Origin of the sequence: Nocardia terpenica (assembly GCF_013186535.1) — a bacterium.
GTDB classification, from domain to species: Bacteria; Actinomycetota; Actinomycetes; order Mycobacteriales; family Mycobacteriaceae; genus Nocardia; species Nocardia terpenica.
Window position 1 is genome coordinate 1,887,108 of the sequence record NZ_JABMCZ010000001.1, and the last position, 113,415, is coordinate 2,000,522.

General features: G+C 69.7%; 111 protein-coding genes, 1 tRNA gene, 1 pseudogene and 1 riboswitch (2 of these 114 running past the window's edge). Of the genes and pseudogenes, 73 read left to right on the forward strand and 40 right to left on the reverse strand.

Features of this window, described 5'->3' with window-relative positions; genetic code table 11:
* The 3 genes from treY to HPY32_RS08700 form a co-directional block, all read right to left on the reverse strand.
* Positions 1-1,147: the 5' portion of a malto-oligosyltrehalose synthase gene (treY, locus tag HPY32_RS08690; RefSeq protein ID WP_231951768.1), read on the reverse strand. Its footprint begins 1,283 nt before the window's first position; the window shows 1,147 of its 2,430 coding nt (coding positions 1-1,147); it begins with the start codon at positions 1,145-1,147; its stop codon lies off the left edge, out of view.
* An 11-nt stretch (positions 1,148-1,158) separates the two neighbouring features.
* Positions 1,159-3,276 (reverse strand): glycogen debranching protein GlgX, encoded by a 2,118-nt coding sequence (gene glgX / locus HPY32_RS08695; RefSeq protein WP_067591552.1) that lies wholly within the window; start codon positions 3,274-3,276, stop codon positions 1,159-1,161.
* Positions 3,277-3,480: 204 nt separating this feature from the next.
* Positions 3,481-4,413, reverse strand: coding sequence for a bifunctional helix-turn-helix transcriptional regulator/GNAT family N-acetyltransferase (locus tag HPY32_RS08700; RefSeq protein ID WP_067591549.1), 933 nt, complete (start codon positions 4,411-4,413; stop codon positions 3,481-3,483).
* Positions 4,414-4,572: 159 nt separating this feature from the next.
* On the opposite strand from HPY32_RS08700, the gene HPY32_RS08705 reads away from it, so the two are divergent.
* The gene (locus tag HPY32_RS08705) at positions 4,573-5,841 is read left to right on the forward strand and encodes an adenosylmethionine--8-amino-7-oxononanoate transaminase (RefSeq protein ID WP_082871599.1); all 1,269 of its coding nucleotides are present in this window, start codon (positions 4,573-4,575) and stop codon (positions 5,839-5,841) included.
* A 10-nt stretch (positions 5,842-5,851) separates the two neighbouring features.
* Here HPY32_RS08705 and HPY32_RS08710 read toward each other — a convergent pair whose 3' ends face one another.
* Positions 5,852-6,034 (reverse strand): hypothetical protein, encoded by a 183-nt coding sequence (locus HPY32_RS08710; protein WP_067591544.1) that lies wholly within the window; start codon positions 6,032-6,034, stop codon positions 5,852-5,854.
* A gap of 97 nt (positions 6,035-6,131) precedes the next feature.
* Here HPY32_RS08710 and HPY32_RS08715 point away from each other — a divergent pair, with 97 nt between their 5' ends.
* From HPY32_RS08715 to HPY32_RS08725, 3 genes are all read left to right on the forward strand, one after another.
* Positions 6,132-7,274, forward strand: coding sequence for an 8-amino-7-oxononanoate synthase (locus tag HPY32_RS08715; protein ID WP_067591541.1), 1,143 nt, complete (start codon positions 6,132-6,134; stop codon positions 7,272-7,274).
* Positions 7,271-7,954: a dethiobiotin synthase gene (bioD, locus tag HPY32_RS08720; protein WP_067591538.1), complete on the forward strand. Its 684-nt coding sequence runs from the start codon at positions 7,271-7,273 to the stop codon at positions 7,952-7,954. The genes HPY32_RS08715 and bioD overlap by 4 nt, the downstream gene beginning before the upstream one ends.
* A 152-nt stretch (positions 7,955-8,106) precedes the next feature.
* Entirely contained in the window at positions 8,107-9,288 is a 1,182-nt protein-coding gene (locus tag HPY32_RS08725; RefSeq protein ID WP_082871900.1) for an alpha/beta fold hydrolase, read from the forward strand.
* On the opposite strand, the gene HPY32_RS08730 is transcribed toward HPY32_RS08725, so the two are convergent.
* The 5 genes from HPY32_RS08730 to HPY32_RS08750 form a co-directional block, all read right to left on the reverse strand.
* Positions 9,279-10,814: a glycosyltransferase family 39 protein gene (locus HPY32_RS08730; protein WP_067591532.1), complete on the reverse strand. Its 1,536-nt coding sequence runs from the start codon at positions 10,812-10,814 to the stop codon at positions 9,279-9,281. The two genes, HPY32_RS08725 and HPY32_RS08730, sit on opposite strands and share 10 nt — an antisense overlap.
* Positions 10,815-10,986: 172 nt before the next feature.
* Positions 10,987-12,012 carry an ABC transporter substrate-binding protein gene (locus HPY32_RS08735; RefSeq protein WP_067591529.1) on the reverse strand — a complete coding sequence of 342 codons (1,026 nt, stop codon included), beginning with the start codon at positions 12,010-12,012 and terminating at the stop codon, positions 10,987-10,989.
* Between the two features lie 126 nt (positions 12,013-12,138).
* Positions 12,139-12,948, reverse strand: coding sequence for an ABC transporter ATP-binding protein (locus tag HPY32_RS08740; protein WP_231951766.1), 810 nt, complete (start codon positions 12,946-12,948; stop codon positions 12,139-12,141).
* Positions 12,945-13,976 (reverse strand): FecCD family ABC transporter permease, encoded by a 1,032-nt coding sequence (locus tag HPY32_RS08745; protein WP_067591525.1) that lies wholly within the window; start codon positions 13,974-13,976, stop codon positions 12,945-12,947. The genes HPY32_RS08740 and HPY32_RS08745 overlap by 4 nt, the downstream gene beginning before the upstream one ends.
* 32 nt (positions 13,977-14,008) lie before the next feature.
* Positions 14,009-14,125: riboswitch (cobalamin riboswitch) on the reverse strand.
* Positions 14,126-14,149: 24 nt separating this feature from the next.
* Complete coding sequence (locus tag HPY32_RS08750) at positions 14,150-14,734, reverse strand: TetR/AcrR family transcriptional regulator C-terminal domain-containing protein (RefSeq protein ID WP_067591522.1); 585 nt, start codon at positions 14,732-14,734, stop codon at positions 14,150-14,152.
* Between the two features lie 119 nt (positions 14,735-14,853).
* Here HPY32_RS08750 and bioB point away from each other — a divergent pair, with 119 nt between their 5' ends.
* From bioB to HPY32_RS08765, 3 genes are read left to right on the forward strand one after another with little or no spacing between them, the layout of a single operon-like run.
* Positions 14,854-15,879, forward strand: coding sequence for a biotin synthase BioB (gene bioB / locus HPY32_RS08755; protein WP_067591519.1), 1,026 nt, complete (start codon positions 14,854-14,856; stop codon positions 15,877-15,879).
* A gap of 37 nt (positions 15,880-15,916) precedes the next feature.
* Positions 15,917-16,126, forward strand: a complete 210-nt coding sequence (gene bsaP / locus HPY32_RS08760) for a biotin synthase auxiliary protein BsaP (RefSeq protein ID WP_067591516.1) — start codon at positions 15,917-15,919, stop codon at positions 16,124-16,126.
* Positions 16,126-16,800, forward strand: coding sequence for a DUF2567 domain-containing protein (locus HPY32_RS08765; protein WP_067591513.1), 675 nt, complete (start codon positions 16,126-16,128; stop codon positions 16,798-16,800). The genes bsaP and HPY32_RS08765 overlap by 1 nt, the downstream gene beginning before the upstream one ends.
* Positions 16,801-16,813: 13 nt before the next feature.
* On the opposite strand, the gene HPY32_RS08770 is transcribed toward HPY32_RS08765, so the two are convergent.
* Positions 16,814-17,020 (reverse strand): DUF5988 family protein, encoded by a 207-nt coding sequence (locus tag HPY32_RS08770; protein ID WP_067591510.1) that lies wholly within the window; start codon positions 17,018-17,020, stop codon positions 16,814-16,816.
* A gap of 114 nt (positions 17,021-17,134) precedes the next feature.
* Here HPY32_RS08770 and HPY32_RS08775 point away from each other — a divergent pair, with 114 nt between their 5' ends.
* On the forward strand, positions 17,135-18,331 hold the full coding sequence (locus tag HPY32_RS08775; RefSeq protein WP_067591507.1) for a dipeptidase: 1,197 nt from the start codon (positions 17,135-17,137) through the stop codon (positions 18,329-18,331).
* Positions 18,332-18,334: 3 nt separating this feature from the next.
* On the opposite strand, the gene HPY32_RS08780 is transcribed toward HPY32_RS08775, so the two are convergent.
* Positions 18,335-18,979, reverse strand: coding sequence for a DedA family protein (locus HPY32_RS08780; protein WP_067591503.1), 645 nt, complete (start codon positions 18,977-18,979; stop codon positions 18,335-18,337).
* Between the two features lie 392 nt (positions 18,980-19,371).
* Positions 19,372-20,130, reverse strand: coding sequence for an NUDIX hydrolase (locus tag HPY32_RS08785; protein ID WP_067591499.1), 759 nt, complete (start codon positions 20,128-20,130; stop codon positions 19,372-19,374).
* 77 nt (positions 20,131-20,207) lie between these two features.
* Between HPY32_RS08785 and nadA the strand changes: the two genes are divergently transcribed.
* Genes nadA through nadC form a run of 3 tightly spaced genes read left to right on the forward strand, consistent with a single transcriptional unit; the run spans position 20,208 to position 23,789 of the window.
* A complete protein-coding gene (gene nadA / locus HPY32_RS08790) occupies positions 20,208-21,233 on the forward strand; it encodes a quinolinate synthase NadA (protein WP_067591496.1) in 1,026 nt (341 codons plus the stop codon).
* A complete protein-coding gene (locus HPY32_RS08795; protein WP_067591493.1) occupies positions 21,230-22,885 on the forward strand; it encodes an L-aspartate oxidase in 1,656 nt (551 codons plus the stop codon). Before nadA ends, HPY32_RS08795 begins: the two co-directional genes overlap by 4 nt.
* A gap of 43 nt (positions 22,886-22,928) precedes the next feature.
* Positions 22,929-23,789 carry a carboxylating nicotinate-nucleotide diphosphorylase gene (gene nadC / locus HPY32_RS08800; protein WP_067591490.1) on the forward strand — a complete coding sequence of 287 codons (861 nt, stop codon included), beginning with the start codon at positions 22,929-22,931 and terminating at the stop codon, positions 23,787-23,789.
* Positions 23,790-23,799: 10 nt separating this feature from the next.
* Here the strand turns inward: nadC and HPY32_RS08805 are convergent, their stop codons facing one another.
* Positions 23,800-24,219, reverse strand: a complete 420-nt coding sequence (locus HPY32_RS08805) for a tellurite resistance TerB family protein (protein ID WP_067591487.1) — start codon at positions 24,217-24,219, stop codon at positions 23,800-23,802.
* Positions 24,220-24,310: 91 nt separating this feature from the next.
* Complete coding sequence (locus tag HPY32_RS46910; protein WP_507236490.1) at positions 24,311-25,468, reverse strand: winged helix DNA-binding domain-containing protein; 1,158 nt, start codon at positions 25,466-25,468, stop codon at positions 24,311-24,313.
* 90 nt (positions 25,469-25,558) lie between these two features.
* Between HPY32_RS46910 and HPY32_RS08815 the strand changes: the two genes are divergently transcribed.
* The 3 genes from HPY32_RS08815 (at position 25,559) to HPY32_RS08825 (ending at position 30,043) form a co-directional block, all read left to right on the forward strand.
* The gene (locus HPY32_RS08815; RefSeq protein WP_067591482.1) at positions 25,559-26,422 is read left to right on the forward strand and encodes an arylamine N-acetyltransferase family protein; all 864 of its coding nucleotides are present in this window, start codon (positions 25,559-25,561) and stop codon (positions 26,420-26,422) included.
* A gap of 56 nt (positions 26,423-26,478) precedes the next feature.
* Complete coding sequence (locus HPY32_RS08820) at positions 26,479-28,251, forward strand: penicillin-binding transpeptidase domain-containing protein (RefSeq protein WP_067591479.1); 1,773 nt, start codon at positions 26,479-26,481, stop codon at positions 28,249-28,251.
* A gap of 205 nt (positions 28,252-28,456) precedes the next feature.
* The gene (locus HPY32_RS08825) at positions 28,457-30,043 is read left to right on the forward strand and encodes a serine/threonine-protein kinase (protein WP_171982760.1); all 1,587 of its coding nucleotides are present in this window, start codon (positions 28,457-28,459) and stop codon (positions 30,041-30,043) included.
* An 18-nt stretch (positions 30,044-30,061) separates the two neighbouring features.
* On the opposite strand, the gene HPY32_RS08830 is transcribed toward HPY32_RS08825, so the two are convergent.
* Positions 30,062-30,907, reverse strand: a complete 846-nt coding sequence (locus HPY32_RS08830) for a helix-turn-helix transcriptional regulator (protein WP_067591474.1) — start codon at positions 30,905-30,907, stop codon at positions 30,062-30,064.
* A gap of 143 nt (positions 30,908-31,050) precedes the next feature.
* Here HPY32_RS08830 and HPY32_RS08835 point away from each other — a divergent pair, with 143 nt between their 5' ends.
* Complete coding sequence (locus tag HPY32_RS08835) at positions 31,051-31,338, forward strand: putative quinol monooxygenase (RefSeq protein ID WP_067591471.1); 288 nt, start codon at positions 31,051-31,053, stop codon at positions 31,336-31,338.
* A 58-nt stretch (positions 31,339-31,396) separates the two neighbouring features.
* Positions 31,397-32,002 (forward strand): maleylpyruvate isomerase family mycothiol-dependent enzyme, encoded by a 606-nt coding sequence (locus HPY32_RS08840; protein ID WP_067591468.1) that lies wholly within the window; start codon positions 31,397-31,399, stop codon positions 32,000-32,002.
* An 8-nt stretch (positions 32,003-32,010) separates the two neighbouring features.
* Here the strand turns inward: HPY32_RS08840 and HPY32_RS08845 are convergent, their stop codons facing one another.
* Together HPY32_RS08845 and HPY32_RS08850 are read right to left on the reverse strand one after the other, a co-directional pair.
* The gene (locus HPY32_RS08845) at positions 32,011-32,433 is read right to left on the reverse strand and encodes a YjdF family protein (protein ID WP_067596081.1); all 423 of its coding nucleotides are present in this window, start codon (positions 32,431-32,433) and stop codon (positions 32,011-32,013) included.
* 186 nt (positions 32,434-32,619) lie between these two features.
* Positions 32,620-33,021 (reverse strand): PPOX class F420-dependent oxidoreductase, encoded by a 402-nt coding sequence (locus HPY32_RS08850; RefSeq protein ID WP_067596080.1) that lies wholly within the window; start codon positions 33,019-33,021, stop codon positions 32,620-32,622.
* Positions 33,022-33,199: 178 nt separating this feature from the next.
* Here HPY32_RS08850 and hisD point away from each other — a divergent pair, with 178 nt between their 5' ends.
* From hisD to hisI, 8 genes are all read left to right on the forward strand, one after another.
* Entirely contained in the window at positions 33,200-34,537 is a 1,338-nt protein-coding gene (gene hisD, locus HPY32_RS08855) for a histidinol dehydrogenase (protein ID WP_067591465.1), read from the forward strand.
* The gene (locus HPY32_RS08860) at positions 34,534-35,661 is read left to right on the forward strand and encodes a histidinol-phosphate transaminase (protein ID WP_067591462.1); all 1,128 of its coding nucleotides are present in this window, start codon (positions 34,534-34,536) and stop codon (positions 35,659-35,661) included. The genes hisD and HPY32_RS08860 overlap by 4 nt, the downstream gene beginning before the upstream one ends.
* Positions 35,662-35,689: 28 nt before the next feature.
* Positions 35,690-36,334, forward strand: a complete 645-nt coding sequence (hisB, locus tag HPY32_RS08865) for an imidazoleglycerol-phosphate dehydratase HisB (protein ID WP_067591458.1) — start codon at positions 35,690-35,692, stop codon at positions 36,332-36,334.
* Complete coding sequence (hisH, locus tag HPY32_RS08870) at positions 36,331-36,969, forward strand: imidazole glycerol phosphate synthase subunit HisH (protein ID WP_067591454.1); 639 nt, start codon at positions 36,331-36,333, stop codon at positions 36,967-36,969. The genes hisB and hisH overlap by 4 nt, the downstream gene beginning before the upstream one ends.
* Positions 36,970-37,133: 164 nt before the next feature.
* Positions 37,134-37,865: a bifunctional 1-(5-phosphoribosyl)-5-((5-phosphoribosylamino)methylideneamino)imidazole-4-carboxamide isomerase/phosphoribosylanthranilate isomerase PriA gene (gene priA, locus HPY32_RS08875; RefSeq protein WP_067591450.1), complete on the forward strand. Its 732-nt coding sequence runs from the start codon at positions 37,134-37,136 to the stop codon at positions 37,863-37,865.
* A gap of 4 nt (positions 37,866-37,869) precedes the next feature.
* Positions 37,870-38,685 (forward strand): inositol monophosphatase family protein, encoded by an 816-nt coding sequence (locus HPY32_RS08880; RefSeq protein ID WP_067591447.1) that lies wholly within the window; start codon positions 37,870-37,872, stop codon positions 38,683-38,685.
* A gap of 14 nt (positions 38,686-38,699) precedes the next feature.
* On the forward strand, positions 38,700-39,473 hold the full coding sequence (gene hisF / locus HPY32_RS08885; RefSeq protein ID WP_067591444.1) for an imidazole glycerol phosphate synthase subunit HisF: 774 nt from the start codon (positions 38,700-38,702) through the stop codon (positions 39,471-39,473).
* Positions 39,470-39,817: a phosphoribosyl-AMP cyclohydrolase gene (hisI, locus tag HPY32_RS08890; RefSeq protein WP_067591442.1), complete on the forward strand. Its 348-nt coding sequence runs from the start codon at positions 39,470-39,472 to the stop codon at positions 39,815-39,817. Before hisF ends, hisI begins: the two co-directional genes overlap by 4 nt.
* Position 39,818: 1 nt before the next feature.
* Here the strand turns inward: hisI and HPY32_RS08895 are convergent, their stop codons facing one another.
* The 4 genes from HPY32_RS08895 to HPY32_RS08910 all read right to left on the reverse strand — a co-directional run bounded on the left by HPY32_RS08895 (position 39,819) and on the right by HPY32_RS08910 (position 41,979).
* Positions 39,819-40,274 (reverse strand): MarR family winged helix-turn-helix transcriptional regulator, encoded by a 456-nt coding sequence (locus HPY32_RS08895; RefSeq protein WP_231951946.1) that lies wholly within the window; start codon positions 40,272-40,274, stop codon positions 39,819-39,821.
* A 200-nt stretch (positions 40,275-40,474) separates the two neighbouring features.
* Positions 40,475-41,089, reverse strand: coding sequence for a permease (locus tag HPY32_RS08900; RefSeq protein WP_067591439.1), 615 nt, complete (start codon positions 41,087-41,089; stop codon positions 40,475-40,477).
* 59 nt (positions 41,090-41,148) lie between these two features.
* Positions 41,149-41,610, reverse strand: a complete 462-nt coding sequence (locus HPY32_RS08905) for a peroxiredoxin (RefSeq protein ID WP_067591436.1) — start codon at positions 41,608-41,610, stop codon at positions 41,149-41,151.
* A gap of 51 nt (positions 41,611-41,661) precedes the next feature.
* Complete coding sequence (locus tag HPY32_RS08910; RefSeq protein ID WP_067591433.1) at positions 41,662-41,979, reverse strand: hypothetical protein; 318 nt, start codon at positions 41,977-41,979, stop codon at positions 41,662-41,664.
* Between the two features lie 130 nt (positions 41,980-42,109).
* Between HPY32_RS08910 and HPY32_RS08915 the strand changes: the two genes are divergently transcribed.
* The 11 genes from HPY32_RS08915 to HPY32_RS08965 all read left to right on the forward strand — a co-directional run bounded on the left by HPY32_RS08915 (position 42,110) and on the right by HPY32_RS08965 (position 53,221).
* The gene (locus HPY32_RS08915) at positions 42,110-43,678 is read left to right on the forward strand and encodes an anthranilate synthase component I (protein ID WP_067591429.1); all 1,569 of its coding nucleotides are present in this window, start codon (positions 42,110-42,112) and stop codon (positions 43,676-43,678) included.
* On the forward strand, positions 43,675-44,412 hold the full coding sequence (locus tag HPY32_RS08920) for a TIGR02234 family membrane protein (protein WP_067591424.1): 738 nt from the start codon (positions 43,675-43,677) through the stop codon (positions 44,410-44,412). Before HPY32_RS08915 ends, HPY32_RS08920 begins: the two co-directional genes overlap by 4 nt.
* 145 nt (positions 44,413-44,557) lie before the next feature.
* Positions 44,558-45,382 carry an indole-3-glycerol phosphate synthase TrpC gene (gene trpC / locus HPY32_RS08925; RefSeq protein ID WP_067591420.1) on the forward strand — a complete coding sequence of 275 codons (825 nt, stop codon included), beginning with the start codon at positions 44,558-44,560 and terminating at the stop codon, positions 45,380-45,382.
* A complete protein-coding gene (gene trpB, locus HPY32_RS08930; RefSeq protein WP_067591416.1) occupies positions 45,379-46,644 on the forward strand; it encodes a tryptophan synthase subunit beta in 1,266 nt (421 codons plus the stop codon). Before trpC ends, trpB begins: the two co-directional genes overlap by 4 nt.
* Complete coding sequence (gene trpA, locus HPY32_RS08935; RefSeq protein WP_067591413.1) at positions 46,641-47,432, forward strand: tryptophan synthase subunit alpha; 792 nt, start codon at positions 46,641-46,643, stop codon at positions 47,430-47,432. The genes trpB and trpA overlap by 4 nt, the downstream gene beginning before the upstream one ends.
* A gap of 27 nt (positions 47,433-47,459) precedes the next feature.
* A complete protein-coding gene (gene lgt, locus HPY32_RS08940; protein WP_082871598.1) occupies positions 47,460-48,629 on the forward strand; it encodes a prolipoprotein diacylglyceryl transferase in 1,170 nt (389 codons plus the stop codon).
* An 83-nt stretch (positions 48,630-48,712) separates the two neighbouring features.
* Positions 48,713-49,159 carry a TM2 domain-containing protein gene (locus tag HPY32_RS08945; RefSeq protein WP_067591412.1) on the forward strand — a complete coding sequence of 149 codons (447 nt, stop codon included), beginning with the start codon at positions 48,713-48,715 and terminating at the stop codon, positions 49,157-49,159.
* Between the two features lie 189 nt (positions 49,160-49,348).
* Positions 49,349-50,104, forward strand: a complete 756-nt coding sequence (locus HPY32_RS08950) for a transporter substrate-binding domain-containing protein (protein WP_067591411.1) — start codon at positions 49,349-49,351, stop codon at positions 50,102-50,104.
* A gap of 18 nt (positions 50,105-50,122) precedes the next feature.
* Positions 50,123-50,791, forward strand: a complete 669-nt coding sequence (locus HPY32_RS08955) for an amino acid ABC transporter permease (RefSeq protein WP_067591410.1) — start codon at positions 50,123-50,125, stop codon at positions 50,789-50,791.
* 80 nt (positions 50,792-50,871) lie between these two features.
* A complete protein-coding gene (gene pyk, locus HPY32_RS08960) occupies positions 50,872-52,293 on the forward strand; it encodes a pyruvate kinase (protein WP_082871597.1) in 1,422 nt (473 codons plus the stop codon).
* A 13-nt stretch (positions 52,294-52,306) separates the two neighbouring features.
* Positions 52,307-53,221, forward strand: a complete 915-nt coding sequence (locus HPY32_RS08965; protein ID WP_067596077.1) for an acyl-CoA thioesterase — start codon at positions 52,307-52,309, stop codon at positions 53,219-53,221.
* A gap of 49 nt (positions 53,222-53,270) precedes the next feature.
* Here the strand turns inward: HPY32_RS08965 and HPY32_RS08970 are convergent, their stop codons facing one another.
* The 5 genes from HPY32_RS08970 to HPY32_RS08985 form a co-directional block, all read right to left on the reverse strand.
* A complete protein-coding gene (locus HPY32_RS08970) occupies positions 53,271-53,633 on the reverse strand; it encodes a hypothetical protein (protein ID WP_231951764.1) in 363 nt (120 codons plus the stop codon).
* Between the two features lie 154 nt (positions 53,634-53,787).
* A complete protein-coding gene (locus tag HPY32_RS08975) occupies positions 53,788-54,414 on the reverse strand; it encodes an arsenate reductase/protein-tyrosine-phosphatase family protein (RefSeq protein ID WP_067591406.1) in 627 nt (208 codons plus the stop codon).
* Between the two features lie 156 nt (positions 54,415-54,570).
* Complete coding sequence (locus tag HPY32_RS46100; protein ID WP_309247518.1) at positions 54,571-54,810, reverse strand: hypothetical protein; 240 nt, start codon at positions 54,808-54,810, stop codon at positions 54,571-54,573.
* Complete coding sequence (locus HPY32_RS46105) at positions 54,717-55,232, reverse strand: monooxygenase family protein (RefSeq protein ID WP_309247510.1); 516 nt, start codon at positions 55,230-55,232, stop codon at positions 54,717-54,719. Before HPY32_RS46105 ends, HPY32_RS46100 begins: the two co-directional genes overlap by 94 nt.
* A gap of 111 nt (positions 55,233-55,343) precedes the next feature.
* Positions 55,344-55,427: transfer RNA gene (locus HPY32_RS08985), tRNA-Leu, on the reverse strand.
* 201 nt (positions 55,428-55,628) lie between these two features.
* On the opposite strand from HPY32_RS08985, the gene HPY32_RS08990 reads away from it, so the two are divergent.
* From HPY32_RS08990 to HPY32_RS09025, 9 genes and pseudogenes are all read left to right on the forward strand, one after another.
* Positions 55,629-56,249: an ANTAR domain-containing response regulator gene (locus HPY32_RS08990; protein ID WP_067591402.1), complete on the forward strand. Its 621-nt coding sequence runs from the start codon at positions 55,629-55,631 to the stop codon at positions 56,247-56,249.
* Between the two features lie 255 nt (positions 56,250-56,504).
* Entirely contained in the window at positions 56,505-57,710 is a 1,206-nt protein-coding gene (locus HPY32_RS08995) for a branched-chain amino acid ABC transporter substrate-binding protein (RefSeq protein WP_171982763.1), read from the forward strand.
* A 76-nt stretch (positions 57,711-57,786) separates the two neighbouring features.
* On the forward strand, positions 57,787-58,821 hold the full coding sequence (locus HPY32_RS09000; RefSeq protein WP_067591396.1) for a branched-chain amino acid ABC transporter permease: 1,035 nt from the start codon (positions 57,787-57,789) through the stop codon (positions 58,819-58,821).
* Positions 58,818-60,044, forward strand: coding sequence for a branched-chain amino acid ABC transporter permease (locus HPY32_RS09005; RefSeq protein WP_067591393.1), 1,227 nt, complete (start codon positions 58,818-58,820; stop codon positions 60,042-60,044). Before HPY32_RS09000 ends, HPY32_RS09005 begins: the two co-directional genes overlap by 4 nt.
* Before the next feature lie 41 nt (positions 60,045-60,085).
* Positions 60,086-60,991 (forward strand): annotated as a pseudogene (locus tag HPY32_RS44485) (ABC transporter ATP-binding protein); the annotation flags it as partial.
* A 174-nt stretch (positions 60,992-61,165) separates the two neighbouring features.
* Positions 61,166-61,861 carry an ABC transporter ATP-binding protein gene (locus tag HPY32_RS44490; protein WP_228787948.1) on the forward strand — a complete coding sequence of 232 codons (696 nt, stop codon included), beginning with the start codon at positions 61,166-61,168 and terminating at the stop codon, positions 61,859-61,861.
* Positions 61,862-61,990: 129 nt separating this feature from the next.
* Positions 61,991-63,982: an ArnT family glycosyltransferase gene (locus tag HPY32_RS09015; protein ID WP_067591390.1), complete on the forward strand. Its 1,992-nt coding sequence runs from the start codon at positions 61,991-61,993 to the stop codon at positions 63,980-63,982.
* Between the two features lie 57 nt (positions 63,983-64,039).
* The gene (gene polA, locus HPY32_RS09020) at positions 64,040-66,784 is read left to right on the forward strand and encodes a DNA polymerase I (protein ID WP_067591387.1); all 2,745 of its coding nucleotides are present in this window, start codon (positions 64,040-64,042) and stop codon (positions 66,782-66,784) included.
* Positions 66,785-66,830: 46 nt separating this feature from the next.
* Entirely contained in the window at positions 66,831-67,463 is a 633-nt protein-coding gene (locus HPY32_RS09025; protein WP_067591384.1) for a class I SAM-dependent methyltransferase, read from the forward strand.
* On the opposite strand, the gene HPY32_RS09030 is transcribed toward HPY32_RS09025, so the two are convergent.
* Both HPY32_RS09030 and HPY32_RS09035 read right to left on the reverse strand, forming a co-directional pair.
* Positions 67,460-68,407 (reverse strand): COX15/CtaA family protein, encoded by a 948-nt coding sequence (locus HPY32_RS09030; RefSeq protein WP_197696568.1) that lies wholly within the window; start codon positions 68,405-68,407, stop codon positions 67,460-67,462. The two genes, HPY32_RS09025 and HPY32_RS09030, sit on opposite strands and share 4 nt — an antisense overlap.
* Before the next feature lie 56 nt (positions 68,408-68,463).
* Positions 68,464-68,796 carry a four-helix bundle copper-binding protein gene (locus HPY32_RS09035; RefSeq protein WP_067591381.1) on the reverse strand — a complete coding sequence of 111 codons (333 nt, stop codon included), beginning with the start codon at positions 68,794-68,796 and terminating at the stop codon, positions 68,464-68,466.
* A gap of 448 nt (positions 68,797-69,244) precedes the next feature.
* Here HPY32_RS09035 and HPY32_RS09040 point away from each other — a divergent pair, with 448 nt between their 5' ends.
* Positions 69,245-69,679 (forward strand): alpha-isopropylmalate synthase regulatory domain-containing protein, encoded by a 435-nt coding sequence (locus HPY32_RS09040; protein ID WP_067591379.1) that lies wholly within the window; start codon positions 69,245-69,247, stop codon positions 69,677-69,679.
* A gap of 55 nt (positions 69,680-69,734) precedes the next feature.
* Here the strand turns inward: HPY32_RS09040 and trxA are convergent, their stop codons facing one another.
* Entirely contained in the window at positions 69,735-70,100 is a 366-nt protein-coding gene (gene trxA, locus HPY32_RS09045; protein WP_067591376.1) for a thioredoxin, read from the reverse strand.
* A 47-nt stretch (positions 70,101-70,147) separates the two neighbouring features.
* Positions 70,148-70,663, reverse strand: a complete 516-nt coding sequence (locus HPY32_RS09050; protein ID WP_067596075.1) for a 2'-5' RNA ligase family protein — start codon at positions 70,661-70,663, stop codon at positions 70,148-70,150.
* 91 nt (positions 70,664-70,754) lie between these two features.
* On the opposite strand from HPY32_RS09050, the gene HPY32_RS09055 reads away from it, so the two are divergent.
* From HPY32_RS09055 to HPY32_RS09070, 4 genes are all read left to right on the forward strand, one after another.
* On the forward strand, positions 70,755-71,819 hold the full coding sequence (locus tag HPY32_RS09055; protein ID WP_067596074.1) for an isocitrate/isopropylmalate dehydrogenase family protein: 1,065 nt from the start codon (positions 70,755-70,757) through the stop codon (positions 71,817-71,819).
* Positions 71,820-71,968: 149 nt separating this feature from the next.
* Complete coding sequence (locus HPY32_RS09060; RefSeq protein WP_067591373.1) at positions 71,969-72,877, forward strand: ABC transporter substrate-binding protein; 909 nt, start codon at positions 71,969-71,971, stop codon at positions 72,875-72,877.
* 6 nt (positions 72,878-72,883) lie between these two features.
* Positions 72,884-73,810, forward strand: a complete 927-nt coding sequence (locus HPY32_RS09065; protein ID WP_067591370.1) for an amino acid ABC transporter permease — start codon at positions 72,884-72,886, stop codon at positions 73,808-73,810.
* An 8-nt stretch (positions 73,811-73,818) separates the two neighbouring features.
* Positions 73,819-74,571 carry an amino acid ABC transporter ATP-binding protein gene (locus tag HPY32_RS09070; protein ID WP_067596073.1) on the forward strand — a complete coding sequence of 251 codons (753 nt, stop codon included), beginning with the start codon at positions 73,819-73,821 and terminating at the stop codon, positions 74,569-74,571.
* A gap of 73 nt (positions 74,572-74,644) precedes the next feature.
* Here HPY32_RS09070 and HPY32_RS09075 read toward each other — a convergent pair whose 3' ends face one another.
* Positions 74,645-75,556: a LysR family transcriptional regulator gene (locus HPY32_RS09075; protein WP_067591367.1), complete on the reverse strand. Its 912-nt coding sequence runs from the start codon at positions 75,554-75,556 to the stop codon at positions 74,645-74,647.
* A gap of 71 nt (positions 75,557-75,627) precedes the next feature.
* Between HPY32_RS09075 and HPY32_RS09080 the strand changes: the two genes are divergently transcribed.
* The 4 genes from HPY32_RS09080 (at position 75,628) to HPY32_RS09095 (ending at position 78,977) form a co-directional block, all read left to right on the forward strand.
* Positions 75,628-76,983: an FAD-binding oxidoreductase gene (locus HPY32_RS09080; RefSeq protein ID WP_067591364.1), complete on the forward strand. Its 1,356-nt coding sequence runs from the start codon at positions 75,628-75,630 to the stop codon at positions 76,981-76,983.
* Positions 76,984-77,150: 167 nt separating this feature from the next.
* Complete coding sequence (locus HPY32_RS09085) at positions 77,151-78,011, forward strand: SPFH domain-containing protein (protein WP_067591361.1); 861 nt, start codon at positions 77,151-77,153, stop codon at positions 78,009-78,011.
* Complete coding sequence (locus HPY32_RS09090; RefSeq protein ID WP_167486528.1) at positions 78,011-78,178, forward strand: type II toxin-antitoxin system antitoxin; 168 nt, start codon at positions 78,011-78,013, stop codon at positions 78,176-78,178. The genes HPY32_RS09085 and HPY32_RS09090 overlap by 1 nt, the downstream gene beginning before the upstream one ends.
* A 109-nt stretch (positions 78,179-78,287) precedes the next feature.
* Positions 78,288-78,977: a hypothetical protein gene (locus tag HPY32_RS09095; RefSeq protein WP_067591358.1), complete on the forward strand. Its 690-nt coding sequence runs from the start codon at positions 78,288-78,290 to the stop codon at positions 78,975-78,977.
* 9 nt (positions 78,978-78,986) lie between these two features.
* On the opposite strand, the gene HPY32_RS09100 is transcribed toward HPY32_RS09095, so the two are convergent.
* The gene (locus tag HPY32_RS09100; protein ID WP_067591355.1) at positions 78,987-79,862 is read right to left on the reverse strand and encodes a class I SAM-dependent methyltransferase; all 876 of its coding nucleotides are present in this window, start codon (positions 79,860-79,862) and stop codon (positions 78,987-78,989) included.
* Between the two features lie 251 nt (positions 79,863-80,113).
* Here HPY32_RS09100 and rpsA point away from each other — a divergent pair, with 251 nt between their 5' ends.
* The 3 genes from rpsA to coaE all read left to right on the forward strand — a co-directional run bounded on the left by rpsA (position 80,114) and on the right by coaE (position 85,744).
* Positions 80,114-81,577, forward strand: coding sequence for a 30S ribosomal protein S1 (gene rpsA, locus HPY32_RS09105; protein WP_067591352.1), 1,464 nt, complete (start codon positions 80,114-80,116; stop codon positions 81,575-81,577).
* Positions 81,578-81,944: 367 nt separating this feature from the next.
* Positions 81,945-83,474 carry an alkaline phosphatase family protein gene (locus HPY32_RS09110; RefSeq protein ID WP_067591349.1) on the forward strand — a complete coding sequence of 510 codons (1,530 nt, stop codon included), beginning with the start codon at positions 81,945-81,947 and terminating at the stop codon, positions 83,472-83,474.
* A 1,091-nt stretch (positions 83,475-84,565) separates the two neighbouring features.
* Entirely contained in the window at positions 84,566-85,744 is a 1,179-nt protein-coding gene (gene coaE, locus HPY32_RS09115) for a dephospho-CoA kinase (RefSeq protein ID WP_067591346.1), read from the forward strand.
* A 3-nt stretch (positions 85,745-85,747) separates the two neighbouring features.
* On the opposite strand, the gene HPY32_RS09120 is transcribed toward coaE, so the two are convergent.
* Together HPY32_RS09120 and HPY32_RS09125 are read right to left on the reverse strand one after the other, a co-directional pair.
* The gene (locus HPY32_RS09120; protein WP_067591343.1) at positions 85,748-86,272 is read right to left on the reverse strand and encodes a ribonuclease FAU-1 family protein; all 525 of its coding nucleotides are present in this window, start codon (positions 86,270-86,272) and stop codon (positions 85,748-85,750) included.
* An 86-nt stretch (positions 86,273-86,358) separates the two neighbouring features.
* Entirely contained in the window at positions 86,359-86,928 is a 570-nt protein-coding gene (locus tag HPY32_RS09125; protein ID WP_231951761.1) for a DUF402 domain-containing protein, read from the reverse strand.
* Positions 86,929-87,872: 944 nt separating this feature from the next.
* On the opposite strand from HPY32_RS09125, the gene uvrB reads away from it, so the two are divergent.
* The gene (gene uvrB / locus HPY32_RS09130; RefSeq protein WP_067591340.1) at positions 87,873-90,044 is read left to right on the forward strand and encodes an excinuclease ABC subunit UvrB; all 2,172 of its coding nucleotides are present in this window, start codon (positions 87,873-87,875) and stop codon (positions 90,042-90,044) included.
* 47 nt (positions 90,045-90,091) lie between these two features.
* On the opposite strand, the gene HPY32_RS09135 is transcribed toward uvrB, so the two are convergent.
* Entirely contained in the window at positions 90,092-90,562 is a 471-nt protein-coding gene (locus HPY32_RS09135) for a VOC family protein (protein ID WP_067591337.1), read from the reverse strand.
* A gap of 151 nt (positions 90,563-90,713) precedes the next feature.
* On the opposite strand from HPY32_RS09135, the gene HPY32_RS09140 reads away from it, so the two are divergent.
* The 3 genes from HPY32_RS09140 to HPY32_RS09150 all read left to right on the forward strand — a co-directional run bounded on the left by HPY32_RS09140 (position 90,714) and on the right by HPY32_RS09150 (position 92,871).
* On the forward strand, positions 90,714-91,568 hold the full coding sequence (locus tag HPY32_RS09140; protein ID WP_067591334.1) for a helix-turn-helix domain-containing protein: 855 nt from the start codon (positions 90,714-90,716) through the stop codon (positions 91,566-91,568).
* Positions 91,569-91,626: 58 nt separating this feature from the next.
* Positions 91,627-92,043 (forward strand): DoxX family membrane protein, encoded by a 417-nt coding sequence (locus HPY32_RS09145; protein WP_067591331.1) that lies wholly within the window; start codon positions 91,627-91,629, stop codon positions 92,041-92,043.
* A 372-nt stretch (positions 92,044-92,415) separates the two neighbouring features.
* Entirely contained in the window at positions 92,416-92,871 is a 456-nt protein-coding gene (locus HPY32_RS09150; RefSeq protein ID WP_067591326.1) for a universal stress protein, read from the forward strand.
* A gap of 103 nt (positions 92,872-92,974) precedes the next feature.
* Here the strand turns inward: HPY32_RS09150 and HPY32_RS09155 are convergent, their stop codons facing one another.
* Together HPY32_RS09155 and HPY32_RS09160 are read right to left on the reverse strand one after the other, a co-directional pair.
* Positions 92,975-95,284, reverse strand: a complete 2,310-nt coding sequence (locus tag HPY32_RS09155; RefSeq protein WP_067591323.1) for a HelD family protein — start codon at positions 95,282-95,284, stop codon at positions 92,975-92,977.
* Between the two features lie 146 nt (positions 95,285-95,430).
* Positions 95,431-96,816, reverse strand: a complete 1,386-nt coding sequence (locus tag HPY32_RS09160) for a diguanylate cyclase domain-containing protein (protein ID WP_309247511.1) — start codon at positions 96,814-96,816, stop codon at positions 95,431-95,433.
* Between the two features lie 343 nt (positions 96,817-97,159).
* Between HPY32_RS09160 and uvrA the strand changes: the two genes are divergently transcribed.
* On the forward strand, positions 97,160-100,081 hold the full coding sequence (gene uvrA / locus HPY32_RS09165; protein WP_067591319.1) for an excinuclease ABC subunit UvrA: 2,922 nt from the start codon (positions 97,160-97,162) through the stop codon (positions 100,079-100,081).
* 24 nt (positions 100,082-100,105) lie between these two features.
* Here uvrA and HPY32_RS09170 read toward each other — a convergent pair whose 3' ends face one another.
* Positions 100,106-100,750 (reverse strand): LysE family translocator, encoded by a 645-nt coding sequence (locus HPY32_RS09170; protein WP_156674594.1) that lies wholly within the window; start codon positions 100,748-100,750, stop codon positions 100,106-100,108.
* A 356-nt stretch (positions 100,751-101,106) separates the two neighbouring features.
* Positions 101,107-101,811: an alpha/beta hydrolase gene (locus HPY32_RS09175; RefSeq protein ID WP_067591313.1), complete on the reverse strand. Its 705-nt coding sequence runs from the start codon at positions 101,809-101,811 to the stop codon at positions 101,107-101,109.
* A gap of 66 nt (positions 101,812-101,877) precedes the next feature.
* Between HPY32_RS09175 and HPY32_RS09180 the strand changes: the two genes are divergently transcribed.
* The 3 genes from HPY32_RS09180 to HPY32_RS09190 all read left to right on the forward strand — a co-directional run bounded on the left by HPY32_RS09180 (position 101,878) and on the right by HPY32_RS09190 (position 104,426).
* A complete protein-coding gene (locus tag HPY32_RS09180; RefSeq protein ID WP_067591310.1) occupies positions 101,878-102,825 on the forward strand; it encodes a TIGR03564 family F420-dependent LLM class oxidoreductase in 948 nt (315 codons plus the stop codon).
* 87 nt (positions 102,826-102,912) lie between these two features.
* The gene (locus HPY32_RS09185) at positions 102,913-103,743 is read left to right on the forward strand and encodes a class I SAM-dependent methyltransferase (protein WP_067591307.1); all 831 of its coding nucleotides are present in this window, start codon (positions 102,913-102,915) and stop codon (positions 103,741-103,743) included.
* Between the two features lie 62 nt (positions 103,744-103,805).
* On the forward strand, positions 103,806-104,426 hold the full coding sequence (locus HPY32_RS09190; RefSeq protein ID WP_082871594.1) for a TetR/AcrR family transcriptional regulator: 621 nt from the start codon (positions 103,806-103,808) through the stop codon (positions 104,424-104,426).
* A 201-nt stretch (positions 104,427-104,627) separates the two neighbouring features.
* Here the strand turns inward: HPY32_RS09190 and HPY32_RS09195 are convergent, their stop codons facing one another.
* Positions 104,628-104,978 (reverse strand): DUF1844 domain-containing protein, encoded by a 351-nt coding sequence (locus HPY32_RS09195; protein WP_067591301.1) that lies wholly within the window; start codon positions 104,976-104,978, stop codon positions 104,628-104,630.
* Between the two features lie 335 nt (positions 104,979-105,313).
* On the opposite strand from HPY32_RS09195, the gene infC reads away from it, so the two are divergent.
* From infC to HPY32_RS09240, 9 genes are all read left to right on the forward strand, one after another.
* A complete protein-coding gene (infC, locus tag HPY32_RS09200; protein ID WP_082871593.1) occupies positions 105,314-105,973 on the forward strand; it encodes a translation initiation factor IF-3 in 660 nt (219 codons plus the stop codon).
* Between the two features lie 61 nt (positions 105,974-106,034).
* Positions 106,035-106,229, forward strand: a complete 195-nt coding sequence (rpmI, locus tag HPY32_RS09205) for a 50S ribosomal protein L35 (RefSeq protein WP_067591295.1) — start codon at positions 106,035-106,037, stop codon at positions 106,227-106,229.
* Between the two features lie 89 nt (positions 106,230-106,318).
* Positions 106,319-106,699 (forward strand): 50S ribosomal protein L20, encoded by a 381-nt coding sequence (rplT, locus tag HPY32_RS09210; RefSeq protein WP_067591293.1) that lies wholly within the window; start codon positions 106,319-106,321, stop codon positions 106,697-106,699.
* Positions 106,700-106,738: 39 nt separating this feature from the next.
* A complete protein-coding gene (locus tag HPY32_RS09215) occupies positions 106,739-107,542 on the forward strand; it encodes a TrmH family RNA methyltransferase (protein ID WP_067591290.1) in 804 nt (267 codons plus the stop codon).
* Positions 107,543-107,638: 96 nt separating this feature from the next.
* Positions 107,639-108,703 carry a phenylalanine--tRNA ligase subunit alpha gene (pheS, locus tag HPY32_RS09220; RefSeq protein WP_067591287.1) on the forward strand — a complete coding sequence of 355 codons (1,065 nt, stop codon included), beginning with the start codon at positions 107,639-107,641 and terminating at the stop codon, positions 108,701-108,703.
* 39 nt (positions 108,704-108,742) lie between these two features.
* The gene (gene pheT, locus HPY32_RS09225) at positions 108,743-111,271 is read left to right on the forward strand and encodes a phenylalanine--tRNA ligase subunit beta (protein WP_067591284.1); all 2,529 of its coding nucleotides are present in this window, start codon (positions 108,743-108,745) and stop codon (positions 111,269-111,271) included.
* 154 nt (positions 111,272-111,425) lie between these two features.
* Positions 111,426-111,989 (forward strand): phospholipase D-like domain-containing protein, encoded by a 564-nt coding sequence (locus tag HPY32_RS09230; RefSeq protein ID WP_067591281.1) that lies wholly within the window; start codon positions 111,426-111,428, stop codon positions 111,987-111,989.
* Between the two features lie 185 nt (positions 111,990-112,174).
* Entirely contained in the window at positions 112,175-112,954 is a 780-nt protein-coding gene (locus tag HPY32_RS09235; RefSeq protein ID WP_067591278.1) for an SMI1/KNR4 family protein, read from the forward strand.
* 29 nt (positions 112,955-112,983) lie between these two features.
* Positions 112,984-113,415: the 5' portion of an alpha/beta hydrolase gene (locus tag HPY32_RS09240; protein WP_067591275.1), read on the forward strand. 351 nt of this gene lie beyond the right edge of the window; the window shows 432 of its 783 coding nt (coding positions 1-432); it begins with the start codon at positions 112,984-112,986; the stop codon falls past the right edge of the window.

Below are 113,415 nucleotides of genomic sequence, written 5' to 3' on the forward strand. Positions count from 1 at the left end.
GCGCGGCGTCGAATCCGTCGATTCCTGCGTCGCGCTTGATCGCCGCCACCAGCCGCCGCACCTCGGGCACCAGCAGCTTCTCCGCCACCGCGCGCTTGATGCGGTGCTCGGTGTCGCACACCCACGCGCGGTCGCTGCCGTGGCCGAGGACGCGCCGCGACAGCTCGGTGAGCGCCGATTCGCCCGCGGGATCGATGAAGACGCCGCCGAAGTCGGCGAGCGCGTCGTAGCCGGTGGTGCCGTCGACCGGCAGGGTGGCGTCCAGCGGTTCGCGGTTGGACAGGATCTTCTCCACCAGCAGCAGCCGATTCGGGCCGAGGATGCGGCGCAGCCGCGCCAGATACTCGGCGGGCCGGGCCAATCCGTCGGGGTGGTCGACCCGCACGCCGTCGATGAGGTCGTGTTCGCACCAGGCGGCGAGCTCGCGGTGGGTGAGCTCGAACACCGCCGGATCCTCCTGCCGGATGGCCGCCAGGCTCGACACCGCGAAGAACCGCCGGTAGGTGCACACCCCGGCCTTCCAGCCGACCAGCCGGTAGTGCTGCTTGTCGTGGATGCGCAGCGCGTTCTCGCCGTCGTCGGTGCCCGGCGCGATCGGGAAGCGCAGATCGTGCAGGGCCAGCATGGGTTCCGGGCCGCCGCGGTCCACCGTGAGGGCCGCCGGATCGTTGACGTTCTGCAGCACCGGCAGCGCCAGCCGCCCGCCCGCGCCGTTGTTGGGGCTCCAGTCGATGTCGAAGAAGTGCGCGAACTGCGACTGCTTGCCGTTGCGCAGCACATCCCACCACCACGGATTGTGGCGCGGGTCGGCCACGCCCACGTGATTGGGCACCAGGTCCACGATCAGGCCCATGCCGCGGCCGCGCACCTCGTCCGACAGCGCCTTGAGCCCGGCCGGGCCGCCCAGCGCCGCGGACACCGTGGTCGGGTCGGTGACGTCGTAGCCGTGCGTGGAGCCGGGCATGGCGGTCATGATCGGCGACAGGTACAGGTGCGAGATGCCCAGCTGCTGCAGGTATTCCGCGATCGCCCGCGCGTCGGCGAAGGTCAGCGCGTCCGGGCGCAGCTGCAACCGGTAGGTGCTGCGGACCGCGATGCGGCGGGCGATCGGGCCGGTGTGGGTGTCGGGCGCGGAGGTCTCTGTCATCTCGGTTTCGATCATGTGGTTCGTCGGAGCACGAGCAGGCAGCGAGCGGGGACACCGACGGTGGCGGTGGCCGGGTACCGGGCGTCGGCCGCACCGGTCGGGGTCGAGCAGTCCAGGACCACCGACCAGGCCACGGCGAAATCGGAGCCGGGGAGGGTGAAGTCGATCGGGGCGTCGTGGGCATTGAAGCACAGCAGGAACGAGTCGTCGGTGACGCGTTCCCCGCGCGGGCCCGGCTCGGCGATGGCGTCGCCGTTGAGGAACACCGCCAGGGAGCGGCCGAAGCCGGAGTCCCAGTCCGCGGCCGTCATCTCCTCGCCGGCCGGGGTGAGCCAGGCGATGTCGCCGGGGCGGTCGTGGTCGGGGGTGGGGCGGCCGTCGAAGAAGCGGCGGCGGCGGAACACCGGATGCGCGGCGCGCAGCGCGAACGCGGCGCGGGTGAACTCCACCAGATCCGAATTCTTCTGCGACAGCGACCAATCCATCCACGACAGCGGCGAGTCCTGGCAGTAGGCGTTGTTGTTGCCCCGCTGGCTGCGACCCATCTCGTCGCCGTGCAGCAGCATCGGGGTGCCCTGCGACAGCGCCAGGGTGGCGATCATGTTGCGGCTCTGCCGTTCTCGCAGCGCCACGACCGCCGGATCGTCGGTGGGGCCCTCCACGCCGCAGTTCCACGATCGGTTGTAGTTCTCCCCGTCGCGGTTGTCCTCGCCGTTGTCCTCGTTGTGTTTGTCGTTGTAGGACACCAGGTCCCGCAGCGTGAAGCCGTCGTGGGCGGTGACGAAGTTGATGCTCGCGCTGGGGCGGCGGCCGGTGGCCTCGTACAGGTCCGAGGAGCCGGTGAGCCGGGAGGCGAACTCGCCCAGCGTGGCCGGTTCGCCGCGCCAGTAGTCGCGCACCGTGTCGCGGTACTTGCCGTTCCACTCGGTCCACAGGCCGGGGAAGTTGCCGACCTGATAGCCGCCCTCGCCGACGTCCCACGGCTCGGCGATCAGCTTCACCTGGCTCACCACCGGGTCCTGCTGCACCAGGTCGAAGAAGGTGGAAAGCCGGTCCACGTCGTGCAATTCGCGGGCCAGGGTGGCGGCCAGGTCGAATCGGAACCCGTCGACGTGCATGTCCACGATCCAGTACCGCAGCGAGTCCATGATCAGCTGCAACGTGTGCGGGTGGCGCACGTTGAGGCTGTTGCCGGTGCCGGTGTAGTCCATGTAGTGCGACGGATCGTCTTCCACCAGGCGGTAGTACGCCGCGTTGTCGATGCCGCGGAAGGCGACGGTGGGGCCGAGGTGGTTGCCCTCGCCGGTGTGGTTGTAGACCACGTCGAGGATTACCTCGATGCCCTCGGCGTGCAGGGCGCGCACCATCGCCTTGAACTCGGTCACCGCCGCGCCGTCGCGGGTGTCGGCGGCGTAGTCCTGGTGCGGGGCCAGGTAGCCGAAGCTGTTGTAGCCCCAGTAGTTTCGCAGCCCGCGCGCGAGCAGCAGGTTGTCGTGCAGGAACTGGTGCACCGGCATCAGCTCGATCGCGGTGACGCCCAGCGACTTCAGGTGGTCGACGATGGCGGGGTGCGCGATGCCCGCGTAGGTGCCGCGCAGCTCCCGCGGCACCAGCGGGTGGGTCATGGTCATGCCCTTGACATGTGCCTCGTAGATGACCGTCTCGTGGTAGGGGCGCTTGGGCGCGCGGTCGTCGGCCCAGTCGAAGAACGGGTTGATCACCACGCCGGTCATGGTGTGGCCCAGCGAATCCCGGCCGTAGGTGTACAGCGACGGATCGTCGTCGAAGCGGCCCGCGAACGCCTTGCCGTACGGATCCAGCAGCAGTTTGCCGGGGTCGCAACGCAATCCGCGGTCGGGGTCGTACGGGCCGTGCACCCGGAAGCCGTAGCGCTGGCCGGGGGCGATCGTCGGGACGTAGGCGTGCCAGACGTAGCCGTCGACCTCCTCCAGCGGAACCCGGGTCTCGGCGCCCGTGCGGCCGATCAGACAGACCTCCACCCGCTCGGCAACCTCCGAGAAGACCGAGAAGTTGGTGCCCGCCCCGTCGTACGTGGCGCCCAGCGGATACGCGGTGCCGGGCCACACGCCGAGCGGCGTCACGTCACCGTGTTCGTTGGGCAGAACCATGCCACCGACACTAACCGCTGCCCGGTCGGGACCGGTGCGGGTGGTGCTCGAGTGCCGGTCGGACGCGCATCCGCGACGACATCGGTGCGGCGGCGCGACGCGGGGGCGGTCCGGTCACGCGGCGGCGACCGGATCGTTGTTCCCGGTGTGGCCGCCGGTGATCGATCAGCAACCTGGGGCGGAAAGGCGTTGGGCCGCCGGGGTTCAGGTCAGCGGTTTGCGCCAGGTCTGCCCCACCAGGTCGGCCCCGAAGCTGTGGTGCGGGGTCGATTCCACGAGCTCGAAACCGGCCCGTTCGTAGATGCGGCGGGCGGCGCCGAGGATGTCGTTGGTCCACAGCACCATCTCGGTGTATCCGGCCGCGGCGGCGAACCGCAGGCATTGGTCCACCAGCGCGGAGCCGACGCCCAGGCCGCGGGCGGCGGGCTCGACCAGCAGCAGGCGCAGGCGGGCGGTGGTGTCGTCGTCGGCCACGCAGTAGATGCTGCCCACCGGTTCGCCGTCGAATTCGGCGATCCAGGCGCGCTCGCGGGTCTCGTCGTGGGACTTCAGGAAGTCGTGCACGATCTCGACGATCAGCGTCTCGTAGCTTGCGTCCCAACCGTATTCGGTGCCGTAGAGCTCGGCGTGGCGCTGGATCACCCAGCCGTGGTCGCCGGGGCGGGGCGCGCGCAGCACGACCTCGGCGGCCGGGCGGTCGAGGATGTGGCCGATGGTGCGCATCGCGCCGATGAGGCGGTGCCGGGTGGCGGGGGAGTGACCGTCCAGCAGCGCGCCGACCTCGCGGTCGGACTCCGCGTCGTGCGCGGCGAAGACCGTCTCGCCGTGCTCGGTGAGCCGCACCTCCTGGCGGCGGCCGTCGGTGGCGGAACGCTGCCGCGACACCAGGCCGTCGCGCTCGAATCGGGACAGGATGCGGCTCAGGTAGCCCGCGTCCAGGTCCAGCGCCCGGCGCAGCGAGGCCACCTCGGTGGGGCCGCACCGGTTGAGCTCGAACAGGATTCGGACCTCGGTGAGCGAATACTGCGAATCGTGCAGGCCCTCGCCCAGCACCCCGATGAGCCGGGTGTAGCGGCGATTGAAATCGCGCACGGCGGCGATGTGGTCGTGGTCCACGGAAATGGTCGGTGCACTCATCCGGTCTCCAATCTTTGACTCGGTCAACGTTGACCGAGTCAAAGATTACGGCACGCGATCCTCGGCGTCACGCGAAATCCGCGCCGTGTCCCGTGCTAACTTGAACGGCGTTCAAGCTGTCTCCGATGTGCGGCATCGCCGCTCCCGCGAAGGATTTCCGTGGCCCTGACACCCAGTGAGATCGCCGCCGTCGACGTCGAACACGTCTGGCATCCCTACGGTGGCTTCCCGGCGACCACCGAGCCGCTCGTGGTCGCGTCCGCGGCCGGTACCCGGCTGACCCTGGCCGACGGCCGGGAACTGATCGACGGCATGAGCTCGTGGTGGGCGGCGATCCACGGCTACCGGCATCCGGCGCTCGACGCCGCGCTGGTGGCGCAGTCGCGGCGGATGAGTCACGTCATGTTCGGCGGGCTCACCCACGAACCGGCCGCCCGGCTGGCCCAACTGCTGGTGCAGGTGTCGCCGCCCGGGCTGGACAAGGTCTTCCTCTGCGACTCCGGCTCGGTGTCGGTGGAGGTGGCGGCCAAGATGTGCCTGCAGTACTGGCGTGCGCTCGGGCGGCCGGGGAAGCGGCGGCTGCTCACCTGGCGCGGCGGCTATCACGGCGACACCTTCACCCCGATGAGCGTGTGCGATCCGGTGGGCGGCATGCATGCGCTGTGGACCGACGTGCTCGCCGAGCAGATCTTCGCGCCGATGCCGCCGAAAGAGTATGAGCCCGGCTATGTTCGCGACCTCGAGCGGATCGTCGCCGAACACGCGCACGAGACGGCGGCGGTGATCGTGGAGCCGATCGTGCAGGGCGCGGGCGGCATGCGGTTTCACCATCCGGCCTATCTCGCGGAGCTGCGGCGGCTGTGCGACGAGCACGGGGTGCTGCTGGTGTTCGACGAGATCGCCACCGGATTCGGCCGCAGCGGAACGTTCTTCGCCGCCGACCGGGCCGGGGTGAGCCCCGACGTGATGTGCGTGGGCAAGGCGCTCACCGGCGGCTACCTGACCCTGGCGGCGGCGCTGTGCACCACCGCGATCGCCGAAACCCTCAGTGCCGCACACGGCGGGCTCATGCACGGGCCCACCTTCATGGGCAACCCGCTGGCGTGTGCGGTCGCCGTCGCCTCCATCGAACTGCTGCGCGCGCGGGACTGGCGCGCCGAGGTGGCCGGAATCGAGGCGGGGCTGACCGCGGGACTGGCCGCGGCCCAGGACATTCCGGGCGTGGCGGAGGTGCGCGTGCTCGGCGCGATCGGTGTGGTCGAGCTCGACGGCCCGGTCGACATGCGCAAGGCGACCCACGCCGCCGTCGAATCCGGCGTCTGGCTGCGGCCGTTCCGCAATCTGATCTACACCATGCCCCCGTTCATCAGCACCGCCGACGACGTGGCCCGCATCGCCGCGGCCGTGACCGCCGCGGCCCGCGCCTGACCCGCCGGTCTCAGCGCCGCCCCACGGACCTGCCGATCGCGTACCCGACGAACAGTCCGATGAACAGGCCGATCAGGAAGACCACGAGCAGGAAGATCAGCACCGCGTCGCGGATCTTCTTCAGGATGCCTGCCGCCTCGTAATGCTGTGCGGCATCGACGGTCTGGGCGAGCAGGGCATGGGTGACACTCATGCCCGGGATGCTGCCAGACCGGCGGCGGTTCGTCGACGCGAGTGCCCGCGGAGCCCGGGGCTTGCTCCTGAACGGTGTTCAAGTATCCTCGTGAGCTGTGAGTGCCGATCCGTTGAGTTGGTTGGATACCCGGGCCGCGGACCGGGTGCGGGCCGGGTTGCGGCGGGAGCTGCGGGCGCGCGGGCCGGAGACGGGCCTGATCGATCTGGCGTCCAACGACTATCTGGGGCTGTCCCGGCATCCCGAGGTGCGCGCGGGCGCGATCGAGGCGGTGCACAAGTGGGGCACCGGGTCGACCGGGTCCCGGCTGGTGACCGGGACGACCATCGAGCATGAGGAATTCGAGGCCGAGCTCGCCGAGTTCGTGGGCGCGGAGTCCGGGCTGGTGTTCGCCTCCGGGTATGCCGCGAATCTCGGTGCGGTGACGGCATTGTCGGGCCGCGGCTGCCTGGTGGTGTCCGATGCGGGCAGCCACGCCTCGCTCGTCGACGCGTGCCGGTTGTCGCGGGCCCGGGTGGAGATCGCGCCGCACCGCGATGTGGCGGCGGTGGACCGGCTGCTGGCCGACCGCACCGAGGAACGGGCGCTGGTCCTCACCGATTCGGTGTTCAGCGCCGACGGTGATCTCGCCCCGCTGACCGAGTTGCACCGGGTGGTGCGCGCCCACGGCGCGGTGCTGATCGTCGACGAGGCGCACGGGCTCGGCGTGCGCGGTGACGGCGGGCGCGGGCTGGTGCACGAGCTGGGCCTGGCCGGGGAGCCGGATCTGGTGGTCACCGCGACGCTGTCGAAATCCCTTGCGGCGCAGGGCGGTGCGGTGCTGGCCAGCGCGCGGGTGCGGGCGCATCTGATCGACTCCGCGCGCACGTTCATCTTCGACACCGGGCTCGCCCCGGCCGCGGTGGGCGCGGCCCGGGCGGCGCTGCGGCTGCTGCGGCGCGATCCGGGCATGGCCGGGCGGGTGCTGACCCGCGCCGCCGAGATCGCGCGCATCGCCGGTGTGCCGCAACCGGATTCGGCGGTGGTGTCGGTGGTGCTGGGGTCCGCGCGGGTCGCCTACGAGGCCGCCGCGGCGTGCCGCTCGCGCGGGCTGAGCGTCGGCTGCTTCCGGCCGCCGTCGGTGCCCGAGGGCACCTCCCGGCTGCGGCTGACCGCCCGCGCCGATCTGACCGACGCCGAGATCGCCACCATCGCAACCGTTCTCGCCGATGTGCTCGCCGACCGCAAGGAGCCGTCATGAGCAGTGTTCTGATCGTCACCGGGACCTCGACCGAGGTCGGCAAGACCATCGTCACCGCCGCCGTCGCCGCGACCGCCCTCGCCGCCGGGCGCTCGGTGGCGGTGTGCAAACCGGCGCAGACCGGCATGGCCCCCGGCGAACCGGGTGACCTGGCCGAGGTGACCCGCCTGACCGGCGTGACCCGCACCCTGGAGGTGGCCCGCTACCCCGAGCCGCTGGCCCCCGACACCGCCGCGCGCCGCAGCGGCCTGCCGCCGCTCACCCTCGCCGACACCGCCGCGGCCGTCGACTCCCTCGCCGACGCCGACCTCACCCTCGTCGAGGGCGCGGGCGGCCTGCTGGTCCGCCTGGGCGATTTCACCCTGCTCGACCTCGCCCAGAAGCTCGGCGCCCCGGTCCTGGTGGTCACCGCCGCGGGCCTGGGCACCCTCAACCACAGCGAGCTCACCACCCGCGCCCTGGTCACCGCGGGCGTCCCGTGCGCCGGCCTGGTAATCGGATCCTGGCCCATAGCCACCGATCTCGCCTCCGAATGCAACCGCATCGACCTCCCCGCGGTAACCGGCGTCGATCTGGTCGGCGCCATCCCCGAGGGCGCAGGCCGCTGGGCCCCACCCCGCTTCACCGCCACCGCCCCCACCTGGTTCCACCAGACCTGGACCGCCCGCTACCTCACCTGACCCCGGCCAAAAGCACGCCGGGGCAACGAGAGGGCATGCCCGGGTCACGGGAAGGCATGCCGGGGTCACGGGAAGGCATGCCGGGGTGACGGGAGGGCATGCCGGGGTGACGGCGGGTGCCCTACGGCGAGGGGCACCTACAGTGGATGGGGATGCTGTGTGGGGAGTGGCACCCGTCCACCGTCGCCGATTATGACGATGCGCGACGGAAGGCGCGGCTGGCTGAGACCGGGGTGGGGTATGGGTGGGGGGCCTGGCGGCGGACTCGGTTGGTGTTGTTGCGGCTGGCGTTGATTCCGGCGGTGGTGCTGGGGGTTTTCGCGCAGTACTGGGCGATCGATGTGGCGCCGGAGCGGGCTCGGCTGGCTCGTACCGAACCGGCGGTGATGCCGATCGCGGGGCCCGCGGATCCGCAGGGGCGCAATACCGCGGTGTTCGATCTGGTGGGCCTCGGCGCGCTGGATGCCACCGATACCGCGCGGGCGCTGCCGTCGCTGGCGCGGCTGGGGTCGGTGTGGGCGGTGCGGTACGACAACACCGGTATCGACACCAAGGTGATCAGCGACCTCATCGTCAAGGTGACCGATGCCGCCCGGGTCGACAACATCGTGCTGGTCGGGCACAGCATGGGCGGGGTGATCGCGCTGGAGATCGCGAAGCATCTCTACACCGGCAGCGGCAAGAAGCTCGGGGCGGTGATGCTGGACTGCACCCCGGTGAACCTGAACGCGGTCCGCCCCGAGAGCCGGGACCAGGGCGAGGAACTGCTGCGCTGGACCGGCTGGCTGCCCGGCTCCCGGGAGAGTCGCACGCTGCGGCTGATCGCCGAAACCTTCGCCCGCCGAGACCATTTCGTGGACTACGGCAGCGTGCCGCCGGGAATCCGGGTCGCGCGGCTGCGCGAATCGGTGGCAGAGGTGTTGCGGCAGAAGATCTTCAACACCGACGCCGCCAGCAACGGGCTGATCGAGGCGCAGTTCAAGGCGATCGTGGCCAGCGGCGCCGTGGACGACCTGCGCGCGCTGGCCAAACCGGCCGCCGACAAGCCGCGCCCGGCGATCGTGTTCATCCGCCCGCACGACGCCGACCGGGATCCGATCGTGGACGACGAGTACACCCATCGGGTCCTCATCGACCGCGTCGGCGGCGTGAACGGCACGCTGCTGGTGGTGCTCACCCGCGGCACCGGTCACGCGAATCCGATGCAGCAGCCCGGCGAATACAACAAGGTCATCGAGCAGCAGGTGGTGCCGTTCGTGCGGCTGGTCCGGCGGGAGGAACTGGCGGCGATGCAGCAGCCCGTGGCGGGGCCGCGGGCGCCGGGTCAGAGGTAGTGCTGTTCCAGGCTCATCATCCCCGGCCAGGCGGCGGACCAGGGGTGCACGGGGCCGTCGCACCGCCAGATCGTGATTCCCTTGGTGATGCCGGGGAATCCGAGCCGCTCGTCGAGGTCCAGCAGCGGGCGCACCTCGGCGAACTCGGAGCGCAGCACCGCCGGGTCGCCGCCGACGTAGACCACGGTGGTCGCGGAGTCGGGCGGCGCGCCGAAATAACCGAAGCCGCGGTTCGGGCTGTAGACCGCGGGCAGCCCGAAGCTGTTCCGGTAGTGGTCGAGTGCGCTTGCCTGCCAATAGCTTTCGGTGACCACGACGGCCGTGGACCGCTCCGGCGGCGGCAGGTCGCGGTAGGCGTCGGCGGTGGCGAGCGCGAGTTCGTCCCAGCCGCTCTGGCCGTAGAGGAAGCCGCGCTGCAGCACCTGACCGGTGGTGACGGTCGGATCGTGCAGGCGCGACTGCGGCAGCGGCAGCACGCTGAGCGGGATCACGACCAGCGCCGCGCTCGCTGCGATCACCACGGCCCCAACGGGTTTCATCCACCGCCGGACGCCGCCCTCGCAGATCCGGACCGCTCCGGCGGCGAGGAAGGCCGGAAGGATCGCCGCGCCGTAGTAGGCGCGGGCGCCCGTCGCGAGCAGGACGACGGTCAGTAGGACGGCCGCCACCAGCAGAAAGCGATACGGGCGCAGGTCGGCCGCGCGGAGCAGATGCCAGAGGCCGCACGGCAGCAGGATCGCGCCGAGTAGTCCGGCGTAGGCGACCACCAGCGGCACATCCAGCAGCGGCCCCTGGGTGAAGGTGTCGTTCTCCGCCGCGATCGCGTGCGCCATCTTCAGTTGCGGCCAGCCGTGGTTCGCCTGCCACACCAGCGCCGGCGCCCAGGCGGCGGCGAAGATCGCCGACCCGACCCACAGGGCGGGCCGCCGCAGCATCTCGCGCGGCCCGGCGATCAGGACCGCCGCCCCCAGGCAGGCCCAGTGGATGGGCACCAGCCACTTCACCTGCACCGCCAGGGCGGCCGCCACGCCCGCGAGCACGAGCAGGCCGTCGCGGCGGACCCGGACCCAGCGGATCAGCAGCCAGAACACCGCCGCCGTGAGCGGAAGATCGAACGCCTGCGTGCACAGCGGCTTGGAGAACACCACGAACAGCGAGGTCGCGTAGGTGGTGGCGGCGAGCACCTGCGCGCCGCGCCCGCCGCCGAACTCGCGGGCGATCAGGGCGGGCAGCGCCACGGTGGCGATGCTCGCCAGCGTCGCCGGAAGGCGCAGCGCCAGTGGCGAATCCGGGGCCACGTTATCCATCAGCCACGCGATCGCGGGTATCAGTGGACCCTGATCGGCGTAGCTGATCGAGGGCCGGTGTCCGGCGGCGACGAAATACAGTTCGTCGCCCCAGAATCCGGGCCGCCCGAGCGCCCAGACATAGGCCACCGCGAGTATCAGCGCGACCGCCACCACCCCGGATGTCGCGAACGGCGGCACCGCCCGGGACGTGGTTGGTCGAATGTCGAGTGTGAGCATTCCGCCCGAGCCTCCTCGCGATGACGATCACGAACTCGACCGAATCCGGCGCGAGGGTCGGAGAACGGTTCCAAGCAGAAATAACTCTAAGCGAATCGTTACGATTTTGTGCTGTGACCGCCACCATAGGAAAAATTCGGCGGTGAATAACCGGTAACCGAAGGATCGATGATCAATGAACGGAGTCGTCGAATCGGGGGTGGATATCCGAGGGCGGCGCCATGTTCCAGCGCTCCAATTGGGCGCGGATCTGTTCGGCGGCGTCGATGTTCAGCGGGCCGCTGGTCCACATGGCGTAGGGAAGATTGAGGAAGCGCTGCTCGGTGACCGCGCGCAGGCGGTTGATGCCGGGCTTGGCGCGCAGCATCTCGACCTTCCGGTCGAAGGACTGCTTCGGGTAGTCGACGAAGACGATGGCGTCCGGATCGGCCGCGGCCAGCCGCTCCCAGGACACCGCGGTCCAGGTGTCGCGCACGTCGTCGAGGACGTTGCGGGCACCCGCCGCCTCCGCGATCGCCTGCGGGGCGCCGAAGCTGCCGCTGGAGAACACGGTCTCGCTGGCGCTGTCGAAGACGAACACGGCCGGGGTGCGGTCGGCCCGCGGCGCGGCGCGCAGCGCCCGCAGGCGTTTGTCCAGATCGGCGGTGACCGTGGCGGCCTGCTCGGTGCGGCCGGTGATGGCGCCGATGTTCTTCAGGTCGGTGTGCAGCGCGGTCCACGGATCGACGATGCCGCGCTGCTTGTCGCCGCCGTGCTGGCGGCAACTCTCGGTGAGCACGTAGGGCGCGATCCCGGCCTTGCGCAACGAGTCCGGGGTGAGATCGGAGGATTCGGAATATCCGTAACTCCACCCCGCCACCATCACATCGGGATGCTGCGCGATCACGGTCTCCTTCGACGGATACTCCGGCGCCACCTGTTTCAGCCGATCGACCGCGTCCCCGTAATGGCGGCGCATCGTGTCGGCATCCCGCTGCAGGCTCGACACCGCCGCCACCGAATCCTGCGCCCCCAGCGCCAGCGCCATCGAAATCATATTGCCGTCGTTGACGAACAGGCGATGCGCGGGCGACGGGAAGCGGACGTCCTGACCGCAATTGTGCACGGTGAGATTTCCGGCGGTGGTCGGCGCGGAACCACATGCGGTCGCGGCGAAAACCGTTGCCAGTGTGGTGAGTACGAGGGCGGTGCGTTGCATGATGGCCTTTTCTTCTTATGATCCCGGCGTGTTCTTCTTATGATCCCGGCGTGCTTTTGGCCGGGATCTCACCGAGAGATTCCGGCCAAAAGCACGCCGGAATCAGGGATGGCACTATGGCATTGGTCATTGTGAGGCGAGCAACAGATGCCCCTCCCCGGTCTCCGGATGTCGCACGCGCACCGCCCGCACCCCGAACACGGCCCCCAGAACCTCCGGCCGCAAAGCGATTTCGGGTGGCTGGAGCGGATCAGCCCCGCCGTCGTGGACCACCAGCACGCGGTCGCAGTAGCGGTCGGCGAGGGCCAGGTCGTGCAGCGCGAGGACGACCGTGCGGTCGAGGGTGCGGGCCAGCGCGAGCAGGGACAGGCGGTGGGTGATGTCGAGATGGTTGGTGGGCTCGTCGAGCAGCAGCAGGGGAGTGGCCTGGGCCAGCGCGCGGGCCAGCAGGACGCGCTGGCGCTCGCCGCCGGACATGCGCTGCACGGGGCGATCGGCGAACCCGTCCAGATCGACCGCGTGCAGGGCATTTTCGACCGCCTGCCGCTCGGCCGGGCCGCCCGGACCCCACGGCGGCAGGTACGGGGTGCGGCCCAGCGCCACCACCTCACCCGCCCGCAGATCCTCCGGCGGCTGCTCGCCCTGCGCGACCAGCGCCACCGACCGCGCCCGCCGCCGCGCCGAAAGCCGGTGCAGCTCCTGCCCGTTCACCAGCACCCGCCCCGCCCGCGGCGCGGCCAGACCGGCCAGGGTCCGCAGCAGCGTGGTCTTCCCGCTGCCGTTCGGCCCGACGATGCCGACGGTCTCCCCGGCCGCGACGGTGAAGTTCACCCCGGCGAGCACCGTGCGACGCCCACGCCCACAGGACAATTCGCGCACGTCCAGCGCCACGCCGCCGCCGTGCGCAGCCATCGTGTCGCCGCCGCGCTCGCTCATGCCGCCCCGAAGCGGTAGCGGCGGCGGCCCATCAGGAGCAGGAAGACCGGGGCACCGATCAGGCCGGTCAGCACGCCCACCGGAATCTCCGTGGGGCGCACCAGGACTCGGGCGGCGGCGTCGGCCACCACCAGGAACAGCGCGCCGCACAGGGCGCAGACCGGCAGCAGCGATCGATGGGGCGAGCCCACCAGCAGCCGGGCGGCGTGCGGCACCACCAGGCCCACGAAACCGATACCGCCCGAGACCGCCACCAGCACCCCGACCAGCACCGCGAGCCCGGCGAACAGCGCGATCCGCAACGCCCGCACCGGAACTCCCACCGAGGCCGCGGTGTCGGCGCCCAGGTTCAGCGCGTCCAGCCAGCCGCTGGCCGCCCACAGCGCCAGCACGGCGACGGCAACGACACCGGCGGGCACCGCGATTCGCGTCCAGTCCGCCCCCGCCAGGCTGCCGAGCAACCAGAACAGCACCGACTGCGCCGCCGCCGGATCGGAACTGCGGAAGATCAGATAGCTGCTCGACGCGGCGAACGCGGACCCGAGCACGGTGCCGGTGAGCACCAGCCGCAGCGGCGTGAGCCCGCCCTGCGCCACCGCGATCGCGAAAACCAGTGCCGCCGCGGCGAAGGCGCCGACCAGCGCACCGCCCGACAGCGCCCACACGCCTGCACCGGCCAGGAACCCGGAGGTGATCACCGCCGCCGCCCCGACCCCCGCGCCGGAGGACACCCCGAGCAGATACGGATCGGCGAGCGGATTGCGCACCAGCGTCTGCATCGCCGCACCCGCCACCGCCAGCCCGGCGCCGACCACCGCGGCCAGCACCGTGCGCGGCACCCGCAGCTGCCAGACGATGGTGTCCACACCGGGCAGCTCCGCTCCCGTGCCGGTGAACCGGTGTCGTAGCACGTCGAAGACCGTTGCCGGGGCCAGGGTTTCGGCGCCGAAGCCGGTCGCCACCACCATGGCGAGCACCAGCAGGCCCCCGACGACGGCGACGGCGACCGATGTCCGGATACGGCTCATCGGCGACACTCCATGGGCATTCGCGACCTCTTCAGAGTTCCGCACGGCGAGCGGGGGTCTGACTTCCTCGACACGAATGCCGAGGTCACAGTGGCGCGACCGCTCCGGATTCGCACCGGAATTCCCGCACCCGCCGAGATGACGCGCCGAACTCTACCGTCCGGTTTGTCCCGTCAGCGCACCCGGCTCCCCAGCAGATGCCGCACGCCGCCCAGGAACAGTTGCAGGCCGAAGTCGAAACGCTCGGTGGCGGAGGTGTTCTCGTACAGCGGCGAGGACTCCTCCGGCAGCGCGCCCGCGGAATCCATCTGCATGCGCGACTGCTCGTCGACCGTCTCGCCGAGCACGTAGTACAGCAGCGTGTAGGCGGCCAGGTCGGCCTCCTCGCGGGTCATGCCGCCGCGAATCAGCGCCCCGGCCAGCCGCTCCCGCGCCTTGCTCGTGGTGAGCCGGGAGGCGTAGGTGGACGACACCAGCTCCGCGCCGTCGCGATAGGCGAGCAGGCACGAGCGCAGCCGATGCGCCAATTCGTCCAGCTGCGGGGACCATTCGGCGGCCACCACCGGCTCGTCCATCGGCGCGAGAATCCGGTCGGCCACCGCGCCCAGCAGCGCCTGCTTGTTCGGGAAATGCCAATACAGCGCGCCCGGTTGCACATTCAGCGAGGTCGCCAGCCGCCGCATGGTCAGATCGGCGAGCCCGTACTGATCGAGAATGGCGACGGCACCGTCGATCACATCCGTGCGATGCAACTGCACTGTGGTGCCCTCCTGTTGTTTGCGTACCTCACCGTCTACGCTACCCTAGCCTGAACACCGTTCAAGAACACTGTTCAAGTTGCGCGGCCCATGCGGCCGGACGAAGGGATTTCGTGGCGATGACCCAGGCACCCGTGCGGACCGAGGTCGACAACGACATTCTGGCGATCGCCCGCGAGCAGGTGCTCGAGCGCGGCGTCGGGCTCGACCGGCAGCAGACCCTCGCGGTGCTGCGCCTCGGCGACGACCGGCTCGAGGAGCTGCTCGCGCTCGCCCACGACGTGCGGATGCGGTGGTGCGGTCCCGAGGTCGAGGTCGAGGGCATCATCTCGCTCAAGACCGGCGGCTGCCCGGAGGACTGCCACTTCTGTTCGCAGTCGGGCCTGTTCCAGTCCCCGGTGCGGGCGGCGTGGCTGGATATTCCGAGCCTGGTGGAGGCGGCCAAGCAGACCGCCAAGACCGGCGCCACCGAGTTCTGCATCGTGGCCGCCGTGCGCGGTCCCGACCAGCGGCTGCTGGCCCAGGTCGCCGCGGGCGTGGAGGCCATCCGCAACGAGGTCGACATTCAGATCGCCTGCTCGCTGGGCATGCTCACCCAGGATCAGGTCGACCAGCTGGCCGCCATGGGCGTGCACCGCTACAACCACAATCTCGAGACCGCCAAATCGCATTTCCCGAACGTGGTCACCACGCACACCTGGGAGGAGCGCTGGGACACCCTGCGTATGGTGCGCGAGGCGGGCATGGAGGTGTGCTGCGGCGGCATCCTCGGCATGGGGGAGAGCCTGGAGCAGCGCGCCGAATTCGCCTCGCAGCTGGCCGAACTGGAGCCCGACGAGGTGCCGCTGAACTTCCTCAACCCGCGCCCGGGCACCCCGTTCGGCGACCTCGAGGTGCTGCCCGCGTCCGAGGCGCTGAAGGCGGTGGCGGCGTTCCGGCTGGCGCTGCCGCGGACCATGCTGCGGTTCGCGGGCGGCCGCGAGATCACCCTCGGCGATCTGGGCGCGAAGAAGGGCATTCTCGGTGGCGTCAACGCCGTCATCGTCGGCAACTACCTCACCACGCTGGGCCGTCCCGCCGAGCAGGACCTGGATCTGCTGGCCGATCTGAAGATGCCCATCAAGGCGCTCAACGAGACCCTCTGACGGCGTCGCGCCGCCGGAAATCGGTACGGTACAAACCATGGAAGAGCGCTACAACCCGTTCACGGGTCAGCGGGTAGTGACGGGCCTGGCCGATCCGGTGCCCGCGGCCGCCGCCCTGGGCCTGGAACCGCCGCGCTTCTGTGAGCAGTGCGGGCGCCGCATGATCGTGCAGGTGAGCCCGGACGGCTGGTGGGCCAGGTGCTCTCGGCACGGTGTCATCGACTCCACGAGCCTGGAACATCGCTGATGGCCCATCAGCACATCGTCGAACGGGTCGTCGCCGGTCGCCGCGAACTGCGCGCGGTGCTGGCGGTGACCGCCGCCGTGCTGCTGGTCAGCATGCTCGCGGGCGGGGCGTGGGCGTTGCTCGCGCCGACCGAGAAGGTGCTGGTGGTCCGGCCGGGCTACGGCGCGCCGCTGATCGGCGAGAGCGCGCACCAGTTCGACGCGGTGGCGATCTTCGTCGGCATCGGCGCGGTCACCGGTGTGCTGAGCGCCGCCGCGGCGTGGCGGCTGCGCCGGGCGCGCGGCCCGATGCTGCAGGGCGGCCTGCTGATCGGCTCGCTGGCCGGGGCGTGGCTGATGGCCCGCGCGGGCGAGCGGATGGCCGCCTGGATGCACCCGCCGACGCCGCACGCGCCGCTGCGGTCGGTCGTCGAGCTGGCGCCGAGCGTGGCGGGTTGGCCCGCGCTGCTGGTGCAGCCGCTACTGGCCGGGCTGGTGGTGCTGGTGCTGGCCGCGGTGAGCCCGTCGGACGATCTCGGCACGGGTCTCGGTGCGCCACCGCCGGATTCGGCCGACGGCGCGCGCCCGTACTCGTCGGATGTGACCTACGGGCCGTACGGGTCCTCGGTCTCCGGCGGCGCCGGAATGGGCCGGGTCGGACCGCTCGAGGGCGCGGAATCCGGTCCGGGACACTGATATTCGACGGCCGCTATTCGGCGACCCTGGTCCGGTAGGACCATTCGAAGACCGGGCACCGGCCCTGATCGGTCTCCTGAAACCGCTCGGTGGGGGTGAAGTGCTCGTATCCGCCGCGGCGCGACACCTTGACCTCGGCGCCCGGCGCGGTGAGCGGAACGATGCGATCGGGCAGGTCCGCGGGGCCGCCCTCCAGATAAGCGTGTACTGCTGTGCTCATGCCCCGAGTATCTCGGCCTGTGGCGGACGCCACACCGGAATCGGCGCGACACTAGTGCATTCCCGGTGTGGCGAAGACGGCGTCCCGGGTGTGCGCAGGGTATAGAACGGACTCGTGACCCCCGACTATCTCGATCGCGCCCGCGCCCTGCTCCGCGCCATCCCCGTGGTGGACGGCCACAACGATCTGCCCTGGGCCATGCGCCGCCTGGCCGCCTACGACCTCGACGCCATTGATCTGGCCGCCGACCAGAGCGCCCGGCTGCACACCGATCTCGACCGGCTGCGCGTGGGCGGCGTCGGCGCGCAGTTCTGGTCGGTGTACGTGCGCAGCGACTTCGCCGGCGACCGGGCGGTCAGCGCCACCCTGGAGCAGATCGATTTCGTGCGCGCCCTCGTCGACCGGTTCCCGGACCGGCTGCGGCTGGCGACCACCGCCGACGAGATCGAGGCCGCCCGCGCCGAGGGCCGGATCGCCTCGCTGATGGGCGCGGAGGGCGGGCACAGCATCAACTGCTCGCTGGCCACCCTGCGCGCGCTCTACGACCTGGGCGTGCGGTACATGACGCTCACCCACAACGACAATGTGCCGTGGGCGGATTCGGCCACCGACCGACCGAAGGCCGGTGGGCTCACCGCCTTCGGGCGCGAGGTGGTGCGCGAGATGAACCGGCTCGGCATGCTGGTCGACCTGTCGCACGTCGCGCCCGACACCATGCGCGCCGCGCTCGCGGTTTCGCAAGCGCCCGTGATGTTCTCGCACTCCTCGGCGCGCGCGGTGTGCGATCACCCGCGCGACATCCCCGACGATGTGCTGGCGCAGCTGCCCGCCAACGGCGGGATCGCCATGGCGACATTCGTGCCGCAGTTCGTGCTGCCGGAAGCCATGGAATGGATGCAGGGCCTCGACGATCACCTGGAGGCCAACGGAATTCACCGGCTGGAGCGGTCGCCGGAGGCCCAGCGGCTGACCCGGGAATACGAGGCCGCCCATCCCCGCCCGCACGCCACCGTGGCCACCGTCGCCGACCATCTCGACCACATGCGCGAGGTGGCGGGCGTCGACCACATCGGGCTCGGCGGCGATTTCGACGGCATCTCGGTCGTCACCGACGGCCTCGAGGACGTGTCGAGCTATCCGAACCTGGTCGCGGAACTGCTGCGGCGCGGCTGGTCCGATGCCGATCTCGGAAAACTGACCTGGCACAACGCCGTTCGCGTCCTGCGCGACGCCGAGGCCGTCGCCCGCGACCTGCGGCGCACCCGCAAGCCGTCGATCGCGACGATCGAGCAGCTCGACGGCGTGCGCTGACCCTCAGTCGGCGTCGGCGGCGGCCTCGTACTCCGCCTCGACGGCCTTGTCGCGCCGCCGTTCCCGCAGCCGCCACACGATCAGCGCCACCACGACGATGACCGCCACCGCGATCGCCATGGACCGGCCCACGGTCTTGGCGACCGCCTCGTAGGACTGCCCGGCGACGAACCCGAGCACTACGAACGTGATGCCCCACACCACGCCGCCGACCGCGTTGAAGGTCAGGAACCGGCGGTAGGGCATCTTCGAGGTGCCCGCCAGCGCGGGCATCACGGCCCGGAAGAACGCGGTGAACCGGCCGAGGAACACCGCCCAGCCGCCGCGCCGGGCCAGGAAGTCCTGCGCCCGCTCGAGCCGCCCGCGATGGGAGTCCAGCACCGACGCCCGCAACAACCGGGTCCCGAAATGCTTGCCGACCTCGAACCCCACGCTGTCGCCCACGATCGCCGCGGCCACCACCAGCACGATCATCGCCCACAGCTGCACATGCCCCTGACTGGCCGCCACCCCACCGATCACCGCCGCCGTCTCACCCGGAATCACGAAGCCGATGAAGATGGCATCCTCGGCGAACACCAACAGCGTGACCACCAGATATACCCACACCGGGGCAATACCGAGAATCCGGTGCAACAGCGAGTCCATGACCGCCACGGTACCGACTTCGCACCGGCAGGCGCGTGACCGTCCCGGTGTCGACCGTCCCACCATCCGCCGTGCGTCGTCCCGCCTTCCGGCGTCGTCGTTCATGTCATCCCGGCACGTCATCCCGGCACGCTTTTGGCCGGGATCCCAGGAGATTCCGGCCAAAAGCATGCCGGAATGACGGGGGCGGAGCATGCCGGGATGACGGGGGCGGAGCATGCCGGGATGACGGGGGCGGAGCATGCCGGGATGACGGGGGCGGAGCATGCCGGGATGACGGGGGCGGAGCATGCCGGGATGACGGGGACGGAGCATGCCGGAATGACGGGGGCGGAGCATGCCGGAATGACGGGGACGAAGCATGCCGGAATGGCGGGGAACGAACGCCGGACTCAGGTCGGGGGGCGGAGGGCGGCGAACTCGTCGGTGACGCGGATGGTGTTGTCGCTGAAGCGGTAGACGGCGGCGGGGCGGCCGCCGGCGCGGCCGGGGGCGGCGGTGGCGCCGGTCGGGGTGATCACCTTGCGGCGGCTCAGGACTCGTTGCAGGTTGGTGGTGTCCACGTCGTAACCGAGTGCGGCGCAGTAGATGTCGCGCAGGGTCGACATGGTGAAGCGGGCCGGGGCCAGGGCGAAGGCGATATTGGTGTAGGACAGCTTGGCGGCCAGGCGGGTTCGCGCGTGGTGCACGACGGTGCCGTGGTCGAAGGACATGTTCGGCAGCGCCGACACCGGATGCCAGCGGGTGTCGGCGGGCAGCTGCGGGTCGGCGGTCATCGGCACCAGGCCGAGGTAGGCCGAGGCGATCCGGCGCGGGCCGGGCACCCGGTGCGGGTCGCTGAACACCGACAGCTGCTCCAGATGCCACAGCTCGCGCACGTCCACCTTCTCCGCGAGCTGGCGGCGCGCCGACACGTCGAGATCCTCGTCGTCGCGCAGCCGCCCCCCGGGCAGCGACCAGGTCCCGGTCTGCGGGTCCATCGCCCGCTGCCACAGCAGCACCGCCAGCTCCGTGTGCCGCCCGGCCGATCGCGGGGACGAGTTCGGATCGACCGGTTGGCTTGGGCTGTGACCTGCGGTGATGGCGTCCGGGAAGCGGCGAACCTGGAACACCGCGGTGAGCGATTCGTGAATGGTGCTACTATGGGCCACGTTTTCGATTATAAGTCGAAAACCGTGGTGTATGCGAATCGGTGCGATTGCCGAGCGCATGAGGAAGGAGCCATCCCATGGCGACTGTGACGTTTGCGGGGCGTGTCGTGGACGGGCCGACGGGGTTCACGGGGGTCGAGGCCACCCCGGACTGGGCGCGAGAGATCAAGCGGCTGGCGCGCGAGCGCAACGCCACCATCCTGGCGCACAACTATCAGCTGCCCGAGATCCAGGACGTCGCCGACCATGTGGGCGATTCGCTGGCGCTGTCGCGGATCGCGGCCGAGGCCCCCGAGGACACCATCGTGTTCTGCGGCGTGCACTTCATGGCCGAGACGGCGAAGATCCTCAGCCCGGACAAGACCGTCCTGATTCCCGACCAGCGCGCCGGATGCTCGTTGGCCGACTCCATCTCCGCCGAGGACCTGCGGGCATGGAAGGCCGAGCACCCCGGCGCCGTCGTGGTGTCGTACGTGAACACCACCGCCGCGGTGAAGGCGCTCACCGACATCTGCTGCACCTCGTCGAACGCCGTGGACGTGGTCGCCTCCATCGACCCGGAGCGCGAGGTGCTGTTCCTGCCCGACCAGTTCCTGGGCGCGCACGTCAAGCGGGTGACCGGCCGGGAGAACATGCACATCTGGGCGGGCGAGTGCCACGTGCACGCGGGCATCAACGGCGCCGAGCTGACCGAGCAGGCCCGCACCCACCCCGACGCCGAACTGTTCGTGCACCCCGAATGCGGTTGCGCCACTTCGGCGTTGTACCTGGCGGGGGAGGGCGCGTTCCCGGCCGACCGGGTGCACATCCTGTCTACCGGCGGCATGATCGACGCCGCGCGCGCCGCGACATCGAACCAGGTGCTGGTGGCCACCGAGATCGGCATGCTGCACCAGCTGCGGAAAGCCGCGCCGGACATCGACTTTCAGGCCGTCAACGACCGCGCCTCCTGCCGATACATGAAGATGATCACCCCCGCGGCCCTGCTGCGCTGCCTGGTGGAGGGCCGCGACGAGGTGCACGTGGACCCGGAAACCGCTGCCGCGGGCCGGGATTCGGTGCGGCGCATGATCGCGATCGGCAACCCCGGCGGCGGGGAATGACCCCGGTCGTCGCGTGGGAGGCCGAGGCGGACCTGGTGGTGATCGGCGGCGGCGTCGCCGGTCTCACCGCGGCCCGCTCCGCCTCGCTGCGCGGGTCGCGGGTGCTGACCCTCAGCAAGGGCGGCCCGACGGACACCGCCACGCAGTACGCGCAGGGTGGGATCGCCGTCGTTGCGCCGCAGGGTGATTCGGTCGACTCCCATGGGCACGACACCGTCGTGGCCGGGGCCGGGCTGTGCGATCCGGAGGCGGTGCGGTCGATCGTCGAGGGCGGGCAGCGGGCGGTTTCCGCGCTCACCGACCTCGGCGCGGTGTTCGATCTCGGCCGCGACGGCCAGGTGTCGCGCACCCGCGAGGGCGGGCACAGCACCCGGCGCATCATCCACGCGGGCGGGGACGCCACGGGCGCGGAGGTGCAGCGGGCACTGAACGCGGCCGGGCTGCCGGTGCTGTTCGGCGCCGCCGCGGTGCAGATCGTGACCGGCCCGGCCGGTGTGCAGGGCGTGCTCGCGGTGTCGGAGCGCGGGTTCGGCCTCGTGCACGCGCCCGCGGTGCTGCTGGCGACGGGCGGATCGGGGCAGCTCTACGCGTGCAGCACCAACCCGTCGGGCGCGACGGCCGACGGCATCGCGCTGGCGCTGCGCGCGGGTGCGGCGGTCGCGGATCTGGAGTTCGTGCAGTTCCATCCGACCGTGCTGTTCACCCCCGGCGGGCTGGGCCGCCGACCGCTGATCAGCGAGGCCGTGCGCGGCGAGGGCGCGATTCTGCTGGATTCCCGGGGCGATTCGGTGACCGCGGGCGTGCATCCGCGCGGTGATCTGGCGCCGCGGGACGTGGTGTCGCGGGCCATCGCCGCCCGCATGCAGGAACTCGGCGGCGACCACGTGTATCTGGACGCTCGCGCGATCGACGGTTTCGCGCAACGGTTTCCGACGATCACCGCCTCGTGCCTGGCAATGGGGGTCGATCCGCGGACCGATCTGATTCCGGTCGCCCCGGCCGCGCACTACCAGTGCGGCGGCGTGGTCACCGACGCCTACGGCCGCACCACGGTGCCCGGCCTGTATGCCGCCGGTGAGGTGGCCCGCACCGGCCTGCACGGCGCGAATCGCCTGGCCTCCAACAGCTTGCTGGAGGGACTGGTGGTGGGCGAGCGCGCCGGTGTCGCCGCGGCCGAACGGCTCGGCGCGGCCGCGCGCATCACCGAGATCGGCGCGGTGACCTTCCCGAGCGCCGATCGGACCGCCCTGCAACAGCTGATGACCGACCACGTCTCGGTGGTGCGCGACCGCGACGGCCTGCGCGCCGCCGTGCTGCGACTGCTGCGACTGCTGGCCGACGATTCCCGTGCGGCCCAGGCGGAATCGGCGGCCTGCGAGGTGGACGAACGGGTCGCCGTGGCCGCCGACCGCGAGATCGCCCGGCTCGAGGATGCCGCGCTGACGCTGACGGCCCGCGCCCTGCTGGTCGCCGCCACCGCGCGCACCGAAAGCCGGGGCTGCCACACCCGATCCGACTATCCGCAATCCCGCGAGGAGCTGCGCCGCAGCCTCCCGGTGCGACTGGGCGCCGACGGCCGCCCGCAATTGGCGACCGGCGAACCGGTGACGCCCGGCGCGTGGGCCGCGCTGGCGGTGTCGAGGGCGTCGTGACATGCCTTCGCCCCGAACACATTCACGAACGAGGAGTACTCCGATGAGCCTGGACTCCGGCCTGGACCACGACGCGGTGCGGGCCCTGATCCGCACCGCCCTCGACGAGGATCTGCGGTACGGCCCCGATATCACCACGGCCGCAACGGTTTCCGCGACGGCGACGGCGAAGGCGACGATGGCGGCCCGGCAGCCCGGCACCGTCGCCGGGATCGATGTCGGGCTGCTGGTGCTCGACGAGGTCATCGGCGCGGGTGCGTACGAGGTGACCGACCGGGTGGCCGACGGCACCCGGGTGCGGGCCGGGGACGCGGTGCTGAGCCTGGTCGCCCCGACCCGCGGCCTGCTCACCGCCGAGCGGACCATGCTGAATCTGGTGACCCACCTGTCCGGCATCGCCACCGCGACCGCGGCGTGGGTGGACGCCGTGTCCGGCACCGGCTGCCGGATCCGCGACAGCCGCAAGACGCTGCCCGGCCTGCGGGCGCTGCAGAAGTACGCGGTGCGCGTCGGCGGCGGCGTCAACCACCGGATGGGCCTCGGCGACGCCGCGCTGATCAAGGACAACCACGTGGTGGCCGCCGGGTCGGTGGTGGCCGCGCTGCGCGCGGTGCGCGACCTGGACCCCGATATCGCGTGCGAGGTCGAGGTGGACAGCCTCGACCAGCTCGACGCGATCCTCGCCGAGAACGTGGAACTGGTGCTGCTGGACAACTTCCCGCTGTGGGCCACCCAGGCCGCGGTGCAGCGCCGCGACACCCGCGCCCCGCGCACGAAACTCGAGTCCTCCGGCGGCCTGTCCCTCGACGCGGCCGCCGACTACGCCCGCACCGGCGTGGACTACCTGGCCGTCGGCGCCCTCACCCACTCCGTCCGCGTACTGGACCTCGGCCTGGACATGTAGGCAGGCCCCGTCAGAGCCCGAATTCCGCGGGCGCCAGGTGCAGGACGCGGCAGCACTCGCGCAGCACGTCGGCCCCCTGCGGGCCGAAAGGCCGGTCCGCGCCGGTGATCTCGATGCCGGTGCGGACGGCCGCGCGCGCCTGGGCGGGGCGGTCGGTGGCCCTGGCGACCTGTTGCAGCACGTAGGCACGGCCGAAGGCCGGGTCGAGGGCGAGGCGATGCCAGTTGTCCTCGAACAGGTTTCGTAGCTCGTACGGTGGAAAGTGGTGCAGCACCGGCATATCCTCGATGCGGTCGGCCACCCGCACGCGTTCGGCCGGGTCGGCCGCGCCGATCGCGCTGACCAGTGCGCAGATGCCCACGGCGGCATCGCGGAACGAACTGTCCCGCAACGTATCCGGCACGGACTCGAACTCGTGCTGAAACGACATGGCACCACCCCTGCTTCGACGGCCCGACGCTAACAGAACCCGAGCCGCCCGGACCGCCCGTCTCGCGCCGAAGGGGCCGACGTGTCGAACATCACACGGACAGTTCGCGTTCCAGCGGGGTCCGGAAGCGCGGTATCGCGCGCACCTCGCCGAACCAGGCGGCCGTGCGCTCGGCCTCGGCGGTGATCGCCGCCCGCGCGTCCGCGCCGACATCCTCCAGCAGCCGCCAGGCGATCTCGCCGTCCCTGCGCTGCGCCCAGCCACCCACGATGCGCCCGTCCCACCACACCGTCGGCCCTACATTGCCATTGCGGTCGAACAGGTCCGGCGCGTGCGGGCCCAGGAACCAGTCGCGGCGCTGCCAGCCCATCGGCGTGGCGTCCAACGCGGGCAGCAGCGCGGCCCAGGGCTCGGGCGCGGGCACCGGATCCAGATCGTCGGCGAGCAGTACACCGGAACCGCCGTCGAGGCCGACCTCGGCGATCGGCAACTGCGCCAGGGTTTTTCGCACCTCGGTCATGGTCCATCCGGTCCACCACCTGATGTCCTCGACCGGCGCGGGTCCGAAGGCGTACAGCCAGCGGCGCACGAGTTCGGCGCGCGCCGCCTCGACCGGTAGCGCGGGAACGCCTGCGGGCAGCCACGATTCGACGGGCACCCAGGTGTACTGGCTGCTGGTCCAGCCGCCGTTCGGCCGCCCGCGCACGATGCGGCCCTCGCAGCCCAGCGTGATCAGCACCCAAGTGGTGATGTTGGTGGGTTTGGAATACGACTTGCCGGGCGCCGTGTCGACCCGGGTGCGCAGCCGCGGCACCGCCGCGCCGAGCTGCGCCCCGGTCGCGCTGCCGCGCGCCAGCAACTCTCGATGGGTCTCGTCCTCCACCTCCGCCAGCCACGCCCCGATATCGCCGTCGACGACCTCGGTCAGGTAGCGGCCGTAGGCGGCGCTGCTTGTCCGCCAGCGCGTCGGCGACGCCCGCCTGCAACGCGGGCAGCAGCCCGACCGGGGCCACGAACATGGTCCGGCGCATGGCCAGCAGGCGCACCAGCGTGCGGTCGTCGTAGAGCGCCCGCTCCACGTGCGCCGGTTCCAGCCCGCGGGTGCGGGCCGCCACCGACAGATACACCGTCGCGGGATCGGTGGCGTGCAGCGCCACCATCGCGTCGGCGACCGCCGCGACATCCGCGCCGCGCGCCGCGGCGGCGAGCCGGTGTCGCACCGCCAGCCGGGCGCGCCGTTGCGAGGCATCGATCGAACGCACGGTCGAATCCTAGCGGCCGGAACAGATCACCGACGCCCGCGGTTGATCATGGCGCCGCAATTCGATGTGGAGGTGCGATGACCAAGCCCGCGGACCCCGCGTACCACTGGGACGGCGACGCCCTGGACCTGGACGCCTACCTGGCCCGCCTCGGATTCACCGGCGAGCGCACCCCCACCGTGGCGACACTGCACGCCCTGCAGTACGCCCACACCACCACCATCCCGTTCGAGAATCTCGAGCCGCTGTTCGGCCGCCCGGTCCCGCTGGACGTGGAGTCGTTGCAGCACAAGTTGGTCCGCTCGCGGCGCGGCGGTTACTGCTACGAGCACGTCGGCCTGTTCGCGGCCGCGCTGGAGCGCCTCGGCTTCGGCCTCACCGGCCTGCAGGGCCGGGTGGTCATGGGCGCGAACGCCTTACGGCCCCCCACGCACGCGCTGCTGCGCGTCACCACCGCCGACGACCCGCGAGTGTGGCTGTGCGACGTCGGTTTCGGCTCCGGGCCGCTGGCGCCGCTGGAGCTGCGCGCCGACGCGGGCGAGGTGCGGGCCGGTGACTGGCGCTTCCGCCTGGAGCGCACCCGCGGCGAACTCGACACCGACCTGTGGGTGCTGCACCATTTCGCCCGCGACGGCTGGATCGACCGGCACACCTTCACCCTCGACCCGAAGTACCGCATCGATTACGCGGTGGGCAACCACTACGTCGCCACCGCGCCACGATCCCCGTTCACCGCCCGCCCCTATATACAGCGCATGCTCCCCGACGCGCACCACGTCCTGGACGGAACCACCTGGGTCACCGAGCATCCCGACGGCTCGGCGCGGACCCGGGAGCTGCCACCGGGCGAGCTGCCCGCCACGATCACCGAGGTATTCGGCATCGAGCTGACCGACGCCGACGCCGCCCGGCTGGCCGCCGCGGCGTGGCTCGAGCGCTGAGACCCGGCGCCGTTCGCTCCCGCGGCGGCGGGCGATCAGCCGGTAGGGTCGGTCGGGTGCGTACCGGAACGAAACTGTTCGCCCTGTTCGCCACGCCCGCGCTGGCGTTGGCCGCCTGCTCCGGCGACAAGGCGGCCGACCGATTGAACGGCACCGTGCACAGCTTCGCCGATGCCCTCAATCGCGACGACCCCACCGCGGCGGCCGCGGTCACCAGCGATCCGGCGCAGGCCGCGGACACCCTCGGCAAGCTGTACGACAGCCTCGGCAAGAACGTGCACTTCGAGGTCGGCAAGATCGACAAGTCCGACAGCGGAGCGACTTTCGCGCTCGCCGCCACCTGGAAGTTCGGCCAGGACGGCAAGAACCAGTGGACCTACACCACCACCGGCGCGGCCGCGCAGTCCGGCGACAAGTGGAAGATCCGCTGGAATCCGGCGACCGTCGCGCCCGGTCTCGACGTCGGGCCGCTGAGCTACGGCACCGCGTCGCCGACCCCGCCCGCGCGGGTGCTCGACCGCACCGGCGCGGAACTGCTGACCCAGCAGGTGGTGACCCTGGTCCAGGTGGCGCCCGGCGCCGATCTGGGAGCCGTTGCGGCCCTGCTGAATCCGATCGACCCCGGCATCACGGCCGCGTCGCTGGAGTCGGAACTGGCCGGGGCGCAGGGCAAACCGATCACCGCGATCCGGCTGCGCCAGGCCGACCTCGACCCGATCCAGGGCGCGCTGGCGGCGCTGCCGAATGTCACGCTGGCCCCGCAGACCGAGCTGCTGACCACCGACAAGGCGCTCACCTCGCCGACCCTGGCCGGGTTGTCGGACCTGTGGCAGCACAACGCCGACGCCGCCGCGGGCTGGGCGGTGCGCGCCCGGACCGCCGACGGCACCCAGCGGGTCGGCGGGCAGGACGCCGAGCCGGTCGCCGACATCGCCACCACGCTCGATATCGGCATGCTGCGCGACGCGAAGGCCGCGCTGGCCCCGATCCCCACGCCCGCGGCGATGGTGGTGCTGCAACCGTCCACCGGCAATGTGCTGGCCGTCGCCCAGAACGCGCCCGCCGACGCCCAGGGTCCGATCGCGCTCACCGGCCTCTACCCGCCGGGTTCCACCTTCAAGACCGTCACCGTGTCCGCGGCCCTGCAGGCCGGTCAGGTGACCCCGGATACCGTGGTCGGCTGCCCCGGCACCGAGAACATCGAGGGACGACAGATCCCCAACGACAACAACTTCGATCTCGGTCGGGTGCCGCTGCACACCGCGTTCGCCAAGTCCTGCAATACGACGATGGGACGGCTCGCGGTGAACCTGCCGCCTGACGGCCTCACCAAGGCGGCGTCGCAGCTGGGCCTCGGCGTCGACTACACCGCGCCCGGCATGACGACGGTGACCGGCAAGGTGCCCGTCGCCGACACCCCGGCGCTGCGCGTGGAGGAGGGCATCGGCCAGGGCACGGTGACCGCCTCGCCGTTCGGGATGGCGCTGGCGGCCGCGGCGCTCGCGCGCGGCTCGGTGCCCGCGCCCACCATCGTCGCCGGGAAACCCGGTGTGGCCGACCATAATCCGGACCCGCTGCCGCCCGCCGTCGCCGATCAGGTGAAAACCATGATGCGCGAGACGATTACGAACGGCACCGCCACGCAGCTGCGCGACATCCCGGACATGCTGGGCAAGACCGGCACCGCCGAGTACATCGACGACAAGCACGCGCACGGCTGGTTCGTGGGCATCGATGGCGATCTGGCGCTGGCGGTATTCATCAGCGACGCCGGGAGCTCCACCCCGGCGGTGGAGGCCGCGGGCCGCTTCCTCCGGGCCTCGAAGTGATCTCTGTCACCGAAAGTCTCGGGGCGGTCACACAGTGATCTCGCCCGCAGCCCCGCGATCGCGCACATATTTCGCCCAGATCTCGCTCCGGCGTCGGGTCCGCCCGTGCGGCCCGCTACACTCGTGCGAGGAACGCGCGGGCGACCGCGCACGGTAAGTCACGGATCGCGGAGAAACTCGGAGTAGTGCCATCGAAACCGGCCAAGTGATCGCAGGGCATTACCGCCTGGTCGAGCGGATTGGTAGCGGCGGCACAGGCGTCGTCTGGCGTGCCGTCGACGAGCGTCTCGAACGATCGGTGGCGATCAAGCAGATCCTCACTCAGCCCAGCCTGCCCGCGGGCGAGAAGGAGATCGTGCGGCAGCGGGCGTCGCGGGAGGCCCGCAACGCGGCGCGCTTCCAGCATCCCAATGCCATCGTGGTCTTCGATATCACCGACCACGAGGGCGATCCGTGCCTGGTCATGGAGTACCTGCCGTCCAAGAGCCTGGCGGTGGTGCTGTCCTCGCAGGGCACGCTGCCGCTGCCGCAGGTCGCGCGCATCGGTGAGCAGGTGGCCTCGGCGCTGGTGGCCGCGCATCGGGCCGGGATCGTGCACCGCGACGTGAAGCCGGGCAATGTGCTGCTGGGCGACAACGGCACGGTGAAGATCACCGACTTCGGCATCTCCAAGGCCAAGGGCGATGTCACCCTGACCGCGACCGGCCTGATCTCCGGCACCGCGGCGTATCTCGCGCCGGAGGTGGCGCGCGGCGCCGACCCGACCCCGGCCGCCGACGTCTTCGCCCTGGGCGCAACGCTTTTCCACGCGCTGGAGGGCGAGCCGCCCTACGGCACCAACCCGAACCCGCTGGCGCTGCTGTACGCCGCGGCCAACGGGCAGCTCAGCCAGCCGCGCAACGCGGGCCCGCTGACCGACCTGCTGCTGGATCTGCTCAGCTTCGAGCCGGAGGACCGGCCCAGCATGATCGAGATCCGCGACCACCTCGCCGATTTCGCCGACTACGGCGCGGACTCCGAGCCCACCCACATGCTGGCCACCCACCGCTCGGCCGCCCCGCGCTCGGCCCCCCGCCGCCAGCAAGCGGTCCGCACCCTCGACCGCCGCGCCGCCCAGGCCGACATCTCCACCGCGGAGATGATGGCCACGGCCGCACCGCTTTCCGAGCCGGACCTGCCCCCGGTCCGCCCCGCACCCCCGGCCTCCCACCCGACCCGCTCGCACCCGGTGCAGGCGCCGGAGTACGCGCCGGAGCCCGAGGGCCGCAACCGCAAGTCGCTGCTGTTCGCGATCGGGTTCGCGGTGGGGCTGGTGATCGTGGCCGGGGTGCTGTACGCGATGTTCAGTAGCTCGGGGTCGAATGCGCCTGCCTCGCAAGGAGGTTCGGCGTCGACGAGCGCACCGGCGAGCGGTGGCACCACGACGCCGCCGACCTCGGCGCTGGGGCAGACGAAGAGCGCCGGTAAGGCCGACCTGAACGAGGCCCTGAAATTCGTGAAGGTCTTCTACGACCACCTCACGTACCAGGACGATTTCACCGCCGCATGGAACAGCCTGACCCCGGCTGCCCAGCAGGTCTACGGGTCGCAGCAGGCTTTCCAATCGTATTGGAAGCAGCACCCGGTGCAGAACTATCGGACCATCGACGGGTCGAACAATTCCGATGGCTCGCTCGACATGAACGTTGCCAGCGTGGACTACCAGGACGGGCAGTCCAAGTCGGCCAGCATGCGGGTGGTCATGGCCACCCCCAAGGGCCCGCTGCTGATCGACAGCGACATTCGGGAATAGCGGCCGCGGGACCGCCCGTCAGCGGCGGGCGGGCTCGCTCAGCGAGGCCAACAGCCGCAGCGCCGTCTCGGAGGGCGAGCCCGGTTCCACCGTGTGCGCGATCAGCGCCTGGTCGGGATCGTCCGGCAGACGCAGGGTTTCGTAGCTCAGCTCCAACCGGCCCACCTCGGGGTGGATGTAGACATAGCGTCCGTGGGTCTTGTCCTTGAGCTCGTGCCGGGACCAGTGCTCGCGGAATTCGGGACTGGCCCCGGACAATTCATCGATCAGGGCCGACACCACGGGGCAGCCGGGATTGCGGGACAGGTCCAGGCGCAGGTAGGCGACCACATCGGCGGCCTTGGCGTCCCAGTCCTCGTACAGCTCGCGCATGCCCTCGTCCAGGAAGACCAGGCGCGCCAGGTTGCGGTCCAGCGGGTCCAGGGCGGCGAAATCGGTGACCAGGGCGGCGGCCAGGCGGTTCCAGGCCAGGACGCGGGTGCCGCGGCCCACGATGTAGGCGGGGACGTCGCCGGTGGAGTCCAGCAGGCGGCGCAGCCCGGGGCGGACCTGCTGGTCGGCGGGGGCCTCCTCGCCGGACCAGGGGCGGGCCAGGCGGTAGAAGTGTTCGCGCTCAACGGGATTCAGGCGCAGGGCGCGGGCGACGGCATCCAGGACCGATTCCGAGAACTGCAGGGTGCGGCCCTGCTCCAGCCGCACATAGTGGTCGACGCTGACCCCGGCCAGCAGGGCCAGTTCCTCGCGGCGCAGGCCGGGCACCCGGCGGCGGGTGCCGTGATCGATCAGGCCGACCTCCTCCGGGCGCAACCGGGCGCGGCGGGAACGCAGGAATTCGCCGAGTTCGGCGCGTCGATCGACGGTCATAGGGTCAGTATGCCGGGCCCGCGCGGGGCGAACCTGGTCGCCCGGTGCCCAGGCTGGCCGGGCACTGGCCACGGCAGACTGGAGCGACGAAAGTGGTTGCCGTCGCCGGAGACTCCGGCGCCCGTCACGAAGGAGCCAATCGCATGAGCCTGCACGTCGTCGCCGAACTGCGCGCCGCGTCCGGTCAGGAGGACCGGCTGCGCACCACGCTGGAGGCGCTGATCGAACCGTCGCTGGCGGAGGAAGGCGCCATCTCCTACCAGCCGTTCGTGGACCCCAACGATCCGAGGCACTGGGTGATGGTCGAGGAGTGGACCGACAACGACGCGCTCGAGGCGCACTTCCGGACCCCGCACTTCCAGCACGCCGCGAAGGTGCTGGAGGACGTCCTCGCCGAACCGCTGGTGGTGCGCCGCCTGACCCCGGCCTGATTGTTTCGCATCGTTCGGGGGCTATCCGGACAACCGTTGCGGTGGTTAATCTTTCGCGGTGAATACACGGCAGTTGTTGCGTGCCGAACGGGCAGAGCTGATCGCGCTGTTGCGCACCCTCACCGAGGACGAATGGATGACACCCTCGCTGTGCGCGGGCTGGCGGGTGCGCGACGTGGTGGGGCACCTGCTCTACGACACGATTCCCGCACCCACCTACGCGGCGATCCTGTTGCGCAACGGCCTGTCGGCCGATCGGGTCAACGACCTGCTCGCCGACAAGTCCAAATCGCTGTCCACCGCGCAGCTGCTGGAGCGGCTGAACGCACCCGGCGAGCACATCTCCCGGCTGCTGCCCCGAGTCGCGCTGTCCGACATGGTCGTTCACCACCAGGACATCCGGCGACCGCTCGGCCGCGATCGCAAGATCGCGCCCGAGCGGCTGCGCGCCGTCCTCGACCACCCCGACCCCTTCGCCAGACCCGGCCGATACATCGGTGGCCTGCGCCTGAGGGCCACCGACCTGAACTGGTCCCGCGGCACCGGCCCCGAGGTCCACGGCCCCGGCGAGGCCCTCATCCTCGCCATGGTCGGCCGCCCCGCCGCCCTCGCCGAACTCGACGGCCCGGGCGTGTCGATCCTGCGGGACCGCTGCGCCCGCTGATCGGCGCGTCAATGGCCGCGCCGCTTGGCCTTTCGCTTGCGGTCGGCCTGCTCCCGGCGCTGCTCGGCGTCGGCGAGGCGGCGGCGCTTGGCGGCCGCGCGGTTCTCGTGCCCGGCCTGCTCGTGGGCCAGCCGCAGCGCATCCTGCGCGGCGGAGGTCACCGGCCGCGCCGCCTGCTCGCGGGCCGCCAAGCGCGCCAATCGTTTCGGATTGACGCGGGCGGTCGGGCGGGACGCGGCGGGCACCGGCGGCGCGGCGAGCGCCCGATCCAGCAGCCCGCCGTACTCGCGCCGCGCGAACTCCTCGAGCTCGGCATTGCTCGGCTCCCCGCCGAAGACATGGCGTGCCGCGCGCACGCCGGAATCGTCGGTGATCTCCAGGACCCCGACCCAGAATTGGCCGTCGTAGTACACGCTGAACGTGCTCGGCATCGTGTCCTCCCATGGTTGTGGCCGCGGCATTGCGCCGCATCGAGAGGACGGGCCGGACACCCTGGGAGGGAGGTTACTGACTCGCCGCAGCGAGCGCCCGGACTACCGACCGGGACCGTGTTTTCGCTCGTCCGGCGGCGAGTTTACCGGTGCCCGCCGCCGCGGGCACCGGCTTTTCCGCGCGACTCAGTCGCGGACCGTCGCATTGCCGTACGCGCCGGTCGGCCGGACGGCGATCGCCACCCGGTCCTTCGCGTCCGGTGGCACGATCTCGCCGAGGCCGTACCGCTGCGACAGGCGGGTGTAGAGCGCACCCTCCGGGTCGGCGTCGATGTGGTCGACCACGCCGCGAACCTCCAGGTAGCGGTACGGGTTGTCCGGGTCGAAGATCGAGATCGACACCCGCGGCTCGTTCGCGATGTTCTTGAACTTCTGCCGGAAGTTGGTGTGGGTGAACCAGATCAGCTCGCCGTCCCACACGAACCACATCGGGTTCACCTGCGGCGCGCCGTCCGGGCGGGTGGTGCCCAGGCTGGCGTAGACCGGCCGCTCCAGCAGGTCGCGGGCCTTCTCGGGAATCTCGGTCATTCGTGCTCCATCGGTCGTCCGTGTCTTGTGACCCATATCGAACAACACACCGCCCGGAATCTTTCCCGGCGGGTCATGGGGTCGATAACCGTTGGCGGCGACCCACTAGTCTGGTAACTGGCCCGAAGCCGCCGAGCTTCGGTGTGATGACCAGCACAGACAAGGATTACGCAGCGCTATGACATCCCGCATCGAGCTCGCCCGCGTCGATCTGCGCGGTCGCACTCCCACCGCCGCCGAGTTGCGTGCCGCGCTGCCGCGCGGGGGAGTCGACGTCGACTCGGTGCTGCATCAGGTGCGGCCGGTGGTGGAGGCGATCCGCGACCGCGGGGTGGGGGCCGCACTGGAATTCAGCGAGAAGTTCGACGGCGTCGCGCCCGCCGCGGTCCGGGTTCCGGCCGCCGCGCTGGAGCGCGCGCTGACCGAACTGGATCCGGCCGTGCGCACCGCGCTGGAGGTCGCCATCGACCGCACCCGCCGGGTGCACGCCGACCAGCGCCGCACCGACACCACCACCGAGGTGGTCGCGGGCGGCACCGTCACCGAGCGCTGGGTCCCGGTCGAACGGGTCGGTCTGTATGTGCCGGGCGGCAATGCCGTCTATCCGTCCAGCGTCGTGATGAACGTGGTGCCCGCGCAGGCCGCCGGGGTGCAGTCGCTGGTGGTGGCCTCGCCGCCGCAGGCGCAGTTCGGCGGGCTGCCGCACCCGACCATCCTGGCCGCCGCGCGGCTGCTCGGCGTCACCGAGGTGTGGGCCGTCGGCGGCGCGCAGGCGGTCGCCCTGCTGTCCTACGGCGGCATCGACACCGACGGCACGCAGCTGGAACCGGTCGACCTGATCACCGGGCCGGGCAATATCTACGTCACCGCCGCCAAGCGGCTGTGCCGGGGCTTGGTCGGCATCGACGCCGAGGCCGGTCCCACCGAGATCGCCATCCTCGCCGACGCCACCGCCGACCCGGTGCACGTGGCCGCCGACCTGATCAGCCAGGCCGAGCACGATGTGCTGGCCGCCAGCGTGCTGGTCACCGACAGCGCCGCGCTGGCCGACGCCGTCGAGGCCGCCGTCGTCGCGCAGCTGGCGGTGGTCAAGCACCACCATCGGGTGGCGGAGGCGTTGTCGGGCAAGCAGTCCGGCATCGTGCTCGTCGACGACATCGACCAGGGCCTGCGCGTGGTGAACGCCTACGCCGCCGAGCACCTGGAGATCCAGACCGCCGACGCGTCCGCGGTCGCGGCCCGGGTGCGCAGCGCCGGAGCGGTTTTCGTGGGCGCCTGGTCCCCGGTCAGCCTCGGCGACTACTGCGCGGGCTCCAACCATGTGCTGCCGACCGCGGGCTGCGCGCGGCACTCCTCGGGGCTGAGCGTGCAGACCTTCCTGCGCGGCATCCACGTCGTCGAATACAGCGAGTCGGCACTGAAAGACGTTGTGGGACATGTGGTCGCGTTGGCGAACGCGGAGGATCTGCCCGCGCACGGCCAGGCCGTGCAGGCCCGATTCGAGGCCCTGCGATGACCGCGTCGACCATCCCCGGATCCGGTGTGTCGCTGGACGATCTGCCGCTGCGCGACAACCTGCGCGGCAAGAAGCCCTACGGCGCACCGCAATTGACGGTGCCGGTGCAGCTCAACACCAATGAGAACCCGCACCCGCCCAGCCGCGCGCTGATCGACGATGTGGCCGAGTCCATCCGGGCCGCCGCCGCCGACCTGCACCGCTACCCGGACCGGGACGCGGTCGCGCTGCGCACCGACCTCGCGGCGTATCTGTCCCGGCAGACCGGTGTCGTGCTCGACGCCGCCAATGTGTGGGCGGCCAACGGCTCCAACGAGATTCTGCAGCAGCTGCTGCAGGCGTTCGGCGGACCGGGCCGCAGCGCCCTGGGTTTCGTACCGTCGTACTCGATGCACCCGATCATCTCCGAGGGCATCGACACCGAATGGGTGCAGGCCGAGCGCAGCGCCGACTTCTCCCTCGACATCGACTACGCGGTGGCCTGCATCGGCGAGCGCCACCCCGATGTGGTGTTCGTGACCAGCCCGAACAATCCGACCGGGCACAGCGTCGCGCTGCCCGAGCTGGCCCGGATCCTCGACGCGGCACCGGGTCTGGTGATCGTCGACGAGGCGTACGGCGAATTCTCCAGCGCCCCCAGCGCGATCGAGCTGATCGACCGGTACCCGGCGAAACTCGTTGTCACCCGGACCATGTCGAAGGCGTTCGCGTTCGCGGGCGGTCGCCTCGGCTACCTGGCCGCCGCCCCGGCGGTGATCGACGCCGTGCTGCTGGTGCGGCTGCCGTATCACCTGTCGGTGGTGACCCAGGCGGCCGCGCGGGCGGCGCTGCGGCACGCCGAGGAAACCCTGGGCAGCGTGGCCGCACTGGCGGCGCAGCGCGATCGGGTATCGGCGGCGCTGCGCGAGCTGGGTTTCCAGGTATTCCCCAGCGACGCCAACTTCCTGCTGTTCGGCCGGTTCGCCGACGCCCCGGCCGCCTGGCAGCGCTACCTGGACCGGGGCGTGCTGATCCGCGACGTCGGCATCCCCGGCTATCTGCGCGCCACCATCGGGCTGGCCGCGGAGAACGACGAATTCCTGCGCGTCAGCGCGCTGTTGGCCCCCACGGAGCTGGCCCGATGACCGCTCCGGAGCTCGAACGAAAGCGACCATGAACCGAACCGCGCGGGTGGAACGCACCACCAAGGAATCCAGCATCGTCGTCGAGCTGAACCTCGACGGCACCGGACGGACCGACATCTCCACCGGGGTGCCGTTCTACGACCACATGCTGACCGCGCTGGGCGCGCACGCCAGCTTCGACCTGGCCGTGCACGCGGAGGGCGATATCGAGATCGAGGCCCACCACACCGTGGAGGACACCGCGATCGTGTTCGGCCAGGCGCTGGGGCAGGCGCTCGGCGACAAGCAGGGCATCCGCCGCTTCGGCGACGCCTACATCCCCATGGACGAGACGTTGGCCCACGCCGTCGTCGACGTGTCCGGGCGGCCCTACTGCGTGCACACCGGCGAGCCGGATCACCTGCTGCACGCGGTGATTCCGGGTTCCCCGGTACCGGCCTCGGCGACCTCTCCGCTGCGGCCCGGCGCGCCCTACTCGACGGTGCTCAATCGCCACGTGTTCGAGTCGATCGCGCTCAACGCCCGCATCGCGCTGCATGTGCGGGTGCTGTACGGCCGCGACCAGCACCACGTCACCGAGGCCGAGTTCAAGGCCGTGGCCCGCGCGCTGCGCGCCGCCGTGGAATTTGACCCGCGGGTGACCGGCGTGCCGTCGACGAAGGGGACGCTGTGACCCGCACACCGACCGTCGCGCTGCTGGACTACGGCTCCGGCAATCTGCACTCCGCGCACCGCGCCCTGATCCGGTCCGGGGCCGAGGTCACCGTCACCGCCGATGCCGAGATCGCCACCGGCGCAGACGGTTTGGTGGTGCCCGGCGTCGGCGCGTACGCCGCCTGCATGGCCGGGTTGCGCGCGGTCCGCGGCGACCGCATCATCGGCAGGCGGCTCGCGGGCGGCCGCCCGGTGCTGGGCATCTGCGTCGGCATGCAGATCCTGTTCGAGCGCGGCGTGGAGTTCGGCGTCGAGACCGAGGGCTGCGCCGAATGGCCCGGCACCGTGGAACGCCTTGCCGCCCCGGTCCTTCCGCACATGGGCTGGAACACCGTGCGGCCCCCCGCCGACAGCGTCCTGTTCGCGGGCATGCCCCCCGACACCCGCTTCTACTTCGTGCACTCCTACGCCGCCCAGAAGTGGAGCTGGACCGACGACGGCCCACTCCCTCCCGCCAAACTCACCTGGTCCGAACACGGCGCCCCCTTCCTCGCCGCCGTCGAGAACGGCCCCCTCTCCGCCACCCAATTCCACCCCGAGAAGTCCGGCGACGCAGGCGCGCAACTATTGCGCAATTGGATCGCTTCGCTGTGACGGTCGTCCCCTCGTTCCGGCGTGCGTGTCATCCCTCGTCATTCCGGCATGCTTTTCGCCGGAATCTGTGGTCCCCGGCCGCCCGCCCATCGGGATGCGGGTCGGCCCAGGACATGCGCTGGCCCGGTCGTGGTAGCGAACCTATCGCCCAGTAGAGTGCTCGCGTGAGTCTTGTGCTGCTACCCGCTGTCGATGTCGCCAATGGTGAGGCCGTGCGCCTGGTTCAGGGGGAGGCCGGGAGCGAGACCAGTTACGGGTCGCCGCGGGAGGCGGCGCTGGCCTGGCAGCACGACGGGGCGGAGTGGGTGCATCTGGTGGATCTGGATGCCGCCTTCGGGCGCGGGTCCAATCGCGATCTGCTGGCCGAGGTGGTGGGCGAGCTCGATGTGAAGGTGGAGCTGTCCGGCGGCATTCGCGACGACGAATCGCTGCGGGCGGCCCTGGCCACCGGCTGTGCCCGGGTCAATCTCGGCACGGCCGCCCTGGAGGATCCGCGGTGGTGCGCCCGTGCCCTCGGCGAGTACGGCGACCGGATCGCGATCGGCCTGGACGTGCGCATCGTCGACGGCGAATACCGGCTGCGCGGCCGCGGCTGGGTCACCGACGGCGGCGACCTGTGGGAGGTGCTCGAGCGCCTGGAGCGCGACGGCTGCTCGCGCTACGTCGTCACCGACGTCACCAAGGACGGCACCCTCACCGGCCCCAACCTGGACCTGCTGGGCGAGGTCACCAACGCGACCGGCGCCCCGGTGATCGCCTCCGGCGGCGTGTCCACCCTCGACGATCTGCGTGCCATCGCCGGGCTGGTGCCCGAGGGCGTGGAGGGCGCCATCGTCGGAAAGGCCCTGTACGCCGGGCGATTCACGCTGCCCGAGGCCCTCGCCGCGGTGCGCTGAGGCCATGGGCGCCGATCTCGCCGACCTGCTCGCCGTCGCGAGCGACGTCCTGGACTCCGCCGCACCGCGATTCGCCGAGGGCATCGGCGCACCGAGCGCCGTGCAGAAGGGCCGCGGGGACTTCGCCACCGAACTCGATCTCGAGCTGGAGCGCACCCTGTCGGCGCAGCTGTGGGAGCGCACCGGAATCCCCGTGCACGGAGAGGAATTCGGCGGACCCGAGCTCACCTCCGGCACCGCCTGGGTGCTCGACCCCATCGACGGCACCTTCAATTACTCGATGGGCCACCCGCTTTCGGGCATGCTGCTGGCGCTGGTCGACAACGGCGACCCGGTGCTCGGCCTGACCTGGCTGCCGCTGCTGGGCCGCCGCTACGCCGCGGCCGCGGGCGGTCCCGTGCTGCTGGACGGAGAACCGTTGCCGCCCTTGGCCTCCGGCAAGCTCTCCGACGCCATGATCGGCTTCGGCTCCTTCAATCTCGATGCCCACGGCCGCATTCCGGGCCGCTTCCGCTTCGACCTGCTCGGCGCGCTGAGCAGGTTGTCGGGGCGGATGCGCATGCACGGCTCCACCGGAATCGACCTGGCGTTCACCGCCTCCGGGGTGCTGGGCGGGGCGGTCGTGTTCGGGCATCATCCGTGGGACAACGCCGCGGGCGTGGCCATGGTGCGCGCCGCCGGGGGAGTGGTCACCGACCTGCTCGGCGAGCCGTGGACCATCGAATCCGGTTCGGTGCTGGCCGCCGCGCCCGGCGTGCACGCCGAACTGCTGGAAATGATCAATACCGCGGTGGACCGCGCCGCCGCCCGCGAGAGATGACGGGAACCGACGCAATGACCTTGGCAGTACGCGTGATTCCGTGCCTGGACGTCGACGCCGGCCGCGTCGTGAAGGGCGTGAACTTCGAAAACCTGCGCGACGCGGGCGATCCCGTGGAGCTGGCCGCCGCCTACGACGCCCAGGGCGCCGACGAACTCACCTTCCTCGACGTCACCGCCTCCACCGGCGACCGCGGCACCATGATCGACGTGGTGACCCGCACCGCCGAGCAGATCTTCATCCCGCTCACCGTCGGCGGCGGCGTGCGCACCGTCGAGGATGTCGACCGGCTGCTGCGCGCGGGCGCGGACAAGGTGTCGGTGAACACCGCCGCCATCGCCGATCCCGAGATCCTGCGCGAGATGTCGGAGCGCTTCGGCTCGCAGTGCATCGTGCTGTCGGTGGACGCGCGCCGGGTGCCGGACGGCAACCCGCCCACCCCGTCGGGCTGGGAGGTCACCACGCACGGCGGCAAGCGCAGCACCGGCATCGACGCGGTCGAGTGGGCGGTGCGCGGCGCGGAGCTGGGCGTCGGGGAGATCCTGCTCAACTCCATGGACGCCGACGGCACCAAGGCCGGGTTCGACCTGCCGATGATCGAAGCGGTCCGCGCGGCGGTGTCGGTGCCGATCATCGCCAGCGGCGGCGCCGGGCGGGTCGAGGACTTCGCCCCGGCGATCCGGACCGGGGCCGACGCGGTCCTGGCCGCCAGCGTCTTCCACTTCGGCGACCTGACGATCCCACAGGTGAAAAACGCGCTGCGCGCCGAAGGTATCGTCGTACGGTGACCACGAGTTTGGATCCCGCCATCGCCGCCCGCCTCAAGCGCAACGAGGCGGGGCTGGTCGCGGCCGTCGCGCAGGAGCGCGGCACCGGCGACGTGCTCATGCTGGCGTGGATGGACGACGAGGCCCTGGCCCGCACTTTGGCCACCCGCAAGGCCACCTACTTCTCCCGATCCCGGCAGCAGTACTGGGTCAAGGGCGAAACCTCCGGCCACACCCAGTACGTGCACGAGGTCCGCCTGGACTGCGACGGCGACACCGTCCTGCTGATCGTCGACCAGGAGGGTGCGGCCTGCCACACCGGCACCCACACCTGCTGGGACAGCGACATCCTGCTCGCCGACTGAGCTACTCCGGCTCCTGCGCCCGCCCGCCCGCGCGTCCGATGCCGCGGGCCAACCCGGCGTCGAGCTGGGACACCAGCGCCTCGCCGAGCTGCAGCAGCTCCTGCACGCGCTGGTCGTCGAGGCCGTCGAACACCAGCCCGCGCACCGCCTCGAGATAGCCGGGGGTGGCCTCCTCGACCTTGCGGAACCCGGCGTCGGTGAGCACGGCGTGCGCGCCGCGCCGACCCGCCAGTACCTCGCGTTGTGCCCAGCCGAGTCGCTCCAGCTTCGTCACCACATGCGACAGTCGAGATAGCGATGCATTTGCCTTATAAGCCAGTTCGCTCAGCTGAAGGCGATGCCCGGGTTCCTCGGACAGCAGCGCCATCACGAAATACTCGAAATGAGTCACCCCCGACTCGCGCTGCAGCTGGGTATCCATTGCCGCAGGCAAGCGAGTCGTGAGCGCAACCAGCATCCGCCAAGCTCGCTGTTCGACGGGATTCAGCCACTTCGTCACTTCGCGCCCTCTCTTGCAGCCAAGTGACGTGATTTTCGTTAGCAATCCTAGGGATTTATTGAAACTTCAATTCACAGTCACCTGCAAGCCTCAAGTTTGCCATGATTTCGCTCGAGGGGCACGGTTGTTTCGTTTGACGTGACATCTATCACGTGAAATCAATGGTCGGACGGTTTCGGCTCCGGCGGGGTGGTCTCGGCGGGCGGCGCCGGGGGCGGGTCGGCGGGCGGTGTCGCGGGTGTCGACTGCCGGGCCGCGCGGCGTTTGCGGAACCGCCTGCGCACCGACGCGGTGATGATCAGCAGGAACAGCACGGCGGCGACGATGACGGCGATCAGCGTCGCGCCGCGGAATCCGGGCGCGTTGACATTGAGGATCTGCTGACCGGTCTGCGCGGCGCCGTTGCGTCCGCGCACGATGGCGAGCGTCATCAGGTTCGGCAGGGCCGCGGCGATCGCCAGGACCGCCGCCGCTCCCGCGAGGAACCGGCCCGCCCGCGCGCGCCACATCCGCACGGCGAAGTACAGCAGCAGCAACGGAATCAGCGTGCAGACGAAGCCCAGGGCCAGGCCCGACCAGATGCCCCGGGCGAAGCTCCCGTGCCCCGACATGTCGGCGACGCGCTGCGCCCACCAGCGTGGAATGAACGCCGCGAGGAGTAGATACGCGACGACGAGCACGGCGACCACGGCCACCAGCCCGAGGATGCGATTGCGCCACAGGGCGAACGACGATTCGGTGCCGGACGATTGCTCCACGCTCCGCGAAGTCATAGCAACAGCGTATGCGTCGCCGCCGAACCGCGGCCCGAGTTCCGGCCCGGCGTTTCGGATCAGGCGGTTCTGCCGCGGAGGAAGTCCAGCGCCTGGTCGGCGTGCACGTTCGCCCGCAATTCGCCGGTAATGACGGTCAGGACCGTGCGATCGGTGTCGACGACGTAGGTGTGCCGCTTGACCGGCGCGAGCCTGCCGAGCAGGCCGCGCTTGACGCCGAACTGCTGCGCCACCGTGCCGTCGGCGTCGGACAGCAGCGGATAGCCCAGCCGCTGCGCCTGCGCGAAACCGGCCTGGGTGTCCACCGAATCGGTGCTGATGCCCGCGCAGCTCGCGCCGACGGCCGCGAATTCGGCGGCCAGATCGCGGAAGTGGCACGCCTCGGCGGTGCAGACCGGGGTGTTGGCGGCGGGGAAGAAGAACAGCACGAGCGGGCCGTCGGCCAGCAGTGCGTCCAGCGACCGGACGGCGCCGGTCTGGTCGGGAAGTTCGAACTGCGTAACGCGGTCACCGGCCTTCATGGCTGGGACAGTACCGGGCGCGGGCCGCGCCCGGTACCAACGCAATCGGCACTAGACACCGAGTAGCGCGGCCACTTCCGGGTTCTTGATGGCCATGACGTCGAGGATGCCGTGCGCCTTGAGGAACGGCTTGAGCTCCTTGATGCGATCGGCGTTCTCGGCGTACTCGGCCGGGAAGCGCTTGGGATCCAGGCTCTCCATCGCCTTCACATAGGTGACGAACGAGGCGAGCGCGTTGTGCTTGGTCGCCGAGCCGTGCGGCCCGGACTGGTTCATGCTCATCATCCGCGGCGGCTGCCCCGGAAAACCACCCGGTAGCGGCGCCGCATGCCGGGGGCCCTCCGGTGTCACCGGTTGCGAGGGGTACATCAGTGTGGAACTCCTCTCGTTGCAGGGATACCTCGTGCGACTCATGGAACGACGAGAGTGTAGTGACCGGGGCCACGTCCGCTGACGGGGGCCGGGAATTTCCGTTGCCGCGGGCTGGAATGATGAGTGGATGCAGGGCGACGCATCCGACCGTTCGAGTACCTCCGACACCACGACCACCAGGGAACAGTTCCGCGCGCTCGCGGCCGAGCATCGGGTCGTGCCGGTGACGCGAAAGGTGTTGGCGGACTCGGAGACTCCGCTGTCGACCTACCGCAAGCTGGCCGCGGGCCGGGCGGGCACGTTCCTGCTGGAGTCGGCGGAGAACGGGCGGTCGTGGTCGCGCTGGTCGTTCATCGGCGCGGGCAGTCCCACCGCGCTGACCGTAGTCGACGGGCACGCGACCTGGCTGGGCGCCACGCCCGCCGACGCGCCCTCCGGCGGCGACCCGCTGGACGCGCTGCACGACACCCTGGAGCTGCTGCGCTCCGAGCGCCTGCCCGGCCTGCCGCCGCTGACCGGCGGCCTGGTCGGCTATCTCGGCTACGACATCGTGCGCCGGATGGAACGGCTGCCGGAGCTCGCGGTCGACGACCTGCAGGTGCCGGAGATGGTGATGATGCTGGCCACCGACCTGGCCGCCTTCGACCATCACGAGGGCGCGATCACCCTGATCGCCAACGCGGTCAACTGGAACGGCACCGACGAGCGGGTGGACGCGGCCTACGACGACGCCGTCGCCCGCCTGGACACGATGACCGCCGCCCTGGGCGCCCCGGCAGAGTCCACGGTGTCGGTGTTCGACCGCCCCGAGCCCGACTACCGCCGTCGCCGCACCGCCGCCGAATTCGGCGCGGGCGTGACCCGGCTGGTCAAGGAGATCGAGGCGGGCGAGGCGTTCCAGGTGGTGCTGTCGCAGCGGTTCGAGATGGACTACGACGGCAGCCCGCTCGAGGTGTATCGCATGCTGCGCGCGTCGAATCCGAGCCCGTACATGTATCTGATGCACATCCCGGACGGTTCCGGCGGCACCGCGTTCTCCATCGTCGGCTCCAGCCCGGAGTCGCTGGTGACGGTGAAGGACGGGGTCGCCACCACGCATCCGATCGCGGGCACCCGCTGGCGCGGCGCCACCGTCGAGGACGACCTGCTGCTGGAGAAGGACCTGCTGGCCGACGCCAAGGAGAACGCCGAACACCTGATGCTCGTCGACCTGGGCCGCAACGATCTGGGCCGGGTCTGCCGCCCCGGGACCGTGCGGGTCACCGACTACCGGCACGTCGAGCGCTACAGCCACGTCATGCACCTGGTGTCCACGGTGTCCGGGCAGCTGGCGCCCGGCCGCATCGCGCTCGACGCGGTGCGCGCCTGCTTCCCGGCCGGAACCCTGTCCGGCGCGCCGAAGGTGCGGGCCATGGAGCTGATCGAGGAGCTCGAACCCACCCGCCGCGGCGTCTACGCCGGGGTGGTCGGGTATCTGGACTTCGCGGGCGATGCCGATACCGCCATCGCCATCCGCACCGCCCTGCTCAAGAACGGCACCGCGTACGTGCAGGCGGGCGGCGGCATCGTCGCCGACTCGCAGCCCGAGTACGAGGACAACGAGTCCCGCAACAAGGCGATGGCGGTGCTCAAGGCCATCGCCGCCGCGCAGACCGTGCGCGCCTTCACCCCCGGACCCGACGGCGGCACCCGATGAGTGCGGCGGAATCCGATTCGGCCCCACCGAATTCGCCCGACGACCCCGCGCCCGCCACCACCCGGCGGAACCCGATCGGCCCGGTGCTGCTGCTGGCCCTGGCCGCCGCCGCGCTCTGGGGCTCCTCGCGGCTGACCTGGGTCACGCTGCGGTCCTCCGACGGGCTCACCGAGCAGCGCACCCGCCACCTCGACGGCGGCACCTGGTTCGGGGCGCTCACGCCGCTGGCGCTGGTGCTGCTGGCCGCCATCGCGGCCGTGTTCGCCACCCGGGGCTGGCTGCGCCGGGTGATCGGCGCGGTGGTGGCGGTGGTGGCCGCGGCCGCCGCCGTCCCGGGCCTCGCGCTGCTGACCCACCACGGCGATCTCGCCGCGCGCGCCGCCAAGCTGGCCGAGCTGCCCGCCCGCGCGCAGGTGGACCAGGCGAGCTCCGCGCCGCTGCCCGCGCTGCTGAGCCTGCTCGGCGCGGTGGCGGCGTTCGCGGCCGGGGTGCTGCTGGCTCGGATGCCGGAGTCCACCGCCCGACTGTCGGGCAAGTACGACAATCCGGTGTTCCGCCGCCGCGCCGCCGCCGAACAGGTGCAGCAGCACGCGCGGCAGACCGGGGACGCGCCGAAAGACGGGACGGCGCAGCCGGATTCGGCCGCGAACGGGCCGTTGTCCGAGCGTGTGCTGTGGGACGCCCTCGACGCCGGGGCCGACCCCACCGAGGACGAGCCGCGGCGTGATCGATGACCCCACCACCGCGTTGTGCGACGCAGAACACCCCGCCGACAACGCGGTGAACACCGCCAATTACTCTTCTAACAGCATCGGTGAGACAGCGCCTGGGGGGACTCTCAGGCAGCAAGTCCGTCTCCCCAGAAAGGATTCGAGCCAGATGACGGTACTCGACTCGATTCTCGACGGGGTCCGTGCGGATGTCGCCGCTCGGGAAGCCCTCCTGGATTTCCAGGCTGTCAAGAAGGCCGCCGCCGCGGCGCCTTCGCCGCGGGACGCATACGCCGCACTGCATGCGGACGGCATCGGAGTCATTGCCGAGGTCAAGCGGGCCAGCCCGTCCAAGGGTGCCCTGGCCGACATTCCGGACCCCGCCAAGCTGGCCCACGCCTACGAGGACGGCGGCGCGCGCGTGATCAGCGTGCTCACCGAGGGCCGCCGCTTCCACGGCTCGCTGGCCGACCTGGACGCCGTCCGCGCGGTCGTCGACGTGCCGATCCTGCGCAAGGACTTCGTCGTCGGGCCGTACCAGATCCACGAGGCGCGCGCGCACGGCGCGGACATGATCCTGCTGATCGTGGCCGCCCTCGAGCAGGACGTGCTGTCCTCGCTGATCGACCGCACCGAATCGCTGGGCATGACGGCCCTGGTCGAGGTGCACACCGAGGAGGAGGCCGACCGCGCCCTCGAGGCGGGCGCCTCGGTCATGGGCGTGAACGCCCGCAACCTGAAGACCCTCGAGGTGGACACCGACGTGTTCGCCCGCATCGCCCCCGGCCTGCCCACCGAGGTCATCCGGGTGGCCGAATCCGGGATCAGCGGCACCGCCGATCTGCTGGCCTACGCCGGCGCCGGGGCGGACGCCGTGCTCGTCGGCGAGAGCCTGGTGACCAGCGGCGACCCGCGCGCGGCGGTCTCCGAACTGGTCACCGCCGGTACCCACCCGTCCTGCCCGCGACCGCTGCGCAGGGGAGCCAGTCGATGACCCGTACCGACGAGCCCACGCTGCCCCAGGCCAGCGCGGGCGTGACTCAGCGCAGCCACGAGCCCGACGCCGGTGGACATTTCGGCGTGTACGGCGGTCGCCACGTGCCCGAGGCGCTGATGGCGGTGATCGAGGAGGTCACCGCCGAATACGACAAGTGCCGGGTCGATCCCGGCTTCCTGGGCGAGCTGGACCGCCTGCAGCGCGACTACGCCGGTCGCCCGTCGCCGGTGTACGAGTGCACCCGGCTGTCGGAACACGCGGGCGGCGCGCGGATCCTGCTCAAGCGCGAGGACCTGAACCACACCGGCTCGCACAAGATCAATAATGTGCTCGGGCAGGCGCTGCTGGCCCAGCGGATGGGCAAGACCCGGGTCATCGCCGAGACCGGCGCGGGCCAGCACGGCGTCGCCACCGCCACCGCGTGCGCGCTGCTGGGCCTGGACTGCGTGATCTACATGGGCGCGGTCGACACCGCCCGCCAGGCGCTGAACGTGGCCCGCATGCGGCTGCTCGGCGCCGAGGTGGTGTCGGTGACCAGCGGCTCGCAGACGCTCAAGGACGCCATCAACGAGGCGCTGCGCGACTGGGTGACCAACGCCGAGGACACCTACTACTGCTTCGGCACCGCCGCGGGCCCGCATCCGTTCCCGTTGCTGGTCCGCGACTTTCAGCGGGTGGTCGGCCTGGAGGCGCGTGCGCAGGTGCACTCGTCGACCGGGCGGCTGCCCGACGCCGTGGTCGCCTGCGTCGGCGGCGGCTCCAACGCGATCGGCATCTTCCACGCCTTCCTCGACGACCCGGGCGTGCGCCTGGTCGGCTACGAGGCCGCCGGTGACGGCGTCGATACCGGACGGCACGCGGCCACGTTCACCGGCGGGCGGCCCGGCGCGTTCCAGGGCGCGTACTCGTATCTGCTGCAGGACGAGGACGGCCAGACCATCGAATCCCATTCCATCTCCGCGGGTCTGGACTATCCCGGGGTGGGGCCGGAGCATGCCTACCTGAAGGACACCGGGCGCGCCGAGTACCGGCCGATCACCGACGGCGAGGCGATGGACGCGCTGCTGCTGCTCTCGCGCACCGAGGGCATCATCCCGGCCATCGAGTCCGCGCACGCGGTGGCGGGCGCGCTGCAGCTGGGCCGCGAATTGGGCCCGGGCGCAATCATTCTGGTGAGTCTGTCCGGTCGCGGCGACAAGGACATGGACACCGCGGCCCGCTGGTTCGGGCTGTTCGACGAACCGGAGGACGCGAAATGAGCCGCCTGGAAGCCACGTTCGCCGCCACGCGGGCGGCGGGCCGGGCCGCGCTCGTCGGATACCTCCCGGCCGGATATCCCGACCTGGCCGGGTCCATCGACGTCTGCACGGCGATGGTCGAATCCGGCTGCGACATCATCGAAGTCGGCGTCGCCTACTCCGATCCGGTGATGGACGGCCCGACCATCCAGGCCGCCGCCGAGCAGGCGCTGCGCGGCGGGGTGCGGGTGCGCGACGTGTTCTCGGTGGTCGAGGCGATCTCGCGGGCCGGTGGCCACGCCGTGGTGATGGCCTACTGGAATCCGGTGCTGCAGTACGGCGTCGACCGTTTCGCCCGCGATCTGGCGGGCGCGGGCGGGCTCGGGCTGATCACCCCGAACCTCATCCCGGAGGAGGCCGACGACTGGTTCGCCGCCTCCGAGGCGCACGATCTGGACCGCATCTTCCTGGTCGCGCCGTCCTCGACCGAGGAGCGGCTGGCCAAGACCATCCAGGCGAGCCGGGGCTTCGTCTACGCGGCGTCCACGATGGGCGTGACCGGCGCCCGCGACGCGGTCTCCTCGGCGGCCCCCGAGCTGTGCGCCCGCATCCGCGCGCACTCCGACATCCCGATCGGCGTCGGTCTCGGGGTGCGCAGCGGCGCGCAGGCGGCCGAAATCGCCTCCTACGCCGATGGAGTCATCGTCGGCTCGGCCCTGGTGACCGCGGCGGGTGAGGGCCTGGACCGGGTTCGGACGCTGACCGCCGAGCTCGCCGAGGGCGTGCGCTCGGCGTCGGTGCCCTCCTGACGACGCGCTTCCGTTACGGTGGGGCCCGTGACTTTTCCAGCCCTGGCAGAGAGTGTTGTTGCGCACGGTGCGTCGCCAGCGGCGGTGCTGGCCTATATACCCAGCCCGCCGCGCGGCGTATGGTACGTGGGCCCGTTTCCGCTGCGGGCCTACGCGCTGTGCATCATCGCCGGCATCATCATCGCGATCTGGTGGGGGGAGCGGCGCTGGCGTGAGCGCGGCGGACAGCCCGGCGCGGTCTTGGACGTCGCCATGTTCGCGGTGCCGTTCGGTCTGGTCGGCGGGCGTCTCTATCACGTCGCCACCGACTGGCAGAAGTACTTCGGCGACGGCGGTCATCCGCTCAACGCGCTGAAGGTGTGGGAGGGTGGCCTCGGCATCTGGGGCGCGGTGCTGCTGGGCGGCATCGGCGCCTGGATCGGCTGCCGGGTCTATCGAATCCCGTTGCCCGCCTTCGGCGATGCCATCGCCCCGCCGATCCTGCTGGCGCAGGCGATCGGCCGCCTGGGCAACTACTTCAACCAGGAGCTGTACGGCCGCCGCACGGACGTGCCGTGGGGGCTGCAGATCTACCTGCGCTTCGACTCGCACGGCCAGCTCGACATGATGAACGGCACCTCCACCGGCGTGGTGGACAAGATCGTGCAGCCGACGTTCCTCTACGAGCTGATCTGGAACGTGCTCGGGGTGCTGGCGCTGGTGTGGCTGGACAAGCGGTACCGCATCGGCCACGGCCGGTTGTTCGCGCTGTACGTGGCGATCTACACCTTCGGCCGCTTCTGGGTGGAGCTGCTGCGCGACGACGAGGCCACCCACATCTTCGGCATCCGCATCAACTCCTACACCTCGACGCTGGTGTTCCTGTGTGCCATCGCGTATTTCCTGCTCGCCACCAAGGGGCGGGAGACGGCCGAACAGCTCCAGCCGGGCGGTGTACGCCCCTGGCCGTGGCAGCTGGCCGCACTGCGCAAGGCCGGGGCGCCCTCGGAAAGCGCTGCGGCGCAGGCCGATACCGGGGCCGACGGTTCGGATGCGACGTCGGGGACCGGGGCGGCCGACACCGCGGTGTCGGGCGCCGATCGGGCCGGGACGGCAGAATCGGCCTCCGGCAACGATTCCGCCGCGACCGGCGATACCGAGGAAGATTCCGCCGCGGCCATCGAGTCGACGAAACCGGCGGACTCGGGCAAGAATTGACGTCCGACGCGCCGCGCTCCGGCGCGGCGCACCGGGGGGCCGGGCCGGACGGACGGACCCGCACGACCTAGGAGGACCGCACAGTGACCGACCCGTACCAGCAGCACCCCATGGACGGGCCGCAGTACGGCGCGCCCGGCACCGGCCCGGGCCAGCCGCACGACGCCTACGCCCAGCCCGCCGATCCCTATGGGCAGCAACAGTTCCCGCCGCCGCCGTACGGTCAGCCCTACGGCTATCCGCCCGCACCGTACGGCCCGCCCGGTATGGACCCACAGGCGCCCTACGGCCGCAATGTGTACGGCGAACCGTATTCGGACAAGTCGAAGCTGGCGGCCGGGCTGCTGCAGATCTTCCTCGGCTTCTTCGGCGTCGGCCGCTTCTACCTCGGCTACACCGGCCTCGGCGTGGCGCAGCTGGTGGTCAGCATCCTCACCTGCGGCGTCGGCCACATCTGGGGCCTGATCGACGGCATCATGATCCTCGCCGGAAAGGTGCGCGACCCGGACGGGCGCCCGCTGCAGGACTGATCCCGGCCAAGAGCATGCCGGGATGACGAGTGGTGACAGCGTGCCGGGATGACGAGTGGTGACCGATTTGTCCGGTATAAAATTCGGCCTGAGCGTTACCCTCGGTCCTGTTCCTCGCGTGTCGTAGGCTGTGGCGGTTCTGTGTGTCGTGTGCGGGATCGGCCCGCACATTGCGGGAGAGGTATTTCATTGCGCCGCCAGCTGTTCGCCGCCGTGCTCGCCATCGCCGCCGCCACCGGCCTCGTGACCGGATGCGGCAGCAAGGACCCGAATGTGTTGCGGGTCGGGACCGAGGGTACCTACGCGCCGTTCAGTTTCCAGGGCTCCGACGGCAAGCTCACCGGATACGACATCGAGGTGATGCAGGCCGTCGCCGGTAAGCTCGGCAAGAAGGTCGAATTCGTGCAGACCCCGTGGGACTCGATCTTCGCGGGCCTGGAGTCCAAGCGCTTCGACCTGGTCGCCAACCAGGTGACGGTCAATCCCGACCGGCAGCAGAAGTACGCGCTCTCCCAGCCCTACACCACCTCCGACGGCGTCATCGTCACCCGCACCGACAACGGCACCATCGCCACGCTCGCCGACCTGAACGGCAAGACCTGCGCCCAGTCCTCCACCAGCAACTGGAGCAAGGTGGCTTCCGGCGCGGGCTGCAAGGTCGAGGCCGTCGAGGGCTTCGTGCAGGCCATCCAGTTGCTCAAGAACGGCCGCGTCGACGCCGCCGTCAACGACACCCTGGCCGTCGGCGAGTACAGCAAGAAGACCGGCGACCTGACGGTGAAGGTGGCCGGGAAGACCGGCCAGACCAGCACCCAGGCATTCGCCGCGCGCAAGGACTCCGGCAAGCTGGTCGACGACGTCAACGGCGCGCTGGACGCGCTGCGGGCCGACGGCACGCTCGCCAGAATCTCGGACAAGTACTTCGGCACCGACGTCAGCAAGTAGGCCGGGTACCGACCCCGCATGGATTCCTCCACCTGGGCGCTGATCCGCCACAACCTCTGGCCGATGCTGGAGGCCACCGTCACCAAGACGCTGCCGCTGACCGCGATCAGCTTCGGCATCGGCCTGGTGCTCGCGCTGTTCGTGGCGCTGGCCCGGATGTCGACGATGTGGCCGGTCGCCGCGGCGGCCCGCTTCTACATCTCGATCATTCGCGGCACGCCGCTGCTGGTGCAGCTGTTCATCGTGTTCTACGCGCTGCCACAGCTGAACATCGTGATCGATCCGTTCCCCGCGGCCGTGATCGCGTTCAGCCTCAACGTCGGCGGCTATGCCGCGGAGGTGGTGCGCGCGGCGATCCTGTCGGTCGCGCACGGCCAGTGGGAGGCCGCGCACGCGCTGGGCCTGTCGCACGTGCAGACGCTGCGCTCGATCATCCTGCCGCAGGCCGCGCGGATTGCCGTACCGCCGCTGTCGAATACGCTCATCTCGTTGGTGAAGGACACGTCGCTGGCGTCCACCATCCTGGTAACCGAATTGTTGCGAGTAGCCCAACTCGCGGCCGCGCCGACGTTCGACTTCTTCGCCCTCTACGGCGTCGCAGCTATCTACTACTGGGTAATATGTTTGATACTCGGATTCGCACAGACCAGGTTGGAAACACGTCTGGCCAGGCATGTGGCCAGATGAGGCCGATTCCGGCTTTTCCGGCGGGTAGCGAAGGGTGTGCCCGTTCAGCGGTCCACCGGCGGCAGGACTAGGCTCGAGCCGTGATGCGACGGACAAAAATTGTGTGCACCCTCGGTCCGGCCACCGCCTCCGAGGATCGGATCCGCGAACTTGTCGAAAGCGGCATGGACGTGGCCCGGTTGAACTTCAGTCACGGCGAACACGCCGATCACGCCGAGAATTACCGCAAGGTACGGCGGGCGGCGGACCAATTGAGCCGTGCGGTAGGCATTCTCGCCGACTTGCAGGGCCCCAAGATCCGGCTCGGCCGGTTCATCGAGGAAAAGACGATATGGGCGACGGGGGAGGAGGTGCGCATCACGGTCGACGACGTGGAGGGCACCCACGACCGCGTCTCCACCACCTACAAGCAACTCGCCCAGGACGCCAAGGCCGGCGACCGGCTGCTCGTCGACGACGGCAAGGTCGGCCTGACCGTGATCCGCGTCGACGGCAACGACGTGGTCTGCCGCGTCACCGAGGGCGGCCCGGTCTCCAACAACAAGGGCGTCTCGCTGCCCGGCATGGACGTGTCGGTTCCGGCGCTGTCGGACAAGGACATCGCCGACCTGGAATTCGCGCTGCAGCTGGGCGTGGACTTCATCGCGCTGTCGTTCGTGCGCTCGCCCTCGGACGTCGAGCTGGTCCACGATGTGATGGATCGGGTCGGCCGCCGCGTGCCGGTCATCGCCAAGCTGGAGAAGCCCGAGGCCATCGACAATCTCGAGGCGATCGTGCTGGCCTTCGACGCGGTCATGGTCGCCCGCGGTGACCTCGGCGTCGAGCTGCCGCTCGAGCAGGTGCCGCTGGTGCAGAAGCGGGCCATCCAAATGGCCAGGGAGAACGCCAAACCAGTCATCGTGGCCACCCAGATGCTGGAGTCCATGATCGGCAACTCCCGCCCCACCCGCGCCGAGGCGTCCGACGTCGCCAACGCGGTGCTCGACGGCGCCGACGCCGTCATGCTCTCGGGGGAGACCTCGGTGGGTCAGTACCCGATCGAGACGGTGCGCACCATGGCGCGCATCGTGCACGCGGTGGAGTCCGAATCCTCCACGCGGGTACCGCCGTTGACGCACGTGCCGCGCACCAAGCGCGGCGTCATCTCCTATGCGGCCCGCGACATCGGCGAGCGGCTCAATGCCAAGGCGCTGGTGGCGTTCACCCAGTCCGGCGACACCGTGCGCCGCCTGGCCCGGCTGCACACCCCGCTGCCGCTGCTGGCGTTCACCCCGCTGCCGGAGGTGCGCAGCCAGCTCGCGCTGACCTGGGGCGTGGAGACGTTCATCGTGCCGACGGTGCGGACCACCGACGAGATGATCGGTCAGGTCGACAAGGAACTGCTGTCGCTGAACCGGTACGCCAAGGGCGATCTCGTGGTGATCGTGGCGGGTTCCCCGCCGGGCACCATCGGTTCCACCAACCTCATTCACGTGCACCGCATCGGCGAGGAGGACCACTGAGTTGAGCGCGTCACTGGGCGAATCCGTCGGGGCGTCGCACGGCGAGCCCGCCGACACCGGTTCCGGCGCAAGCGATCTGGATGTGCTGCTCGGGTTGCTCGACCTGGAGCAGCTGGGCGAGGACCACTTCCTGGGCCATCACCCCGAGAAGGTGTGGAGTCGCACCTTCGGCGGGCAGCTGGTGGCGCAGGCGATCGTCGCCGCGGGTCGCACCGTCGGACCGGGACGCCCGGTGCACGCGCTCAACGCCCATTTCGTGCGCGGCGGTGATGTGAAGAAGCCGATCGAGTACCGGGTGCAGCGGCACCGGGACGGCCGCTCCTTCGCGAACCGGACCGTCACCGCGTATCAGGGCGATCAGGAGCTGTTCGTCATGCTGGCGGCCTTCCAGGACTGGGCCAAGGGCCTGGAACACGCCGCGCCCCTGCCGCAGGTGCCCGATCCGGACGGCCTGCCGCGGGTGGAGGAGTCCTTCGCCGGGCTCGAGGACCGGCTGCAGATGTTCGTGCAGGCCCCGCATCCGATCGACATGCGCTACACCAACGATCCGGCCTGGATCCTCAAGGGCACCGGCGGCACGCTGGACTACAACCGGGTCTGGATGCGCGCCGACGGCAAGCTACCCGACGACCCGCTGATTCACGTTGCGGCACTGGGTTATTCGTCCGACACCACGGTGCTGGACTCGATCATCACCACGCACGGGCTGTCGTGGGGTTTCGACCGCATCGTCGCGGCCACGGTGAACCATTCGATCTGGTTCCACCGCCCGTTCCGCTTCGACGAATGGGCCCTGTACGCCACCCGATCTCCCGTCGCCGCGGGCTCGCGCGGCCTGGCCACCGGCCACTTCTATTCCCGCGCCGGGGAATTGCTCGCGACGGTCGTCCAGGAGGGCGTCATCCGCCACTTCCCCTCCCGCGGCTGACCAGCACGACCCTCATGGTCCCGGCGTGCTTTTGGCCGGGACCTCGCTCTCAGATGAGCTCGCGGTTTTCTTCGAGATCGAAGCTCTCCCGATGCAAGGCGTGAATGGAATACGGCACCGCATCATCCTCGGCGATCTCGAGCACCAGGCTGCTCTCCAGGTCGGCCATGCCCTCCTCGGTGAGCTGCTCGACATCGCCCACCAGGCTGAGCGCGATCTCGTAGGTGCGGCGGTCGGCCGGGTCGGCGCCGGGATGGCCGAGCCGCCACCGGGTTTCGAGCATCCGATGGACGGCCTGATCGGATTCGACGGGTAGGGTGAAGCGCCAGGCGAACAAGTCCCGGTCGGCCACGTGATCGTCGACCACGTCGCGCACCGTCTCCACGACGCGTTCGAGGGTTTCGGCTGTCACATAAACATGGAGCGAAACATCCGAAATGCGTTTCGGCATGTCTGAGTCCTGTTCTTGTGTCGACCATCGTTTGGCGTCAAGTCTCCGCGGGGAGTGTAGTCCCTGAATGCCACCGGTGGGGAGGACACCACCGCACGTTTTGCCTGATCTTTGGTCAGGCGTGTCGGCCGATTCGGGGCGAGGCGGTGGATGTCGGTGTCTCGCTGCGGCCTCCGGGCAGCACCACCAGCCGGGGCCGCCCACGATCGTCGCTGCCCTGACCCTCGTGAATGTGCAGCGCCACCAGCAGCGGAACCAGCGCCTCGGCGATGCGATCGCCGACCTCGCAGTACTTCTCGGCCGACAGGCCGACCGGGTCGGCGATGTTCTCGCGCCCGACCAGGGTGAGATCGTTTCGTGCCCGGTCGATTTCGGCGATGGTGCGCGCCCCGCTGACCTTGGCGATGCGGTACGCCTCGAGCAGCGTGAAGATCTTCCCGGCGGCGTCCGGCACGAGTCCGGCGATGTCGTCGCGGATCTGCTCGGTCATGGCCAGCACCAGATCCGCCCGCTCCACCAACTCCGGCTTGAGCCGGCGCGCCTTGAAGTTCTCGGCGCAGCCGCCGAGCCCGGTGATCGTCTGGGCGGCAAGCGGTTCCACCCCGAACCCGACCAGCGCGCGGGTGCCCGCGCTTTCGGCGGTGAGATCGTCGAGACCGTGTTCGGCCGCTATGGCTCGGGTGAGGCGTTCGGCGATGACCGAACGGCACACATTCCCGGTGCAGACGAACAGGACGTGCATGGGACTTACGGTAAACCCAAAAAACCCCGACCAGAAGTACCGAATTGGTCGGCACGCATTGATTTGGTCAGATGTTCACCTTTGTGTACCGCGTCGTGGCCGGACGTTGGGCGACCGGTGGCCGTACGGGGTAGATCATTTTCGCGACGTTCGTCGTCATTCGGAATCGTCGGAGTAATAAGAACTTTCATCGAGCACGGGGGCGACCGTGGGCGCGTCGTCGTGCACGCGCCCGCGGGCGGAGAACAATCGCCCGCGCGCGGTGACGACGGGCGCGAATCGGGCCAGTCCCGTGGGCGTGCTCATATCGTCGTACAGGGCGTCGATGCCGCCGCGCAGGAAGTACGCCTCGTGCCAGAACCCCGTGCCCCCGAGTCCCGCAGAAACCGCTGCCACCACTGCCGATGCGGGTCGGAGCGGGTCCACCGCTCCAGGCTGTCGAGGTCGCGCCAGTATTGCCGAGCCCCCCAGTGCGGCGGAAACAACGCCCACACCACATCCTCGTGCAGCAACAGCCCGTCGGGCCGTTCCCGGTGCGACCGATACAGTTTCGGCCCCAGCCCGAGCAATCGGAGCATCCCTCGAACCCGCCGCACCCGCATACCGAGATAAACGACGACCAGATCCGGATACTCGGCCAGATCCACGGTCCGGCGGTCCACCCGCATAGCGCGCCTTTCGGAAGACGATCCCAGGGCTGTAGTTTCCCCCCTACACCCGCATCGCGAAAGTCCCGCCCGCCCGGTTCGCAATCCCGAAAATGGCGGCCCCCACCCCGGCTCCACAACCGACGACGAATGATGTTGCAATGCAATCATATTCGAGCCGGAAAAATCATCCCACGAAAACGGAACCACCGAGAATGTCCGCCGCGGCCACCGGCCCGGCGAGCGCACTCCGCGAGCGGCGCCCGCGGAGCGCGCGAACGGTGCCGAGTGTGGGACTCGAACCCACACGTCCGTGAGGACAACGGTTTTTGAGACCGTCGCGTCTGCCAGTTCCGCCAACTCGGCGCACCGGGAGGAAATGATAGCGGGTGGATGCCCCTGTGACCCAATCGGCGTGGCACGGGGTACTTTGCGCAGGGTAGATGGGTTGTGGAGCAGGTTGAAAGGTACTCTTTAGGTCACTCGGGTGCGCGCCGGTCCGTCGTTGGGTGGGCGGCGGGCCGCGGGCATCGAGGATCGGCATCGGAAATCACGAGGGGTCTGTCTATGGGAACGTCAGCAGGGGGCGCGAAGAAGGACACGGGGACCGCCGCGAAGCGGGTGGTGGTTGCCGAGGACGAGGCGCTCATTCGGATGGACCTGGTGGAGATGCTCTCGGAAGAGGGCTATCAGGTGGTGGGTGAGGCCGGCGACGGCCAGCAGGCGGTCGACCTGGCCGAGGAGTTGCGGCCGGATCTGGTGATCATGGACGTGAAGATGCCGCGCCGCGACGGGATCGACGCGGCGGCCGAGATCGCATCGAAACGTCTTGCGCCGGTGGTTATTCTGACCGCGTTCAGTCAGCGCGATCTGGTGGAGCGGGCCCGCGACGCGGGTGCCATGGCCTATCTGGTGAAGCCGTTCACCAAGTCGGATCTGGTGCCGGCGATCGAGCTGGCGGCCAGCCGCTTCCACGAGATCACCGCGCTCGAGGGCGAGGTCGCCAATTTGGCCGAGCGGTTGGAGACTCGCAAACTAGTCGAGCGCGCCAAGGGCGTGTTGATGCAAACGCAGGGCCTGTCCGAACCGCAGGCTTTCAAGTGGATTCAGCGCACCGCGATGGATCGCCGTACCACGATGAAGGCGGTGGCCGAGGTGGTACTGGAGAATCTCGCGCCCAAGTCCTAGAACCAAGGGTTACAGACATCTCGATCGTGTCGCTCCGCCGCGTGATTGCCGAAAATTTTCATCCCGGCAACACGGTGCGGTAAATACTGGGGATCGAAGTCACATGAATGACTCGAATGTGATGCAGATCTAACGTGGCACCGCTAAGTTCTGAGCCTGACCGACGTAGTCGGTCCCCTCGTGAACCGAGGGATCAGCAGGACATAGAGGTGAAACGTGCTTGGTTCAATGACGCGGACCATCACTCGCAGTCGTATGACGCGCGCAGCGCTGGTGATCGGGGCCGCGGCCGCGCTCGCTGTCGCCGGGTGCGCCAGCAAGTCGACAGACAACGGGTCCGGCGGCGCCAACGCCGGACCCCTTTCGATCAAACCGCTGGTGCAGATCGACAGCCAGGGCAAGGAAGTCCCCAAGACGGACACCTCCACCGCGGCCAACCCGGCCGGCGACGGCAAGGCCACGTGCGACCCGAACCTCGCACTGGCCTATGCCGGCGCGCTGACCGGCCCGAACGCGGCCCTCGGCATCAATATCGACGACGGCGCCAAGCTGGCCGTCGACGAGCACAACAAGGCCAATCCGGGCTGCCAGGTGACCCTGAAGCCGTTCGACACCGAGGGCGATCCGCAGAAGGCCACCCAGATCGTGCCGAAGCTCCTCGACGACCAGTCGGTCATCGGACTGGTCGGCCCGGCCTTTTCCGGGGAGACCAAGGCGACCGGTCAGCAACTCAGCGACGCGGGCATGCCGTCGCTGACCTCGTCGGCGACCAATGCCACGCTGACCAAGAACGGCTGGAAGACCTTCTTCCGCGGCCTGGCCAACGACGGCCTGCAGGGCCCGGCGGTGGCCAGGTACCTGGTCAACACGGCCGGTTACAAGAAGATCTGCGTCGTGCAGGACAACTCCGACTACGGCACCGGCCTGGCCCAGGCCGTCGCCCAGGGTCTGGGCCCGGCGGCCGACGCGTCCTGCGCCATCAGCATCAAGGCCGGTGACCGCGACTTCTCGGCCACGGTGTCGAAGCTCTCGTCGGCCAAGCCGGACGCCATCTTCTACGGCGGCTACTACTCCGAGGCCGCCCCGCTGGTGCAGCAGCTGCGCTCGGCCGGTGTGAAGGCGGCCTTCGTCTCCGGCGACGGCAGCAACGATCCCCAATTCCTCAAGCAGGCCGGCGATTCCGCCAAGGACGCGCTGCTGTCGTGCCCGTGCGGCCCGGCTCCGGACACCTTCGAGACCGCCTACAAGGCGCTCAACGGCCAGGAATCCGGTGTTTACTCGGTGGAAGCCTACGACCTCGCCACCGTCATGCTGAAGGGCATCGACGCCGGGAAGAAGACCCGCGCCGAGATGGTCGACTGGGTGCGCAACTACGACGGCCAGGGCCTGGCCCGGCATTACAAGTGGGACAGCACGGGTGAGCTGGCCAACGCGCTGATCTGGATGTACCAGGTCAAGTAGGCACCACCCGATTTTCCGGAAACGGCGTGTGCCGGTCGGGCGGCGCACGCCGTTTCCACGATGGCGAGAGTTACGAATGTCTGTTACCGCTTTTGCCGATCCCGCCCTCCTGGCCGGATCGATCGAATTCAATGTTTCGGGGGTGCTCGACCAGTTCTGGCGGCTCACTGTCGACGGGTTGAGCTACGGTGCGATCTACGCACTGGTCGCCGTCGGATACACCCTGGTCTACGGTGTATTGCGACTCATCAATTTCGCTCATTCGGAAGTTTTCATGCTGGGAATGTTCGGCCAGTATGTGGGTTTGGAGCTGCTCGGGTTCGCGCCCAGCGGCAACACCTATTCCGAGGGCGTGGTCATGACCATCGTCTATCTCCTGGTGGCCATGCTGGTGGGTATGGCGGTATCCGGTGCGGCCGCGGTCGGGCTGGAGCGGGTGGCCTACCGGCCGCTGCGCCGGCGCGGGGCCAAACCGCTGATCTTCCTCATCACCGCGATCGGCATGTCGTTCATCCTGCAGGAGATCGTGCACTTCGTGCTGCCGAAGTTCGTGAGCGGGCTGGGCGGGCCCAATCCGCAGCAGCCGATCAAACTGGTGACGCCGAGCGAACTGTTCAGCCTCTTCGGCGCCGCGGTGACGAATGTGGCGATCGTGATCGTGCTGGCGGCGATCGTGCTGGCCGCGATCACCGAAATCCTCATCAACCGAACGAAATTCGGCCGGGCCATCCGCGCGGTGGCGCAGGATCCCGACACCGCGACGCTGATGGGCGTCTCGCGGGAGCGGGTCATCATGCTCACCTTCCTCATCGGCGGCGTGCTCGCCGGTGCGGCGGCGCTGCTGTACACGCTGAAGGTGCCGCAGGGCATCATCTTCAACGGCGGATTCATCCTGGGCATCAAGGCATTCAGCGCCGCGGTGCTGGGCGGCATCGGCAACCTGCGCGGCGCGCTGCTGGGCGGCCTGGCGCTGGGGCTGGCGGAGAACTACGGCCAGATCCTGTTCGGGACGCAGTGGCGCGATGTCGTCGCCTTCGTGGTCCTGGTGGCCGTGCTGATGTTCCGTCCCACGGGCATCCTGGGGGAGAGCCTCGGGAGGGCGCGGGTATGACGGAGAAAGCTTCCGCGCGGCCGGGACGCGGTGTGGGCGATGCGATCCGGAACTGGTGGGCCGGGCTGAGCCGCCCCGCGCAGTGGGGGATCGGCGTGCCCGCGATCATCGTTCTCGCCCTCATCCCACTGTTCCCGCCGCCCGTGCTGAACACCCCGGGCACCAGCTTCGGCGGTGTGATGGCGCAGTTCGCGATGTACGCGCTGCTGGCCGTCGGGCTGAATGTCGTTGTCGGACAGTCGGGTCTGCTGGATCTGGGGTATGTCGGCTTCTATGCGGTCGGCGCGTACACCATCGGTGTGCTCACCAGTCCGAACAGTCCGTGGAATCAGGTCGGGGCGGGCGGGGCGTTCGACGCCAGGTGGGCGTGGCTGGCCTGCGTGCCGATCGCGATTCTGATCACCGCGGTCTCGGGCCTGATCCTGGGCAGCCCCACGCTGCGATTGCGCGGCGACTACCTGGCCATCGTGACCCTCGGCTTCGGCGAGATCGTGCGGCTGATGGCCGACAATCTCGGCGACATCACCAACGGCAGCCTCGGCCTGTCCGGCATCGCCTATCCGCGGCTGGGAGAGTCGGGCACGCACGCGGGCGGGTACTTCTCCGCCGGGAACTTCGGCGACTCGCACAGCCTGAATCCGTTGGACCGGGCCAACTCCGGGACCTGGTGGTTCTGGATCGGCATGGTGCTGGTGATCGGCGTGCTGCTGCTGGTCGGCAATCTGGAGCGCAGCCGGGCCGGGCGGGCGTGGGTGGCCATTCGCGAGGACGAGGACGTCGCCGAGATGATGGGCGTGCCCACGTTCAAGTTCAAGCTGTTGGCCTTCACCATCGGCGCGGCGATCGGCGGGCTGTCCGGCGCGCTGTACGCCGGGCAGGTGCAGTTCATCAATCCGACCGGATTCAACGTCATCAACTCGATGCTGTTCCTGGTCGCGGTGGTGCTCGGCGGGCAGGGCAACAAGCTCGGCGTGATCGTCGGCGCGTTCCTCATCGTGTACCTGCCGAACCGGTTCATGTCGGTGAATGTCGCCGGACAGTCGTTGGGCGACTTCAAATATCTGTTCTTCGGTATCACGCTGGTGGTGGTGATGATCTTCCGTCCGCAGGGCCTGTTCCCGGTGCGGCAGAAGCTGCTCGCCTACGGGCGGCAGGTGTACAAGGTGGTGCGGCGGCCGATTCCGGCACCGGTGCCCGCCGAGGCGACGGGAGTGAGCCGATGACCGGGCCGGGCGCCGGTGGGGCGCTGTTCGACAACGAGGATATGGCGGCCGGGTACGCCGAGGCACCGGACGCGGCGACGGCGGGCACGCTGGATGTCGCGGAGGTGCTGCCCGAACTGTGTGACGCCGAGTCGGTCGCGGAGGCGGTGGCGCCCACCCGCGACATCGAAACCGCCGTCGGCGCACCGCTGTTGCGCACCGAGGGGCTCACGGTGAAGTTCGGCGGCCTGACCGCGCTCGACGATGTCGGCTTCGAGATCCGCCGCGGCGAGATCCTCGGGCTCATCGGCCCCAACGGCGCGGGCAAGACCACCTGCTTCAACGCGATCACCGGGGTGTTCCAACCCGCCTCGGGCGCAGTGTATTTCGACGGCCGGCCGCTGAAGAAGTCCAAGCGCAACGAGATCACCCGGCTCGGCATCGCCCGGACCTTCCAGAACATCCGGTTGTTCGGGGAGATGACGGCGCTGGAGAACGTGGTGGTCGGCACCGATGCCCGGCATCGAACCTCGGTGCCGGGCGCGATCTTCCGCACCCCGCGGCATCGTCGCGAGGAGCACGACGCCATCGAGCGCGGCATGGCGCTGCTGGAGTTCGTGGGCATCGCCGCGCGGGCGGTGGAGAAGGCGCGCAACCTCTCCTACGGCGACCAGCGCCGGTTGGAGATCGCCCGCGCGCTGGCCACCGAGCCGAAGCTGCTGTGCCTGGACGAGCCCGCCGCGGGCTTCAACCCCAGCGAGAAGTCGGCGCTGATGGATCTGATCCGCAAGATCCGCGACGACGGCTTCACGGTGCTGCTCATCGAGCACGACATGCGGTTGGTCATGGGCGTGACCGACCGGATCGTGGTGCTGGAGTTCGGCCGCAAGATCGCCGACGGGCTGCCGGAACAGATCCGCGACGACCCGGCCGTCATCGCCGCCTACCTCGGCGTCGCCGACGACGATGTCGAAACGATCTCCGCCGCAACGGAAGTCGTCGAGCCGATCGTCGCGGCGACATCGGGCGAAAGCGTCGGTCCGGCGTCGGGCGAAAGCGTCGGTCCGGCGTCGGGCGAAATCGTCGGTTCCGCGAGCGAAGCGAGCGGACCCGGTGAGCAACCGTTGCTCCTCGTCGAGGACATGGTCGTCAACTACGGCAGAATCCAGGCGCTGCACGGTATTTCGCTGGAGGTGGCGCAGGGCGAGCTGATCACCCTGCTCGGCGCCAACGGTGCGGGCAAGACCACCACCATGCGCGCGCTGTCGGGCCTGCTGCCGCTCACCCGCGGCCGAATCACGTTCGAGGGCAAGGACATCACCCGGATGCGGGCGCACGAGCGGGTCGTCGCCGGGCTCATCCAGGCGCCCGAGGGCCGGGGCGTGTTCCCCGGCATGACGGTGCAGGAGAACCTGGACATGGGCTGCCATGCCCGCCCGTTCAAGCAGCGGTCGGAGTACGACAAGACCCTCGAGTGGGTGTTCGAGCTGTTCCCGCGGCTGTCCGAACGTCGCAAACAGGTGGGCGGCACGCTCTCCGGCGGCGAGCAGCAGATGCTGGCCATCGGCCGATCGCTGATGGCCCGGCCGAAGCTGCTGCTGCTCGACGAGCCGTCCATGGGCCTGGCCCCCATGGTGATCCAGCAGATCTTCCGCATCATCGGCGAGATCAACGCCCAGGGCACCACGGTCCTGCTGGTCGAACAGAACGCCCAGCAGGCCCTCACCCGCAGCGACCGCGCCTACATCCTGGAAACCGGCGAGGTGACCAAGACCGGCCCCGGCCACGCCCTACTCACCGACCCGGCCGTGAAGTCCGCTTACCTCGGCGTGGCTTGACGGGTCCCGGCATATCCCATCGTCGTCATCCCGGCATGCTTTTGGCCGGGATGAACGTGTGACCAAGAAAATGTGAATGCCGGGCCCTAGCGGTTGCGAGGGTTACCTTACCTTGTGAGACTCTTCCGAATGGAAGCGTTGCTAGATGAGGAGGCCGGGCTCGATCCCCTCGGATCGAGTCCGGCCGAACCGGCCCTGCCCCCCGCGCGACCCGTGGATCGTCTCGCCCTGGCGGTGCTGCTGGTCGGCACCGCCGTCGCCTATCTGTGGCGGATCGGGCGCAACGACATGGCCGACAACTTCTATGCGGCGGCCGTCTGGTCCGGGACCCGGGACTGGAAGGCGCTGCTGTTCGGCTCGGTGGATCCGGGCAACTTCATCACCGTCGACAAGCCGCCGCTGTCGCTGTGGGTGATGGGGTTGTCGGCGCGGATCTTCGGCTTCGGCAGTGCGAGCATGCTGGTGCCGCAGGCGTTGATGGCGGTCGCCGCGGTGGCGCTGCTGTATGCCGCGGTGACCCGCGCGGTGCGCAGCCGGGCCGCCGGGCTGCTGGCCGGTGTGGTGCTGGCGGTGACGCCGGTGGTGGCGCTGATGTTCCGGTACAACCACCCGGACGCCGCCATGGTGCTGCTGATGACCGCGGCCGCCTACGCCACGATCCGCGCGCTGCCCGCCGCGAACGCGCGCTGGCTCGCCCTGACCGGCGTCGCACTGGGTTTCGCCTTCCTGGCGAAGATGCTCGAGGGCCTGCTGGTGCTGCCCGCGTTCGCCCTGGCCTACCTGATCGCCGCGCCCGCCACGCTGCGCACCCGGCTCACGCACCTGGTCGCCGCCGCGGCCGCGCTGATCGTCTCCTCGGGCTGGTATGTGCTGCTGACCGTGCTGTGGCCGGAGTCGTCGCGGCCGTATCAGGCCGGGTCCACCGACAACTCGTTCATGGATCTGGTGCTGGGCTTCAACGGATTCGGGCGATTCCTGCACGGCGCCCACACGAGCAATCAGATCGCGCTGCCGCCCGGCTACCAGGTGCCGCCGTCGCTGCTGCAGAGCTTCAACGACTTCGGCGACGCCGGTCCGGCCCGGCTGTTCACGGGGGAGAGCGGAATTCAGATCTCCTGGTTCCTGCCCGCCGCGCTGCTGGCCTTCGCGCTGGTGCTGGCCTCCCGGTGGCGTGCCCCGCGCACCGACGAGATCCGTGCCGCCGCACTGGTTTTCGGGCTCTGGCTGGTTCTGGTCGGGGCCGCGTTCAGCGTGATGAACTCGATCGAGCACGCGTACTACACGCTGGTGCTCGCCCCCGCGGTGGCCGGGTCGCTGGCGGTGGGCGCGCACGAGCTGTGGCGGCGGCGCGCGGAGGCGTTCGGTCGGCTGGGCGGGGCGGCCCTGGTCGCGACCACCGGGGTGTGGTCGTTCGTGCTGCTGAACCGCCGCACGGACTGGCATCCGGAGCTGCGCTGGGTCGTCGCGGGCGTCGCCGTGCTCGCGGCCGTCGGCCTGGTGCTGTCCGCCCTGCCCGTGCCGAGCGGCTGGCGGGCCGCCCGGGGCGCGATCGGCTCGGTGCTGCTGGTCGTGGGCCTGATCGCCGGGCTGGGCGGCGCGACCGGCTATGCCGCGGCCACCATCGGCGAGCCGCATTCGGGTCGCAGCCCGGGCGTCGGCCCGGCCGCGCCGCCGGAGACCGGATTCCAGGCGCTGATCCGCGGCCAGATGCGCGCGTTCGCCGACGGCGGGCCGTTCACCGATCCCCGCATCGTCGACCTGCTGGTGCACAGCCGCGGCACCTGGTCGGCCGCGGTGGAGCGGTCCTCGGTCGCGGCCGCGCTGGAATTGGCCACGCGCACACCGGTCATCGCGATCGGCGGTTTCGCCACGGTCGATCCGGTGCCCTCGCTGGACCGTTTCCAAGAAATGGTCGGCTCCGGTCAGGTCTCCTACTACCTGGCGCAGGAGTTGCGGTTGCCGCCGGGCTGGCGGGTGGGCGGCCCGGAGGCGGGCCCGCCGCGCACCGAGCCGTGGACCGCGGCCGGTCACCGCGACATCGCCGACTGGGTGACCACGCATTTCACCGCCACCCACGTGGGCAACGTGGCCGTGTACGACCTGACCCGGCCGAAGAACTAGCGACGGGTTCGGTGGTGGCGTCCGCCGTTGTCGGTGCCGGTCCCTAGACTCTGTGCCGTGAACCCAGCCACCACCGAACCGCGTCAGAGCAGTGCGCCCGCAGCGACCTCGGGTACCGTCGGCGACCGGCCCACCCTGTTGCTGATGGACGGGCACTCCCTGGCCTACCGCGCGTTCTACGCGCTGCCCGCGGAGAACTTCAAGACCGTCACCGGGCAGACCACCAACGCGGTATACGGGTTCACCGCGATGCTGATCAACCTGCTGCGCGACGAGAAGCCCACGCACGTGGCCGCGGCCTTCGACGTCAGCCGCAAGACCTTCCGCACCGAGGCGTATCCGGAGTACAAGGCCAACCGCGCCACCACCCCGGACGACTTCCGCGGCCAGGTCGAGATCACCCAGGAGGTGCTGGGCGCGCTCGGCATCCCGGTCATGGCCATCGAGGGCTACGAGGCCGACGACATCATCGCCACGCTCGCGACCCAGGCCGTGCCCCAGGGCTTCCGGGTGCTGATCGTCACCGGCGACCGGGACTCGCTGCAACTGGTCAACGACGACGTGACGGTGCTGTACCCGAAGAAGGGCGTCTCCGAGCTCACCCGGTTCACCCCCGCGGCGGTGCAGGAGAAGTACGGCCTCACCCCCGCCCAGTACCCGGACTTCGCGGCCCTGCGCGGCGACCCGAGCGACAATCTGCCCGGCATCCCCGGCGTCGGCGAGAAGACCGCCGCCAAATGGGTGCGCGAATACGGCGACCTGGCCACCCTCGTCGACCGGGTCGACCAGGTGAAGGGCAAGGTCGGAGACGCGTTGCGCGCCAACCTGTCCGGCGTGGTGCTCAATCGCCAGCTCACCGACCTGGTCCGCGACGTGCCGCTGCCCTACACGCCCGACCAGCTGGCCCAGCAGTCGTGGGACCGCGACAAGATCCACCGCCTGTTCGACGACCTGGAATTCCGGGTCCTGCGCGACCGCCTGTTCGAGACGCTGGCCCCGCCGGAGCCGGAGGCCGAGGCCGGTTTCGAGATCAGCGGCGGCGCGGTCGATCCCGGCGCGGCCGCCGACTGGCTCGCCGAGCACGCGAAAGCGGGCCTGCGCCACGGCGTCTCGATCGTCGGCACCGGCACCCCGGTGCACGGCGACGTCAAGGCCATCGCGATCGCCGCCGCCGACGGCGAGGGCGGCTACTTCGACGTCGTCGGCCTCACCCCCGAGGACGAGAAGGCCCTGGGCGGCTGGCTCGCCGACCCGGCCACGCCGAAGGCGGTGCACGAGGCCAAGGCCGCCCGGCACGCGCTGCGCGCCCGCGGCTGGGAGCTGCGCGGCCTCACCAGCGACACCGCGCTCGCCGCCTACCTGGTCCGCCCCGGCCAGCGCACCTTCAACCTCGACGACCTGTCGCTGCGCTACCTGTCGCGCGAATTGCGGGTGGAGGCCGCCGAGGACACCCAGCTGTCGCTGCTCGACGCCGAGGACCACGTCGACGCCGAACTGGCCCAGGCCGAGATCCTGCGCGCCCGCGCCGTGGCCGACCTGGCCGAGGCGTTCGACGAGGAGCTGCGCGGCATCGAGTCCACCACGCTGCTCACCGACATGGAGCTCCCGCTGCTGGCCGTGCTGGCCGAGCTCGAGGAGGCCGGTATCGCGGTCGACGTGGCCGAACTCGAGCAGCTACAGTCCGAATTCGCCGACCGGGTCACCGCCGCCGCCAACGCCGCCTACGAGGTCATCGGCAAGCAGATCAACCTCGGCTCGCCCAAGCAGCTGCAGGTGGTGCTGTTCGACGAGCTCGACATGCCGAAGACCAAGCGCACCAAGACCGGCTACACCACCGACGCCGACGCGCTCGAGTCGCTGTTCGAGAAGACCCAGCACCCGTTCCTGGAACATCTTCTCGCGCACCGGGATGCGACCCGGCTCAAGGTCACCGTGGACGGCCTGCTGAAGGCGGTGGCCGACGACGGCCGCATCCACACCACCTTCAACCAGACCATCGCCGCCACCGGCCGGTTGTCGTCCACCGAGCCGAACCTGCAGAACATCCCGATCCGCACCGACATGGGCCGCCGCATTCGCGACACCTTCGTCGTCGGCCCCGGTTTCGAGTCGCTGATGACCGCCGACTACAGCCAGATCGAGATGCGCATCATGGCCCACCTGTCCAAGGACGCGGGCCTGATCGAGGCGTTCAACTCCGGCGAGGACCTGCACAGCTTCGTGGCGTCCAAGGCGTTCGACATCCCGATCGCCCAGGTCACCCCCGAAATGCGCCGCCGCATCAAGGCCATGTCCTACGGCCTGGCCTACGGGCTGTCCGCCTACGGCCTGTCCCAGCAGCTGAAGATCAGCGCCGAGGAGGCGAAAGCCCAGATGGAGGTGTACTTCTCGCGATTCGGCGCCATCCGCGACTACCTGAACGAGGCGGTCGTGCAGGCCCGCAAGGTCGGCTACACCGAGACCCTGTTCGGCCGCCGCCGCTACCTGCCCGACCTGGACTCCAGCAACCGCCAGCGCCGCGAGGCCGCCGAGCGCATGGCGCTCAACGCCCCCATCCAGGGCACGGCCGCCGACATCATCAAGGTCGCGATGATCAACGTGCAGCGCGCCGTGCACGAGTCCGGCCTGAAATCCCGCATGCTGCTGCAGATTCACGACGAACTCGTCTTCGAGGTCGTCCCCGGCGAGCGCGAGCCGCTGGAAGCCCTTGCCCGCGAGCACATGTCGAAGGCCATCGACCTGTCGGTCCCGCTCGAGGTCTCCGTCGGCGTCGGCCGCAGCTGGGACGCGGCTGCCCACTGAACCGGGTGCTTTACGGCCGAGCGGAGCAGGTGAGAGCATTCCGGCGATGAGCGCGCTGGATTGGGATCACAACGCCTTCTACCATGGGGCACTGCTGCGCAGGCTGCCCCCGCACTGTCGGAAGGTCGCCGATATCGGCTGCGGCGCGGGCACATTGGCCGCCAAGCTGGCCGAGCGGGCCGATCGCGTCGATGCGATCGACCGCTCGCCGGAAATCCTCGAGGTGGCTCGGACCGTGGTGCCCGCCAACGTGTCCTGTGTGCTGTCGGATGTCCTGGAACAGCCGCTGCCCGAGAACGAATACGACGCCATCGTCTCGATGACCACGCTGCATCATCTGCCGCTCGACCGCGCGTTGCCGATGCTGGCCGCCGCCCTACGGCCGGGTGGCGTGCTCGTCGCGGCGGCCCTGCCGCGCACCGAGCTGCCGCGCGAGCTTTCCGTCGAACTGCTCGCCGCGCTCGGCCACCGCGCATTCGGCCTGGCCTTCGCCCTGCGTCGCGCCCTGGGCCGCAACGGTTTCGGTTACGAACCCACACACGGCGTCATGCCGAAATTCATGGACCCCGCCGACACCACCCGTGCGGTGCGCCGCCGGGCGGCCGCCCTGCTGCCCGGCGCGCAGGTGCGCCGCCTGGTGTTCTGGCGCTACCTGCTGGTGTGGCGCAAACCGGCCTAGCCCGCGGAAACCGCTGCCGCCCGGCCCGTTTCCAGCGCCACCCGGACCGCCCCGATCCACACCAGCGCCGCCCCGCACATGTGCGCCACCACCACGGCCGCAGGTAATCCGATGACCGCCTGCACGATTCCGATCACGCCCTGGGCGGCCAGCGCGACCAACAGCCACGCGCTGCGCGTCCGCAACCCGCCGCCGGGCCGGGCGGACCGCCACAGCATCGCGGTCACACCCACCACCGCGACGGCGACCAGCGAATGCACCCAGGTCACCGCCAGCCAGTCGAACGGCATGCGCCGCACCCCCGAGGAATCACCGGCGTGCGGACCCGTCCCGGTGACGGCCGTGCCCACGATCAGCAACACGGCGGACCCGGCGAGCAGCACCCTGCCGGAGAACGAGATCCGGCCCATCGCGGGCTCCGGGGCCGTGCCGTCCAGCCGCGACACCAGATCCCACGCGACGGTCGCCGCGGTGAGCAACAGCATGGCCGCGAGGAAGTGCGCCGCAACGACATACGGGCTCAACCGCGCCAGCACCGTCAGCCCGCCCACCACGGCATTGAGCACCACCACCCAGAACTGCGCCCACGCCCACCGCGTGATCCGCGGCCGCGGCACCCGCTGCAGCCGCGCCACGATGATCAGCGCCCCGACCACCACGCACAGCACATCGGTCAGCATCCGATTGGTGAACTCGATGACCCCGTGCACCCCCAGCTCCGGCGTGGGCGCCAGCGACCCCGCCTCACACGTCGGCCAGTCCGGGCAGCCCAGCCCCGACCCGGTCACCCGGACCACCCCGCCCCCGACGACGATCAGCACGCTCGTCACCAGCACCGCCCCCGCGGCCCACCGCAGCCACCGCTGCCCGAACCCGATCCGCCCCTCCAGCATCGTGAACGGGGTCCGTATCCCGCGCCGCCCCACCGACATTCCTACAGCCACACCCCGAACCTAAACCCCCGCACCGCAACTCGAGCACCGGGGACCGACTCGGCGGGCTACTCCGCCTGCAGCGCCAGATACAGCTCGCACGCCTCGGCGGCGGCGCGGCAGACGGTGGCGCACGCGGTCTCGCCCAGGCGGTCGCAGCGCTCGGCGGTGTCGACGCAGGCGCGGGCGGTCAGCCCGGACAGGTGCACGGCCCATTCGGAGTGCCGGTCGAGCAGGTCGCCGGTGAGGCGGCACAGGGCGGCGCAGTCGGTGAGGGTCGCGATGTGGTGGGCGGTGGCGTGCTCGCCCCCGCGGTCGAGGGATTCCTGGATCTGATGCTCGCACCGGCGATAGCAGCCGAGCATGTGATTGATAGCGCTCTGCACGATCGGGTCGGTCATCCGGGCCTCCTCGGCGAGCTCGTCCAGGGCCTCAAATGGTGTTTTCTGAGAGTTTGCCCATTATGTTATGAACATTTTTCATCAGGCAAAACACTTCTTTCCAGCGAGTTGCTACAGCTGTTATCGCTCGTTGGTTCGCCGTTCACGAATCATTGTGACGAAGTTACTCGTCGGTTCCGGCCAAATATGGTTGCCATCGCCTCGGTGAGTCCATATCCTCGATCCCGTGCCGAACCCCGCCGCCAGCCGCAGCGCCGCGCCGAACGTCGCCGACCGCGACCGCGCAGCGCTACTTCCGCACACCGCGATGGTGGCTGCCGGGCGAATTCTCGTAGTTCTCCGCCGTAGCGGGGTCTGATTCGGACCGGCCCCTCGCTGCGGCCGTACAAGATTTTCGCTGGTCCCCTCTGTCACCAGATTCGACACGAAGTCGGGAAGACCCAGGCCAATGACTCTCACCATCGACACACATGCCTTCATCGCCGCGGCGCCCAAGGGCCTGCGCACCGAGTGCGGGGAGCTGACCCCCGCCGAGTTCTTCGACCGCTACTGCGACGTCACCGGTTCGGTCACGCTCAGCGACTGGGCGTGCGCGGGCCGCGCTCCGAACGCCGTGTTCACCGCGACGCTGGAGTTCGGCGACCGGCCGCGCACCGTGGTGGCGGCCGGCAGCCCGGTGGCCGCGCTCACCTCGGCCCTCTACGAGGAGGGCTACCCGGTCGAGATTCTGCAATTCCACCAGCGCCGCACCGAGGCGGGCACCGCCACCTTCGTGCAGTGCGAGTCGCACGGGCGGCGGGGCTGGGGCGCCGCCGTGGCCGACGACAGCGCGGAATCGAGCGTGCGCGCCATGATCGCCGGTATCAACCAGCTCGACCGCTAGCCGCGGACACAACGGCGCCGCACCGGGAAAACCGGTGCGGCGCCGGGTATTTCGCTTACTCGGCCTGCTGTTCGGCGAGCTGCTTGCGGACCTCGTCCATATCGAGGGCCTTCACCTGGGTGACCAGGTCCTCCAGCGCGGCCGGGGGCAGCGCGCCGGGCTGCGCGAACACCAGCACGCCCTCGCGGAAAGCCATGATGGTCGGGATGGACCGGATATTGGCGGCGGACGCCAGGCCCTGCTGGGCCTCGGTGTCGACCTTTCCGTGGACGACGTCGGGATGCTTCTCCGAGGAGGCTTCGTAGGTCGGAGCGAAGGACCGGCACGGGCCGCACCACTCCGCCCAGAAGTCGACCAGCACCACATCGTTGCCGGTGACTACCTCGTCGAAGTTCGTTTCGGTCAAGGTCTGGGTGGACATGGGATCCTCTCGTCTGGGTACGCCCGGTGCAACGCCGGGCGGTTCGGTTATCTTCCGCTCCCGCGAGCGACCGGCCATTCGCGGTGCTGGTCGCCATCCCAACGGCGAATACCCACAACCGTAGCGGGGAAATCGTGATCGTTCGCGACCGCGTGCACCGCCTCCCCGATCTGCTGCGGCTTCACTCGGCGCGCCAGGGTGATGTGCGGAGTCCAGGCGTCGGGCCGCACATTCGCCGGGATGCCGGGGCACTGCGCGATCACGCCGAAGACCCGGTGCTGCAACTCCAGCAGCTGTTCGGTCGGCACCACCAGCCGGACCAGGATCGGGCTGCGCGCGCCGAACACCACCAGCCCGCCCAGCCGCACCGGCAGCGGCCGGAAGTCCAAGCGCGCCAGCGCATCCTCGAGCCGCGGCCAGATCTGGCGGGCCACCGCCAGCGTGATGTGCGGGCGATGCCCGGCGGCGGGGCTGTGCACGCCCGCGCTCGCCAGCAGCCGCCACTGGCGGCGAATCTCCGCATCGGCCGCGTCGTCCAACAGCAATTCGACCGACTGCACCATGATCATGGGAACATACGCCGTCGACTCCGGAGACAGGGGCGATTGAGAGGATGGTCGGGTGAGCGCGGCGAACGACGGTGAGCGAGCGGCGATGCGGCTGGGCCTGATCGAGGGCGACGGCATCGGGCCGGAGGTGGTGCGCGCGACCCGCGCGGTCGTGGACGAGGCCGTGGCGGCGGCGGGCCTGACCGCCGTCGACTGGGTGCCGCTGCCGATCGGGCACGCGGCGATCGCCGAATTCGGTGTGCCACTGCCGGATTCCACGCTGGACGCGCTGGCGGGGCTGGACGGCTGGATCCTCGGCCCGCACGACAACGCCTCCTACGCCCCCGAACACCGCGTCGGCGCCCCGCCCGGCGGCGCCATCCGCAAGCGGTTCGACCTGTACGCCAACATCCGTCCGGCGCGGGCGTTTCCCGGCGTGCGCGCCACCACCCCGGGGACGGATCTGGTGATCGTGCGGGAGAACAGCGAGGGCTTCTACGCCGACCGCAATATGGCCGCGGGCTCGGGCGAGTTCCGGCCCACCCCGGACCTGGCGCTGTCGGTCGGCGTGGTCAGCCGCGCCGCCTGCGAGCGGATCGCGCATCAGGCGTGCCGGCTCGCCGCGACCCGGGGCAAGCGGGTCACCATCGTGCACAAGGCGAACGTGCTCCCGCTGACCATGGGCCTGTTCCGTGACGTGTGTTACGAAGTGGCCCGGCGGTATTCGACCGTGACCGTCGACGACGAGCACGTCGACGCCGCCGCGGCGCACCTGGTGCGCGCCCCCGGCGACTACGACGTGCTGGTCACCGAGAACCTGTTCGGCGACATCCTGTCCGATCTGGCGGGGGAGCTGAGCGGGTCGCTCGGGCTGGCCGCCTCGCTCAACTGCTCCGATACCCGGGCCATGGCGCAGGCGGTGCACGGCGCGGCCCCGGCGCTGGCCGGGCGCAACCGCGCCAACCCTGCGGCGCTGCAGCTGTCGGCGGCAATGCTGCTGCGGTGGCTGGGAGCCCGCACGGGGGATTCGGGGCCCGCGCACGCGGCCGACCGGATCGAGCGGGCGGTCGCGGCCACCCTCGAGGCGGGCGTCGCCACCGCCGATCTGGGCGGACTGGCCTCGACCAGTGAGTTCACCGAACAGGTGTGCGCCCGGGTGCGACGATGGTGATAGGGTGCCGAACTCGGCGTGTAAGGGCCCCCGTCGTCCCCGGCGCGGACTAACCTTCGGTAACCGACCGGCACAGTCGGTCCGAATCGCCTAGATTTCGAACGGCGGGCGACGCCCGGTTGTCGCTCACCCAAACATGGAGGGCTGCTGTGTCTGTTCGATCCGGTGCCCGCAGGAAATTCCTGCGGGCCGCATGTACTCTCGCCGGCGGTGCGCTGGTGCTGGCGGGGTGTACCACCAACACCGAGACCAACGCACCGACGGTGTCCAAGGTTCCTGTGGCGAAGGTCGACTCGCTCGCCGCGAAGCTACCGGACAAGATCAAGCAGGCGGGCAAGCTGGTCGTCGGTGTCAACGTCCCGTATCAGCCCAACGAGTACCGGGATCCGAACACCGGCAAGATCGTCGGCTTCGACATCGATCTGATGGACGCGGTGGGTCAGGTACTGGGCGTCAAGACCGATTACCAGCAGGCCGATTTCGAGAAGATCATCCCGGCGATCCAGGCCGGCACCTTCGACCTGGGCATGTCGTCGTTCACCGACAACAAGGAGCGGGAGAAGACCGTCGACTTCGTCGACTACTTCTCCGCGGGTATCCAGTGGGCGCAGTCGAAGGGCAAGCCCGTCGACCCGAACAACGCCTGCGGCAAGAAGGTCGCCGTGCAGCGCACCACCACCGAGGACACCGACGAGGTCCCGGCCAAGAGCAAGGCGTGCAAGGACGCCGGTAAGCCCGAGATCACCAAGGTGGCCTTCGACGAGCAGAGCGCCGCGGCCACCGCGCTGGTGCTCGGCCAGGTCGACGCCATGTCCGCCGACTCCCCGGTGGCCGCGTACGCCATCAAGCAGAACAAGGACAAGATCGAGGCCGCGGGCCCGGTGTTCGAGGCCGAGCCGTACGGCTGGCCGGTGCCGAAGGACTCGCCGCTGGGACCGGTTCTGCAACAGGCGGTCCAGCACCTGATGGACTCCGGTGAGTACCGGAAGATCTGCGAGAACTGGGGTGTCCAGGACGGCGCGATCACCACGTCGGTCATCAACGGAGCCAAAGGCTGACCGCAGGTGAGTTCGCACGACCCTTCCCCGACCTCCGACCCCGTCCCGATCAAGGCGGTGCCGCTGCGGCATCCGGGCCGCTGGGTGGCCGCCGTCATCATCCTCGCGTTGGTCGCGCTGTTCGTCTACGGCGCGGCCACCAATGCGGCCTACCGCTGGGACACCTACGCGAAATATCTGCTCGACACCCGGATCGCCAGCGGCGTCCTGGTCACTCTCGAACTCACCGTGCTGGCCATGATCATCGGCGTGGTGCTGGGCGTGATGCTGGCGGTGATGCGCCTGTCGCCCAACCCGGTGCTGCGCTCGGTGTCGTGGGTGTATCTGTGGATCTTCCGCGGCACCCCGGTCTACGTGCAGCTGGTGTTCTGGGGCCTGTTCCCGTCGCTGTACAAGACGATGGACTTCGGAATCCCGTTCGGCGGACCGCATTTCGTGCACATCGACGTGCAGAGCCTGTCGTCGCCGTTCCTGTTCGCGGTCGTCGGCCTGGCGCTCAACGAGGCCGCCTACATGGCCGAGATCGTCCGTGCCGGAATCAATTCCGTCGGTGAGGGGCAGCGGGAGGCATCGATCGCCCTGGGCATGTCGTGGGGGCAGACGATGCGCCGCACGGTGCTGCCGCAGGCGATGCGGGTGATCATCCCGCCGACCGGCAACGAGCTGATCAGCATGCTGAAGACGACGTCGCTGGCGGCCGCCATTCCGCTGACCATCGACGTCTACGGTGTGGCCCGCGACATCTACGGCGTGAACTTCCAGCCGATTCCGCTGCTGCTGGTCGCCGCGACCTGGTACCTGCTGGTCACCAGCGTGCTCATGGTGGGCCAGTTCTACCTGGAGCGGTACTTCTCCCGCGGGGCGACCCGTAACCTGTCCAGTAAGCAGCTGCGCGCGCTGGCCAACGCACAGATCTCGGAGGTGGGCAAATGACCGCGCCGATGATCCGCGCCGAGCGGGTGTGCAAGAACTTCGGCGCGCTGAACGTGCTCAAGGGCATCTCGCTGGAGGTTTCGCGCGGGGAGGTGATGTGCCTGGTCGGCCCGTCCGGCTCGGGCAAGTCGACCTTCCTGCGCTGCATCAACCATCTCGAGCAGGTCAACGCCGGGCGGTTGTACGTCGACGACGAACTGGTCGGCTATCGCGAGAAGGGCGGCAAGCTCTACGAGCTGAGCCCGAAGGACGCCGCCCGGCAGCGCCGCGACATCGGCATGGTGTTCCAGCATTTCAACCTGTTCCCGCATCGGACCGCGCTGGAGAACATCATCGAGGCGCCCACCCAGGTGAAGAACGTGCGCAAGGGCGACGCGGTCACCCGGGCCAAGGAGCTGCTGGACCGAGTGGGCCTGGCGGACAAGGCCGATGCCTATCCGGCGCAGCTGTCCGGCGGGCAGCAGCAGCGGGTCGCCATCGCGCGGGCGTTGGCCATGGACCCCAAGCTCATGCTGTTCGACGAGCCCACCTCGGCGCTGGACCCGGAGCTGGTCGGCGAGGTGCTCGGCGTCATGCGCGAGCTGGCCGCCTCCGGCATGACCATGGTCGTGGTCACCCACGAGATGGGCTTCGCCCGCGAGGTCGCCGATCAGCTGGTGTTCATTGACGGCGGCGTCGTGGTGGAGTCGGGCGACCCCCGCGAGGTGCTGGCCAATCCGAAACACGAACGCACCCAGGCGTTCCTGTCGCGGATCCTCTGAGAATCGGTTTCCGTCCGGAAACGCGCCCTTGCCGAATCGTCGGCGGGGGCGCGTTTTTCGTGGTTCCGACGGGTCAGGGCACGGGGGAGTCGCCGTGGCCCAGGGCGATTCGGAGCTGACCGAGCAGGACCTTGGCGGCGGGCGATGCCTGGCGGTCCGCGCGCCACACCAGGGCCAGTCGGCCGCGGAGTTCGGGCTCCTCGACGGCGACCACGCGCACCCCGGCGGCCGCGGCCTGATCCGGCGACAGCTCGGGGACGACCGCGACGCCGAGACCGGCGGCCGCGAGCCGGACGAGCAGCGCGGGGGCGGCCGCCTCGAAGTCGATGCGCGGTGCGAAACCGGCGGCGGCGCAGGCGCGTTCGAACATGCCGCGGATGCCGGTGCCGCGGGGCAGGCACAGCAGCGGGCGGTCGCGCAGCTCGGACAGCGTTGTGCGGTCGCCGAATTCGCGGTTGGCGGTGGCGACGACGGCATCGACGCGGACATCGAGCACCACATCGATGCCGAGGCCGGGGTCGAGCTCCGCACCGGTGAGCCCGATCAGGGCGATATCGAGCTCGCCGCGGGACAGGGCGGCGAGCATCCGGTCGGTGGTGTCCTCGGTGAGGCTGATGCCGACCTGGGGGTGGTCGTGGTGGAAGGCCGCCAGCACCCCGGCCACATCGAATTCCTCGGTGGCCGCGCCGGAGATGAGCCCGATGCGCACGTGGCCGCGCAGCAGCCCGGTGAACTCGTCGACCGTGTGCGAAATCCGTTGCGCCGCCGCCAGGGCCGCGCGGGCATGCGGCAGCACCGCGGCCCCGGCGGCGGTGGGGGTGACCGAGCGGCCGGACCGATCCAGCAGCGGCTGCCCCAATTCCCGTTCCAGCTGCCGGATCTGGGCGCTCAGACCGGGCTGTGCCAGGTGCAGCCGGGCCGCGGCGCGGGTGAAGCTGGCCTCCTCGACCACGGTGACGAGGTAGCGCAGCTGCCGAAGTTCCATAACTAATAATTCTAGCGACGAGAAGATCTATCTGTTTTACTTCTCGCTCAAGGCCGAGCAGAGTTCATGTCATGACGAACACGACGCCCCACATCGACCTCACCGCCCCGCAGTTCCGGCCGGGCGAGGCCGGATACGACGAGGAGATCGCGGGCTTCCAGACCGCCTACACCCATCGGCCCGCCCTCGTGATCGGTGCACGGCACGCCGAGGACGTGCGCAGCGCCGTGGAATACGCTGCGCGGCACGGACTCCCGGTGGCGGTGCAGGCGACCGGCCACGGCCTGTCCCGGGCCGCGGACGGCGGTGTGCTGATCGGCACCCGCCGCATGACCGAGGTGTCGATCGACCCCGAGGCCCGCACCGCGCGCGTCTCGGCGGGCGTGCGGGCAGGCGCGCTGATCGAGGCGGCGGTGGCGCACGGGCTGGCGCCGCTCAACGGCTCGTCGGCATCGGTCGGCGTGATCGGCTACCACCTCGGCGGCGGCCTGGGCATCCTGGCCCGCACCTTCGGCTACGCCGCCGACCACGTCCGCGCCGTCGAGGTGGTCACCGCCGACGGCCGCCTGCGCCGCGTGCTGCCGGGCGACGAACTGTTCGGCGCGGTCCTGGGCACCGGCGGCAACTTCGGCGTGGTGACCGCCCTGGAGATCGCCCTGTTCCCGATCACCACGGTCTACGGCGGCCAACTCGTCTTCGACACCCCGCTGGTGCCCGCGGCGCTGGAGGCATGGCGGCAATGGACCGCCCGGGTACCGGACGAAATGACCTCGGCCATCACGACCATGACCATGCCCGATATCCCCGCGATCCCGGAACCGTTGCGCGGCCGCTACATAGCGACCGTCAATATCGCCTACACCGGCGCGGAGGCAGACGGCGAACGACTGGTGGAAGAGCTCCGCGCAATCGGCCCCCGCCTCCGCGACGACCTCCGCACCATGCCCTACACCGAAACCGAAACCATATACGGCGATCCCGACTTCCCGCACGCCTACACCGCGACCAACACCCTGCTGTCCGCCCTCCCCGCCGAGGCCACCACCGCCTTCCTCGATGTCACCGGCCCACAGTCGCCGACCCCGGTGGTAGCCGGATTCCGCCACCTGGGCGGCGCCCTCCGTCGCCCCGGCCCGGCGGGCATCGCGGTCGACCACCGCTCCGCCGCCTACATCGCCTGCTTCATCACCGCCCCCGAATCCGACGGCACCACAATCCGCGACCACCACACCCTCATAGCCAAGACCTTGTCCCCCTGGACGATCGGCCACAGCCCGAACTTCCTCTACGGCGCGGGCGATCTCGCCGACGAACACCAGACTCGCGCGGGGTACGAGCGGGAGACGTATGAGCGCCTGGCGGCCTTGAAGACCACGTACGACCCGGCCAACTTGTTCCGGTTCAACCGAAACATCGCCCCGCAGTAAGGAGATCCCCGCCCCGGCTTCGCCGGGGCGGGGAACGTTGGGGTGGCTTCGTCGGCGCGGAGAGCGTTGGGGCGGCTTCGCGGGCGGAAACGTTGTGGTGGCGGCGCTGGACTCTCGCCTCCTCGCGTACTATCTTCGTGATATCACTTCGATAGTGGGAGGATGTCATGGAGCTTCGTCAGGCGTTTCGGGCCAATGGGTTTCTGATGCTGGTGGTCCTGTTGGTGCTGGCGGTCGGCGGCTTCGTCGTCGGTGGCGTGTCGGCATCGCATGCCGCGGTGCTCGCCGTCGTCGGCTATGTGGTGGGGATCGTGGCGGTGGTGCTGCTGACCGGGCTCACCACGATCGGTCCCAACGAGGCCAGGGTGCTGCAGTTCTTCGGGCGCTACATCGGCTCGGTGAGCGAGGCCGGTTTCTACTGGGCGGCCCCGCTGACCAACAAGCGCCGAATCTCGTTGCGGGTACGCAACTTCGAGACCCAGAAGCTGAAGGTCAACGATTTCGACGGCAACCCGGTCGAGATCGCGGCCGTCGTCGTCTACCGGGTGGTCGACAGCTTCAAGGCCGCCTTCGCCGTCGACGACTACGAGGACTTCGTGCAGACCCAGTCCGAGGCCGCCGTCCGGCACCTGGCCACCACGCACCCGTACGACTCCGACGACGCGACCCGCACCAGCCTGCGCAACGGCACCGAGGTCGCCGAGGAGATGACCGCCGAACTGCGCGAACGCACCGCGCTGGCCGGCATCGAGATCCTCGAGGCCCGCATCACCCACCTCGCCTACGCGCCCGAGATCGCCCAGGCCATGCTGGTCCGCCAGCAGGCGGCCCAGGTGGTCGCGGCCCGCAGCCGCATCGTCGACGGCGCGGTCGGGATGGTCGGCATGGCACTGGAGCGGCTCACCCGCGAGGGCATGGTCGACCTCGACGAGGAGCGCAGGGCGGTCATGGTGTCGAACCTGCTGGTGGTGCTGTGCGGTGACCGCTCCGCCACCCCCGTGGTCAACGCCGGGTCGCTGTACGCCTGATGGCCAAGCGCGAGCCGAAGCGCGTGCTACTGCGGCTGGATCCGGCCGTCCACGAGGCCATCGCCACGTGGGCGGCCGACGATCTCCGCAGCGTCAACGCGCAGATCGAATTTGCCCTTCGGATGGCACTCGAGCACGCCGGGCGTTCCCCCAAGCGCCGGGGATAGAAACAAACCCATCACCCGTTTGGTCCGGAATTTATTACCGATCCGTCACGTATTGGGCACAAAATGCCCAAGGACGTGCGAAAATGTCACGAATCGGTAGCGTGGTCGCGTGCCAATCGCGTTCGAAACCGGGGGATTACAGCAGCTCGATCCGAACAGGTGGGGGGATCCGGTCACCGGTGACGTCGTCACCCTGACCTATATCGATGCGGTGCCCGACCTGCCGGCGCCGCTCAGCGACGCCGACACCCTGCGGCGGCGGCTCACCGAACTGCAGGCCGAATTCGGGTGCCTCGTCGAGGCGCACGTCATCACCGTGGACTCCCAGCCCGCCGTGCTGCGGGTGGAGAAGTTCCCGCTGCCGGACCGCTCGTCCGGGCTGGGTTTCACGGCCGGCATCGTGATCCCGAAGGCCACCTGCAGCGCCATCGTCAAGATCATGTGTGCCGAGACCGGCCGCTCGGGCGTGCGGGAGGCGGCGGTCGTGCCGAAGGTCGGCTTCCCCAACATGTTCCCGCCCCACCCCTACGCCGCTGACGTGAAGGGCCGCCTGCCCTACAACGTCGCCGACGAACTGCGCTGGGATCCGATGTTCCCGGAGCATCCGCTGAGCCGGGCCCGCCGCTGGATCATCCACGTCAGCCGCACCGCGCGCATCGACCCGCGGTTCGCGGCGCTGCCGCCGTTCACGGGGCCCGCGACGGCGGGGGCGACGGCCGGGCCGACCAAGAACGACGCCAAGGACGACAAGGGTGCGGAAAAGATTCCGGCGGAGACCATGCCGATTCGACGGGCGTGACGCTCCGGTTCAGCGAGCCGCCTTCTCCGTCACGAAAATGGCCGTCCCGGGGAAGATCTCACCGCGCAGCGGACTCCACTGGCCCCATTCGCGGTCCAGCCACTCCGGCCAGTCCGGCTCGATGAGATCGACCAGGGTCAGCCCGGCGGCGACGATCTCGCGGACCCGATCGCCGAGGGTGCGGTGGTGTTCGACGTAGGTGGGGTCACCGTCGGCGTCGACCTCCACGTAGGGCGTGCGATCGAAGTAGGACATGGTGGCGCGCAGGCCCTCCCGGCCCGGATCGTCGGGGAAGATCCAGCGCATCGGGTGATTCACCGAGAACACCCAGCGCCCGCCGGGCCGCAGCACCCGCGCCACCTCGCGCATCACCCGCGCCGAATCGGCCACGAACGGCACCGCGCCGAATGCCGAGCACGCCAGGTCGAAGCTCTCGTCCGGGAACGGCAGCGCCTCGGCCCCGGCCTGCACCAGCGGCACCCGCGGCCCGCCGCGCGCCATCGCCGCCAGCCCGCGCTCGAGCATCCCGCGCGACAGATCCAGGCCGACCGGATGCGCGCCCTGCCCGGCCAGCCAGCGCGAGCACGGCGCCGACCCGCAGCCGATCTCCAGCACCCGCTTGCCCGCGACGTCGCCGAGCAGTCGCCAGTCGGCCTCGTGCAACCCCTCCGGACACCAGACGAACTCGCCGCCCGGCGAGTCGACGCCGAGGAAGTCGGCATGGGTGTCGTGGTACTGCGCGGCGTCGGCATCCCACCACCGGCGACTGGCCCGTTGGCTGGCCTCGGTATTGATCTTGCTGCGGGCAACCCCTACGGTGCCGAGCAGGGCATTCGCTTGGGAGTGACGATCTTCGACGGGCGGAACGAGGTGATCTTGCGGCATGATGGAAGAGTATCGACTCGGCAGGGGAGCCCTTGTTTGCTTGCCGCAACTCACGTCGCGTACGCTAATCCCGCGAGTGTCTTCAGTACTTGCGTATTGCAGACGCGCGCGTGCTGTGAGTCCAGTGCAATCGAGTACAGCGTTGTGCTTCCCGCGCGCGCGGGGATGAGCCCCATCGCTGTGCGTTCACGGCAAACCCGAAAGTCCACATGTCCACTACCGACCACAATCCGTCCGGAGCAACCCAACATATGCCCACCACCGTCACCTCGCCGCAGGTAGCCGTCAACGATATCGGCTCCGCCGAGGACTTCCTCGCCGCTATCGACAAGACGATCAAGTACTTCAACGACGGCGATATCGTCGAAGGCACCATCGTCAAGGTCGACCGCGACGAGGTTCTGCTCGACATCGGTTACAAGACCGAAGGCGTCATTCCTTCCCGCGAACTGTCCATCAAGCACGATGTCGACCCGGCCGAGGTCGTTTCCGTGGGCGATGAGGTCGAGGCCCTCGTTCTCACCAAGGAGGACAAGGAAGGCCGCCTGATCCTCTCGAAGAAGCGGGCGCAGTACGAGCGTGCGTGGGGCACCATCGAGGAGCTCAAGGAGAAGGACGAGGCCGTCAAGGGCACCGTCATCGAGGTCGTCAAGGGTGGCCTGATCCTCGACATCGGCCTGCGCGGCTTCCTCCCCGCGTCGCTGGTCGAGATGCGCCGGGTCCGCGATCTGCAGCCGTACGTCGGCAAGGAGATCGAGGCCAAGATCATCGAGCTGGACAAGAACCGCAACAACGTGGTGCTGTCCCGCCGCGCCTGGCTCGAGCAGACCCAGTCCGAGGTCCGCAGCGAGTTCCTGCACCAGCTGCAGAAGGGCCAGGTCCGCAAGGGCGTCGTGTCCTCGATCGTCAACTTCGGCGCGTTCGTCGATCTCGGCGGCGTCGACGGCCTGGTGCACGTCTCCGAGCTGTCCTGGAAGCACATCGACCACCCGTCCGAGGTCGTCGAGGTCGGCATGGAGGTCACCGTCGAGGTGCTCGACGTCGACCTGGACCGCGAGCGGGTCTCGCTGTCGCTCAAGGCGACCCAGGAAGATCCGTGGCGTCAGTTCGCCCGCACCCACGCCATCGGCCAGATCGTGCCGGGCAAGGTCACCAAGCTGGTGCCGTTCGGCGCGTTCGTCCGCGTCGAGGAGGGCATCGAGGGCCTGGTGCACATCTCCGAGCTGGCCGAGCGCCACGTCGAGGTGCCGGACCAGGTCGTGGCCGTGGGCGACGACGCGATGGTCAAGGTCATCGACATCGACCTCGAGCGTCGCCGGATCTCGCTGTCGCTGAAGCAGGCCAACGAGGACTACCACGCCGAGTTCGACCCGTCGAAGTACGGCATGGCCGACAGCTACGACGACCAGGGCAACTACATCTTCCCCGAGGGCTTCGATCCCGAGACCAACGAATGGCTCGAGGGCTTCGACAAGCAGCGCGAAGAGTGGGAAGGCCGCTACGCCGAGGCGGAGCGTCGCCACAAGATGCACACCGCCCAGATGGAGAAGATGGCCGCCGACGCCGCCGCCGAGGCCGCCAACGGCGCCCCGTCGAACTACTCCTCCGAGTCCGGTGCGCAGTCGTCGACTTCCCAGTCGGAGCCCGCCGGCGGTTCCCTCGCCAGCGACGCCCAACTCGCCGCCCTGCGCGAGAAGCTCTCCGGCAACGCATAATTCGCCCCAAGGCAGAAGGCCCCGGTCCCCGGACCGGGGCCTTCCCCTTTGCTCGGTCACCGGCTTTTGTTTGCCCAGCATCACCGGTCTTTGTCTGCCCAGCGTCACCAGCCTTTGTCTGCCCAGCGTCATCGGCCTTTTCGTCTGCCCAGCGTCATCGGCCTTTCGTCTTCCCAGCTCCACGGCCCCCTGGGGCCGTGGAGCTGGGATCTTCACACCCCCGCCTTCTACAGTTCCCGAGACATTCACCCGCACAATCTGCCCGACGCGCGGCCCGCCGATGGTTCCTAGGTCGACTGTCCGGTAGCCTCTGTCGCGGACTTGAAACTGTGCTATTCCACAATCCTTGGAAGGTTCGAGCGTCAGCATGGGTCTTTTCGACGGCATCAACCGGCGGGATTTTCTGGCGAAGGCGATGGCGGCCGGTGGTGTCGCCGCGCTGTCGTCCTGGGCGAATCCCATTATCGAGCGGGCGCACGCGGCCGACCCGGCCGGAATGGGCGGGCTGGGCGACATCGAGCACTTCGTGCTACTGATGCAGGAGAACCGCTCCTTCGACCACTACTTCGGAACCCTTTCCGGCGTCCGGGGATTCGGTGATCCGTCGGCGGCCTGGCAGCAGTACGGCTACACGCCCGGCGTCGGCCCCACCCCGGACGGGTACATCGTCCCGTTCCGGCTCGACACCACCCGCGGCGCGAGCCTGGACGGTGAGTGCATCAACGACCCCGACCACAGCTGGGCGGGCATGCACGAAGCGTGGAACGGCGGGAAGAACGACCGCTGGATGCCGATGTCCATCGCCAGCGTCGGCCCCGGCAACGGCCCCGCGGCCATGGGGTACTACACCCGCGACGACATTCCGGTCCACCACGACCTCGCCGACGCGTTCACCCTCTGCGACCACTACCACTGCTCGGTGCTCGGCCCCACCGATCCCAATCGGCTGTACTGGATCTCGGCCACCATCGATCCGGACGGGCGCGCCGGTGGGCCGCTGGTGAAGACGCCGTACCTGATTCCGCAGAACGCGTACAGCTGGCGCACGTACCCGGAGAACCTGTCCGACGCCGGAGTGAGCTGGAAAATCTACAACAACCGCGATATCGGCCCGATCTCGTCGGTGATCCTGGACGGCATGCTGGGCTGTTTCAAGCAGGCCGCCGACCCGAATTCCGAACTGGCGCAACGGGGTAAGGCCCCGGTGTACCCGAACGACTTCGCCGCCGACGTGGCCGCCGATCGGCTGCCGTCGGTGTCGTGGGTGATTCCGCCGCTGTTCAACTGCGAGCATCCGGCGCTGCCACCGGCACTGGGCGCGGTGGGCATCATGCAGGTGCTCGACATCCTGACCTCGAATCCGAAGGTGTGGGAGAAGACCGCGCTGATCGTCAGCTACGACGAGAACGGCGGCTTCTTCGATCACGTCACGCCGCCGACCGCGCCGCCGGGCACATCGGGGGAGTACCTGAGCGTGGACCTGAAGAACGTGGAGGACGCAGGCGGCATCGCCGGGCCGATCGGCCTGGGATACCGCGTCCCGTGCCTGGTGCTCTCGCCCTATTCGCGCGGCGGCCTGGTCGCCTCGGAGACCTTCGACCACACCTCGCAATTGCGTTTGCTGGAGCGCCGTTTCGGTGTCGAGGTACCGAATCTGACGCCCTGGCGACGCGGCGTCACCGGCGATATGACCTCCGCCTTCGATTTCGCCTCCACCCCCGACGCGATACCACCCCGCATCACCGACCCGAATTCCCGCACCGCCGCCGCCCTGGCACAATGCGGCCCGAATATCGCCGCCGGCACAGCAGGCCACGGCACCCCCTACCCGGTCCCCCCGAACACCATGCCCACCCAAACCCCAGGCACCCGCCGCCACCCGAGCGGCATCATCTGATCCCGGCCAAAAGCGTGCCGGGATGACGGGACTTGAAAGCACGCCGGGATGACGGGACTAGAGCACGCCGGGATGACGGGACTTGAGAGCATGCCGGGATGACGGGACTAGAGCACGCCGGGATGACGGGACTTGAGAGCACGCAGGAATGACGGGACTTGAAAGCATGCCGAGATGACGGGACTTGAAAGCACGCCGGGATGACGGGGATTTCCAGCGGGCCGGGATGATGGGTCTGGCATCGCCGTGGTAGCAAAGGGCGCATCCGTCAGGATGACGGAACCTCCACCCGCCGGGATGACGAGGGCTGCACCGTGATTCCTGTACCAGGGCTGCAACGTCATCCAGGTGCGCGGGGCCACACCGTCATCCGGGCGTGCGGGCCACACCAGCATCCCAGGGGTACGTCAAACCAGCATCCAAGCGTGCGGGCCGCACGTCATCCCGGCGTGCCTCGATCTCATGTTCCCGGCGTACCTCAACCTCTGTTCCCGGCGTGCTTCAACCTCTGTTCTCGGCGTGTCTCAACCTCTGTTCCCGGGCGTACCTCAACCTCTGTTCCCGGCGTGTTTTTGGCCGGGATCAGCTGGCCGGAGCAGGGACCCAGTATGGCGTGGCTGCCGCGGTGCGCTTGCGGATGGCTGTGAAGCTGTGGCGGGCGGGGCTGAGGAGGGTGGCGAGCCAGGGGCGCCGGTATTCCGCGAGTGCCGCCGCCACGGCGGGGATGTGAAGGCAGTGCACCGTGCCTGCCGTGCCCAGTCGGTGGCGACCCGTCTGGATGTTTCTGGTGCCCAATGGTGTTCCTTTGCTTGCTTGGTACTGCCTGGATCGCCTGCGGCGAACAGTAGCGGAACAAAAGTGTGGGGTTATGTATTTTGCGGGACTTCGATCCCGGCGTGTCGAGAAGTTGCGGACCTCGAGTCCGAATCGCTCGGAATACGTTGCGAATTGATATCACCGTCGTCACGGAATGAGTAATTTGCCGAACCGGGCGTGACAGTTGTTGCCCGCCTGGGTATTCAGCCCGATTGCCGGTTTGTCGCCGCGCCCCGACCCCGGCGGGCGGCCACGCGGGATGCGAGACTGAACGGATGTTGCGAATCGGTCTCACCGGAGGCATGGGAGCGGGTAAGTCCACCGTGGCGCGGATGCTGGTCGAGCGGGGCGCGGTGCTCGTCGACAGCGACGCGATCGCGCGCGAGGTGGTGGCGCCCGGCACCGAGGGGCTGGCGGCCCTGGCCGCGGCGTTCGGTCCCGAGATCCTGGCCGCGGACGGCAGCCTGGATCGCCCGGCCCTGGCGGCCCGGGCGTTCGCCGACGACGAGGCCCGCGCGACCCTCAACGGCATCACCCATCCGCTGGTGGGCCGGCGCACCGCCGAGATCATCGCCGCCGCCCCCGCGGATGCGATTGTGGTGCAGGACATTCCGCTGCTCGTCGAGAACGGGCTGGGATCGCTGATGAATCTGGTGGTCGTGGTGCTGGCCGAGACCGAGACCCGCATCCGGCGGCTCACCGAGTTCCGTGGCATCGACCGCGACGACGCGCTCGCCCGCATCCGCGCCCAGGCCACCGACGAGCAGCGCCGGGCCGCCGCGGACGTCCTGCTCGACAACAACGGCGACGCCGCCGCGCTGGAGCCGCAGGTGCGTCGGCTGTGGGAGGAGCGGCTGGTGCCGTTCGAACACAATCTGCGCGCGCGTACCCGGGGCCCGGAGCGCCCGCGCCCGACATCGCCGGATCCGGAATGGGGACCGGTGGCGCAGCGGCTGATCGGACGCCTGGCCGTGGTGTGCGGCGCGGGCGCCCGGCGCATCGACCACATCGGGCCGACGGCGGTGCCCGGTCTCCCGGCCCGGGACGTCATCGACATCCAGATCACCGTGGCGGCCCTGGATGCCGCGGACGCGCTGCGGGAGCCGTTGGAGCAGGCCGGTTTTCCGCGGATCGAGGAATTCGCCCCGGACGACCCCGCGCCGGGCGCCGATCCCGGGCGGTGGGGCAAGCGGGTACACGGCACCGCCGATCCGGGGCGGGCGGCCACCGTTCACCTACGCGTCGACGGCTGGCCCAACCAGCGCTTCGCGCTCGCGTTCCGGGACTGGCTGCGCGCCGACCCGGGCGCGCGGGAGGAGTATCTGGCGGTCGAGAAGAAGGCCGAGGCGGCGACCGCCGGGCTGACGGGTGAGGCCGCGACCCAGGCGTATCTGGGGGTGCGCAACCCGTGGCTCGCCGAGGTGTATCCGCGCGTGCTCACCGCGCGGGGCTGACCGCTACAGCCAGCTCAGCTTGATATTGCGGGCCTGCAGCCAGTCCTCGAAATCGTAACCGTGACTTGCGATTCCGTCGATCGTCGCGGTCGCGATCTCGATGGCCTGCTGGGCGTCGCGCAGCCCGAGGTAGCCCGCGTTGTGGGCGGCGAGCAGCTCGTCGACATCGAGCAGCTCGGCCTCGCGGCCGGTGCGGACCACGATGTCGAGATAGTGGTCCACCGATTTCCAGCGCCCCGGCTCGACCTCCCCGAACTCGCCCACGTCGAGGTAGTAGTTCTGGTCGCGCCGGGCGGTCGGATGGAAGTGGAACACCGTCGCGCGCAGCCCCAGCGTCGGCAGCAGCCAGGACTCGATGTAGTGGAATTCGCGATGGTCGGCGGTGCGCGCCATGTAGAGACCCCAGGGCTCGACGTGGTAGCGCTCGACGGACCGCACGAACCCCTTGGGGTCGATATTGGTGAGATCGGCGAGATTGAAGTACTCGACCTTGGGTCGGTGCAGATCCACCATGTGCGCCTGGGTCATGCATTCAGAATGTACCGTGTAGCCCCTGCGCGCAGCATGTCGAAGCTGTCGAAATGCTGTGGACCCGGCCCGGCCCGGTCGGTCGCCTACAGCCAGGTCAGCGTGATCCCGCGGGCGCCGAGCCAGCGTTCGAAATTGTGCTCGTGCGAGGCGATGCCGTCGACGACCGCGGTGGCCCGCGCGAACGCGTTCTGCGCGGTGGAGGCATCGACATGCCCGGCAGCGTGGGCGGCGAACAGGTCGTCGACCCCGCGCAGTTCGGGCACGCACCCGTTGCGGGCGACGACGTCGATGTAGTGGAAGACGGCCCGCCAGCGCTTCGGTTCGATGCGGTCGAACTCGCCGATGTCGATGTGATAGACGGGATCGCGGTCGTGCGCGGCGTTGATGTGATGCATGCTCACCCGGATGGACAGCTGCGGCAGCAGCCACGCCTCGGTGTACCGGAACGGCGGCGTGTCGGCCGCGCGCATCAGGTACAGACCCCACGGTTCGCTGTGGTAGCGCTCCACCGAGTGCACGAATCCGCGGCAGTCGGTCTTGGTCAGATCGGCCAGATCGAAGTATTCGACGCGAGGTCGGTGCGAGGATGTGGGCGGAGTGGCCGCTGCGGCGGTGGAGTGCAGACCGGGTACGTGAATTTTTTTCAACTGCATGGAGGCAACTCCGTTGCTTGCGGTAGTGCGCTGGTTCCAGCTGGCGCGACTCGCGACTCCGGGTACCGCGGCCCCGGCGAGGCGGGATGTGAGGAAACCGGCCATGACACTGCCCTCTCGACTCTCGGACCGTGTCAGAGTACACCCCAGCTACCTGGGCGGGTCGATTGTGAACGTAAAGGAATCGGCCCGTCACGGATTCGCGACAATCGCCGAGCTCCCTTGCGCCACCGGACATTTCGGACACGAGGTGGGTCCGACCAGGGTGTTGTCGGCCGCGTTGCCGGGGCGGTGCTCGATGCTGTCGGCAACCGGTCGGATGATTTGCTATGGACAGCTGTCCAGTTCGATCGTGGGACGTGGCCACGACGATCGTGCGAATCGAATTGTGCTGGGGAAGAGGTTATGTCGTCGCAATGATGGACATCCGCCTGGAGATCCATTGCATGACACCATGTTTCGAATTTCCTGGTGAAATATGTTTCCGCAGAGTAGATTTCATAGATCGCCCGCTCGTCCGCCCGGGTAATCGAAGCGGCCCGAAGGATTCCGCAACCGCGCCCGCGGAATGTGCTGCACGACAGCGGACGCCGACGACCACTCCCGCGCGGTGCGGAACGACGCCGACGAGCGGCGACGATGGTTTCCGGGCCTTCGGCGACGTCCGATCGGCCGATCGGTGCGAAACGAGTGCCCGATGCCGGGCGGCGCCGCGGCCTGCCGACCGCCGCGTTCGCGCCCGAGCGGGTTGCCGGACGGTAGCGAGCCGAGCGCACACTCGGCCCGGGCCGGGCACCCTCGCGGTCGCGGCAGACCCTCGCGCGGCCGTATGCCGGGCGGCTGCCGACCGCGACGCCAGTGAGATGTCTCACTGCGCTTCGTGGCGTGGCGCGACCCGTTCCGGGCGGCTGTTTGTTGTCGGTGGGTCGTCCTAGGCTGGGCGCATGGCTTTCGCATCCGAGCTTCCCGCCGAGGGGACCACACCGCTGGCGCATTCGGAGTTCCGGCCCATCGGCGAGATCGAGCGGGCCGACGGCCGGTTCGAGGTGGTCAGCGAGCATCGCCCCGCCGGCGACCAGCCGACCGCCATCGAGGAACTGGAGCGTCGCCTCACCGGCGGCGAACGGGATGTGGTGCTGCTGGGCGCCACCGGCACCGGCAAGTCGGCGACGGCGGCGTGGCTGATCGAGCGCCTGCAGCGCCCCACCCTCATGATGGCGCCGAACAAGACGCTGGCCGCGCAGCTGGCCAACGAGCTACGGGAGATGCTGCCCCACAACGCGGTCGAGTACTTCGTCTCGTACTACGACTACTACCAGCCCGAGGCGTACATCGCGCAGACCGATACCTATATCGAGAAGGACAGCTCCATCAACGACGATGTCGAGCGCCTGCGCCACTCCGCCACCCAGAGCCTGCTGTCCCGCCGCGACGTGGTGGTGGTCGCGTCGGTGTCGTGCATCTACGGCCTCGGTACGCCACAGTCCTATCTGGACCGGTCGGTCATGCTCGAGGTCGGCGGCGAGGTCGACCGCGACCGGCTGCTGCGGCTGCTGGTCGACATCCAGTACACGCGCAACGATATGGCCTTCACCCGCGGCAGCTTCCGGGTCCGCGGCGACACCGTCGAGATCATCCCGTCCTACGAGGAACTCGCGGTCCGCATCGAATTCTTCGGCGACGAGATCGAGGCGCTGTACTACCTGCACCCGCTCACCGGCGACGTGGTGCGCCAGGTCGAGCGGCTGCGCATCTTCCCGGCCACCCACTACATCGCCGGGCCGGAGCGCATGGAACGCGCGGTCCGCGACATCGAGGTCGAACTCGACGAGCGGCTGGCCGAGCTGGAACGCCACGGCAAGCTGCTCGAGGCGCAGCGGCTGCGCATGCGCACCCAGTACGACCTCGAGATGATCCGCCAGGTCGGGTTCTGCTCGGGCATCGAGAACTACTCGCGCCACATCGACGGCCGCCCGGCTGGGTCCGCCCCGGCCACCCTGCTCGACTACTTCCCCGAGGACTTCCTGCTCATCATCGACGAGTCACACGTGACCGTCCCGCAGATCGGCGGCATGTACGAGGGCGACATGTCGCGCAAGCGCAACCTCGTCGAATACGGCTTCCGGCTGCCGTCGGCCGTCGACAACCGGCCGCTCACCTGGGAGGAGTTCGCCGAGCGCATCGGCCAGACCGTGTACCTGTCGGCCACCCCCGGCCCGTACGAACTGGGGCAGACCGGCGGCGAATTCGTCGAGCAGGTCATCCGCCCCACCGGCCTGGTCGACCCGCACGTGGTGGTCAAGCCGACCAAGGGCCAGATCGACGACCTGGTGCACGAAATCCGGCTGCGCACCGAGCGCGACGAGCGCGTGCTGGTCACCACCCTCACCAAGAAGATGGCCGAGGACCTCACCGACTACCTGCTCGGCCTCGGCGTGCGGGTGCGGTACCTGCACTCCGAGATCGACACGCTCCGGCGCGTCGAACTGCTCCGCCAGCTCCGCCTCGGCGACTACGACGTGCTGGTCGGCATCAACCTGCTGCGCGAGGGTCTCGACCTGCCCGAGGTGTCGCTGGTCGCCATCCTCGACGCCGACAAGGAGGGCTTCCTCCGCAGCGCCACCAGCCTCATCCAGACCATCGGCCGCGCGGCCCGCAACGTGTCCGGCGAGGTGCACATGTACGCCGACAAGATCACCGACTCGATGCGCCAGGCCATCGACGAGACCGAGCGCCGCCGCGCCAAACAGATCGCCTACAACGAGGCCAACGGCATCGACCCGACACCGTTGCGCAAGAAGATCGCCGACATTCTCGACCAGGTGTATCGGGAGGCCGACGAGACCGAGGTCGAGATCGGCGGCTCGGGCCGCAACGCCAGCCGCGGCCGCCGCGCCCAGGGCGAGCCGGGGCGCGCGGTGAGCGCGGGCGTCTACGAGGGCCGCGACATCGCGAACATGCCGCGCGCCGAACTCGCCGACCTGGTCAAGGAATTGACCGACCAGATGATGAACGCCGCCCGCGAGCTCCAGTTCGAGCTGGCGGGCCGGCTGCGCGACGAGATCGCCGACCTGAAGAAGGAACTGCGGGGCATGGACGCGGCCGGTCTGAAATGAGTTGCGCCGCAGGCGCTTCGGCACGACCGGCCGGTCCGTCCGGCGGCTCAGCCCTGGGCTCGCATCCATTCGTTCACCCGGCGCTCGCCCTCCTCGCGGGACACGTCCTCCACCCGGGTCATGCAGACCCAGCGGTGCCCGAACGGGTCCATGACCACGCCGAAGCGGTCGCCGGTCACGAAGGTCTGCGGCTCCACGACGCGCTTGGCGCCGTGCTCACGGCCGAGCTTCACCACGGCGTCGACGTCGGGGCAGTAGTGCACGATGCTGGTGTGCACCCAGTCCTCGGCCGGTGCGCGCACCCCTTCCGCCGGAATCGGCATGCCGACCTGGATGGTCGAATCGCCGATCTTCAACTCGGCGTGCGCGGGCTGTCCGTCGGGAAGGTCGTTGCGGCTCAACACCTCCGCGCCGAAGACGGCCCGGTAGAACTCGATGGCGCGATTGCCGTCGGGAACGGCCAGGAAACAGTTGATCGAGTGATAGCCCTCGGGGATCGGATTCACGGTGTTCGTCATGGTTCCTACTCTCGTCCGCGCGCCCGCGAAGATCTTGTAAGAACGCGACAGCGCCCCGATCCCGGGAAGACGCCTCGTGCTCGCCGTTGAGAACGCGGGGCACGAGCCGGGAAATCATGCGGACCCGTTATTGAAAAACAGTGCGCCGGAAATGATTCCGGTGCCGCCGCCGGAGGTGTCCAAGGGCATTCTGCGCCCGCGCGAGCAGGAGCGGCACCGCACCCTGGCCCGGCTCCCGGCCGGGCCGGAGACCTCCCGGTTCCTCGAGTGGTACTGGTCGGTCTCGTGGGATCTGCGCGGGCAGCCCGACTACACGGCCGAGGTGCTGCCGTACCCGAGCGTGAACGTCACCTTCGAATCCACCCGCACCCGCAGCGGTGGCTGGGTGAACGGGGTCTGCACCGTCAAATACCTGCGCGAATTGTCCGGGGTGGGGGAGACGTTCGCGGCCAAGTTCCGGCCCGGCGGCTTCGGCGCGTTCACCGGATTGGACATCGGTTCCTTCCGCGATACCGCCGTCGAACTCACAGAGGTGCTGCCCGCCGCCGCGGGCCTGACCGAGCGGGTGCTCGCCGCCACGACCCTGACCGAGCGGCGCGATCTGGTCGAGGACTTCTTCGCCGCCACGGCCCGCGCCGCGCCCGTCGACGAGGCGTACCGGCTGGTGCTGCGCATCATCGCCGCAATGGAGACCGATCGCGAGCTGACCCGGGTCGACCAGGTCACCGAGGGTTTCGGCGTGCCCGTCCGCACCCTGCAGCGGCTGTTCCGCCGCTACGTCGGGGCCGGGCCGAAGTGGGTGCTGCGCCGCTACCGCCTGCAGGACGGCGCCCATCTGCTCGCCGAGGGCCGCACCGCCGACCTGGCCGCCCTCGCCCTGGATCTCGGCTATTTCGATCAGGCGCACTTCTCCCGCGAGTTCGCCGCGGAGGTCGGCACGCCACCGCTGGAATACGCCCGCGCGACACGACCCGATCGAGAAGGAACATCCAGGCCCGGGTGGTAGTTAAATTCTGTATTACCAGCCTGGCAGGCTTGCTGCCGACAACTGACGGGAGTTGGCGATGGATGTCGTGGTATTGATCGGGCGAATCTTGTTCGCCGCGTTGTTCCTGGGTTCCGCGTTCGGGCATCTCACGCAGGCCGATACGATGGCCGGTTATGCGCAGAGCAAGGGTGTGCCCGCCGCCAAGGTGGCGGTGCTCGGCTCGGGTGTGCTGCTGTTGCTCGGAGGGCTGAGCGTGCTGCTCGGCATCTGGGCGGATCTCGGATCGCTGCTGTTGCTGATCTTCCTGGTGCCGACCGCGGTGCTCATGCACCCGTACTGGCACGAAACCGATCCGCAGGTCAAGCAGGGCGAGATGGTGAATTTCAACAAGGACATCGGGCTGGCGGGCGCGGCGCTCATGCTGTTCGCGTTCTTCGCCCACACCTGCGATCTGGGGCTGGCCGTCACCGGCCCGCTTTTCCATCTCGGCTGAGGTATCGACGGCGGCGGCGGGCATTTCGCAGCAATAGCCCGGATAATTCGGGCGAACTATCGGCAGCGATCCCGCCGAGGCCGTCGCCGGGCTATGTGACGAAAATCCCAGGGCCGCAATACCGTTCGGTCCGGAATCAATTATTGCCGGTGGCCCGGAGTGGGTCCGGAATCGGTGCTGGTAGCACGGGCCCTTTCCGGCATCCACCGGGCGAATGTGTGCTGCGCGGTACTCGGCACGGGAGTGTGATGTGTTGCGATTTCGGATATTTCCGACCCGCCAACGGTTATGGTCTAGCGCAGTTGCCGCGCGACACCGGATGCCCCGGGCGAAACGCGCGGGCATCCGACCACTTGTACGTTTGGAGGAGAGATGACCGCCTACCGGACCATTGTCGTCGGTACCGATGGCTCGGATTCGTCGTACGTCGCCGTCGAGAAGGCCGCGGCGCTGGCGGCGGACCCGGCCGCCACCCTGTACGTCGCCTGCGCGTACTACCCGACCGACGACCGCGACGTCGCCGCCGCGGCCGACGTCCTCAAGGACGAGGCATATCAGGTCCGCGGATCGGCGCCCACCAACGAGATCCTGCGCACCGCCCGCGACCGCGCCGTAGCCGCCGGCGCCAGCACTGTCGTCGAGCGCTCGGTGGTCGGCGAGCCGGTGGAATCCCTCCTGACCCTGGTCAAGGAACTCGACGCCGACCTGCTGGTCGTAGGCAACCGCGGCCTGAACACCCTGACCGGCCGCCTCCTCGGCTCCGTCCCCTCGGACGTAGCCCGCAAATCCGGCACCGACGTCCTCATCGTCCACACCGTCCGCAAGTAACCCCACCCCGAGCGGCCGCGCGATTCCCGCACGGCCGCTTCACCTTCCCCACTACCATCTCGGCGCGCGTGGTCCCTTGTCCCCGGCGTGCTTTCGGCCGGGGTCACTCCGCCTGTTTCAGGGCTCCCAGCACCTCCGGGAGTTCTCCGGCGTGCACCACGTGCAGGCGTTGGGTGGCGCGGGTGAGGGCCACGTAGAGGTCGTTGAGGCCGCGGGGGGACTCGTCGAGGATGTCCTGGGGCTCGACCAGGATTACCGCGTCGAATTCCAGGCCCTTGACCTCCGGTACGGTCAGCACGCTCACGGAATCGCTTGCCAGGGGGGCGAATTCGGGGATCAGCCGGTGTGGGGCCAGGACCACCGCGATGCCGGGGCGGTCGGCCTCCTCGGCCAGTAGTCGGCGCACCTGCTCGACCCGATCGGCGGGCTCGGTGCGCACCGCCAGTGGTGGGTGCCCGGATTCGCGAACCGATCGCGGTACCGAGACGCCCGGGTCGATGGCGGCCAGCACGTCCGCGGCCACCGCCATGATCTCCGCCGGAGTTCGGTAGTTCACGGTCAGCTCGGCGAGCTTCCATCGTTGTGCCACATAGGGTTCCAGCACCTGCCGCCAGGACGAGGCGCCCGCCGGATCGCCGGTCTGGGCGACGTCGCCGACGACGGTGACCCAGCGGTTCGGGATGCGGCGCATCACCATGCGCCACGCCATCTCCGACAACTCCTGCGCCTCGTCGATGATGACGTGCCCGTAGGTCCAGGTGCGGTCGCCGGCGGCGCGTTCGGCGGTGGTCTGGCTGCTGCGCACGTTCTGGCGCTCGGCCAGCTGGCTCGCGTCGATCAGGTCGTAGGCCATCAGGATCTCCGGGTCCAGGTCGTCCTCGAGATCCTGTGGCGCGGAACCGGTCAGGATGTCCAGCGCGTCCTGGGCCTCGGCCAGCTGGGCCCGCCAGCGGCGGCGGGAGCGCTCACGCTCCTCGGTGTCGTCGACGCCGAGCAGTTCGGCCAGCTCGTCCAGCAGCGGGGCGTCGGCGGCGGCGAATTCGCCACTGTCGGAACGGAACAGCTCCTTGCGGTCCTCCGGCGACAGGTGATCCGCCGCGCGGGCCAGCCGGTCCGGATCGGCCCACAGCCCGCCCAGCACCTCCTGCGGGGACAGGATCGGCCACAGCCGCGCGATGGCCCGCTGGATGTCGGCGTCGGCGCGCATCTCGTCCCGGATCTCGGTGAGATCGGCCTGGCTCAACAGATTTCGGCCGCCACCCGGGTCCTTGCCCAGGATCTGCGCCAGCTGATCGGTGAGCGCGTCCACCACCGAGGCGGCGAAGACGGGGCGGGCCAGGTTGTGCGGGCGGCGCGAGGAGCGGGCGCGGCCGCGGGCGCGAGTGGCGATCTTGCGGTCGAGGGTCAGCTCGTAGCCGTCGAAGGTGAGCCGCACCGGCTCGGCGGGCACCTGCTGCCGGTCGCGCACCGCCTTCTTCAGCACCTCGATCATGTCCGGCGAACCCTTCAGTTCACCCGCCCGCAGCGAATCCTCCAGCGTCGCTTGCACTCCCGGATACAGGTTGCCGATGGTGGACAGCAGCACACCGGTCTCGCCGAGCGAGGGCAGCACCTGACCGATGTAGTCCAGAAAGGTGCTGTTCGGCCCGATGATCAGCACACCGGCCTTGTCCAGCTGCTGGCGATAGGTGTACAGCAGGTACGCGGCGCGATGCAGCGCGACCGCGGTCTTGCCGGTACCCGGCCCACCCTGCACCACCAGCACGCTCTTGTGCTCGGAGCGGATGATCGAATCCTGCTCGCTCTGAATGGTTTCCACGATGTCGGTCATGTGGCCGGTGCGGGCGGCGTTGAGCGCGGTCAGCAGCGCGCTCTCGCTGCCGACCCCGGTGTCGTCGGCGTCGATCGCCCCGGCCTGCCGGGCGGCCTCCAGGTCCAGGTACTCGTCGGTGATCGTGGTGACGGCGCGGTTGCGCGAGCGGATGTGCCGACGCCGGGTCACGCCGTCCGGCTTGGCGGTGGTGGCCAGATAGAACGGGCGCGCCAGCGGGGCCCGCCAATCCAGCAGCAGGGTGGCGTAGTCGTCGTCCTCGTCGAGGATGCCGAGGCGGCCGATGTAGCGAGACTCGGCGGCCTCGTCCCCCTCGGCCAGGTCGATGCGGCCGAAGCACAGACCGTGTTCGGCGGCATCGTATTTGGTCAGATCCTCGGTATAGAGCTGGGTGAACGATTCGCGCTCGCTGCGGGCCTGCGGGGTGCCGCCGGTTTCCAGCAGTACGGTCTTCAAGCGGCGCTGGGCGTATTCGCGCATGGCGTCGAGGCGTTGGTACAGCAGCGTGAGGTACGCCTGCTCCCGTTCCAGTTCGGCTGCGCGGTCGATCGCCGGGCGATCCTCCGTGAGGCGGTCGGGCAAAACGAAACTCCTTGTCACCACTGCGCCGGGCGCGGGCCGCGGTCGAAGAAAACAGAGTTGTCGAGTCTAATGGGGGTTCGGCGCGCTCGCCGTAACCGCAGGTGGGGGCCCGGGCTCGGGTGGTGGCGGAGCATTGTGGGGTTCCTTCAGGAAGCGTGTGGGGTGTTCGGCCGTCGCACGGGTGGCTCGTCCTCGCCGCGGGGCGCCGGTTTCGCACGGTACATCGCCAGATCGGCGTCGTGCAGTACGGCTTCCGGTGTGCGCGGGTCGTTCGGGCGCAGCGGGGCGATTCCGACCGAGGCGTCGATGCGGATCCGGTGCCCGCGGGCGATGATCGGCTCGGCCATGGTCCGGCGCAGCCGCGACACCAGCGCGTCCAGTTCGACCGGCAGGGTGTGACCGGACAGCAGCACCAGGAACTCGTCGCCGCCGATGCGGCCGACCACGTCGTCGGTGCGCAGGCCGCGCTGCAGCCGCTGGGCCACGATCTGCAGCACGGTGTCGCCGATGGCGTGGCCGAGGGTGTCGTTGATGGCCTTGAAACCGTCCAGATCGATGAACAGCACCGCCGACACCGGCTGCTCCTCGCTGGTGCCGAGCGCCGCCGCCAGCCGGGACAGCACCAGCGAGCGATTGGCCAGCCCGGTCAGCGGATCGTGGGTCGCCTGGTACTCCAATTGCCTTCGGCTGGCGCGGAATTCGGTGACATCGTTGAACGAGGAGACCGCCGACGACGCGGGGTCGCCGGGGTTGAGCAGGCGGCTCGAGCCGGTCAGCCAGCGGCGCTGCCCGTCGGGACGGTCCACGCCGAACACGTAGCGGGTGACGGTCTCGCCCGTGGCCAGGGTGCGCGCGATCGGGTGCCGCGCCGGTGGCAGCGGCTCGCCGTTGCGGTCCAGCAGGGTCAGCGGCAGTTCGCCGATGGCGGTGCCGATCAGATCCAGGCCCTCGTGGCCGAAGATCCGCAGCGCCGCCGGATTGATCGATTCGATGCGCCCGTCCCGCCCGATCACCACCACCCCCTCCTCGAGCTGGGAGACCACCGACGTGAAGTGCTGCTCGGCCCGGCGCTGCGCGGCCTCGGCCCTCCGCTGCGCGGTCAGATCGTGAATGACCACCTGATAGGCGACCCGATCATGCCAGGCGGTGAGCACCGACACCGTCTCCACGTCGACCGGCTCGCCGTCGCAGCGAATCAGCGTCATCTCGGCCGGATCGGAGGCGGCGCCGGTGACCTTCAGTCCGCTGATGCGCTCGAGCATGGCGGGCACCGACGCCGGATCGACGAACCGCGTAACCGGCTGCCCGACGAGCCGATCGGGCCCGTCGGCCGCCAACAACCGGACCATGGCCGGATTGACGTAGACCACGATGCCGCGCTCGTGCACCACCAGGCCGTCCGGACTGCCCTCGACCAGGGTTCGATACCGCTGGGCGAGCAGCTCGGCATCGGCCGAGGCATCGGCCCAGTCGTTACCCACCTCCACCTCACGTACCTCCTGATCGTCGTTGACGTGCGCCGAAACGCACACCCGATCATTCTGGTGACGGCGTATACACGATCACGACGCCGACGGTATCGGATCGATCACAGTTCGGGCACTTCATCGGGCTCGGCACGGGGATCATTACCACCCGCGATGACCCCGGCATGACCACCCGCGATGACCCCGGCATGCTTTTCGCCGGGGTGTCGGACCCCTGAGCTAGGCTGCCTCGCATGGGGACCGACCATGGTCATGGGCCGGTGGTGGACTGGTTGTCGTGGGGGCGTCGGCTCTCGGGCGGCATCCGGCGGAACTTGTCGGTGGGTGGTCCTAGCATGGCCGACGGGGGTAAATCGGCACGTCGAACACTGATGGGAAGGGACGGCCTGTGGCGGATCGCCTGACGGTGCGTGGAGCGCGGGAGCACAACCTCAAGGGGGTCGATATCGACCTACCGCGCGACAGCCTCATCGTGTTCACCGGGCTGTCCGGGTCCGGTAAATCCAGTCTCGCCTTCGACACCATCTTCGCGGAGGGCCAGCGCCGCTACGTCGAGTCGCTGTCGGCGTACGCGCGCCAATTCCTCGGCCAGATGGACAAACCCGACGTCGACTTCATCGAGGGCCTGTCGCCCGCGGTCTCCATCGACCAGAAGTCCACCAACCGCAACCCGCGCTCGACCGTCGGCACCATCACCGAGGTCTACGACTATCTGCGCCTGCTGTACGCCCGCGCCGGCACCCCGCACTGCCCGGTCTGCGGCGAGCACATCGCCAAGCAGACCCCGCAGCAGATCGTCGACCAGGTGCTCGCCATGGAGGAGGGCACCAAGTTCCAGGTGCTGGCGCCCGTGGTGCGCACCCGCAAGGGCGAATTCGTCGACCTGTTCGACCAGTTGAACACCCAGGGCTATTCGCGCGTGCGGGTCGACGGCGTGGTGCACCCGCTCACCGAGCCGCCGAAGCTGAAGAAGCAGGAGAAGCACGACATCGAGGTGGTCGTCGACCGCCTCACCGTGAAGCCGAGTTCCAAACAGCGCCTGACCGATTCGATCGAGACCGCGCTGCGCCTGGCCGACGGCATCGTGGTACTCGACTTCGTCGACCGCGACGAGCACGCGCACGACCGCGAGCGCCGCTTCTCCGAGAAACTGGCCTGCCCCAACGCCCACCCGCTCGACATCGAAGACCTCGAGCCGCGCTCGTTCTCGTTCAACTCGCCCTACGGCGCCTGCCCGGACTGCACCGGCCTCGGCATCCGCAAGGAGGTCGACCCGGACCTGGTGGTGCCCGACCCGGAGCTGAGCCTGAACGAGGGCGCCATCGCGCCGTGGTCGCGCGGCCAGACCGCCGAATACTTCACCCGCCTGCTGCAGGGCCTGGCCGACTCGATCGGCTTCTCCATGGACACGGCGTGGAACAAGTTGCCGCTCAAGGCCCGCAAGGCGGTGCTGGAGGGCAGCTCCGATCAGGTGCACGTCTCCTACACCAACCGCTACGGGCGCAAGCGCTCCTACTACGCCGATTTCGAGGGCGTCATGCCCTTCCTGCAGCGGCGCCTGGAGAACACCGAGTCCGAGCAGATGAAGGAGCACTACGACGGGTACATGCGCGACATCCCGTGCCCGGTGTGCAACGGCGCGCGACTACGCCCGGAGATCCTGGCCGTCACGCTGAACGCGGAAGGCGGCCGCCGGTCCATCGCGGAGGTCTGTGAATTCTCCATCCGCGAATGCTCGAAATTCCTGCACTCGCTGGAACTGGGGGAGCGGGAGGCGGCGATCGCGGGCCAGGTGCTCAAGGAGATTCAGGCGCGGCTGGGCTTCCTGCTCGATGTCGGCCTGGAATATCTGAGCCTGTCGCGGGCGGCGGCCACGCTGTCCGGCGGTGAGGCGCAGCGCATCCGGCTCGCGACCCAGATCGGCTCGGGCCTGGTCGGTGTGCTCTACGTGCTGGACGAGCCGTCCATCGGCCTGCACCAGCGCGACAACCGCCGCCTCATCGAAACCCTCACCCGCCTGCGCGATCTCGGCAATACGCTGATCGTGGTCGAGCACGACGAGGACACCATCCACTCCTCGGACTGGGTGGTCGACATCGGCCCGCTCGCCGGTGAGCACGGCGGCCAGGTCGTCTACAGCGGCCCGTACAAGGGTCTGCTGGCCGACGCGAATTCCCTGACGGGCGCGTACCTTTCGGGTCGCGAGCGCATCGAGGTGCCGCTGGTGCGGCGGCCGGTGAACAAGAAGAAGCAGCTCACCGTCGTCGGCGCCAGCGAGCACAATCTGCGCGGCATCGACGTGAGTTTCCCGCTGGGCGTGCTGACCTCGGTCACCGGCGTGTCCGGCTCGGGCAAGTCCACCCTGGTGAACGACATCCTGGCCACCGTGCTGGCAAACCGGCTCAACGGCGCCCGGCAGGTGCCCGGCCGCCACACCCGCATCAACGGCCTCGACCATCTGGACAAGCTGGTGCAGGTCGACCAGTCGCCGATCGGCCGCACGCCGCGCTCGAACCCGGCCACCTACACCGGCGTGTTCGACAAGATCCGCACCCTGTTCGCCGCGACCACCGAGGCCAAGGTGCGCGGCTATCAGCCGGGCCGGTTCTCGTTCAATGTGAAAGGCGGCCGCTGCGAGGCGTGTTCGGGCGACGGCACGCTGAAGATCGAGATGAACTTCCTGCCCGACGTGTACGTCCCGTGCGAGGTGTGCCACGGCGCCCGCTACAACCGCGAGACGCTCGAGGTGCACTACAAGGGCAAGACCATCGCCGAGGTGCTGGACATGCCCATCGAGGAGGCCGCCGAATTCTTCGAGCCGGTCACCTCGATCCACCGCTACCTGAAGACGCTGGTCGATGTCGGGTTGGGGTATGTGCGGCTCGGCCAGAGCGCGCCGACGCTGTCCGGTGGTGAGGCGCAGCGCGTCAAACTCGCCGCCGAACTGCAGAAGCGGTCCACCGGCCGCACCGTCTACATCCTCGACGAGCCGACCACCGGCCTGCACTTCGAAGACATCCGCAAGCTGCTCGGCGTCATCAACGGCCTGGTCGACAAGGGCAATACGGTCATCGTCATCGAGCACAACCTGGACGTGATCAAGACCTCCGACTGGGTCATCGATATGGGTCCGGAGGGCGGCTCCGGCGGCGGCACGGTCATTGCCGAGGGCGCGCCGGAAGACATTGCGGCCGTGCCGGAAAGCTACACCGGCCAATTCCTGCGCGAGGTGCTGGCCGCACCGGCCGCCCCGAAGAAGGCGGCCGCCAAGAAGACCGCCACGCGCCGCAAGGCCGCCGCGGTCGGCTGACCACTCGGCCGGGCTGGTCGGCGGCTACGCGCCCTCGGCGACCAGCCCGATACCGAACCCGATGAGCGCCGCGCCGGTGATGGCCTCCAGCGAGACGCGCACCCGCGGCCGCCGGATCCACCGCCGCGCCCGCTCCACCACGGCGACCACCACCAGCTGCCAAGCCAGCCCGAGCACCACCACGGTGTAGGCGAGCAGCAGCGCGGTCTGTGTGGAGGCGTGCCCCTCGCTCAGGAACTGCGGCAGCACCGACAGATACAGGGCCAGCACCTTCGGATTGGTGACATTGGACAGCGCCCCCTGCCGGAACCAACGCCACGCGTGCGCGCGCGTCCGGCCCTCGGCGGCCCCCGCGGTCTCGATATCCAGCGCCCCGCCGCCCCGCCTGGCCGACCGAAACGCCTGAATCCCCAACCAGCACAGATAGATCGCGCCGACGATCCGCACGGCATCGAACACCGGTTGCGACCGCGTAATGAGCGCGCCGACCCCGAGCGCCGCCGCCGTGGCCTGCACCGAATTCCCCGCCGCCACACCGAAAGCCGTGGTCAGCCCGCCCCGCTTACCCCCGACCAACGAATTCTTCAAAAGCACCGCGGTATCCGGCCCCGGCGCCAGCACCAGCAACACCACAAACACGAGATAGGTCCCGTAGCTTCCCCAAGTCACGATCACACACTAAAGCGGACACCCGCCGCCGTCACCCCCGAAGCCTCCCACCATCCGCGATCTGTCACCGGCATGCGTCCCCCGTCGTTCCAGAATGCGTCCCTCGGTTATCCCGGCAGCGCCCTCGGTCATCTCCGCCGTCATCCCGGCGTGCGTCCCTGTGTGATTCCGGCGTGCGTCCCTGTGTGATTCCGGCGTGCGTCCCTGTGTGATTCCGGCGTGCGTCCCTGTGCGATCCCGGCATGCTGTCCCCGTGTGATCCCGGCATGCTGTCCCCGTGTGATCCCGGCATGCTTTTGGCCGGGATCCCGCAACACTCCGGCCCAGCGCACGCCGGAATGGCCAAGGTCGGTGGGCTACCGATCGGCGATGGTGTGGATCAGCTCGGCGAGTTCCGTTGGGCGGGACCACATTGGCCAGTGGCCGGTGGGGAGGTCCATGTATTCCGCGTCTATGCGGGCCAATTCGGCGAACAGGGCCTCGGTGCCCTCGTCGCGCAGTTTGCGGACCAGAGCGGAGGAGAAGCTGCTGCAGATCAGGGTGGTTGGGATGGTCAGGCGGGCGGGGGAATTGCTGAGGCGAAGTGGGGCGGTGGCGATGGCTATGGGCTCGGAGACCGCGCGGTCGCGGAAGCGGCTCAGCATGGCATCGTCCAGGTCGGCGAGGCTGCTGCCGTTGGCCTCCAGCTCCGGCCAACTCGGCATGCGGAATTCTCGCGCGTCCGGCGAGAGGGTGGGAATCAGGACGTGACCGTCGGGCAAGGGTGCGGTGTCCACGTAGATTGCCCGCGAAAATCGTTCCGGCGCAATATCGGTGGCGAGGTAGGAGGGCGCGGCCCCGCCGGAGTGCGACACCAGTACCGTCGGCTCGGTCGCCGCCGCGACGATGGCCGCCGCCTGACGTTCGAAGGTCGCGCTCAGCCGGTCGGGGTCATCGGGATCGAGCCCGGGCAGGGTCAGTGCCCGGACCTCGTGGCCGCGGCCGCGGAGGTCGGCGGCGACCGCGTCCCACGCCCACGCGCCGAGCCAGAAGCCGGGAACCAGCAGTATCCGCGCTGTCATGCACCGAGCATGTCATGTTCCGCGTGACCTGGGAATCCGATCTCGAGGAGCGGGGTTCCACTGGGAATGAGCATCGGAATTGCACTGTCCCCCTTCGCACTCGCCCCCACCGCCAATGCCGTCGACGGGGCCGTCGCCATCGGCCGGGACATCGTGGAACTCGGGCTGAGCTCGCTGTGGTTCGGCCAGGGTTACTCGCACGACACGATCGCGCTCGCGGCGGTCGTGGGCCGGGAGGTGCCGGGTCTCGAGGTCGGCACCTCCGCGGTGCCGATCCAGGCCCGGCACCCGCTGTTGATCGCCAGCCTGGCGCAGACCGCGCAGGCGGCCGCGCACGGCCGCTTCAGCCTCGGCCTCGGCCTGGGCAGCGCGTGGATCAGTGAGTCGTACGGCGCCGACTTCGTCCGCCCGGCGGCCCGATTGCGCGAATTCCTCACCGCGCTCACCTCGGTACTCGACACCGGCTCCGCCGATTTCCGCGGTGAGATGCTGACCGCCGTCACCCCGATGTCCGCGGCGGTCGCGGGCGCGACGCCCCGGCTGCCGGTGCTGGTGGCCGCGATGGGACCGCAGGCGCTGCGCGTCACCGGCGAATTGGCCGACGGCACACTGCCATTCCTGGCCGGTCCGCGCGCCCTGGCCGACCACATCGTCACCCCGCTCACCCGCGCCGCCGAGCGCGCCGGTCGCCCCCGCCCCCGGATCGTCGCCCTCGTCCCGGGCGTGGTCACCTCGGACATCCCCGCCGCCCGCCGCGCCGCCGAGGAACACACCACCTTCTACGACGACATCCCCTCCTACGCCCGCATCATCGAACTCTCCGGCGTCTCCCGCGCCGCCGACCTGGTAGTCCTCGGCGACGAGGACACCATCGCCGCCCGCATCCAGGAATACTTCGACGCCGGCGCCACCGACGTGGTCTTCACCCAAACCGACCTCACCACCCCCGAGGATCAGCGCCGCACCTGGAAACTCCTCGGCGAGCTGAGCCGCGCGAGGGGCTCGGCCGCGTAGCACCTCTTGACTCGCGCTCCCCGTAGCGATCATTATGAACATACGTTCATGAACGCTAGTTCATATAGATCTGCAAGGGAGTCTCGAGTGACCGCGATCGTCAATACCGACCAGTCCGAGGCATGGAACGGCTACGAGGGCTCGCACTGGGCCGAGCACGCCGACCGCTACGACGCGGTCAACGGCGGATTCAACGAACCGCTGCTGACCGCGGCGAGCATCGGTGCGGGGGACCGGGTCCTCGACATTGGTTGCGGCAACGGGCAATTGACGCGGGCGGCGGCCCGGCGGGCGCGGTCGGCGACCGGTGTCGATCTGTCCGGGCCGATGCTCGCGACGGCGCGGCAGCGGGCCGACACCGAAGGGGTGCACAATATTTCGTTCGAACAGGGCGATGCCCAGGTGTACCCGTTCCCGGACGCGGGCTTCGACGTCGCGCTGAGCCGGTTCGGCATCATGTTCTTCGCCGACCCGGTCGCGGCCTTCGCCAACATCGCCCGTGCGCTGCGACCCGGCGGGCGGCTCGCGTTCGTGAGCATGCCGCCGTTGTCCGGCACCGATCTCGGCACCGTCTTCGCGGCCGCCGCCCGGCATCTGCCCGGCTTCGAGATCGGCCACGGCTTCAGCGCTTTCGCCGATCCGGACAGCACCGCCGCGCTGCTGCGCGATGCGGGATTCACCGACATCGCCGCTCGGCACATCGAGGTCGACGCCGTCTGGGGCGCGGACGTCGACGACGCGACGACATTCCTGCTCGGCTGGGGGCCGCTCCGGTATCACCGCTCCCGCAACGATTTCGCCACCGACGACCGATTGCGCGCCGCGATCGCCGCGGCATTGGCGCCGTTCTCGGGTCCCGGCGGCGTCCGGTTGCGCGCGACGGCCTGGCTGGTCACCGCCGACACCCCGCGACCGTAGCGGCACGTATCCGATCGCGCGGCATCGGATCGGCCCGGTCGGCACCCAGTAGCGTGGTACTCATGTCACCGAGACGGGCAGCGGCGCTGCGGGAGAGCGACGATCGCGATCTGCGGACGCATCTGGTGGCGACGGCGGAGCGGTTGATCGCCGAGCAGGGCGGTGCGGGGCTGACCGTGCGCGCGATCGCGAAGGCCGCCGGGGTCGCCGACGGCGTGCTCTACAACCACTTCGCCGACAAGGAGGAACTGCTGGCGGCGGCCCTGCACGCCCACATCACCGCCGTGCACGGTGACTTCCCGCCGCTGCCCGCACCCGGCACCGCGACCGTCGCCGCCAACCTGGCCGTCTGCCTGCGGCAGGGCCTCGCCTTCCATCGCGCCGTTCTCCCGATCTTCGCGAGCCTGCTCGCCCAACCCGCGATCCTCGCGAAATTCGGTGCCGCCCAGGGCGATCCGCGCCCCTGGCGAGACATGGTCGCGGACTACCTGGCCGCCGAACGCGACCTGGGCCGGGTGGCCGCCGACGCCGATCTCGACGCCGCCGTCGCCGTCCTGGTCGGCATCTGCCACGACGAGGTCCTGTCCGCCCTGCTCCCCGGCGGTCCCCGGCACGGCGCCCCACCCACCGTGGACTCGGTGATCGCCACGCTGCTGAAGGGCATTGCGCCGCGCCCCGATTGACTCCGTCATCGGGGCCGACGAGTTTCGACCCCGTCACCGGGCCGACGAATTTCGACTTCGTCACCGGGCCGACGAATTTCGACCCCGTCGCCGTACCGCCGAATTCAACTCCATTGCCGGGGCGACGAATTCGAGTCCGCCGCCGTGCAACGCAGTCGGGGACCGGCATCCCGTGGGTATGCCGGACGTGTCAGCGGTGTGTCAGTAGACCGGACCGGTGTACTTCTCGCCCGGCCCCTTACCCGGCTCGTCCGGATGGGCGGACGACTCGCGGAAGGCGCGCTGGAGGGACTGCAATCCCTCGCGGAGGGGACCGGCGTGCGGGCCGAGGTATTCGACCGACGCCGTGATCAGTCCGGCGAGTGCGGTGATGACGCGGCGGGCCTCGTCCAGATCGCGGCGCGGGCTGGCGTCGGGGTCCTCGTCGGCGAGGCCCAGCTTCTCGGCGGCCGAACTCATCAGCATGACCGCCGCGCGGCTGATCACCTCGACGGCAGGGATATCGGCCAGTTCGCGGACGGTTTCCGGCTCGTTGACAGGGGCCTCGCTCATGCCCGTAGCATGGCATCGGCGCCGATGTGCCCGGTCGCGGGGGCGGGCGATTCGGAGGTTCGGCGGCCCGGATGTTAAGCTGTACGCCGACGACCGCCCCAGGCCGTTGCAGTAGCGAGCCCGGGGCCGTAAGTGGAGCCCGACTCCCACCGTCCGCCGGCGACACGCCAGGTTCGACGGTCCGGTCGCCCATTGTTTTCGATGGGTTTCTTGTGCAGGGTTTTCCCAGCGCAGGGTCGATGCGAGGTAGTTTGCATCGGCGATCGGTCGACATCGGGCCCCGTGGCGGTGAAATACCGTAGCGGGGCTTTCGTGTTGGATATGGGGTTGCAGTTATAGCGCGCGGTCGTTGGACGACACCGCTTGACCTAGGAGGCCCCATCAGCACTGAGACCCGCATCAACGATCGCATCCGCGTGCCAGAGGTCCGACTCATCGGACCCGGAGGTGAGCAGGTTGGGATCGTGCGTGTTGAAGATGCACTGCGCGTCGCCATGGAGGCAGACCTCGACCTGGTCGAGGTCGCACCGGATGCGCGTCCCCCGGTTTGCAAGATCATGGACTACGGCAAGTTCAAGTACGAGACCGCGCAGAAGGCGCGCGAGTCGCGGAAGAACCAGCAGCAGACCGTGATCAAGGAGCAGAAGCTCCGGCCGAAGATCGACGACCACGACTACGAGACGAAGAAGGGCCACGTCCTTCGCTTCCTGCAGGCCGGCTCGAAGGTCAAGGTCACGATCATGTTCCGCGGACGCGAGCAGTCGCGCCCGGAACTGGGCTTCCGGCTGCTGCAGCGGCTGGCTTCCGACGTGGCCGAATTCGGCTTCGTCGAGACCTCGGCCAAGCAGGACGGCCGGAACATGACCATGGTCCTCGCTCCCCACAAGGGCGCGAAGACGCGGGCGAAGGCACAGCAGCCGACGTCGTCGCGGGGTGCCGCGCCCGAGCAGGGCGAGGCTCCGGCGCCGACCGAGCAAGCGGCCACCCCGCAGTAACCGAAACAGAAACCGGCGCACCGCCCGCGGAGCCGCCGATCCGAGACAAGATTGGGAAATCATGCCGAAGATGAAGAGCCACGGCGGCGCCTCGAAGCGATTCAAGGTGACCGGTCGCGGCAAGCTGCTGCGTCAGCAGGCGAAAAACAACCACAACTTCGAGCACCGGTCCAGCCGTGAGACTCGTCGTGTGGCGGGCAAGGAGGTCGTTGCCAAGGCCGACGTCCCTCGTATCAAGAAGATGCTCGGTATCTGAGCCTGTTCGCGGTCCGATCCTCGGACGTTTTCCCCCCGACCATATTCCCGGGCGCCGCGAGCGCCCCTCGATCGAACAAGGACTGACCAGTGGCACGCGTCAAAAGGGCTGTCAACGCTCAGAAGAAGCGCCGTAGCATCCTCGAGGCCTCGAAGGGCTACCGCGGGCAGCGCTCGCGGCTGTACCGCAAGGCCAAGGAGCAGCAGCTCCACTCGCTGACCTACGCCTACCGGGACCGCCGGGCGCGCAAGGGCGACTTCCGCAAGCTGTGGATCGCGCGCATCAACGCCGCCGCGCGGCTGAACGACATCACCTACAACCGGTTCATCCAGGGCCTCAAGGCCGCCGGTGTCGAGGTGGACCGCAAGATTCTCGCGGAGCTCGCGGTGTCGGATGCCGAGGCGTTCGCCGGCCTGGTCGCGGTCGCCAAGGCCGCCCTGCCGGAGGATGTCAACGCCCCGGCCGCCTGAGCCTGACGCTTGACGAAGCATCATTCGCCGGAACGACCCGTGGACGCGCTCTCCGAGCGCAATCCGCGGGTCGTTTCCGCTGTCAAGCTCCAGCGTGCCGCGCAGCGCCGCAAGACCGGGTCGTTCCTCGCCGAGGGCGCGAATTCGGTGGCGTCGGCGCTGGATACCGGGCGGGTCGAGGAGCTGTTCTATTCGATCCGGGCCGCCGAGCGCGAGCACGAACTGGTCGCCGGTGCGGTCGCGCAGGGTGTGCGGGCGACGCTGGTGAGCGAGCGGGCCGCGCAGATGCTGGGCGAGACGGTCACCCCGCCCGGGTTGGTCGCGGTCTGTCGGCAGGTGGATGTGCCGCTGCCGCAGGTGCTTTCGGCCGGTCCGCGGATGCTGGCGGTGCCGGTGGCGATGGCCGATCCCGGCAATGCGGGCACCCTGATCCGGGTCGCCGACGCGGTCGGCGCGGATGGTGTGGTGCTGGCCGGTGATTCGGTCGACCCGCACAACGGCAAGTGCGTGCGCGCCTGCGCGGGCAGCCTGTTCCACGTTCCGATCGCCCGCGAGCGCGATACCGACGCCGTGCTCGCGCGGCTGCGGGAGGCCGGGATCGCCGTGCTGGCCACCACGGCGCGCGGCGAGGTGGATCTCGACGACGCCGGGGAGATCCTGGCGGGTCCGGTCGCCTGGCTGTTCGGCAACGAGGCCCACGGACTCGATCCCGGGGTGGCCCGGCGGGCCGATCATCGCATCCGCATCCCGATCCACGGCCGCGCCGAGAGCCTGAATCTGGCCGCGGCGGCGGCGATCTGCTTGTACACGGGCGCCCGGGTGCGGCACGCGAGCGGGCACTGACGCCGGGCCGATGGCATTGCGTACGATTCGACCAGCAACAATATGGGCCAGGCACACCGCCGTGACCCGAACCAGCCAGGGGAGAGACGAACGATCGTGGGCGACGACAACGCACGAGCCGACCAGAATGCGGTGGCGCTGACCGAGGAGTCGCTCTCCGCCGCGGCCGACGCGGCGGAGAAGGCCTTCGCGGCCGCCGCCGACCTGGATGCGCTCGCGGCCGCGAAGACCGAGCACATGGGCGGTAAGTCGCCGATCGCGCTGGCGCAGCGCGGCCTGGGCGCGCTGCCCAAGGAGGAGAAGGCCGACGCCGGTAAGCGCGTGAACGTGGCCCGGTCCCGGGTGTCGGAGTCGTTCGAGGCCCGGCGCGCCGAACTGCTCGCCGAGCGCGACGCGGCCGTGCTGGTCGCGGAGACCATCGACGTCACGCTGCCCGCGCGCCGCGGCGCGATCGGCGCCCGCCACCCCGTCACCGCCATCTCCGAGCAGGTCGCCGACGTGTTCGTGGCGATGGGCTGGGAGGTCGCCGAGGGCCCGGAGGTCGAGACCGAGCATTTCAACTTCGACGCGCTCAACTTCCTGCCCGACCACCCGGCCCGCACCATGCAGGACACCTTCCACATCGCGCCGGAGGGTTCGCGGCAGGTGCTGCGCACCCACACCTCGCCGGTGCAGGTGCGCTCGATGCTGTCGCGCGAACTGCCGATCTACGTGGTGTGCCCCGGCCGCACGTTCCGCACCGACGAACTCGACGCCACCCACACCCCGGTCTTCTCGCAGGTCGAGGGCCTGGCCGTGGACAAGGGCCTGACCATGGCGCACCTGCGCGGCACCCTGGACGCGTTCGCGCGGGCGCTGTTCGGCCCCGACACCCGAACCCGCATGCGGCCCAACTACTTCCCGTTCACCGAGCCCTCCGCCGAGGTGGACGTCTGGTTCCCGGACAAGAAGGGCGGCGCGGGCTGGGTCGAGTGGGGCGGCTGCGGCATGGTCAACCCGAAGGTGCTCATCGCCAGCGGGATCGACCCGGAGGTGTACAGCGGCTTCGCCTTCGGCATGGGGCTCGAGCGAACCCTGCAGTTCCGCAACGGTATTCCCGATATGCGCGACATCGTCGAGGGCGACGTGCGTTTCACGCTGCCGTTCGGCATCCAGTCCTGACCCACGCGGTCCCGAGCTACCGAGAAAGCGAAACGTCAAGTGCGAGTAGCGCAGTCCTGGCTGACGGAAATTCTGCAGCGGACCACCCCGGGCTGGTCGGTGACCCCGGAGGAGCTGGACGCCGGTTTCGTCCGGGTGGGTCTGGAGGTCGAGGAGCTCGACCGGCTGGAGCGGGTGACCGGTGAGCTCGAGCATCCGCTGGTCGTCGGCCGGGTCGCGGAGATCACCGAGCTGACCGAGTTCAAGAAGCCGATCCGGTTCTGCAAGGTCGACGTCGGCAATCCGGAACCGCAGGAGATCGTCTGCGGCGCCACCAATTTCGCGGTCGGCGACCTGGTCGTGGTGGTGCTGCCGGGCGGCGTGCTGCCGGGCGGATTCCGGATCGGCTCGCGCAAGACCTACGGCCACGTGTCCAACGGCATGATCTGCTCGGTCGCCGAACTCGGTATCGGCAAGGATCATTCGGGCATCCTGGTGCTCGAGCCCGGCACCGCCGAACCCGGTACGGACGCGAACGAGCTGCTCGGACTGGACGATACGGTCGTCGAGCTGAACATCACGCCGGATCGGGGCTACTGCTTCTCGGTGCGGGGGCTGGCTCGCGAACTGGCCTGCGGTTTCGATCTGGACTACGCCGATCCCGCGGTACGCACGCTGCCGGACCCCGGCCAAGAACATGCCGGGGCAGGCTCGGCCGACGCCTGGCAGGTCAAGGTCGAACCCGAGTCCGGCTGTACGCGTTTCGCGATGCGCAAGGTGACCGGCATCGATCCGGACGCGGTGAGCCCGTGGTGGTTGCAGCGGCGGCTGCTGCTGGCCGGGGTGCGGCCGATCTCGCCCGCGGTCGACGTCACCAACTATGTGATGCTCGAACTGGGGCAGCCGCTGCACGCCTTCGACGCCGCGAAAGTGACCGGGCCGCTGGTGGTTCGGCGCGCGAACACCGGCGAGACGCTGCGCACCCTGGACGACACCGAGCGGGTGCTCGACGGCGAGGACACGATCATCGCCGACGACTCCGGCGTGGTGTCGCTGGCCGGTGTGATGGGCGGCGCGAGCACCGAGGTGAGCCCGGCGTCGACCGACATCCTGCTGGAGGCCGCGACCTGGAATCCGCTGGCCGTGTACCGCACGTCGCGGCGGCACAAGCTGTCCTCGGAGGCCGGGAAGCGCTACGAGCGCGTGGTCGATCCGGAGATCAATGTCGTCGCGCTCGATCGGGCCGCCTCGCTGCTGGCCGAGATCGCCGGGGGCACGGTCGAATCCGCGCTGACCGACGTGCGGCTGCCCACGCCGGAGCCGCAGCCGATCCGGATGGATATCGACCTGGCCGACCGCACCGCGGGCGTGAGCTACCCGACCGGCACCGCCGCGCGGCGGCTGGCGCAGATCGGCTGCACGGTCGAGGTCGGGGTCAGCGACAGCAGCGGCCACGCCCAGCTGATCGTGACCCCGCCGAGCTGGCGGCCGGACCTGGCGCAGCCCGCCGACCTGGTGGAAGAGGTGCTGCGCCTGGAGGGTCTGGAGCAGATCCCCTCGGTGCTGCCGACCGCCCCCGCGGGCCGCGGCCTGACCCCCGCGCAGCGCCGCCGCCGCGCGGTGAGCCGGGCCCTGGCCTTCTCCGGCGGCGTCGAGGTGCCGGTGCCGGTGTTCATGCAGGCCGGGGTGTTCGACGCCTGGGGCCTGCCCGCCGACGACCCGCGCCGCAACACCCTGCGCGTGCTCAACCCGCTGGACGTGGAGAAGGCCGAACTGGCCACGACGCTGCTGCCCGGCCTGCTGGAAGTGGCCGCCCGCAACATCTCTCGCGGCGAACGGGACCTGACGGTGTACGGCCTCGCGCAGGTGGTGCTGCCGACCGCCGACACCGGTCCGGTCGAGGCGCTGGCGGTGGACCGGCGACCCTCCGACGAGGAGATTCGGCGGCTGCAAGGCTCACTGCCGGATCAGCCGGTGCACGTGGCCGCGGTACTGACCGGACGCCGCGACCCGCGCGGCCCGTGGGGCCAGGGCCGCGCCGCCGAGGCCGCCGACGCCTTCGCCCTCGCCGACGCGATCGCCGACGCGGCCGGGGTCGTCGTCGAGCGCCGGGCCGCGGCGTACCTGCCGTTCCACCCGGGTCGCTGCGCCGAACTGATCGTCGAAGGCGTGGTCGTCGGCCATGCGGGCGAACTGCACCCGGCGGTCCTGGAACGTCTCGGCCTGCCCCCGCGCACCTGCGCCGTCGAACTGAACCTCGACGCCCTGCCCCTGCGCGAATCCCGGCCCGCCCCCGTGGTTTCCCCGTTCCCGGCGGTACTGCAGGACGTGTCGGTGAGTGTCGACCGAGCCGTTCCGGCGGCTTCGGTGGAATCGGCTTTGCGCACCGGCGCGGGTGAACTGCTCGAGGATATCGCGCTGTTCGATGTGTACGAGGGCGCGCAGGCAGGGGAGGGACGGAAGTCGCTCACCTACGCCCTGCGTTTCCGGGCTGGTGACCGCACGCTGACCGAGGACGAGGCCAGCGCTGCGCGTGACGCGGCGGTGGCCGTGGCGGCGGATACCGTGGGGGCCGTGCTGCGCGGCTGATGTTTCCCGACGAATGGCGGTGGCTCCTCCGATCGGAGAAGCCACCGCCATTTTTGTTCGGAAAGTTGCGGGCTTGATACGCCCTTTGCACGTTCTGCTTGCGAAACGTGCGTCGGTCTCGCGTATCGGGAGGTGGCGTGGGTACGTTGCTGGCATGACATTCGTCATCGACGGGGCGTTTACGTGCTATCTGATGCCTGGTGATCATGATGCGGCTCAGCGGCGGTTTCTGGAATTGATCGGGGGGCCGGGGGAGACCTGGCTCATTGCTTACAGTTTCACGTTGCCGGGGGCCGTTGATCAGTTGCTGGCGGCGCATCGGCGGGGGGTGGCGCTGCATCTTTATCTCGATCATTCGCAGTCGACGGGGAAGACCGAGCGGGAGTTGTTGCAGCGGTTGGTCGATGCGGGGGTGGAGATCACCATCGGGACCAGTACGAGTGGGTCTCGATACATCTGTCATACGAAGGGGCTGGTTACCGACGACAGTCCGGGGCCGCAGTGCTGGGAGGGGTCGGTCAACTTCAGTACGACCGGGTGGCTGCAGGTCAATACCGCGGTGCAGTTCGTGTCGCAGCAGTGGCGCGACCACTTTGTCGCGCAGTTCAATACGCTGGTCCACTACGCCTGGACCGAGGAACGCAAGTTGCAACTGATGGCGCACCCGCCGGCGAACTTCGAGTCCGCGGACGCGCCGATACTGTCGCTGCATCCCTGACGGTCGGTCCGGACGGGCGGTTCGACAGCAAACAATCAACCGACCATTATTGTTGTGCCGACGGCGGATTCGGGCTCGGGCAACCACGGCAGTATTGCTGTGCAATAGCTTTCAGGTCCGACGGCGGGGGTGTGCGGCCGCGGGTTATGCTTCGGATGCTCATCGGTCGACCGTCAGGGGCGAATGTGGATGTCGCGCAGGTGATTGCCGAATTGCGGGAGACCGCGGCCGCGGCGGGGGATCTGCTCCGGCTCGACCCCGGGATCACCGACGAGGCGATGGACGCGTGGCCGGTCCCCGTGCCGGAGGCCGTGCGCACCCTGTTGCGAACCATCGGCGGCATCCGGATCACCACCTACTACACCGAACGGCCGGATGGCCGCCTCGACGAGCACATCTCGTTCGGCGATCAGCTCAACCAGCCCGGCGACCGCTCCATGACCTGGTACGCCGAGCACGCGGGCGGCGAGGGCACGCACTGGTTCGTGCACGCCGGTACCGAGGGCAGCTTCACCTACGTGGACGTCGACCCCGGCAGCGGCGACTGGGGCCCGGTGTTCGTGTTCTGGGACGCCGCCGACACCGTGCGCGCCGCGGATTCGCTGCCGGACCTGTTGCTGCGCCTCGCCGCCGACGTGCGCGGCGCACTCGCCGAGGCCAACGGCGACCCGCGCGTGTTCGTGGAGGCGTTCGACGAGCGCGCCGGGGCCCGCTACACCGACGCCGTCGACCGATCGGCGGTGCGCGCCAGCGAGGCCCGCACCGGACCCGACCCGGCCCTGGCCGCCGCGGCCGCCGACCTGCCCGACGAGGCACTGATCGCCGACCTGGGCGCCGCCGGGCAGGCGGTCCGCGTCGACTTCTTCCCCCTGGTCACCTTCGGATACCGGCGGGCCGCCCGGGGCCGGGTGCTGGCCGCCGTGCCGTGGGACGCCGATACGGTGCGGCGGCTCCAGGGAGCCTGACCGTCCGCGCACGGGGTATGAAGGTAGCTATGCAACACCCGGCCACCCCCGTGCTCAATCTGCTCACGTTCCAGCCCGAGCGGCGGATCACGGTGACGCCCGACCGGTTCGGGATCGCCTACGAGGACCTGTATTTCACCGCCGCCGACGGAGTGCGGATCAACGGCTGGTTCGTGCGGGCCGCGAATCCGGTGGGGCACATCCTGTTCGCGCACGGCAACGCGGGCAATATCGGCGACCGGACGCCGGTGCTCGCGCTGCTCGCGGCGGTCGGGTTCGATGTGCTGGTCTTCGACTACCGCGGTTACGGGCGCAGCGGCGGCAGGCCCGGCGAGCGCGGCAGCTACCTGGACGCGCGGGCGGCGCGGGAGGCGCTGCTGCGGCAGCCGGACGTGGATCCCGATCGCGTGCTGTACCTGGGCAAGTCGCTCGGCGGCGCGGTGATGATCGAGCTGGCGACC

Coding starts and splice junctions, on each gene's coding strand:
- glgX (WP_067591552.1), bottom strand. CDS start 3,276: ATGGTTCTGCCCAACGAACACGGTGACGTGACGCCGCTCGGCGTGTGG.
- HPY32_RS08700 (WP_067591549.1), bottom strand. CDS start 4,413: ATGAGTGCACCGACCATTTCCGTGGACCACGACCACATCGCCGCCGTG.
- HPY32_RS08710 (WP_067591544.1), bottom strand. CDS start 6,034: ATGAGTGTCACCCATGCCCTGCTCGCCCAGACCGTCGATGCCGCACAG.
- bioD (WP_067591538.1), top strand. CDS start 7,271: ATGAGCAGTGTTCTGATCGTCACCGGGACCTCGACCGAGGTCGGCAAG.
- HPY32_RS08725 (WP_082871900.1), top strand. CDS start 8,107: ATGCTGTGTGGGGAGTGGCACCCGTCCACCGTCGCCGATTATGACGAT.
- HPY32_RS08730 (WP_067591532.1), bottom strand. CDS start 10,814: ATGCTCACACTCGACATTCGACCAACCACGTCCCGGGCGGTGCCGCCG.
- HPY32_RS08735 (WP_067591529.1), bottom strand. CDS start 12,012: ATGCAACGCACCGCCCTCGTACTCACCACACTGGCAACGGTTTTCGCC.
- HPY32_RS08740 (WP_231951766.1), bottom strand. CDS start 12,948: ATGAGCGAGCGCGGCGGCGACACGATGGCTGCGCACGGCGGCGGCGTG.
- HPY32_RS08745 (WP_067591525.1), bottom strand. CDS start 13,976: ATGAGCCGTATCCGGACATCGGTCGCCGTCGCCGTCGTCGGGGGCCTG.
- bioB (WP_067591519.1), top strand. CDS start 14,854: ATGACCCAGGCACCCGTGCGGACCGAGGTCGACAACGACATTCTGGCG.
- bsaP (WP_067591516.1), top strand. CDS start 15,917: ATGGAAGAGCGCTACAACCCGTTCACGGGTCAGCGGGTAGTGACGGGC.
- HPY32_RS08765 (WP_067591513.1), top strand. CDS start 16,126: ATGGCCCATCAGCACATCGTCGAACGGGTCGTCGCCGGTCGCCGCGAA.
- HPY32_RS08770 (WP_067591510.1), bottom strand. CDS start 17,020: ATGAGCACAGCAGTACACGCTTATCTGGAGGGCGGCCCCGCGGACCTG.
- HPY32_RS08780 (WP_067591503.1), bottom strand. CDS start 18,979: ATGGACTCGCTGTTGCACCGGATTCTCGGTATTGCCCCGGTGTGGGTA.
- nadA (WP_067591496.1), top strand. CDS start 20,208: ATGGCGACTGTGACGTTTGCGGGGCGTGTCGTGGACGGGCCGACGGGG.
- HPY32_RS08795 (WP_067591493.1), top strand. CDS start 21,230: ATGACCCCGGTCGTCGCGTGGGAGGCCGAGGCGGACCTGGTGGTGATC.
- nadC (WP_067591490.1), top strand. CDS start 22,929: ATGAGCCTGGACTCCGGCCTGGACCACGACGCGGTGCGGGCCCTGATC.
- HPY32_RS08805 (WP_067591487.1), bottom strand. CDS start 24,219: ATGTCGTTTCAGCACGAGTTCGAGTCCGTGCCGGATACGTTGCGGGAC.
- HPY32_RS46910 (WP_507236490.1), bottom strand. CDS start 25,468: ATGCCTCGCAACGGCGCGCCCGGCTGGCGGTGCGACACCGGCTCGCCG.
- HPY32_RS08815 (WP_067591482.1), top strand. CDS start 25,559: ATGACCAAGCCCGCGGACCCCGCGTACCACTGGGACGGCGACGCCCTG.
- HPY32_RS08830 (WP_067591474.1), bottom strand. CDS start 30,907: ATGACCGTCGATCGACGCGCCGAACTCGGCGAATTCCTGCGTTCCCGC.
- HPY32_RS08835 (WP_067591471.1), top strand. CDS start 31,051: ATGAGCCTGCACGTCGTCGCCGAACTGCGCGCCGCGTCCGGTCAGGAG.
- HPY32_RS08845 (WP_067596081.1), bottom strand. CDS start 32,433: ATGCCGAGCACGTTCAGCGTGTACTACGACGGCCAATTCTGGGTCGGG.
- HPY32_RS08850 (WP_067596080.1), bottom strand. CDS start 33,021: ATGACCGAGATTCCCGAGAAGGCCCGCGACCTGCTGGAGCGGCCGGTC.
- hisD (WP_067591465.1), top strand. CDS start 33,200: ATGACATCCCGCATCGAGCTCGCCCGCGTCGATCTGCGCGGTCGCACT.
- HPY32_RS08860 (WP_067591462.1), top strand. CDS start 34,534: ATGACCGCGTCGACCATCCCCGGATCCGGTGTGTCGCTGGACGATCTG.
- hisB (WP_067591458.1), top strand. CDS start 35,690: ATGAACCGAACCGCGCGGGTGGAACGCACCACCAAGGAATCCAGCATC.
- HPY32_RS08880 (WP_067591447.1), top strand. CDS start 37,870: ATGGGCGCCGATCTCGCCGACCTGCTCGCCGTCGCGAGCGACGTCCTG.
- hisF (WP_067591444.1), top strand. CDS start 38,700: ATGACCTTGGCAGTACGCGTGATTCCGTGCCTGGACGTCGACGCCGGC.
- HPY32_RS08895 (WP_231951946.1), bottom strand. CDS start 40,274: ATGCTGGTTGCGCTCACGACTCGCTTGCCTGCGGCAATGGATACCCAG.
- HPY32_RS08900 (WP_067591439.1), bottom strand. CDS start 41,089: ATGACTTCGCGGAGCGTGGAGCAATCGTCCGGCACCGAATCGTCGTTC.
- HPY32_RS08905 (WP_067591436.1), bottom strand. CDS start 41,610: ATGAAGGCCGGTGACCGCGTTACGCAGTTCGAACTTCCCGACCAGACC.
- HPY32_RS08910 (WP_067591433.1), bottom strand. CDS start 41,979: ATGTACCCCTCGCAACCGGTGACACCGGAGGGCCCCCGGCATGCGGCG.
- HPY32_RS08915 (WP_067591429.1), top strand. CDS start 42,110: ATGCAGGGCGACGCATCCGACCGTTCGAGTACCTCCGACACCACGACC.
- HPY32_RS08920 (WP_067591424.1), top strand. CDS start 43,675: ATGAGTGCGGCGGAATCCGATTCGGCCCCACCGAATTCGCCCGACGAC.
- trpC (WP_067591420.1), top strand. CDS start 44,558: ATGACGGTACTCGACTCGATTCTCGACGGGGTCCGTGCGGATGTCGCC.
- trpB (WP_067591416.1), top strand. CDS start 45,379: ATGACCCGTACCGACGAGCCCACGCTGCCCCAGGCCAGCGCGGGCGTG.
- trpA (WP_067591413.1), top strand. CDS start 46,641: ATGAGCCGCCTGGAAGCCACGTTCGCCGCCACGCGGGCGGCGGGCCGG.
- HPY32_RS08955 (WP_067591410.1), top strand. CDS start 50,123: ATGGATTCCTCCACCTGGGCGCTGATCCGCCACAACCTCTGGCCGATG.
- HPY32_RS08975 (WP_067591406.1), bottom strand. CDS start 54,414: ATGCACGTCCTGTTCGTCTGCACCGGGAATGTGTGCCGTTCGGTCATC.
- HPY32_RS46105 (WP_309247510.1), bottom strand. CDS start 55,232: ATGATTGCATTGCAACATCATTCGTCGTCGGTTGTGGAGCCGGGGTGG.
- HPY32_RS08990 (WP_067591402.1), top strand. CDS start 55,629: ATGGGAACGTCAGCAGGGGGCGCGAAGAAGGACACGGGGACCGCCGCG.
- HPY32_RS08995 (WP_171982763.1), top strand. CDS start 56,505: ATGACGCGCGCAGCGCTGGTGATCGGGGCCGCGGCCGCGCTCGCTGTC.
- HPY32_RS09000 (WP_067591396.1), top strand. CDS start 57,787: ATGTCTGTTACCGCTTTTGCCGATCCCGCCCTCCTGGCCGGATCGATC.
- HPY32_RS09005 (WP_067591393.1), top strand. CDS start 58,818: ATGACGGAGAAAGCTTCCGCGCGGCCGGGACGCGGTGTGGGCGATGCG.
- HPY32_RS44490 (WP_228787948.1), top strand. CDS start 61,166: ATGGTCGTCAACTACGGCAGAATCCAGGCGCTGCACGGTATTTCGCTG.
- HPY32_RS09015 (WP_067591390.1), top strand. CDS start 61,991: ATGGAAGCGTTGCTAGATGAGGAGGCCGGGCTCGATCCCCTCGGATCG.
- HPY32_RS09025 (WP_067591384.1), top strand. CDS start 66,831: ATGAGCGCGCTGGATTGGGATCACAACGCCTTCTACCATGGGGCACTG.
- HPY32_RS09035 (WP_067591381.1), bottom strand. CDS start 68,796: ATGACCGACCCGATCGTGCAGAGCGCTATCAATCACATGCTCGGCTGC.
- HPY32_RS09040 (WP_067591379.1), top strand. CDS start 69,245: ATGACTCTCACCATCGACACACATGCCTTCATCGCCGCGGCGCCCAAG.
- trxA (WP_067591376.1), bottom strand. CDS start 70,100: ATGTCCACCCAGACCTTGACCGAAACGAACTTCGACGAGGTAGTCACC.
- HPY32_RS09050 (WP_067596075.1), bottom strand. CDS start 70,663: ATGGTGCAGTCGGTCGAATTGCTGTTGGACGACGCGGCCGATGCGGAG.
- HPY32_RS09055 (WP_067596074.1), top strand. CDS start 70,755: ATGCGGCTGGGCCTGATCGAGGGCGACGGCATCGGGCCGGAGGTGGTG.
- HPY32_RS09070 (WP_067596073.1), top strand. CDS start 73,819: ATGATCCGCGCCGAGCGGGTGTGCAAGAACTTCGGCGCGCTGAACGTG.
- HPY32_RS09075 (WP_067591367.1), bottom strand. CDS start 75,556: ATGGAACTTCGGCAGCTGCGCTACCTCGTCACCGTGGTCGAGGAGGCC.
- HPY32_RS09080 (WP_067591364.1), top strand. CDS start 75,628: ATGACGAACACGACGCCCCACATCGACCTCACCGCCCCGCAGTTCCGG.
- HPY32_RS09085 (WP_067591361.1), top strand. CDS start 77,151: ATGGAGCTTCGTCAGGCGTTTCGGGCCAATGGGTTTCTGATGCTGGTG.
- HPY32_RS09090 (WP_167486528.1), top strand. CDS start 78,011: ATGGCCAAGCGCGAGCCGAAGCGCGTGCTACTGCGGCTGGATCCGGCC.
- HPY32_RS09100 (WP_067591355.1), bottom strand. CDS start 79,862: ATGCCGCAAGATCACCTCGTTCCGCCCGTCGAAGATCGTCACTCCCAA.
- rpsA (WP_067591352.1), top strand. CDS start 80,114: ATGCCCACCACCGTCACCTCGCCGCAGGTAGCCGTCAACGATATCGGC.
- HPY32_RS09110 (WP_067591349.1), top strand. CDS start 81,945: ATGGGTCTTTTCGACGGCATCAACCGGCGGGATTTTCTGGCGAAGGCG.
- coaE (WP_067591346.1), top strand. CDS start 84,566: ATGTTGCGAATCGGTCTCACCGGAGGCATGGGAGCGGGTAAGTCCACC.
- HPY32_RS09120 (WP_067591343.1), bottom strand. CDS start 86,272: ATGACCCAGGCGCACATGGTGGATCTGCACCGACCCAAGGTCGAGTAC.
- HPY32_RS09125 (WP_231951761.1), bottom strand. CDS start 86,928: ATGCAGTTGAAAAAAATTCACGTACCCGGTCTGCACTCCACCGCCGCA.
- uvrB (WP_067591340.1), top strand. CDS start 87,873: ATGGCTTTCGCATCCGAGCTTCCCGCCGAGGGGACCACACCGCTGGCG.
- HPY32_RS09135 (WP_067591337.1), bottom strand. CDS start 90,562: ATGACGAACACCGTGAATCCGATCCCCGAGGGCTATCACTCGATCAAC.
- HPY32_RS09140 (WP_067591334.1), top strand. CDS start 90,714: ATGATTCCGGTGCCGCCGCCGGAGGTGTCCAAGGGCATTCTGCGCCCG.
- HPY32_RS09145 (WP_067591331.1), top strand. CDS start 91,627: ATGGATGTCGTGGTATTGATCGGGCGAATCTTGTTCGCCGCGTTGTTC.
- HPY32_RS09150 (WP_067591326.1), top strand. CDS start 92,416: ATGACCGCCTACCGGACCATTGTCGTCGGTACCGATGGCTCGGATTCG.
- HPY32_RS09175 (WP_067591313.1), bottom strand. CDS start 101,811: ATGACAGCGCGGATACTGCTGGTTCCCGGCTTCTGGCTCGGCGCGTGG.
- HPY32_RS09180 (WP_067591310.1), top strand. CDS start 101,878: ATGAGCATCGGAATTGCACTGTCCCCCTTCGCACTCGCCCCCACCGCC.
- HPY32_RS09190 (WP_082871594.1), top strand. CDS start 103,806: ATGTCACCGAGACGGGCAGCGGCGCTGCGGGAGAGCGACGATCGCGAT.
- HPY32_RS09195 (WP_067591301.1), bottom strand. CDS start 104,978: ATGAGCGAGGCCCCTGTCAACGAGCCGGAAACCGTCCGCGAACTGGCC.
- rpmI (WP_067591295.1), top strand. CDS start 106,035: ATGCCGAAGATGAAGAGCCACGGCGGCGCCTCGAAGCGATTCAAGGTG.
- HPY32_RS09230 (WP_067591281.1), top strand. CDS start 111,426: ATGACATTCGTCATCGACGGGGCGTTTACGTGCTATCTGATGCCTGGT.